Genomic DNA, 115343 nt, shown 5'->3' with positions numbered 1-115343 from the left:
ATGGCTGGCTGCCGGACGCTCACTCCCAGGCGCCGACCGCCGGCTCTGTCGACCTCGCGGGGATCCTGCTGAAAACCGCCGCCTACGGTCTGCTGCGCTTTGCGCTGCCGCTGTTCCCGAATGCCTCCGCCGAGTTTGCGCCCATCGCCATGTGGCTGGGCGTGATTGGTATCTTCTACGGCGCGTGGATGGCCTTCGCCCAGACCGATATTAAACGCCTGATCGCCTACACCTCCGTGTCCCACATGGGCTTCGTGCTGATTGCTATCTACACCGGCAGCCAGCTGGCCTATCAGGGAGCGGTGATCCAGATGATTGCTCACGGTCTGTCCGCGGCGGGTCTGTTCATTCTGTGCGGCCAGCTGTACGAACGTCTGCACACCCGCGATATGCGCCAGATGGGCGGCTTGTGGAGCAAAATTAAATGGCTGCCGGCGATGTCGATGTTCTTCGCTGTCGCCACCCTGGGGATGCCGGGCACCGGTAACTTCGTCGGCGAATTTATGATCCTGTTCGGCAGCTATAAAGTGGTGCCGACGATCACCGTCATCTCCACCTTTGGTCTGGTATTCGCGTCCGTTTACTCGCTGTCGATGTTACATCGCGCTTACTTCGGTAAAGCGAAGAGCGAAGTGGCGGCGAAAGAGTTGCCGGGGATGTCCCTGCGTGAACTGTCTATCATCCTGCTGCTGGTGGTGCTGCTGGTGCTGTTGGGCTTCTTCCCGCAGCCGATCCTCGACACCTCGCATGCTGCGATGAGCAACATTCAGCAGTGGTTTGTTAATTCTGTTTCTACTACAAGGCCGTAATTCGCCATGACAATAACTCCACAACAACTGATCGCACTGCTACCGCTGCTGATCGTCGGCTTGACGGTGGTGGTTGTGATGCTCTCCATTGCGTGGCGACGCAATCATTTTCTCAATGCCACGCTGTCGGTTCTTGGACTTAACGCCGCGCTGGTCTCGCTCTGGTTCGTCGGCCAGAACGGGGCGATGGACGTCACGCCGCTGATCCGCGTTGACGGCTACGCCATGCTTTACACCGGTCTGGTGCTGCTGGCGAGCCTCGCGACCTGTACTTTCGCCTACCCGTGGCTTGAGGGTTACAAGGACAACAAAGAAGAGTTCTACCTGCTGGTGCTGATCGCCGCCCTGGGCGGCATTCTGCTGGCCGGTGCGAATCATCTGGCGGCGCTGTTCCTCGGTATTGAGCTGATTTCGCTGCCGCTGTTCGGCCTGGTTGGTTACGCCTTCCGCCAGAAGCGTTCGCTGGAAGCGAGCATCAAATACACCATCCTCTCCGCGGCAGCTTCGTCCTTCCTGCTGTTCGGTATGGCGCTGGTGTATGCGAACTCCGGCAACCTGTCCTTCCTCGCGCTGGGCAAAAGCCTGGCGGACAACATGCTGCACGAGCCGCTGCTGCTGGCGGGCCTCGGTCTGATGATCGTCGGTCTTGGCTTTAAACTGTCGCTGGTGCCGTTCCACCTGTGGACGCCGGACGTTTACCAGGGGGCGCCTGCGCCGGTCTCCACCTTCCTGGCGACCGCCAGCAAGATCGCTATCTTCGGCGTAGTGATGCGTCTGTTCCTGTACATGCCGGTGGGCAACAGCGAAGCGGTACGCGTGGTGCTGGGCCTGATCGCCTTCGCCTCTATCATCTTCGGTAACCTGATGGCGCTGAGCCAGACCAACATTAAGCGCCTGCTCGGTTACTCTTCCATCTCCCATCTCGGCTATCTGCTGGTGGCGCTGATTGCCCTGCAGAGCGGTGAAATGTCGATGGAAGCCGTGGGCGTTTACCTGGCCGGTTACCTGTTCAGCAGCCTCGGCGCGTTCGGCGTGGTCAGCCTGATGTCCAGCCCGTACCGCGGCCCGGATGCTGACTCGCTGTTCTCCTACCGCGGCCTGTTCTGGCACCGTCCGATCCTGTCGGCTGTGATGACGGTGATGATGCTCTCCCTGGCCGGCATCCCGATGACCCTCGGCTTTATCGGTAAGTTCTACGTGCTGGCCGTCGGTGTGCATGCGCATCTGTGGTGGCTGGTTGCCGCGGTGGTTGTCGGCTCGGCGATCGGTCTCTACTACTACCTGCGCGTGGCAGTGAGCCTGTACCTGAGCGCGCCGGAGCAACTGAATCGCGATGCGCCGTCAAACTGGCAGTACAGCGCCGGCGGTATCGTGGTGCTGATCTCCGCGCTGCTGGTGCTGGTGCTCGGTATCTGGCCGCAGCCGCTGATTAGCATCGTGCAGCTGGCGACGCCGCTGATGTAAGTTGATTGACTCAATAAAAAACCGCCGGGATGGCGGTTTTTTTATGCCCGGATTTTACGCCATCTTGTAGACCATAAAGTCTTCCGCCAGCAGCGTGTTAGGGAAAATCTCCCGGCATTCCGCCAGCATACGCAGACAGCCTTCGGCATCGTAGCGCGAGCTAAAGTGGGTGGCGATCAGCGTACCGACCCCCGCTTCTTTGGCAAGCGCCGCGGTCTGCTGACTGGAAGAGTGGCCGCGGCTATTGGCTTTCTCCGCCATCGCCTGCTCAAGGGTGGTTTCGTGGACCATCACATCCGCCCCGCGAGCCATCTCCAGCGCCTGCGGGCAGGGGGCGGTATCGCCGAAGATGGCCAGCGTTTTACCCGGGGTCGCTGGCCCCAGATAGCGGCTGCCGTCGATGACCCGGCCATCTGCCAGCTCGACGCGCTGTCCGCGCTTGAGTTGATGGAACAGCGGCCCGGGAGGTACGCCATCGGCAATCAGCTGGGCGGCGTCGAGGGTGCCGGGCTTGTCATGCTGCGCAATGCGATACCCATAGCACTCCACCGGATGGCTGAGCGGATACGCGGTGACCCGATAGCCCTCTTCGTCGAACACCAGACCAGGGCCGACTTCGATGATGGTGAGCGGATAGTCGGTCCACGAACCGCTCAGGCGCAGCGCGGTCTCAACAAACTCTTTGAGTCCTTTTGGCCCGTAGAGGGTGAGGGGCAGAGAGTTTCCCTGCATCGAGCGGCTGCACAGCAGACCGGGCAGGCCGAACAGGTGGTCGCCGTGCAGATGGGTAATAAAAATCTTATTCAGTTTGCCGGGATGGTAGGGCGTGTGAAGAAACTGATGCTGGGTCCCTTCGCCGCAGTCAAACAACCACATTTCAGCGCGGGTCGGCTGTTGCAAATTCAGTATTATCGACGTCATATTACGCGTGCGGGTCGGCACCCCGGCGGATGTCCCCAAAAAAGTTAATTCCATCGTCCAGTATCCTCAGGGCGAGTCGCAAAGTATCAGTATATCAATAAGGAGCAGCAGATGATGACCTGGCAGGATCTCCACCATAGTGAACTCACCGTTCCCCAGCTGTATGCGCTGCTGAAATTGCGCAGTGAAGTCTTTGTCGTAGAGCAGCAGTGCGTCTATCAGGATGTCGACGGCGATGATTTGGTTGGTGAAAATCGCCATCTGCTCGGCTGGCGCGATGGCGAACTGATGGCCTACGCGCGGATCCTCAAAAGTGAAGAGGAGTTTGCGCCGGTGGTGATTGGCCGGGTCATCGTCAGCCCCGCCGCCCGTGGTGCGAAGCTCGGCTATCAGCTGATGGAGCAGGCGCTGGCCAGCTGTCAGCAGCACTGGCCGCAAAAGGCGATTTACCTCGGGGCGCAGGCGCACCTGCAATCCTTTTACGCCCACTTTGGTTTTACGCCGGTGACTGAGGTCTATGATGAGGATGGCATCCCCCACATTGGCATGGCGCGAGAAAAGCGCGCTGTCTGACTCCTCTGCACCCTCGTCCACACGTAGCTCTGGTCCGGCGAGCGGGTAAGATAAAACCCGCTCCCTCATCATGGGTACTGCTATTCCGCCGTCGAACCCCTTATAATGTGGGGTTTTACTACCGTGGAGGTTTGCGTGCTGTCTGTTTCCACTGCGCTGGCCCGTTTGCAAGACGGCCTGGGCGAGTCATTTCCAGACTCGCCCGGCACGCGAATTATCGATGTTGCCTTTCCGCTGAATGATGCCTTCGATCCGCTACTATGGTGTGGCCAGCAGGCGCAATGGCCGCAGTTTTACTGGCAGCAGCGCAATGGCGATGAGGAACTGGCGACGCTGGGGGCGGTAAAAACCTTTTTCTCGCTCGACGCGGCGAACCGCTTTTTACGCCAGGCCGGCCGGCAGGATCTGCGTATCTGCGGCCTGAATGCGTTTGAACCGCAGCAGGGCAGCCTGGCGCTGCCGCGTCTGGAGTGGCGCCGGTGCGGCGGCAGGGCCGTGCTGCGGCTGGTGCTGCATAGTGATATCTCCCTGCGTGAGGATGCCGCGACGGCCCGCGCGTTTCTCGCCAGCCTGACAACCACTCAGGCGACTCCCGGCGCCATACCGCCGTTGCTGAGCGAGCGCCACTCATCCGACTATCCTCAATGGCAGGCAATGATTGCGCGGGCGACTAAGGCGATCAGCGCCGGTGAAATGGATAAAGTAGTGCTGGCGCGGGCAACCGACCTGCAGTTTGCCGCCCCGCTGGACGCCGTGAGCATCATGGCGGCTAGCCGGCGCAGCAATCTTAACTGTTTTCATTTCCTGATGGCGTTCAATGCCCGGCAGGCGTTTTTCGGCTCCACGCCGGAACGGCTGTGGCGCCGGCGCGGCGCGCTGCTGCGCACCGAAGCGCTGGCGGGGACCGTCGCGAACCATCAGGAAGACGCGAAGGCGCAGCAACTGGCCGACTGGTTGATGAAAGACGACAAAAACCAGCGGGAAAACATGCTGGTGGTAGAGGATATCTGCCAGCGCCTGCAGAGTGAGGCCTCGACGCTGGACGTCCTGCCGCCGCAGGTGGTGAGGCTGCGTAAGGTGCAGCATCTCCGACGCTGCATCTGGACCGAGCTGGCGGCGCCTGACGACAGCCGCTGTCTGCTGCAGCTGCAGCCCACCGCCGCGGTGGCCGGCCTGCCGCGCCGGGCGGCGCTGGCGTTCATTCAGCGTCATGAACCGTTTTCCCGCGAATGGTACGCCGGGTCCTCCGGGTATCTGTCACTGGCGCAAAGCGAGTTTTGCGTGGCGCTGCGTTCGGCGAAAGTGAACCACGACACCCTGCGGCTGTATGCCGGGGCGGGGATCGTTAGCGGCTCTGATGCACAGCAGGAGTGGCAGGAGATAGACAACAAAGCGGCCGGGCTGCGCTCGCTGCTGTGTCCATAAAGCTTGAATGACGATGCATATCAAAACGACGTCACTTTGCCTTATCTATACTTAGCATCAATATTTGATACCGGACAATTTCATGTCAGTAAGCGCATTTAACCGACGCTGGGCGGCGGTGATCCTGGAAGCTTTAACGCGCCATGGCGTGCAGCATATCTGCATCGCGCCGGGCTCGCGCTCGACACCCTTAACCCTGGCGGCGGCGGAAAACCGCGCCTTTATCCATCATACCCATTTCGACGAACGCGGCCTCGGCCACCTGGCGCTCGGACTGGCGAAGGCCAGCCGGCAGCCGGTGGCGGTGATAGTCACCTCCGGGACCGCCACCGCAAACCTCTATCCGGCGCTGATTGAGGCAGGGCTCACCGGTGAAAAGCTGATCCTGTTAACCGCCGACCGTCCGCCGGAGCTGATCGACTGCGGCGCGAACCAGGCTATCCGCCAGCCGGGGATGTTTGCCTCCCATCCTGCGCAGACGATTTCTTTGCCGCGTCCCTCGCAGGATATTCCTGCCCGCTGGCTGGTCTCAACCATCGACCAGGCGCTGGGGGCGCTGCACGCCGGCGGGGTGCATATTAACTGTCCGTTCGCTGAACCGCTGTATGGTGATATGGATGAGACCGGCGTGGAGTGGCAGCAGCAGCTCGGCAACTGGTGGCAGAGCGACAAACCCTGGCTGCGCCAGGCGCTGCAGTTAGAGAGCGAGAAGCAGCGCGACTGGTTCTTCTGGCGACAAAAACGCGGCGTCGTCGTGGCGGGCAGAATGAGCGCCGCGGAAGGGAAAAAGGTCGCTGAGTGGGCGCAGACCCTCGGCTGGCCGCTGATCGGCGATGTCCTGTCGCAGACCGGGCAGCCGCTGCCGTGCGCCGACCTGTGGCTGGGCAACGGCAAAGCGGTCAGCGAGCTGGCGCAGGCGCAGATCGTCGTGCAACTCGGCAGCAGCCTGACCGGCAAACGCGTGCTCCAGTGGCAGGCGACCTGCGAGCCGGATGAATACTGGCTGGTGGATAATCTGCCCGGTCGCCTCGACCCGGCGCAGCACCGCGGTCGCCGTCTGCTCTCAAGCGTTGAGCGCTGGCTCGAATTACATCCGGCGGAGAAACGCCAGCCGTGGGCGACGGTGATCCCACAGCTTGCCGGGCAGGCGTGGCAGGCTGCGGTCGCCAGCAACGAGCCTTTTGGCGAAGCGCAGCTGGCGCAGCGTATTCGGGGCTATCTGCCGGAGCAGGGCCAATTGTTTGTTGGCAACAGCCTGGTGGTGCGCCTGATCGACGCCCTGGCGCAGCTACCGGCCGGGTATCCGGTCTACAGCAACCGCGGCGCCAGCGGCATCGATGGCCTGATCGCCACTGCGGCCGGCGTGCAGCGCGCCAGCGCCCGACCGACGCTGGCCATCGTTGGCGATCTCTCCGCGCTCTACGATCTCAACTCGCTGGCCCTGCTGCGCCAGGCGTCGGCGCCGCTGGTGCTGATCGTGGTGAATAACAACGGCGGGCAGATTTTTTCTATGCTGCCGACGCCGCAGGACGAACGCCGTCAGTTCTATTTAATGCCGCAGGACGTGGATTTCAGCCACGCGGCGGCGATGTTCGGCCTGGCCTATCATTGCCCTGATGACTGGCCGTCGCTGGATGAGGCGCTGGCCGGCGCCTGGCGCAGGGCAGGGGCGACGGTGATTGAGCTGGCGGTCAATGAGACCGACGGCGCGCAGACCCTCCAGCAGCTGCTGGCGCAGGTAAGTCGCCTGTGATCCTCAGCGCTGCTGTCGACAACGGCCAGCCGGGCTATCCCTGGCTGGTGTTTCTGCACGGTTTTTCCGGCGACCGCAACGAGTGGCGGAAAGTGGGCGACGCCTTTCCCGCCTGGCCGCGGCTGTACCTCGATCTGCCGGGGCACGGCGGCTCCGCGGATATCGCGGTGCAGGACTTTGCCGGGGTCAATACTCTGCTGCAGTCTATGTTTAATAGTTACAACATACATAAGTATTGGCTGATCGGCTACTCGCTGGGCGGCCGGGTGGCAATGAACTTCGCCAGCCAGCCGCGCGTAGGCATGCGCGGGCTGATCGTTGAAGGCGGCCATCCGGGCCTGCAGGATGCAGAGGCGCGGCAGGCGCGGCGCAGCAATGACAGCGCCTGGGCGGAACGTTTTCGCCGCGAGCCGCTTGAGCAGGTCTTTGCCGACTGGTATCAGCAGCCGGTCTTCGCTTCGCTGAATGCCGCGCAGCGTGAGTCATTGGTCGCCTTACGCAGCCGGAACAACGGCGCGACGCTGGCGGCGATGCTGCAGGCAACCTCCCTTGCCGCGCAGGCCGATCTGCGCGCGTCTCTGCAGGCGCGCGATTTTCCTTTTCACTACCTGTGCGGCGAGCGCGACGCGAAGTTTCGCGCCATCGCGCAGACGCTCGCGGCGGATCTCCATCTTATTCACCATGCCGGACACAACGCGCACCGGGACAACCCGGCGGCGGTGATTGCCTGTCTGGCGCAGATTCTGGCAAGTTAACTGAAGGACATTCTATGATCTCTCTTGATGAAGCAATGCTCTACGCCCCCGTTGAATGGCACGATTGCTCCGAAGGCTATACCGATATTCGCTATCACAAATCGACTGACGGGATTGCCAAAATCACCATTAATCGTCCGCAGGTGCGCAACGCCTTCCGCCCGCTGACCGTCAAAGAGATGATCCAGGCGCTGGCGGATGCCCGGTATGACGACAATATCGGCGTCATCGTGCTGACCGGTGAAGGTGAGAAAGCCTTCTGCGCCGGCGGCGACCAGAAAGTCCGCGGCGACTACGGCGGCTATCAGGACGACTCCGGCGTTCATCATCTTAACGTGCTCGACTTCCAGCGTCAGATCCGCACCTGTCCAAAACCGGTGGTCGCGATGGTGGCCGGCTACTCTATCGGCGGCGGTCACGTGCTGCATATGATGTGCGATCTGACTATCGCGGCGGAAAACGCCATCTTCGGCCAGACCGGGCCAAAAGTCGGCTCTTTCGACGGCGGCTGGGGCGCCTCCTATATGGCGCGGATCGTCGGGCAGAAAAAAGCGCGCGAAATCTGGTTCCTGTGCCGCCAGTATGACGCTCAGCAGGCGCTGGACATGGGGCTGGTGAATACCGTGGTACCGCTGGCGGATCTGGAAAAAGAGACCGTGCGCTGGTGTCGTGAAATGCTGCAGAACAGCCCGATGGCCTTGCGCTGCCTGAAAGCGGCGCTGAACGCCGACTGCGACGGCCAGGCTGGTCTGCAGGAGCTGGCGGGCAATGCCACCATGCTGTTCTATATGACGGAAGAGGGGCAGGAAGGACGCAACGCCTTCAACCAGAAACGTCAGCCGGACTTCAGCAAATTTAAACGGAATCCATAATGCGCGTTTCGCAGGTTTACCGCTGGCAGATACCGATGGACGCGGGCGTGGTGCTGCGCGAGCGGCGGTTAAAAACCCGCGACGGGCTGTTCATCCGCCTGCAGGAGGGGGAACGCGAAGGCTGGGGCGAAATTTCTCCCCTGCCGGGATTCAGTGTCGAGACGCTGGAAGAGGCGCAAATGGCGCTGTTAGCGTGGGCACAGGCCTGGCGCGACGGCGTCGAGCCGCCGCTTCCCACGCAGCCCTCCGTCGCGTTTGGCATCAGCTGCGCGCAGGCGGAGCTTAGCGGCGGACTACCGCAGGCCGCGGATTATCGCGCGGCGCCGCTCTGCTCCGGCGATCCGGATGAGCTATTCGCCAGACTGGCGGCGATGCCCGGCGAGAAGGTCGCTAAGGTCAAAGTTGGCCTCTGGGAGGCGGTCCGCGACGGTATGGTGGTCAATCTGCTGCTGGAGGCGATCCCCGACCTGCAGCTGCGGCTCGATGCCAACCGCGCCTGGACGCCGCTCAAAGCGCAACAGTTCGCCAAATACGTTAATCCGGCGTACCGCCAGCGCATTGCTTTTCTTGAAGAACCTTGCAAAACGCGGGAGGATTCTCGGGCCTTTAGCCGCGAGACAGGGATCGCTATCGCCTGGGATGAAAGCCTGCGCGAGGCGGATTTCCGCTTTGTCGCCGAGCCGGGCGTACGTGCGGTGGTGATCAAACCGACGCTAACCGGCAGTTTGCAGAAGGTGCAGCAACAGGTCGCCGCGGCGCATGCGCTGGGGTTGAGCGTAGTGATCAGCTCGTCGATCGAGTCCAGTCTCGGCTTGACCCAGCTGGCGCGGATTGCCGCCTGGCTGACGCCGCAGACTATTCCTGGGCTGGATACGCTGTCGCTGATGGGCGCCCAGCTGGTACGGCCGTGGCCCGAAAGTGCGCTGCCGGTGCTCAACATTGATGCGCTGGAGCCGCTGCTGTGACCTTTAACGACTGGCCCTGGCGGCACTGGCGTCAGCGGCGCGGAGAGGCCCTCGCCTTACGTCTGAATAACCAGCCGCTGACCTGGCGGGAGCTATGCGCGCGGGTTGACGCGCTGGCGTCTGGTTTTGCCGCGCAGGGCGTAATGGAAGGGCAGGGCGTGGCGCTCCGGGCCTATAACCAGCCGGAAACTCTGCTGGCATGGCTGGCGCTGCTACAGTGCGGGGCGCGGGTGCTGCCGCTGAATCCGCAGCTGCCAGCGGTGTTGCTGCAGGCGTTGTTACCCGCGTTAACCATGCAGCATCAGCTGGTGCTGAATGGCGATGTGTTGCCGGGGAATTTACCGATGTTAACCCTGCAGTTGGTCGAGGGCGAGCATGCTGCTTGCTGGCATGGCGATCGGTTGGTGTCGATGACGTTGACCTCCGGTTCAACCGGCCTGCCGAAAGCGGCGGTACATAGCGCCAACGCCCATCTGGCCAGCGCGGCTGGCGTGCTGGCGCTGATGCCGTTTGCCGCAGGAGATGACTGGCTGCTGTCGCTGCCGTTGTTCCATGTCTCCGGTCAGGGGATCGTCTGGCGCTGGCTGCTGGCCGGCGCGCGACTCACGGTACGTGACAAACAGCCGCTGGCGCAGATGCTGCACGGCTGTACCCATGCTTCGCTGGTGCCGACTCAGCTATGGCGCCTGCTGAATGATGATGCTGCGGTTTCCCTCAAGGCGGTGCTGCTCGGCGGCGCGTCGATCCCGGTCGAATTGACTGAACGGGCGCGAAAGCAGGGCATACGCAGCTTCTGCGGCTATGGCCTCACCGAATTCGCCTCCACCGTGTGTGCCAAAGAGGCCGACGGCGCTGCGGATGTTGGCGAAGCGCTGCCGGGGCGAGAGGTGAAAATTGTCGCCGGCGAGATCTGGCTGCGGGCGTCGAGTATGGCCGCAGGCTACTGGCGGGATGGTCAATTGTTGTCATTAACCAACAATGAAGGCTGGTTTGCGACGCGCGATCGCGGAGCATTGCATAACGGTCGGCTGACGATTGTTGGGCGAATGGATAACCTCTTTTTTAGCGGTGGAGAAGGTATTCAACCGGAAGAGGTCGAGCGTGTGATACTCGCCCATCCACAGGTACAGCAGGTGTTTATCGTGCCGCTGGATGATGCGGAATATGGCCAGCGCCCGGTAGCGGTGGTGGAATGCGATGACGGCTGCGAGTTGAGCGCGCTGGCGGCATGGAGCGCTGAGCGGTTAGCGCGTTTTCAGCAGCCGGTGCGTTGGCTGCGGTTGCCGGAAACGTTAAAAAACGGCGGGATTAAGATTTCGCGCCGGGCGCTGTGCGAGTGGGTCAGGCAGCAGACGCATGCGACCGTATCGTAGCCACCCGCATTATCCCGCGGCATAACGCCGGGTGGGTTGAACGCGGTATGCTGGACTAAAGTAGCCCTTTCAGGCTGAGAGTAACGCGGGTGGCGGCATTAAGATCGTAGTTTTTGAGATCTTCGGCTTTGACCCAGGCGTAATCGTCAAACTCCTCGTTGATCGTCACATCGCGATTGGCGCTCACGCAGTCGAAGATGAGATAGATCATGTAGATCGTTTCCTGATGCCCGTCGGGGTAGGTTTTGACGCGGGTATCGTCGCGAAAGCACCATGGCGCGATATGGGTAAGGATGAGTTTTTCGCCGAGCTCTTCGCGTATTTCCCGCCGCAGCGCCTCTTCAATACGTTCCCCTGGCTCCACGCCGCCGCCGGATAAGGCCCATTGCCCGGGAAAAACCCCGCGGTCGGCGGCCATTTTGCAAAGCAGATAATGGCCTTCATTCTCGATCAGCGGGCAAACAATCGTCCTGTGGCGCATGGGTTTTCTCCTGCAGAGGGATGGGGCGGTATGCTGGTGAAATAGTTTGCGAGCCGCCTCGGTAAACTGCAAGCGAAATACAGTTCAGGTCTTGTTGAGTGCTACGTTAAGCGAAAATGATTGTATGGAGCACCGCCATGGAAAGGGCGACGAATTCCCCCCACGATGCTGTATTTAAACACCTGCTGTCGCATCGGGCGACGGCCAGGGATTTTCTGGACATTCACCTTCCCGCACCGCTGCGCGCGTTATGTAATCTGAACACGCTGCGGCTGGAGTCCGGGAGCTTTATTGACGACGAACTGCGGGCGAGTCATTCCGATATCCTTTACTCGCTGCAAACGCAGGCGGGGGAGGGCTATATCTATCTGTTGATAGAGCACCAAAGCTCGGCGGACCGCCATATGGCATTTCGCCTGATGCGCTATGCGATAGCCGCGATGCAGCGTCATCTGGATAAAGGGCATACGCAGCTGCCGCTGGTGATCCCGCTGCTGTTTTATCATGGTCGCGTTTCTCCCTGGCCTTACCCGATGTGCTGGCTGGCAGGCTTTGCCGATCCGGACATCGCGCGGCGGATCTATGGTGAAGATTTTCCCTTAATTGATATCACTAGCACCCCGGACGATGAAATCATGCGCCACCGGCGCGTGGCGATGCTGGAGCTGCTGCAGAAGCATATTCGCCAGCGGGATTTGATGGACCTGCATGAGCAGCTGGTCAGGCTCCTGGCGCTGGGATACACTAGCCGCAGGCAGCTTAAGACGCTGTTGCACTATTTATTACAGGCAGGAAACGCCGCCGATCCGGTTGCTTTTTTGCGCCATCTTGCGCAAAACGTTCCCCGGCGGCCGCATAAGGAGACGCTAATGAATATTGCCCAGTTTCTGGAACAACGCGGCCATCAGCAAGGATTAAAGCAAGGTCTTGAACAAGGTCTACAGCAAGGTATCGAACAAGGTATCGAGCAAGGTGAGCAGCAGACCGCGGAGCGTATCGCCCGGGCGATGCTTGCTAACGGACTCGACCTGTCGCTGGTGGCGGAACTGACCGGCCTCGCCCCGGAATGTCTGGCCCGGCTGCAGCATTAATTATTCCCTTATCCACCCGCGCCGCGCCGATCGTGCGGCGCCAGCTCTCTGTTTTCGTCAATGTGTCAGCGTTAATCATAATAAACATGAATATTACTGGCGTTGAATAGGCTGTTCGTGGTTCTGGCAACGCTCGATGCCGTAAAAATACGCAACTGGTTACACTCTTGTGAAAATTCATTTCGCCAGGTCATTGATTCCTGATGGGTGCGCAGTAGAATTTTCAGGTTTTTTCGGGACTTCTTTGATTTTAATTTTCTGGATAGAGTAAATAATGAAAAAAAGCATTTTTATGGCGCTGGCGGGCGTGATGATGGTTTCTTCGGCGGCCCATGCGATTAGCGTTACCGGTGAAGCCGGCGAGCATTACACCAACCTTGGCGTCGGCTTCGGCACCGAGTCCACCGGCCTGGCCGTTTCGGGTAACTGGCTGCACAGCGATAACGACGGCGACGCCGCGGGTTTAGGCCTGGGACTCAATATTCCGCTGGGGCCGTTCCTCGCGACCGTGGGTGGTAAAGGTATTTACACCAATCCGAAACAGGGCGATGAAGGTTATGCGGCCGCGGTCGGCGGCGGCCTGCAGTGGAAAATCGGCGACAGCTTCCGCCTGTACGGCGATTATTACTACTCTCCGGATTCGCTCTCCAGCGGCATTGATAGCTACCAGGAAGCCAACGTCGGCGCCAGCTGGACCATTATGCGTCCGCTTAGCATCCAGGCCGGCTACCGTTACCTGAACCTGGCGGGCAAAGATGGCAACCGCGATAACACCATCGCCGACGGCCCATACATCGGCGCCAGCGCCAGCTTCTAATCTCTTCCGGCGCGGCATCTTCTTGCTGCGCCAGATTTTCCTCCTCGTCAGCATCCCGCTTTGCGTTATAGTATTTCTCACCTGGCAGGCAAGGAGTGAGCAATGTTGAATGTGGAAATGCTGTCCACCGGCGATGAAGTGTTGCATGGTCAAATCGTTGATACCAATGCGGCATGGCTGGCGGATTTCTTTTTTAATCAGGGTTTACCGTTAACGCGCCGCAATACCGTTGGCGACGATCTCGATGCGCTGGTGGCGATTCTGCGCGAACGCAGCGAACAGGCGGATGTGCTGATCGTCAACGGCGGCCTTGGCCCAACCAGCGACGACCTGAGCGCGCTGGCCGCCGCCACTGCGAAAGGCGAAGGGCTTATTTTGCATCCGGAGTGGCTGGAAACCATGACCCGCTTTTTTGCCGAGCGCGGCAGGCCGATGGCGGAAAGCAACCGTAAGCAGGCGGAAATCCCGGCCAGCGCCGAGATGATCAACAACCCGGTCGGTACGGCCTGTGGCTTTGCCATCCAGCTCAACCGCTGCCTGATGTTTTTCACTCCCGGGGTCCCCTCTGAATTTAAGGTGATGGTCGAGCAGGAAATTTTACCGCGCCTGCGCCAGCGCTTTACGCTGCCGGACCCGCCGGTATGCCTGCGTATGACCACCTTTGGCCGCTCGGAGAGCGAGCTGGCGCAAAGTCTTAATCCGCTGACGCTGCCTCCGGGCGTGGTGATGGGTTACCGCTCGTCGATGCCGATCATTGAACTCAAGCTAACCGGACCGGCCAACCAGCGCGACGCCATGCTGGCCCTGTGGCCGGAGGTGCGTAAGGTGGCTGGCGACAGCCTGATTTTCGAAGGCACGGAAGGGTTACCGGCGCAGATCGCCCGCTGTCTGCAGGAGCGGCAGCTGAGCCTGACGCTCAGCGAGCAGTTTACCAGCGGCCTGCTGGCGCTCCAGCTGTCCCGCGCCGGCGCGCCGCTGCTGGCCAGCGAAGTCGTTCCGGCGCAGGAGGAGACGCTGGCGCAGGCGGCTCGCTGGGCGGCCGAGCGGCGCATAAACCATTTTGCCGGCCTGGCCCTGGCGGTGAGCGGTCAGGAAAACGATCATCTTAACGTGGCCCTGGCCACCCCGGACGGCACCTTCGCGCTGCGGGTGAAGTTTAGCGCCACCCGCCACAGCCTGGCGGTACGCCAGGAAGTCTGCGCTATGATGGCGTTAAACATGCTGCGTCGCTGGCTGAATGGTCAACCACTGGCCAGCGAACATGGCTGGATTAACGTGGTGGATTCCCTCTCGCTGTAAATCATTCCCCCCGGCGCACCGTATCCTCGGGGCGCCGGTCGTCCAACCTGTTGTACTCTTCTGAAAAAATTCTGTGCGTTAAGTCGCAATTTTCTGCTGCGAACGGTCCAGTATACGGGAAAACGATTGCCCCGCGATGTCGCTCACACTTTACCGCCCGGACAATCGCAACACTGATTCCAGTATTCAGGATTGGAGTCCAGTATGTTGGAATCAACGAAAGTCCCGGCGCTGACCCGCGCGATTGAGATCCTCAATTTAATTGGCCGCATCGGCCCCTGCAGCGCGGCGACGATAATAGCGGAGCTGGGGATCCCGAAAAGCACGGTGTATCTGCTGCTGGGCGAGCTGAAAAAGCAGCGCTTCATCAGTATGGATAATCAGGATAACTACTGCCTGTGGACCAAGCTGGTGGAGCTGGCCGGGCAGGCGCTGAGCAAAATGGACCTGCGCGAGCTGGCGCGGCCGCGCCTCACCCGGCTGATGGATGAGTGCGGCCTGCTTTGTCATCTGGGCATTATCGATCAGGGTAACGCCTACTACATTCTGAAAATTGAGTCTCCCGCCACCATCAGCGTGCGCTCGCATGAGGGTAAGAGCCTGTCTCTTTACCGCTCCGGGATCGGCAAATGTTTGCTGGCCTGGCAGCCCGCCAGCGTTCAGGCGTCGATTATCGAAGACCTACAGTGGGAGCGGGCCACGCCAACGACCATCACCGATGCTCAACAGCTGCGGGAGGAGCTGGGGCGGATCCGCGCCCGGGGCTGGAGCTTTGATAATGGCGAGGACTATCCGGATGTGCGCTGCGTGGCTGCCCCGGTATTTAACGCCAATAACGACCTGACCGCCGCCATCTCGGTGGTGGGTACCCGTCTGCAAATCAATGAAGACAATCGCGATTACCTGGCTGGTAAGGCGATTGCCTGCGCGAAAGATATTTCACGTCTGCTGGGGTGGAAAAGCCCCTTCGAACAACTCGCCTCATCATAAGGAGAACATCATGACCCTACCGAAAATTAAACACGTCCGCGCCTGGTTCATCGGCGGCGCCACAGCAGAGCAGGGCGCCGGCGGCGGCGATTACCATGACCAGGGGGCTAACCACTGGATTGACGATCATATCGCCACCCCGATGAGCAAATATAAACAGTATGAGCAGTCCCGGCAGTCGTTTGGCATCAACGTGCTGGGCACGCTGATTGTGGAAGTGGAAGCCGACAACGGACAGACCGGCTTTGCGGTGTCGACGGCCGGGGAGATGGGCTGCTTTATCGTCGAAAAACATCTCAACCGCTTTATCGAAGGCAAATGCGTCAGCGATATCAAACTGATCCATGACCAGATGCTTAACGCCACCCTTTACTACGCGGGATCCGGCGGTCTGGTGATGAATACCATCTCCTGTGTCGACCTGGCGCTGTGGGACCTGTTCGGGAAAGTGGTTGGCCTGCCGGTCTACAAACTGTTGGGTGGGGCGGTGCGCGACGAAATCCAGTTCTATGCCACCGGCGCACGTCCGGACCTGGCGCAGGAGATGGGCTTTATCGGCGGCAAAATGCCTACCCACTGGGGGCCGCACGATGGCGACGCCGGGATCCGCAAAGACGTCGCCATGGTGGCGGATATGCGCGAAAAATGCGGCCCGGATTTCTGGTTAATGCTGGACTGCTGGATGAGCCAGGACGTTAACTATGCCACCAAACTTGCCCATGCCTGCGCCCCTTATAACCTCAAGTGGATCGAAGAGTGCCTGCCGCCGCAGCAGTATGAAGGCTATCGCGAGCTGAAGCGCCAGGCGCCTGCCGGGATGATGGTGACCAGCGGCGAGCACCACGGCACGCTGCAGTCCTTCCGCACCCTGTCGGAAACCGGCATCGATATTATGCAGCCCGACGTCGGCTGGTGCGGCGGCTTAACCACCCTGGTGGAGATCGCGGCCATCGCCAAAGCGCGCGGGCAGCTGGTAGTGCCCCACGGCTCGTCGGTTTACTCACATCATGCGGTGATCACCTTCACCAACACGCCGTTCAGTGAGTTTCTGATGACCAGTCCGGACTGCGCCACGCTGCGCCCGCAGTTCGACCCGATCCTGCTCGGCGAGCCGGTGCCGGAGAGAGGGCGCATTCATAAATCGGTCCTGGATAAACCCGGCTTTGGCGTCGAGCTCAATCGCGACTGCAACCTGAAGCGTCCTTATCAACACTGATTGCGTCGGGCCGCCCGGCGGCCCGCGCCTGAGGATATTATGATGAGCAACACTCTGCTGGAGAGCGTGGTGAAGAAAAACCGCGCCCGCTTAATCCCCTTTATGCTGGCGCTGTACGTGCTGGCGTTTCTTGACCGTTCTAATATCGGTTTCGCCAAAGAGACCTACCAGCTGGATACCGGACTCAGCAATGAGGCCTACGCGCTGGGGGCCGGTATCTTCTTTGTGGTCTATGCCTTCCTCGGGGTGCCGGCCAATCTGCTGATGCGCACATTTGGCGCCAGGCGATGGATCGGCTGCACCACGCTGCTGTGGGGCGTGCTGTCGGCGGCGATGGCGTGGGCGGATACGGAAGCGAAATTCCTGCTGGTACGTACCCTGCTGGGCGCGGCGGAGGCGGGCTTCTTTCCCGGAATGATCTACCTCACTTCACAGTGGTTTCCCCAGCAAAACCGCGCCAGCATTATGGGGCTGTTTTATATGGGCGCGCCGCTGGCCCTGACGCTGGGATCGCCTTTATCCGGTGCGCTGCTGGAGATGCATGGATTTATGGGCCATCCCGGCTGGTTCTGGATGTTTGTCATTGAAGGCCTGCTCGCCGTCGCCGCGGGAGCGTTCACCTTCTTCTGGCTGGACGATTCGCCGCAGCATGCCCGCTTCCTGAGCGCAGCGGAGAAACAGGCGCTGATAAGCGAGCTGGCGCGCGAGGAGGAGAAAAAGATTGCCTCGCGCCTGTCCGATGCGCTGCGTAACGGGCGGGTCTGGCAGCTGGCGCTGATTTATCTGACCATTCAGGTGGCGGTCTATGGTCTGATTTTCTTCCTGCCCACCCAGGTTGCTGCGCAGCTGGGCACCAAAGTCGGCTTCGTTGCCTCGGTGGTGACGGCCATCCCGTGGGTGGCGGCGCTGTTTGGCACCTGGCTTATCCCTCGCTACTCCGATCGCACCGGCGAGCGACGCAATATTGCCGCCCTGACGCTGCTGGCGGCGGCGGTCGGGATTGCAGTGTCCGGACTGGTGGCGCCGGTGCTGGCTATCATCGCGCTGTGCGTGGCGGCGGTCGGGGTGATCGCCGTGCAGCCGGTCTTCTGGACGATGCCGACGCAGCTGCTGTCCGGCACGGCGCTGGCCGCAGGGATTGGCTTTGTTAACCTGTTTGGCGCCATCGGTGGTTTTCTGGCGCCGATCGTGCGCGTGCAGGCCGAAACGTTGTTCGCCAGCAGCGCCGCCGGACTGTTAACCCTGGCCGGCGTCGCCATTGTCGGGGTGGTCATTATCTTTTCATTGAGCCTTACCCGCGCGGTACCCCAGCGCGGCAGCGTACAGCATTGAATAAAGGAATCGCTATGAACGCACTGTTATCTAACCCCTTCAAACGGGGATTATTACGCGGTGAGACGCAAATCGGCCTGTGGCTGAGCTCCACCTCATCCTACATGGCGGAGATCGCTGCGACGTCGGGATACGACTGGCTGCTGATCGACGGCGAGCATGCCCCGAACACCATTCAGGACCTTTATCATCAGCTGCAGGCGATTGCCCCCTATGCCAGCCAGCCGGTCATTCGCCCGGTCGAGGGCAACCGCAGCCTGATAAAACAGGTGCTGGATATTGGCGCCAGAACCTTGCTGGTGCCGATGGTCGATACCGCCGAGCAGGCTCGGGAGGTGGTCTCAGCGACCCGTTATCCCCCCATCGGGAGCCGCGGCGTTGGCGCCGGCGTGGCGAGAGCGGCGCGCTGGGGAAGGGTGGAGAATTATATGGCGGAGGCAAATGACGAACTTTGTCTGCTGATTCAGGTCGAGAGCCGAACCGCGCTGGAGAACCTGGACGCTATTCTCGAGGTGGACGGCATTGACGGGGTGTTCATCGGTCCGGCGGATCTCTCCGCCTCGCTGGGCTACCCGGACGATGCCGGTCACCCTGACGTGCAGCGGGTGATCGAGCAGAGCATCCGGCGCATTCGCGCGGCGGGGAAAGCGGCCGGATTTCTGGCGGTCGACCCGGCGATGGCGGAAAAATGTCTTGCCTGGGGGGCCAACTTTGTCGCCGTCGGGGTGGATACCATGCTGTATACCCAGGCGCTGGACCGCCGGCTGGCGATGTTTAAATCTGCCAGCGCCCAGCCGCAAGAGAAAACGAGCTATTGACGGCACAGGCTGGCGCTGGGCTCAGACGAGCGCCTGCGCCAGCACCGTCAGCGGATGCTCGCAGCGTTTGCTGGTGGACATCTCAATCTGCCATTTGCAGGTCTCGCAGTCGGTGACGACGAGGTCGGCCCCGCTCTCCTCAATCTGACGGAACAGCGGGGCGCCGATAGCCTGGGATACCGCGTAATTCTCAGTTTTAAACCCGTAGGTGCCTGCGATGCCGCAGCACTGGGAATCCAGCACCTCCAGCTGCAGGCCGGGGATCAGCCGCAGCAGCTCGAGGGTATACAGCGACCAGCCCATCTTTTCCATATGACACGGGGTGTGATAGACCACTTTCAGCGGCAGTGGGCGCAGCGGTAGCGTCCTGCCGGCAGCCAGCTGTTTCCAGATCCAGCGGGTGGCAAGCTCGACCCGATCGCGAAGATCGCTGTTATCGACATCGAGGAGATGGGGGTATTCATCACGTAGCGTAAAGGCGCAGGTCGAGGAGGTGGCAATGATCGGTAGCGTGTTTTCCCGCATCGCGGCGACGTTGCTCTGCGCCTGCTTACGCGCCTTGTCGAAAAAACCGTTGGCGATCAGCGGTACGCCGCAGCATTTTTCTTTTGATAACAACTGCACCCCGGTACCCAGCGCGTTGACGACGCGAATCAGATCTTTACCCAACTGTGGATGGTTATAGTTGACGTAGCAGCCGTGAAAGAAAGCCACCTGTTCGCTGTATTGCTTCTGACGGGCGGCGAGCTGGCGGTAAGCGCGGCGGAAGGTGCCGAAACCATATTTCGGCAGCGTACGCCGGTGATCGATGTTGAGCGTCGCGTCGAGCAGACGGCGCACCGGTTTTAAGCCGGTGGCGGCGTTGACCAGGGGGGCAAAGGGGGTGGAAAGGGTACCCATCAGGTCGGTATGGCTGAGGATGGCGTCGCGCAGGGTCGGCTTTTGCTGGCCGTACTGTGCCCGGGCGCGTTGAATGATATCGCCAATTTTCACATCCGACGGGCAGGCGACCTCGCAGCGCTTGCAGTTAATGCAGTACTTCAGCGCCTCATCGTACAGCGCGCCATCCTTCAGACGCAGGCGTTCGCCGTCCGGCCCCGCTTGTTTCGGGCCAGGATAGCGCGGATTGACCCGACTTACCGGGCAGGTGGTGGTACAGACCGTGCACTTAATGCAGCTTTCAAAACGGGTATCGTTCATGGCCGGCCTCCGGCAAGGGCGTGGATCTGTCTGGCGGCGTGCAGCGCGGTAACGGCGCAGACGCCGCCGCCACAGCCGAGCTGAATGGCATCGAACCCGCCGAGCAATGAGCCGATGGCGAACAGATTATGGAACGGCTGCCCGCCCAGCAGGGGGCGCAGCAGGGCATCGGTTTTCACGCCGAAGCGCTGCCACGGTTGTGAGGCGAAGAAATCGCGCTGGTACCAGCTTTCCCGTGGCAGGGTCTGGTGAAGGTCGAGGCCGAGGATCGGCTCGCGCACGCTATCGCGAGTGGCGACAAGACCGTTGCTGAAAAAGCTGCCGCTGGCCAGCACGGTAAAGCGCGGACGCAGCGCAATATCGCCGTGATTGCGCGTCCAGACCGCCTCGACGGCGTCCTGTCGATGGCTGATTTTCACCACCTCATCGCCTGCGAGCCAGGCGCCGCCCTCGCGAATGAACTGGCGTTGCAGCTGAGAATGCAAACGCATCCCGGGAACCGAAGGCGGCAGCGTCGGCAGCAGACGCAGCGGGCAGGGTAGACGCGCCTGCAGCCAGTGGTACAGGCGATCGTCGGCGAGGCCAAAACAGGCGGGCATGATCAGCAGGTCATACTGCTGCGCCAGCGGTAGCAGCGCTGCATGCAGGGCCGGCCACATATTCTCATCATCCAGGACGCGGGCGATATTGGCGGCGCGAAACTCGGTCGGGTTGTCACGCAGTACATCCAGCAGCGGTAACTCGATTTCCACCGCCGCGGCGGTAACTCCGTGTTGACCGAGCGCGGCGGCGGCGAGATGCGGCTGAAAATCAGCAAAGCCGCTGATCCCCACCAGACAGGCGCCCTGCGACGGCAGGGGCGCGACAGGCACCTCAAGGGGCGACAGCCATGCCGGGCGCAACGTCCCCAGCGGCGTTACCCGCCGGTGCGGCCGGCGCGCATCGCCCTGCATCACCGCGCCGCAGGCGGCCAGCAGGGCTTCGGTCTGTGTCGCGTATTCGAGCACCGCCTCGGCGCCGAGACGGGAATAAGGGTGTTCAGGAAGCTGTTCAGCGAGTTGCTGCACACCTTGTGCGACGTCAGTGACGTTATCGCCGTTGGGCAGCGCCGAGAGCAGGTCTAACGACGCGGAGGAAAAATGCAGCGCGCTCTGCCCGCGGCTGATGATGACGCTGCGCAGGCCGTGCTGATTCAGGGCCAGCCCGCACAGCAGGCCGGCGAGCCCGCCGCCGATAATCGCGCAATCAAACTTCATCCCGGTGCTCCTGTGGCAATCCGCACAGGCCGAGGTAGACCCAGCGGGTGAATTCGCTTTCGCGCAGCGCATCGCCCCAGGCGATGGGCTGCACGCCCTTCCAGCGTTCATTGAGAAATTCCGAGAGCTGGGTTAACGACTGCGCGGGCGTGGTGACGTTAAAGCGCTGCAGCAGGCCGGCAGCGCGGCAGGCGCAGAGTTCCCCCTGACAGGTCCCCATGCCAATCCGGGTGCGGCGGCGCAGGTCGAGCAGGGTGTTGACCGCCAGGTTTTCCACCGCGTATTTCACTTCACCGGCAGTGACGGCTTCACATTCGCAGACCAGGCTACGGTGCTGGCGGCTGTCGCCAAGCCAGGACGGGGTGCGATCGCCGTGACGGTAGACGGCCGAGCCGCGCAGCGGGGTGGGGAGGGAGATTATCTTTTGCAGGGTACTTTCCGTTGGCTCCTGTGAACCGGGCAGCGGGGCTTCGGCCGTGGTACAGGGGGTGGTGTTTCCCAGCTTACGACAGACGGCGTCGGTGGCCCACTCGGCCATCAGGCGATAGGTCATCAGCTTGCCGCCGGTGATGGTAATGAAGCCTTCCATACCGTCACGCTGGGCATGGTCGAGCAGGACGATGCCGCGGCTGACGCTGCGCCCGCTGGGATCGTTATCGCTGGCCACCAGCGGGCGGACGCCGGAGTAGGCGCGGAGGATCCGGGTGCGGCCCATGACCGGCGCCAGCTTTTCCCCTTCGCGCAGCAGGGTATCGACCTCCGCCGCTGTTACCCGGTTGTCGTCAATTTCGTCATAAGGAATATGCATTGAGGTAGTGCCGATCAGCGAGATGGTATCGCCGGGCACCAGAATATCGGCGTCGGCCGGCTTACGGCAGCGGTTGATCACCAGGTTGTTAATCCGATGATCGAGGATCAGCAGCGATCCCTTCGCCGGGAACATGGTGATGCGCAGGTCGGCATATTCCGCAATACGCTGTCCCCAGATCCCGGCGGCGTTAACCACCATCCCGGCGTACAGAGTGCGGGCCTGGTGAAGTTGGCGGTCGTATACCTGGACGCCGCAGACGCGATCGCCCCGGCGCAGCAGGCCTGTTACTTCGCAGCCGGTAAGGATCTGCGCGCCGTGTTCGCGGGCGTCGAGCATATTGGCCGCGGTGAGGCGAAACGGGTCAATGGTACCGTCCGGGACCTGCACCGCGCCCAGCAGCGTCGGGTTGACGGCGGGCTCCCGGCGCAGCGCTTCCTGCGGCGAGAGCGGCGTGGCCTCTATGCCAGCCTGCTGACAGGCGTCGATAAAGGTTTGCTGCCATGCCAGGTCATCTTCAGGCAGGGTGATAAACAGCCCATTGGTCGGTTCAATACAGTGGCGGGCGATGCGGCGCAGGATGCGGTTCTCACTGATGCATTCGCGGGCGGATTCGTTGTCGGTCACCGCGTAGCGGGCGCCGCTGTGCAGCAGTCCATGATTCCGGCCGGTCGCCCCGGTGGCGATATCATGGCGCTCAATGAGCAGCGTTCGTAATCCGCGCCGGGCGCAGTCGCGGGCGATACCGGCGCCGGTTGCTCCGCCGCCGATGATAATGACCTCGCTATCAAGATGTCCCGTCATCTTCAGCTCCTCTGCTTTCGGTTAACACCATTTAGCCACAATTAGTAAGGTTATTGTTTGATTTCGAGCATATTCGCGCGTTATTTGAGCGTGTTATGTGATTTCGTGCTCACATTGGAGCGTTTTGTCATATTTCTGTAACAAATTGTGCGATGTTTCACAGTATCAACTCTACGTATTGCCTACCATCGCGACCATATTTGAAGTTGGTGATTAATCTGGGATTTTGTCGTGACGTCAGTAGAAAACAGCAAGGGCCACGGAGGCTGATATGTTAAGTATTTTTAAACCCGCCGCGCATAAAGCGCGTTTGCCAGCAGCGGAGATTGACCCGCTATATCGCCGATTACGCTGGCAGATTTTTATTGGCATCTTTTTTGGTTATGCCGCCTACTATTTGGTTCGTAAGAACTTTGCCCTGGCGATGCCTTATCTTATCGAGCAGGGGTTCTCTCGTGGCGACCTCGGCTTCGCCCTTTCCGGTATCTCCATCGCCTATGGATTTTCGAAATTCATCATGGGATCGGTCTCTGACCGCTCGAATCCGCGCATTTTCCTGCCGGCTGGCTTGATCCTCGCCGCGCTGGTGATGCTGGTGATGGGCTTCGTGCCGTGGGCGACGTCCAGCATCATGATAATGTTCGTGCTGCTGTTCCTCTGCGGCTGGTTCCAGGGGATGGGCTGGCCGCCGTGCGGCCGGACCATGGTGCACTGGTGGTCGCAGAAAGAGCGCGGCGGGATTGTCTCGGTGTGGAACTGCGCGCATAACGTCGGCGGCGGCATTCCGCCGCTGCTGTTCCTGTTAGGGATGGCGTGGTTTAACGACTGGCACGCGGCGCTGTATATGCCGGCATTCGGCGCCATTCTGCTGGCGATTTTCGCCTTCGCAATGATGCGCGACACCCCGCAGTCCTGCGGTCTGCCGCCGATTGAAGAATATAAAAACGACTACCCGGACGATTACAGCGAAAAGCACGAAGAAGAGCTGACGGCGAAGCAGATCTTTATGCAGTACATTCTGCCGAACAAGCTGCTGTGGTACATCGCTATCGCTAACGTCTTCGTTTATCTGCTGCGCTACGGCATTCTCGACTGGTCGCCGACCTACCTGAAAGAAGTTAAACACTTCGCGCTGGATAAATCCTCCTGGGCCTATTTCCTGTACGAGTACGCGGGGATCCCGGGCACGCTGCTGTGCGGTTGGATGTCGGACAAAGTGTTTAAAGGCAACCGCGGCGCCACCGGCGTGTTCTTTATGACCCTGGTGACCATCGCCACTGTCGTTTACTGGCTGAACCCGCCGGGTAATCCGGGCGTCGATATGGCCTGTATGATCATCATTGGCTTCCTGATCTACGGCCCGGTGATGCTGATTGGTCTGCATGCCCTCGAGCTGGCGCCGAAAAAAGCCGCCGGGACCGCCGCGGGCTTCACCGGCCTGTTCGGCTATCTTGGCGGTTCCGTGGCCGCGAGCGCTATCGTCGGCTACACCGTCGATTTCTTCGGCTGGGACGGCGGCTTTATGGTGATGATCGGCGGCAGCGTGCTGGCGGTTATCCTGCTGGTTATCGTGATGCTCGGTGAACGTCGCCATCACCAACAGCTGAAACAAGCCTAAGGAGCGGCGATGAAAATGAAACTTACCGCGCTGATGAGCGGAATGATTCTGTCCAGTTCGGCGCTGTGCTTCAGCGCGACAGCGGCTGATAAAATGGTCATCGCCCACCGCGGCGCCAGCGGGTATCTGCCGGAACATACCCTGCCGGCGAAAGCGATGGCTTACGCTCAGGGGGCGGATTACCTTGAGCAAGACCTGGTGATGACCAAAGACGACCGGCTGGTGGTGTTACACGACCACTATCTCGATCGGGTGACTGACGTTGCGCAGCGTTTCCCGCAGCGGGCGCGTAAAGATGGCCGTTTCTACGCCATCGACTTTACCCTGGACGAGATTAAGTCGCTGAAGTTCACCGAAGGTTTTGAGCCGAAAAATGGTAAGAACGTGCAAACCTATCCCGGGCGATTCCCGATGGGCAAATCCGATTTCCGTATTCATACCTTTGAAGAGGAGATTGAGTTTGTCCAGGGGCTGAACCATTCAACCGGCAAAAACATCGGTATCTACCCGGAAATCAAAGCACCGTGGTTCCACCACCAGGAAGGCAAAGATATTGCCGCCAGCACATTGAAGGTGCTGAAGGAATATGGCTATACCAGCAAGCAGGATAAGGTTTATCTGCAGTGCTTTGACGCCAACGAGCTCAAACGCATTAAAAATGAGCTGGAGCCGAAGATGGGGATGGATCTCAATCTGGTGCAGCTCATCGCCTATACCGACTGGAATGAAACCCAGCAGAAACAGGCCGATGGTAAGTGGGTGAACTACAGCTATGACTGGATGTTCAAGCCAGGGGCGATGGCGCAGATTGCGCAGTACGCGGACGGCATCGGCCCGGATTACCATATGCTGGTAGCGGAAGGCTCGAAGCCGGGGGCGGTGAAGCTGACGGCGATGGTGAAAGAGGCGCATGCCAGCCATCTGCAGGTGCATCCGTACACCGTGCGCGCGGATCAGTTGCCGGAGTACGCGACTAACGTTAATCAGCTCTATGACGTGCTGTATAACCAGGCGGGCGTCGACGGCTTATTTACCGATTTCCCGGATAAAGCGGTGCAGTTCCTGGACGCGAAACAGTAAAAAGCCGGATGGCGGCTACGCCTTACCCGGCGTACGAACTGCGGTTTTGTTGACACTGTTCTCGGCGTGCAACGATTTCGACCCGGGAATAACGTTTGTTCTATGTTATTTCCTGGAAGATTGCGCTCCCGATATTTCTTCTGCGTTATGCCTTTCATAGCGCAGGGAGCGCACAGGGGGAGGCCAGTCGCCGCCTCCCCCTGTACCCCCGGGCTCCGGCCAGCAAAATCGCCGCTGCGCGGTCCCTTCGACTTATCCCTGCAGGCTTCGGGTCGGGCCGAGGTAGCGTCCATGCAAAACACGGCCCTCAGCCCGCATCCATGCGGGCTGCCCCGGCCTTCCGGGAACGTCTCAGCGATTTTGAGGCCGTCAACACCGGCAGTTTCAGCAGCCCAGGGCGGCAGTGCGTAAACGGCCGGTCCTGGAACAGTAGGTCGGGTAAGCGTAGCGCCACCTGACAGGACTACATCTCGATCTCAATATCGCCTTTCGCCCGGCAGCAGCAGGGCAAAATTTCTCCCGGCTGGATAAAGGCCAGCGGCTCGGTCAGCCAGTCAACCTGGCCGGAGACCAGGCGAGTGCGGCAGGAGCCGCAGTAGCCTTCGCGGCACTGATATTCGACGTCGATATTATGCGACTCCAGCGCCGCCAGCAGGGAAGGGTGTTCATCCTGACACTCAAGGCGAGTGTCAGAGATTTTCAGGAAGATCCGCTTCATTACAGCTGGAAGTTACTCAGATCGTCGGCATCGACTTCAGAATCGATCTGGCCGACGAGATAAGAACTGACTTCCACTTCCTGCGGCGCCACCTGAACGTTGTCGGAGACCAGCCAGGTGTTGATCCATGGGATCGGGTTGGAGCGGGTCTGGAACGGCAGATCGAGGCCCACCGCCTGCATGCGGATATTGGTGATGTACTCGACGTACTGGCAGAGAATATCTTTATTCAGGCCGATCATCGAGCCGTCGCGGAACAGGTAGTCCGCCCACTCTTTCTCCTGCTGCGCCGCCAGCACGAACAGGTCATAGCACTCCTGCTTGCACTCTTCGGCGATTTCCGCCATTTCCGGATCGTCGCTGCCGGAGCGCAGCAGGTTCAGCATATGCTGGGTGCCGGTCAGGTGCAGCGCTTCATCGCGGGCGATCAGGCGGATAATTTTGGCGTTGCCTTCCATCAGTTTGCGTTCGGCAAAGGCGAAGGAGCAGGCGAAGCTGACGTAGAAGCGGATCGCTTCCAGGGCATTAACGCTCATCAGGCACAGATAGAGTTTCTTTTTCAGCTCGCGCAGATTCACGGTCACGGTTTTGCCGTTGACGGTGTGGGTGCCTTCGCCCAGCAGATGCCAGTAGCTGGTCATTTCGATCAGCGAATCGTAATAGTGAGAGATGCCTTCCGCACGTTTCTGGATCTGCTCGTTGGTGACGATGTCGTCGAACACGGTCGCCGGGTCGTTGACGATGTTGCGGATGATGTGAGTGTACGAACGCGAGTGAATGGTCTCGGAGAAGGCCCAGGTTTCTACCCAGGTCTCCAGCTCCGGGATGGAGATCAGCGGCAGCAACGCCACATTCGGGCTACGGCCCTGGATGGAGTCGAGCAGCGTCTGGTACTTCAGGTTGCTGATGAAAATATGTTTTTCATGTTCCGGCAGCGCCTGGTAGTCGATGCGATCGCGGGAAACGTCAACCTCTTCCGGGCGCCAGAAGAAGGAGAGCTGCTTTTCAATCAGCTTTTCAAAGATGTCGTATTTTTGCTGATCGTAGCGGGCCACGTTAACCGGCTGGCCAAAAAACATAGGTTCCAGCAGCTGATCGTTTTTCGTCTGTGAAAAAGTGGTGTATGCCATTGAAGTGAGTCCTGTTGAACTGTATTGCCCGGCAGGAATGGGTTGGCCGGGCCTACACAAACGTAGGCCGGGTAAGCGTAGCGTTACCCGGCAAAAATACCTTAGATCTTACAAGCGCCGCTTTCGCAGCCGTCGTCCTGGATGGACGGGGCCAGGTCATCCTGGGCGTCTTCAGCGCCATCACGGGTGTTGTGATAGTACAGCGTTTTGACGCCGAATTTATAGGCGTTGAGCAGGTCTTTGAGCAACTGCTGCATCGGCACTTTTCCGGACGGGAAGCGCGTCGGATCGTAGTTAGTGTTGGCAGAGATCGACTGGTCGATAAACTTCTGCATGATACCCACCAGCTGCAGATAACCGTCGTTGTTCGGCATCTCCCACAGCAGCTCGTAGGCGTTCTGCAGGTTTTCGTAATCCGGCACCACCTGGCGCAGGATACCGTCCTTGGACGCTTTGATACTCACGTGGCCGCGCGGCGGCTCAATGCCGTTGGTGGCGTTGGAGATCTGCGACGAGGTCTCGGACGGCATCAGTGCGGAGAGCGTTGAGTTGCGCAGGCCGTGAGTTTTAATGGACTCGCGCAATGCTTCCCAGTCGTAGTGCAGGGGTTCGCTGACGATGCCGTCCAGATCTTTCTTATAGGTATCGATCGGCAGGATGCCCTGCGCATAGGTGGTTTCGTTGAACCACGGGCAGGCGCCTTGCTCGATAGCCAGCTCGTTAGAGGCCTTCAGCAGATAGTACTGAATCGCTTCGAACGTTTTGTGCGTCAGGTTGTTGGCGCTGCCGTCGGAGTAGCGTTTGCCATGCTTCGCCAGATAGTAAGCGAAGTTGATCACGCCGATACCCAGCGTACGACGCCCCATCGCGCCGCGTTTAGCCGCCGGGATGGGGTAATCCTGATAGTCGAGCAGCGCATCCAGAGCACGCACCGCCAGCACTGCCAGCTCTTCCAGCTCGTCGAGGCTGTCGATAGCCCCGAGGTTGAAGGCCGACAGGGTGCACAGCGCGATTTCGCCGTTTTCGTCGTTGACATCTTCCAGCGGTTTGGTCGGCAGAGCAATCTCCAGGCACAGGTTAGACTGACGCACCGGGGCGACTACCGGATCGAACGGGCTGTGGGTGTTGCAGTGGTCGACGTTCTGGATATAGATGCGGCCGGTAGAGGCGCGCTCCTGCATCATCAGCGAGAACAGCTCAACGGCTTTAATACGCTGCTTACGAATGCTGTCGTCCTGCTCGTACTGGGTGTACAGGCGCTCAAACTCGTCCTGATCGGCGAAGAAGGCGTCATACAGGCCCGGGACGTCGGAAGGGCTGAACAGGGTAATATCGCCGCCCTTCAGCAGACGGGTGTACATCAGCTTGTTGATCTGTACCCCGTAGTCCATGTGACGAACGCGGTTGGCGTCGGTACCACGGTTGTTTTTCAGCACCAGCAGGCTTTCCACTTCCAGATGCCACATTGGGTAGAAGAGGGTTGCCGCGCCGCCGCGCACGCCGCCCTGCGAGCAGGATTTCACCGCGGTCTGGAAATGCTTGTAGAACGGAATGCAGCCGGTGTGGAAGGCTTCGCCGCCGCGGATCGGGCTGCCCAGCGCGCGAATGCGCCCGGCGTTGATGCCGATGCCGGCGCGCTGGGAAACGTATTTCACAATCGCGCTGGAGGTGGCGTTGATGGAATCCAGGCTGTCGCCGCACTCGATCAGCACGCAGGAGCTGAACTGACGGGTTGGGGTACGCACGCCGGACATGATCGGCGTCGGCAGCGAGATTTTAAAGGTGGACACCGCGTCGTAGAAACGCTTGATATAGTCCAGACGCGTTTCGCGCGGATAGTTCGAGAACAGGCAAGCGGCGACCAGAATATAGAGGAACTGCGCGCTCTCATAAATTTCGCCGGTGACGCGGTTTTGTACCAGATACTTGCCTTCCAGCTGTTTAACGGCTGCGTAGGAGAAGTTCATGTCGCGCCAGTGGTCGAGGAAACCGTCCATCTGCTGGAACTCTTCTTCCGTGTAGTCTTCCAGCAGATGATGATCGTATTTACCTTTCTCAACCATCTTCACCACGTGATCGTAGAGCGCCGGCGGCTCAAACTGACCGAAGGCTTTTTTACGCAAATGGAAAATCGCCAGACGCGCGGCGAGGTACTGGTAATCCGGCGCGTCGCGGGAGATCAGATCCGCAGCGGCTTTAATAATGGTTTCGTGGATGTCCGCGGTTTTGATGCCGTCATAGAACTGGATATGGGAGCGCAGCTCTACCTGGGAAATCGAAACGTTATTCAGTCCTTCTGCCGCCCAATCCAGTACGCGATGGATTTTGTCGAGATTGATGCGCTCGGTGGTCCCGTCGCGCTTTGTCACCAGCAGACTCTGATTCATGTGGATTTTACCTGTCCGTGAAAGAAAATATCCCCCGTTTATCCACAGAAGGCCGTTGTGACTAACTCTGTGGATAAATACTATATGTAGGGGGTTGTCGATAAAAGAAACGCTATATGGTGAGTATTTTAGTAAGGAATCTTTTGAGTACAAGGGTTGATTTTGACGTTAAATTGAGGTTGCGGAAGGGTAATAATCCGCAAGTCCACGTCGCATAAGGCCTGGAGAAGAAGTCAATAAAACAGAAAAAAAAATGAAAATTTGATCGAGTGCTGATTTCTTCATCGGAAGAAATAATCACGCGGCTTGATGCCGCGCAATCATCATAAGCGGAGGTGTTGACCTCAGTCCTGTTTGGCGGTGGTATGCAACATATAGTTAACATCAACCCCTGGCGCTAACTTGAAGGTATTGGTCAGCGGATTGTAATGCAGACCGATGATATGCTGCTCTTTCAGAGTAGTCTGATCTACCCAGCCCAGCAGCTCGGCCGGCTTGATAAACTTCTTCACATCATGAGTGCCTTTGGGCACCATCTTCATGACATATTCCGCCCCGACTACCGCCATCAGCCAGGCCTTGCCGTTGCGGTTGATGGTGGAGAAGAAGACCTGGCCGCCGGGCTTCACTAACCGCGCGCAGGCGTGCACCACCGACTGCGGGTCGGGGACGTGCTCCAGCATCTCCATGCAGGTCACGACGTCATACTGCTGGGGATGCTTCGCGGCATGTTCCTCAACTGTTTCCTGAACATAGTCTACCTGAATACCGCTCTCCAGGGCGTGCAGCCTGGCGACCTGCAGCGGTTCGGCCCCCATGTCCAGCCCGGTGACCGTCGCGCCTTCGCGCGCCATGCTCTCGGCGAGGATGCCGCCGCCGCAGCCGACATCGAGGACTTTTTTACCGAACAGGCCGCCGGAGCGTTCGGCAATATAGCCCAGCCGCAGCGGGTTGATGCGGTGGAGCGGTTTGAACTCGCCCTCCAGATCCCACCAGCGCGAGGCGACGGCTTCGAATTTGGCGATTTCAGCATGATCGACGTTAGGGGCTACCGACGTTTTTTCGGCATTCATGGGCGCTTTTACTCCTTTTCTGTTCAGACCTGCGAGTATATCAGCAGCGCGCCATGAATAAACCGTATTGCTTTACCTCTATTAGCGCGGCTGTGTTATAATTTGCGACCTTTGAATCCGGGATACAGTAGAGGGATAGCGGTTAGATGAGCGACCTTGCGAGAGAAATTACACCGGTCAACATTGAGGAAGAGCTTAAGAACTCTTATCTGGATTATGCGATGTCGGTCATTGTTGGCCGTGCGCTGCCGGATGTCCGAGATGGCCTGAAGCCGGTACACCGTCGCGTACTTTACGCCATGAACGTATTGGGCAATGACTGGAACAAAGCCTATAAAAAATCAGCCCGTGTCGTTGGTGACGTAATCGGTAAATACCACCCGCACGGCGACTCCGCGGTATACGACACCATCGTGCGTATGGCGCAGCCGTTCTCGCTGCGTTACATGCTGGTGGACGGCCAGGGTAACTTTGGTTCCATCGACGGCGACTCCGCCGCGGCGATGCGTTATACCGAAATTCGTCTGGCGAAAATCGCTCATGAGCTGATGGCCGATCTTGAAAAAGAGACGGTCGATTTCGTCGACAACTATGACGGTACGGAGCGTATTCCGGACGTCATGCCGACCAAAATTCCTAACCTGCTGGTGAACGGCGCCTCCGGGATCGCCGTAGGGATGGCCACCAACATACCGCCGCATAACCTGACGGAAGTGATTAACGGCTGTCTGGCGTATGTTGACGATGAAGACATCAGCATTGAAGGGCTGATGGCGCATATTCCTGGCCCTGATTTCCCGACCGCCGCCATTATCAATGGCCGTCGCGGCATCGAAGAGGCCTATCGCACCGGTCGCGGTAAAGTGTACATCCGCGCGCGCGCGGAAGTGGAAGTGGACGCGAAATCCGGCCGCGAAACCATCATCGTGCACGAAATTCCGTATCAGGTGAACAAAGCGCGCCTGATCGAGAAAATCGCCGAGCTGGTCAAAGAAAAACGCGTGGAAGGCATCAGCGCGCTGCGTGACGAGTCTGATAAAGACGGGATGCGCATCGTGATTGAAGTGAAGCGCGATGCGGTAGGGGAAGTGGTGCTTAACAACCTCTATTCCCAGACCCAGCTGCAGGTCTCCTTCGGCATCAACATGGTAGCTCTGCACCATGGTCAGCCGAAGATCATGAACCTGAAGGACATCATCGCCGCGTTTGTACGCCACCGCCGTGAAGTGGTGACCCGTCGTACGATTTTCGAACTGCGCAAAGCGCGCGACCGGGCGCATATCCTCGAAGCGCTGGCCGTTGCGCTGGCCAACATCGACCCGATTATCGAACTGATCCGTCGCGCGCCGACCCCGGCAGAAGCGAAAACGGCGCTGGTTGCCCAGGCGTGGGATCTCGGTAACGTCGCGGCGATGCTGGAGCGCGCCGGGGATGACGCCGCGCGTCCGGAATGGCTGGAACCAGAGTTCGGCGTGCGCGACGGTAAATACTACCTGACCGAGCAGCAGGCTCAGGCGATTCTGGATCTGCGTCTGCAGAAACTGACCGGCCTTGAGCATGAAAAACTGCTCGACGAATATAAAGAGCTGCTGGAGCAGATCGCAGAGCTGCTGCACATTCTCGGCAGCGCCGACCGTCTGATGGAAGTGATTCGCGAAGAGCTGGAGCTGATCCGCGACCAGTTCGGCGACGAACGTCGTACCGAAATCACCGCCAACAGCGCTGATATTAACATCGAAGATCTGATCAACCAGGAAGATGTGGTGGTCACCCTGTCGCATCAGGGGTATGTGAAGTATCAGCCGCTGACCGACTACGAAGCACAGCGTCGTGGCGGTAAAGGCAAATCGGCAGCGCGCATTAAAGAAGAAGACTTTATCGACCGCCTGCTGGTGGCTAACACCCATGACACCATCCTCTGCTTCTCAAGCCGCGGCCGTCTGTACTGGATGAAGGTCTATCAGCTGCCGGAAGCCAGCCGCGGCGCGCGCGGTCGGCCGATCGTCAACCTGCTGCCGCTGGAAGCCGATGAGCGCATTACCGCCATCCTGCCGGTCCGCGAGTACGAAGAGGGCGTCAACGTCTTTATGGCCACCGCCAGCGGTACCGTGAAGAAAACCGCGCTGACCGAGTTCAGCCGTCCGCGTTCCGCCGGTATCATCGCGGTCAACCTGAACGAAGGCGATGAGCTGATCGGCGTCGATCTGACCTCTGGTCAGGATGAAGTGATGCTGTTCTCCGCGGCCGGTAAGGTTGTACGCTTCAAGGAAGACGCCGTTCGCGCCATGGGCCGTACCGCCACCGGCGTACGCGGTATTAAGCTTGCGGAAAACGACAGCGTCGTCTCGCTGATTATTCCACGCGGCGAAGGCGCGATCCTGACGGTGACGCAAAACGGTTACGGTAAACGTACCGCGGCGGCGGAGTATCCGACCAAGTCGCGTGCCACCCAGGGCGTTATTTCGATCAAAGTCACCGAGCGTAACGGTTCCGTGGTCGGCGCCGTGCAGGTGGATGACTGCGATCAGATCATGATGATCACCGACGCCGGGACGCTGGTGCGTACCCGCGTTTCCGAAGTGAGCATCGTGGGCCGTAACACCCAGGGCGTGATCCTCATCCGCACCGCGGAAGATGAAAACGTGGTGGGTCTGCAGCGCGTGGCTGAGCCGGTGGATGATGAAGAGCTGGATGCCATCGATGGTAGCGCGGCGGAAGGCGATGACGATATCGCCCCGGAAGCGGATACCGATGACGACATCGCCGAAGACGAAGAATAATCGTCCGAGGTAAATGTTCTGGAAGGGCCGGGTATTTTCCTGGCCCTTTTTGCATTAACATTGCGGCAAAGCCGGTTTACCGCTACCTTAACCGCATTCTGTTGAGTCCCTGACGGCCGAGCATCGCCACATTGAAATATCTTGCCTCTTTTCATACAACCCTGAAGGTTTCACGTTATCTGTTCAGAGCGCTGGCGGTATTGCTGTGGCTGCTTATTGCGTTTGTCTCTGTGTTTTATATCGTCAACGCGCTGCACGAGCGGGAAGCCGAAATCCATCAGGAGCTTAATCTCAACGCCGATCAGGCCCAGCGCTATATCCAGCGTACCGCGGATGTAATGAAAGAGCTGAAGTATGTCGCCGGTAATCGCTTGTCGGCAGGGGACGCGGTAGCGCAAGGGCAAAACGGCGATATGGCGGTGCCCAACTTTGAACCCCTGTACCCCGATTCCGACTGCAGCGCGATGAGCGCCACCTGGCGTAATTCGCTGCAGTCGCTGGCATGGTTTATGCGCTACTGGCGGGATAATTTTACTGCCGCCTACGACCTTAACCGCATCTTTCTCATCGGCAGCGATAACCTCTGCATGGCCAACTTTGGCCTGCGGGACGTGCCGATTGAGCGCGATCAGGCGCTGAAAGTCCTGCATCAGCGCATAGAGCAATATCGCAACGCGCCGCAAAACGAGCGCGGCAACAACCTGTTCTGGATAAGCCAGGGCGTTCGCCCCGGGGTGGGCTATTTTTACGCCCTGACGCCGGTCTATATGGCCAATCGTCTGCAGGCGATGCTGGGCGTGGAGCAGACCATCCGCATGGAAAGCTTCTTTACGCCGGGCAGCCTGCCGATGAGCGTGACGATCTTTGACGATAACGGCCAGCCGCTGATTTCGCTGGCCGGTGCGGAAGGTAAAATCCAGAGCGAAGCGAAGTGGATGCAGGAGCGGATGTGGTTTGGCTACAGTTCGGGTTTCCGCGAGCTGGTGCTGAAAAAAAGCCTCTCGCCGTCCTCCCTGAGCATCGTCTATTCCGTCTCGGTAGATCAGGTGCTGGAGCGGATCCGTATGCTGATCATCAATGCTATCGTTCTTAATATCCTCAGCGGCGCGATGCTGTTCGCGCTGGCGCGGATGTATGAGCGGCGCATTTTTATCCCCGCGGAGAATGACGCCCAGCGCCTGGAAGAGCACGAGCAGTTCAACCGCAAAATTGTGGCTTCTGCCCCGGTAGGGATCTGTATTCTGCGCACTGCCGACGGGACCAATATTCTCAGTAATGAACTGGCGCACAACTACCTGAACATGCTGACCCACGAGGACCGCCAGCGGCTGACGCAGATCATCTGCGGCCAGCAGGTCAATTTTGTCGACGTGCTGACCAGCAACCATACCAACCTGCAGATTAGCTTTGTTCATTCACGCTATCGCAATGAAAACGTCGCCATTTGCGTGCTGGTGGACGTTTCCGCCCGCGTGAAAATGGAGGAGTCGCTGCAGGAGATGGCCCAGGCGGCGGAGCAGGCCAGCCAGTCGAAATCGATGTTCCTGGCGACGGTTAGCCATGAGCTGCGTACCCCGCTGTATGGCATCATCGGTAACCTCGATCTGCTGCAGACCAAAGCGTTGCCGAAAGGCGTCGATCGCCTTGTGACGGCGATGAACAACTCCTCCAGCCTGCTGCTGAAAATCATCAGCGATATTCTTGATTTCTCGAAAATCGAGTCCGAGCAGTTGAAGATCGAGCCGCGGGAGTTCTCTCCGCGCGAAGTCATGAACCATATCTCCGCTAACTATCTGCCGTTGGTGGTGCGCAAGCAGCTGGGCCTGTACTGCTTTATCGAGCCGGACGTTCCGGAACAAATGTCCGGCGACCCGATGCGCCTGCAGCAGGTGATCTCAAATCTGCTCAGCAATGCGATAAAGTTCACCGATACCGGCTGTATTGTCCTGCACGTCCAGTGCGCGGGGGATTATCTGCAGATTAGCGTTCGCGACACCGGAGAAGGGATCCCGGCGAAAGAGGTATTGCGCCTCTTCGATCCTTTCTTCCAGGTGGGGACCGGCGTGCAGCGCAATTTTCAGGGCACCGGCCTTGGCCTGGCGATCTGTGAAAAACTGATCAGCATGATGGATGGCGATATTGCTGTCGAAACCGAGCCGGGGATGGGTAGCCGCTTTACCATCCGTATTCCTCTGTATGGCGTGCAGAATACCTCACCGGTGAGCAGAGACGGTTTCGCTGGCAAGACCTGCTGGCTGGCGATTCATAACACTTCGCTGGCGATGTTCGTCACCTCGCTGCTCAGCTACCACGGCCTGACGGTCCGCCGCCATGCCGGCGAAACGCCGGACGCCGAGGATGTCTTACTCACTGACGATGAGGCGCTGAGCGGATGGCAGGGAAGGGCCATGGTCATCTTCTGTCGCCGTCATATCGGTATTCCGCAGGAGCGGTCCGCCGGCGAATGGCTGCACAGCGTGACGACTCCCCACGAACTGCTGCCGCTGCTGGGGCGTATTTTCCATGTTGCGCTCGCCAGTGCGGAAAATAGCCCGGCGCTGATGGCCCCGGAGGCGCAGGCCGGCAATAACGACGACATGATGATCCTCGTGGTCGACGATCACCCGATCAACCGCCGCCTGCTGGCGGATCAGCTGGGTTCGCTCGGCTACCAGTGCGTGACCGCGAACGACGGGATCGACGCGCTCAACGTCCTTAGCAAGCAGCACATCGATATCGTGCTCAGCGACGTCAACATGCCTAATATGGATGGTTATCGCCTGACGCAGCGCATTCGTCAGCTTGGCCTGACGCTGCCGGTGATTGGCGTAACGGCCAATGCCCTGGCGGAAGAGAAGCAGCGCTGTCTGGAATCGGGGATGGACAGTTGTCTGTCCAAGCCGGTCACCCTCGACGTACTGAAGCAAACGCTGACGGTATATGCGGCGCGGGTGCGTAAAGGGCGGGAATAATGGGGAGCTCCGTCTCGCCGGGGCGAGACGGAGAGGGCGAAGAGATTACTCTTTGTCCGTCGCGCTCAGCGAGACGGAAGAGAGGTAGTTCAGCAAGGCGATGTCGTTTTCGACGCCCAGCTTCATCATCGCCGATTTCTTCTGGCTGCTGATGGTTTTAATGCTGCGATTAAGCTTTTTGGCGATCTCGGTTACCAGGAAACCTTCGGCGAACAGGCGCAGCACTTCGCTCTCTTTCGGCGACAGGCGTTTATCGCCATAGCCGCTGGCGCTGATTTTTTCCAGCAGGCGAGAGACGCTTTCCGGGGTGAATTTCTTCCCTTTCTGCAGCGCGGCCAGCGCTTTTGGCAGGTCGGTCGGCGCCCCCTGCTTGAGGACGATCCCTTCGATATCCAGATCCAGCACCGCGCTGAGGATCGCCGGATTGTTGTTCATGGTCAGAACAATGATCGACAGATCCGGGAAGTGGCGCTTGATGTATTTAATCAGCGTGATCCCGTCGCCGTATTTGTCACCGGGCATGGACAGATCGGTGATCAGCACATGGGCGTCCAGCTTCGGAAGATTGTTGATAAGGGCCGTGGAGTCTTCAAACTCGCCAACGATGTTCACCCACTCAATTTGCTCAAGTGACTTACGAATACCGAACAGTACGATCGGATGGTCATCGGCAATAATTACGTTCATAGTGTTCATGTATAAGGCTACCTTCTACAGCAAGCTCTTGACGTAAGCGTCAATGTCGCTGATATATTTTTCTATGCCTTGCGCATCCTTTTCGCGAATCAGATGCTCAAGCGTTTCACATAACTGCTTGCCGGGTATCAGATTAAGCATAGCAAATGCCCCTTTGAGGCGGTGGGCGGTTTGCGCCAGAGCAGCAAAATCGCCCGCTTCGATTTCAGTATACAATCTCTGAACATCATCCGGTACCGTATCGGCAAACAGTGCGTAATAGCCGCTGGCATGGAGTTCGGCGTTACTCTCGTTTCCTGAGGTGACGGGCTGAACCGCCTCCTCCGCCAGCTGCTGCTCAATAAGCTGCAGGATAGCCTCCTGCATCGCCGTGCTAATATTAAAGTTGACCCGCAGTTGGCCCGGGCCGATCTTGCGTATCCCGACCTCATCATCGCTTAAAAGCAAGCCTGAAGCAGTAAGATTAGACGGATTATCCGTTAAATAAAGATCAAAGGCTTGACTGGTCGCCCGATCGTCCGGTGTGATGCAGGACGCTCCCCAGCTCTCCAGCTGGCGAGTGACAATCCGCCGCACTTCGCTGGAAGTCACATCCAGCAGGACGATAACGTCATCCAGCAAATGCTCTCCCGCCTCTGGCGCCTCTTCGCTGGCCGGCATTTTCAGATGCAGGGTATAGCGCGTCCCCAGCGACTCCCGGGCTTTAATGGTCAATTGCCCGCCCAGCTTGCGCGTCATGCGGTCGCATAGCCAGAAGGTAAGGGCGTTTGCTTTGCCGTACAGGTCGCTCTGGGTCTCGTTGAGATACGGGAAGTGCATATTGTCGATCTCGTTTGCCGAGACGCCGTTGCCGGTATCCAGAATGCGGAAGGTCAGGCGATCGCTGGCCGACTCATCCTGACAGACGTCGAGGGTGATCTTGCCGATAGGCGTGGTGGTCACTGAATATTGGATTAACAGCACCAGCGTGCGCCGCAGAGCTTCACGGTCGCCATAGCGCTGCTCGCCGGCCGGGAGCGCATTGTTGATGAGCAGCTGCAGACCCTTGCGTTTCATCGCCGGCAGCACTTCCGGCACGACGTCGTCAATAAGCTCCTGCACCGAGAACAACGTCTGGTTGGTTTTCCAGGCATCGCTTTCCAGCAGATTGGCGAGCTGAATGTCATCGATGAGTTTGACCAGCTCATCGGCATGCTGGGCCAGCGTCCGATTCTCTGTACTACTGAGCGCCGCCGCCTCTGCCGCCAGCGTCAGCGTGGGCTGCTTCAGGGCGCTGCCGATGTGCTGCATAAAGGCGGCCCGTCCCTGCTGGTTTTTCTCATACAAGCGCTGGGCCTGCTTGAGCTTTTTATTGACCAGCACTTCGCGGTCCTGATCACGGATGATCAGGATCTGGGTGCGCGGCGCTACCTGGCTGCGATACTGGCGGATTTCATACTGCTCATTATTGACGGTGGCCTGAATTACCCCCTGATGCTGGTCCGCCATATTGGTGATGTTCTGCAGATTCAGGTGCGGAAGCAGATGGTCGGCAATTGGATTGCTGATAACCGTTCGGTTGGCTTCCTGATCGTGAACGAGCAGCCCCAGCGGCAGCAGAGAAACAATCTCTTCGTTAATGGCGCGCAGCAGACGCAGTTCGCTGTTGGCGGCGGAGGGGAGCCCGGCGCCAGACGAATGGCTGCGTCCTTTATAGTGGCGAAAGGTGGTAAAACCAAACAGCGCCAGCGCTAGCAGACCAATGTTGAGCAGCAGCGGCAGAAGAATGTTCTGCATGGACTCCAGCAGCATGGTGCTCATTGGTACCGTCCACAGCAACTGCATACCGGTGGTGCTGATGTCGGTGGCGATGTCAATCTGCATGCCGTTAAAGGTGATCCCGATATGATCGGCGCTCTCTTTATCCGGCGTGGTGGCGAGATTTTGCGACGGGTCAGGCTCGATACGGAAGCTGTCGATGGTCATGCCGGGCGGGATCAGATCGTTAATCGGCAGATCGAAGGCGACCACCGTGGCAAGGTGTCCGGGCTGGTTGAAGGTGGTGCGTAACGTAAAATAGTGCGCGTTCTGCCAGGCGAGATGGCGCAGCGGCGAGAACGTCTCGCGCTCATCAAGGGTATTAGCCTGCAGCAGCATTTCCGCGCGCCGCGACTCCACGACGCTGCTGATCGTTGACTCTTTGAAGCTCGAAGAGAGGTCCTTCAACGGCAGGGTGGAGACCAGGATCAGACTATTGTCCAGGCCGTTGAGATAGTACATCGACCACGGAATGGTCTCCGCGCCCCACAAAATATCGAGATAATCGGACATTTTCTGCGTCATTTCGAGGGTGGAGCTGTCATGGGAGCCAAAGATCAGGGCTTCGGTTTTACGCCGGGGTTTCTCCAGGTAGTAAACGTCCTGTTTTAAACGCGTCTCCTGCAGACCGCCGCTTGCGGTGTTGACTGAGGTGGCGGCGATATTGTCGTAGATCTGCCAGGTGGCATAGCGCCAGGCGTCAATGCGCTGGTGCAGAGCGTGGGAGACATCAACCACCTGATAGCTTTTCTCCTTCAGCCAGGCATTGACGGCGCTTTGGATCATCACCCCCATTGTCGCCAGCAGGACAATAACCATCAAAATGAAGAAGCGGCTGATGTTGCCGGGGATCAGGGAGAATTTTTTCGGGGTCATCTTGTGGCTGAACGACTCATCATTGTTTGTAAACAGGATGTAGCGCCGGAGTAACTGGCAACAAAGCAGATGCTGCTGGCAGTATAAAGGCTAATGGCGTAAATCCATACTACAGATTGGCGCCAGCGGTGCGATGCCGCCCAGGAATTATCTTAGAAACGAAGCGTAAATGAAACCGCGCCGGGAAGGTTAACCGGCGACGATATTGACGGAAACAAAAGGGAAGAATCGCACGAAATAACAAGACATTGGCAGAATATGCACCACTGATGGCCTAATTGATTGATTAATAGTCGTTAGGGAATCATTAGCCGTAGCACAGATAAATTAAAGTTGTGTAAAGAAGGGTAAAAAAAACCGGATGCGAGGCATCCGGTTGAAATAGGGGTAAACAGACATTCAGAACTGAATGACGGTAATAAATAAAGTTAATGATGATAGCGACTCTTATTTTAGCCACCAATGATCATTTTGTTTTACCATTCAGTGCTATAGATATGTTGTCGTTTATCACTTTGATTATAAAAGGTTAAATATTTTTTTTGATGATTAGTGCGTATTTCCCTGACCATTTTGCGGTGAAAAAAGTTCCGCTGAATTTACAAATTGAAACATCTTGTGGGAACTTTGAAACATCTTAGAAGTTTTAGTATCATATTCTTGTTGGATTATTCTGCATTTTGCAGCACAATGAAATAGCCGACTGATTAGAAGGGTAATCAGTAAGCAGTGGCATAATAAAAGGCATATAACAAACAGAGGGTTAATAACATGAAAGTTAAAGTACTGTCCCTCCTGGTACCGGCTCTGCTGGTAGCAGGCGCAGCAAATGCGGCTGAAATTTATAACAAAGACGGCAACAAATTAGACCTGTACGGTAAAATTGACGGTCTGCACTACTTCTCTGACGACAAGAGCGTCGACGGCGACCAGACCTACATGCGTGTAGGCGTGAAAGGCGAAACCCAGATCAACGACCAGCTGACCGGTTACGGCCAGTGGGAATACAACGTTCAGGCGAACAACACTGAAAGCTCCAGCGATCAGGCATGGACTCGTCTGGCATTCGCAGGCCTGAAATTTGGCGACGCGGGCTCTTTCGACTACGGTCGTAACTACGGCGTAGTATACGACGTAACGTCCTGGACCGACGTTCTGCCGGAATTCGGCGGCGACACCTACGGTTCTGACAACTTCCTGCAGTCCCGTGCTAACGGCGTTGCAACCTACCGTAACTCTGATTTCTTCGGTCTGGTTGACGGCCTGAACTTTGCTCTGCAGTATCAGGGTAAAAACGGCAGCGTCAGCGGCGAAGGCGCGACCAACAACGGTCGTGGTTGGAGCAAACAGAACGGCGACGGCTTCGGCACCTCTCTGACCTACGATATTTGGGATGGCATCAGCGCTGGTTTCGCGTACTCTCACTCCAAACGTACCGACGAGCAGAATAGTGTTCCGGCACTGGGTCGTGGCGACAACGCTGAAACCTACACCGGTGGTCTGAAATACGACGCCAACAACATCTACCTGGCCACTCAGTACACCCAGACCTACAACGCGACCCGCGCTGGTTCTCTGGGCTTTGCTAACAAAGCGCAGAACTTCGAAGTGGTTGCTCAGTACCAGTTCGACTTCGGTCTGCGTCCGTCCGTGGCTTACCTGCAGTCTAAAGGTAAGGATCTGGAAGGCTACGGCGATCAGGACCTGCTGAAATATGTTGACGTTGGCGCGACCTACTACTTCAACAAAAACATGTCCACCTATGTTGACTACAAAATCAACCTGCTGGACGACAACAGCTTCACCCGCAACGCCGGTATCTCTACCGACGACGTGGTTGCACTGGGCCTGGTTTACCAGTTCTAAGTTGCAAGCTGCATAACAAAAAGGCGCCTCTGGCGCCTTTTTTTATGTCCGGTTTAACCTCGCTGGTATACTCTTGTCGCCCTGGTAAGAGGAGCCTCGATTAATGGATATGACTTTCTTTCGCGCCGCGCTGCTGGGCGCCTGCGTTCTGCTCTCTGGCTGCGATTCAGTTACCACTCCTGCGACCCCCACCGCGACGGCCACCGTGCTGGATGGCAAAACGATGGGCACCTTCTGGCGGGTCAGCGTCATTGGCGTGGATGAGGCAAAGGCCCAGGCGTTGCGCGCCAAGGTTCAGGCCCAGCTGGACGCCGACGATCGCCTGCTGTCGACCTGGAAAAACGACTCAGCGCTGATGCGCTTCAATCATGCCGCCACTACCGAACCCTGGCCGGTGAGCGAAGCGATGGCGGATATCGTCACCCTGTCGCTGCGGATTGGCGCCAAAACGCACGGCGCGATGGATATTACCGTGGGGCCGCTGGTCAACCTGTGGGGCTTTGGCCCGGATAAACAGCCGGTCACCACCCCGGATGCCGAGGCGATAGCCGCGGCGAAGGCGCGCACCGGCCTGCAGCATCTGCAGGTTATTAATCAGAGCGGCAGGCAGTTCCTGCAAAAAGATATTCCCGATCTGTTTGTCGACCTTTCCACCGTGGGGGAAGGCTATGCCGCCGACCACCTCGCGCGGTTGATGGAGCAGGAGGGGATCTCCCGCTATCTGGTGTCGGTGGGCGGAGCGCTGGTCAGCCGCGGGATGAACGGCGAAGGCAAGCCCTGGCGGGTAGCGATCCAGAAACCGACCGACCGCGAAAACGCCGTTCAGGCGATTGTCGACATCAATGGTCACGGTATCAGCACCTCCGGCAGCTATCGCAACTACTATGAACTCGATGGCAAACGCATCTCGCACGTTATCGATCCGCAGACCGGGCAGCCGATAACCCATAAGCTGGTCTCCGTGACCGTCATTGCGCCAACGGCGCTGGAGGCGGACGGCTGGGATACCGGACTGATGGTGCTGGGGCCGGAAAAAGCGCAGCAGGTGGTGCGCGAGGAGGGGCTGGCGGTCTACATGATCGTTAAAGAAGGAGAGGGTTTTAAAACCTGGATGTCGCCGCAGTTCCGCACTTTCCTTGTCGGCGAGAAAAATTAAAAAGCAAGATTGCGGGTTTTTTACTGCGGGCTTTACCACAGACTGAGGGTACACTTACAGCTGGAGACCCGTCATGAAACCGATAGTTGCCGATACCGATGATCGCCGCTGGCAGGCGGTCTGCGAACGTGATACCCGGGCCGATGGTCAGTTCGTCTTTGCGGTACTGACCACCGGCATCTGCTGTCGTCCCTCCTGCCGCTCGCGGCGCGCGCGGCGGGAAAACGTACGCTTTTTTGCCGACGTCGCCGCCGCCGTGGCGGCGGGATTCCGCCCCTGCAAACGCTGCCAACCGGATAAAGACTACCCGCAGCAGCAAAGGGTCGACAAAGTGGCGCAGGCCTGTCGGCTGCTGGAGCAGGACGCGCCCCTGACCCTCGAGGCGCTGGCAGGCCAGCTGGCGATGAGCCCGTTTCATTTCCACCGTTTATTTAAATCCGTCACCGGCATGACCCCTAAAGCCTGGCAACAAGCGTGGCGGGCGCAGCGCCTGCGGGAAGCGCTGGAGCAGGGGATACCGGTGACCCGCGCCGCGCTGGCGGCTGGTTTTCCCGACAGCAGCAGCTATTATCGCCAGGCCGACGCAGCGTTAGGGATGACCGCCAGCCGGTTTCGCCGCGGCGGCGCCGCCACCGTGGTAACCTGGACCACGGGCGACTGCGCGCTGGGTCGTTGCCTGGTGGCGCAGAGCGAGCGCGGCGTCTGCGCGGTGCTGCCGGGTGATAACGATGCGGCATTGCTCGACGACCTGCGCCGGCGCTTTCCCAATGCCGAGCTGCGTGAAGGCGACCCCGATTTTTGTCAGCAGATGGCCGAGATTTTCGCCCACCTCGACGACAGCCGGCGGCCGGTATCGCTGCCGCTGGATCTGCAGGGCACTGCGTTTCAGCTGCAGGTCTGGCAGGCGCTGCGGCAGATCCCGGTGGGCGAGACCCGCAGCTACCGCCAGGTGGCAGAGCATATTGGCCAGCCGCGGGCGGTAAGAGCCGTGGCCGGCGCCTGCGCGGCGAATTCGCTGGCGGTGATTGTTCCCTGCCACCGGGTGGTGCGTGAAGATGGCGCCCTGTCCGGTTATCGCTGGGGAACGGCGCGAAAAGCGCAGCTGCTGGCGCGCGAGGCCCAACATGAGGAGGAGTAATGCTCGATCTGTTTAGCGATACCCCACCGTGGCAGGAGCCGCTGGCCCCCGGCGCGGTGGTGCTGCGGCGATTTGCCCGCGAACGCGCCCCGGCGCTGCTGCAGGCGATAGCCGACGTCGCCAGTCAGTCGCCGTTTCGCCAGATGGTCACGCCGGGCGGGTACACCATGTCGGTCGCCATGACCAACTGCGGCGCGCTGGGCTGGACTACCGATCGCCACGGCTATTTGTACGCCCCGGTCGACCCGGTAACCGATCAAACCTGGCCGCCGATGCCTGCCGTATTTCATGAACTGGCGCTGGCGGCGGCCGCCGCCGGCGGCTATCCGGAATTTTCCCCCGACGCCTGTTTGATTAACCGCTATTGTCCTGGCGCAAAACTGTCGTTGCATCAGGATAAAGATGAACAGGATCTGCGGGCGCCGATTGTCTCGGTCTCGCTGGGCTTGCCGGCCATCTTTCAGTTTGGCGGCTTGCAACGCAGCGACCCGCTGCAGCGGCTGCTGCTGGAGCATGGCGATGTGGTGGTCTGGGGCGGCGAGTCGCGCCTGTTTTATCATGGCATTCAGCCGCTGAAAGCGGGGCATCATCCGGAAACGGGCGACTGTCGTTACAATCTCACCTTCCGACAGGCGGGCGGTCGCCAGTATTAAAATAAGAATTATTCTTGATGTCATCGGCGAGCCGTTTAAACTGCTGGCTGTTTTGCTTTTGCGGATAGCCTGTTATGGAACTTCTCTCTCTCGTCTGGCGCCAGTATCGCTGGCCGTTTCTGGGCGTTATTGCTCTCAGCCTGCTCAGCGCCGCGCTGGGTATCGGCTTAATCGCTTTCATTAACCTGCGTCTGATTACCGCTGTCGATACCTCGCTGCGGGTCCTGCCGGAGTTTCTTGGTCTGCTGGGGCTGCTGATGGCGGTGACCCTGGGTTCGCAGCTGGCGCTAACCACCCTCGGCCACCATTTTGTCTATCGTCTGCGCGGTGAGTTTGTTAAACGCATCCTCGATACCCAGATTGAACAAGTAGAGAAGATCGGCAGCGCGTCGCTGCTTGCCGGGCTGACCAGCGATATCCGCAATATCACCATCGCCTTTGTGCGCCTGCCGGAGCTGGTGCAGGGGATCATTCTCACCTTCGGCTCCGCGGCCTACCTCGCCTGGCTGTCAGGAAAAATGATGCTGGTGACGGCGCTGTGGATGGCGCTCACCATCTGGGGCGGCTTTGTGCTGGTCTCGCGGGTGTACAAACATATGGCCAGCCTGCGCGAAACGGAAGATAAACTGTATCACGACTATCAGACGGTGCTGGAGGGGCGTAAAGAGCTGACCCTCAACCGCGAGCGCGCGGAGTATGTGTTTAACCAGCTCTACCTCCCGGACGCCCGGGAGTACCGGCACCATATCGTTCGCGCCGATACCTTCCACCTCAGCGCGGTCAACTGGTCGAATATTATGATGCTTGGCGCCATCGGGCTGGTGTTCTGGATGGCCAACAGCCTCGGCTGGGCCGATACCGCCGTGGCGGCGACCTATTCCCTGACGCTGCTGTTTCTGCGCACGCCGCTGCTCTCCGCCGTCGGCGCGCTGCCCACGCTGCTCAGCGCCCAGGTGGCGTTTAACAAGCTGCGTCAGTTCTCCCTCGCCCCGTACCGGGCCGACTTTCCCCGGCCGCAGGCGCATCCTGACTGGCAGACGCTGGAGCTGCGCGATGTCACCTTTCATTATCCGGACCAGCGCTTTGCGGTAGGGCCGCTTAATCTGACGCTGAAGCGCGGCGAGCTGGTGTTTCTGATAGGCGGCAACGGCAGCGGCAAGTCAACGCTGGCGATGCTCCTGACTGGCCTGTACCAGCCAATATCCGGTCAGATCCTCGTCGACGGCCAGCCGCTGGCGGCGGAGAGGCCAGAGGAGTACCGCAAACTGTTTTCCGCAGTGTTTACCGACGTCTGGCTGTTTGACCGCCTGCTCGGGCCGCAGGGCGAGGAGGCCGATCCGGCGCTGGTGGCGACATGGCTGGAGCGTCTGCAAATGGCCCACAAGCTGCAGCTGGAGAACGGAAAGATCGCCGACCTGCGGCTGTCGAAAGGGCAGAAGAAGCGCGTGGCGCTCCTGCTGGCGCTGGCCGAGTCCCGGGACATCATTCTGCTGGATGAATGGGCGGCGGATCAGGATCCGCATTTCCGCCGCGAGTTCTACCAGGTCCTGCTGCCGCTGATGCAGCAGATGGGCAAAACCGTGTTCGCCATCAGCCATGACGATCACTACTTCCAGCACGCCGATCGTCTGCTGGAGATGCGCGCCGGCCAGCTCGCCGAACTTACCGGCGAAGAGCGGGAACAGGCTTCCCGCGATGCGGTGGCCCGTACGGCCTGATTCACAACGCGCGCCCGGAAAAGCCCGGGCGCCGCTGAAATTTTCAGCGTCTACATCGCTGACGGTTATTATTTCCCCCTCCTCGCGCTATGCTTAAGGCTTCCGGCCCGCAGGCCGGCTCACCATTCTCAAAAGGATTGCCCGATCGATGTCCGTTTTGCATAAAAAAAGCGCCCGCTTGCGTGACGAAGAGCGTGCCCGTCTGATTTGGCTCTTGAGCACCGATAAAGCGGTGACTTCCGCGCTGCTGGGCAAACTGACGCTGGCTGAACGATATGATGAAGGGACGCTGGCCGATGACCTGGCCGAAGTGGAAATGCTGGTCTCGCATCTGCCGCCGCCGGATCTCGCCGATGCGCTGGAAGCGCTTCCCTATGACGCCCGCACCGCGCTATGGTGCCTGGTGCCCGACGATAAACGCGGCGAAGTGCTGCTGGAGGCCTCAGAGAACGTCTGGGGCGACCTGATCGACAAGATGAGCGATCCCGAGCTGCTGCAGGCCATGCAGCCGCTGGATATCGATGAACAGGTTTACCTGCTGCAGCATCTGCCGCGCAACCTGACCGGACGGCTGCTGGCGACCCTGCCGGCCGAGAAGCGCGCCCGTATTCGCCAGATTATGCGCTACGCCGACAACAGCGTCGGGTCGATCATGGAGTTTGAGGTCATTACGGTGCGACCGGAGGCCACCCTGGCGGCGGTGCAGCGCTATCTGCGGCGTCTCGGTAAAATGCCGGAAAACACCGATAAGCTGTTCGTTACCACCCGTAACAAGCTGCTGCTCGGCGAGCTGGAGCTGCAGACCATTCTGCTCAATGATGCGCAGAAGCGGGTGGGGGAGGTGATGGAGGGCGACCCGGTCACCTTTCAGCCGCACGAAGAGGCGGAGAAGGTGGCGCGCACCTTCGAACGTGATGACTTGCTCAGCGCCGCCGTCATTGATGCCGACGGCAAGCTGATCGGGCGCCTGACCATCGATGAGATCGTCGATGTGGTTTATGAAGAAACCGATAACGATCTGCGGCGGATGGGCGGCCTGAGCGATGAAGAGGATGTCTTCGCCCCGGTCAGCAAAGCGGTGAAAACCCGCTGGGCGTGGCTGGCGGTCAATCTGTGTACGGCGTTTATTGCTTCCCGGGTCATCGACGGCTTCGAACACACCATTTCACAGCTGGTGGCGCTGGCCTCGCTGATGCCGATCGTCGCCGGGATTGGCGGCAACACCGGCAACCAGACGATCACCATGATCGTCCGGGCGATGGCGCTGCAGCAGATCCAGCCCGGCAGCTTTACCTTCCTGATCCTGCGTGAAATGGGGGTCGCCCTGATTAACGGTCTGGTGTGGGGCGGGATTATGGGAGCCATCACCTGGTGGCTGTATGACGATCCGCAGCTCGGCGGGGTGATGACGCTGGCCATGATGCTCAACCTGCTGATGGCGGCGATGATGGGCGTGATAATCCCGATGGTCATGGTGAAGCTGGGGCGCGACCCGGCGGTCGGCTCCAGCGTGATGATCACCGCCATCACCGACACCGGCGGCTTCTTTATTTTTCTGGGTCTGGCGACGCTGTTTCTAATGTAGCCTGCGCTTTTGCCCGCAGGCGGCGGGGGATGATCGCCATCGCGACAATCCCCGCCAGCACACCGATCGCCAGATTGCTGGTTCCCACCGTCGCGGCGACGGTCACCAGCATCACCAGCGTTTCTGGCCACGGATTACGCGCCAGCTCGCCCGGGCGAATGCTGTGCCAGCTAAAGGTTTTCACCGCCACGATCACCATCACCCCGGCGAGAACCGCCATCGGGATCTTCGCCATCACCTGGCTGAGCGCTGTCACCAGCAGGAGCAGCACCAGGCCGGCGATTACCGTTGAGAGGCGGCTGCGGGCCCGGCCCATTTCCACGTTCACGATAGTCTGGCCGATCATCGCGCAGCCGGCGATGCCGCCATAGCAGCCGGCAAGGATATTGGCGATACCCAGCCCGGCGCTTTCCCGCGATTTGTTCGACGGGGTATGAGTGAGATCATCCACCAGCTTAGCCGTCAGCAATGACTCCATCAGGCCGACAAAGGCGATGCTGAGGGCGCACGGCCAGATTATCTGCAGGGTGGTCAGGTTCAGGGGAACGGTCAGGGCGGTGAACCCCGGCAGGCCGCCGCTCATTGACCCTTCATCGCCGACGGTCGGCAGCTGCTGGCCGGTGGTCGCGGTATAGAGGGTGAGCGCGACGATGGCGATCAGCGGCGCCGGGATAGCCTTAATAACGCGCGGCGCCCACAGGACGATAAGCAGCGTCAGGACGAACAGGCCAACGATTAGCGGTTGTCGACTCCAGAAATGCGGCACCTGAGCAAAGAAAATCAGGATCCCGAGGGCGTTGACGAAGCCGGTCATCACCGCCGGGGGAATAAAGCGCATCAGGCGCGCCATGCCGCACAGACCAAACAAAATTTGAATAATACCCGCCAGAATGACAGCCGGTAAAATGTACCCCACGCCGTGCTGATGCACCATCGGGCCAATCACCAGCGCCACCGAGCCCGCGGCGGCGGTGACCATCGCCGGGCGTCCGCCGAAGACTGACATCGCCAGGCAGAGCACCACCGAAGCAATCAGGCTTACCTGCGGGTCAACGCCGGCAATGACTGAAAACGAAATCACTTCAGGGATGAGCGCCAGGGCGGTGAGCACGCCGGCCAGCACTTCGCGCGTCAGTAAAGACGGGGAGCGGAGGATGGGACGCAGGTTGCCGGAAGCGGCGGGGTCAGAAACTGGGGGCATAAAAAAAGTTCGCAGCTTATAAAAAAAGAGGGAGCGGTGTCAGGCCCTGCTTCCGTGCGGTCTGTCACAAAACCAGGGATGATAGCGCGGAATCTGTCAACGCACCAGTACAAAAAGTGATTTGGTGTATACATTTATTAAACATTTTTATAACGGATCTCAAAACAGAACTTAAAATTTAAACAATATTTAAATTTTTGAGCTTCGGTGGTAACGTGAGGGGTGAGAATCGTATCACCTGCGCTAAATAAAAACAGCGAGTAAAGTAAGGCTCAAATCCGATGAATAAAAAGATGGCCGTACCACGCTCACAGGCGGTTGGTCCCAACAGCACTCGGACCAACACCCGCCATGAGCAAGAGACGGATGTATTGTTGATTGGCGGCGGCATTATGAGCGCCACACTGGGAACCTGGCTGCAGGAGCTTGAGCCAGACTGGTCTATTACCATGGTTGAGCAGATGTCCAGCGTGGCGGAAGAGAGCTCAAACGGGTGGAATAATGCGGGTACCGGCCACGCGGCGCTGATGGAGCTGAACTACACGCCGCAGACCGCCAACGGCATCAATATCGACAAAGCGGTCGACATCAACGAAGCCTTCCATATCTCGCGTCAGTTCTGGGCGCATCAGGTGACGCGCGGCGTCCTGAACAAACCAAAATCTTTCATTAACAGCGTGCCGCACATGAGCTTTGTGTGGGGCGAAGATAACGTCAACTTCCTCCGTGCGCGCTACGCGGCGCTGCAGCAAAGTGAACTGTTCCGCGGTATTCGCTATTCTGAAGACCATCAGCAGATCAAAGCCTGGGCGCCGCTGGTGATGGAAGGCCGCGACCCGCTGCAAAAGGTCGCCGCCACTCGCTCAGAAGTGGGAACCGACGTCAACTATGGTGAAATTACCCGCCAGCTGATCGCCGGTCTGCAAAAGCATGATAATTTCTCCCTACAGCTGGGCACCGTGGTGCGTCGCTTCAAGCGCAACGCCGACAAGAGCTGGACGGTCACCCTGGCGGATGCCGACAATCGTCGTCAGAAGCGGGTCATTAAAGCCAAATTTATCTTTATCGGCGCCGGCGGCGCAGCGCTGACCCTGCTGCAGGAGACCGGCATTCCGCAGGCCAAAGAGTATGCGGGCTTCCCGGTCGGCGGCCAGTTCCTGGTCTGCGAAAATCCGGAGGTGGTGAACCACCATCTGGCGAAGGTCTACGGTCAGGCCGAAGTGGGCGCGCCGCCGATGTCGGTGCCGCACATCGATACCCGTATTATCGACGGTAAACGCGTGGTGCTGTTCGGACCATTCGCCACCTTCTCGACCCGTTTCCTGAAGAACGGTTCGCTGTGGGATCTGCTGGCCTCGACGAATACCTCAAATATTTTGCCAATGCTCAACGTCGGCTTGGACAACTTCGATCTGGTAAAATATCTGATTAGCCAGGTGATGCAGAAAGATAAAGATCGTCTGGCCGCGCTGTGCGAATATTATCCGGAAGCGCGGAAAGAGGACTGGCGGTTGTGGCAGGCCGGTCAGCGCGTGCAGATCATTAAGCGCGACGCGAAGAAGGGCGGGGTACTGCGCCTGGGCACCGAAGTGGTCAGCGATGATGAAGGCACCGTCGCGGCGCTTCTCGGCGCGTCGCCAGGGGCCTCCACCGCGGCGCCTATCATGCTGCAGCTAATGGAGAAAGTGTTTAAAGATAAAGTCAATTCGCCGGAATGGCAGGCCAAGCTGAAGGCGATCATCCCAACCTACGGTATTCGTCTTGACGGCAACCCGGCGGAGATCGAGAAAGCGCTGGCGTGGACCAGTGAAGTGCTGGAACTGAAATATGAGCCAGCCGGGGCGGTGGATGAGGTACCGCAGGCGGAGCTGAAGCCGCTGAGCGGCGGCAAGCCGATGGCGGATATCGCGCTCTGATAAACGCTCTGACAAAAACGGCAGCCTGCGGGCTGCCGTTTTTTATTGCCGTTTGCGCTGTTCGCCTTAGCGGACGACAGCGTTGCCGATAGTCTCGTCGGCGCGCCAGATGCGATATTTCACATCGACATTGCTCGGCGTGTATACCACGACCGGCAGTTTGCTGTTGTAGCGCAGCATGGCGTCATCCCCGAGGCCGGCAGTGACAAATTTCTTCTCTTTTTTGCCGTCCGGGCAGGCCATCATGGTGGATACCGGGCCGCTCAGCTTCTCAAAGACATAGTAATCATAGCCCCAGCCTTCCAGGGTTTTACTTTCCAGTTCCCCGCCGAGACGATGATGGTTGCAGTCGACTTCCAGCGTCTGGCCGATCATCAGCTCAACCTTGAGCGCCGACTCATCCTGCTGCTGCGGCAGCTGAATAACCTGACGCTTCATGCCTTTTTCCGCTTTCGGGAACGGCGCGACTTTTTCCAGCGGCTGGTCTGCGGCCAATGCGCCAGCGGACATGCAGGCGGCGGTCAGCAGAGAAACGGCTAGCGTAGTGATTTTTTTCACGGTTGATCATCCTTTATTTTCGTTCCTGACAGAGATAGCCTATCATCAATCAGCTGAATGTTAAGATTTATTTACCAATTTTTGCAAAATGAATAGTGTTATCTACTGGTAAGACATCGGCCGCGCAGAGCGCAACAGAGGCGCTGGCGGGCCGCCAGCCCCCTGCCGGGAAAGCTATTCATTACGGCTATTTTTCGCTTCCTCAATAAACTCTTCATCGATTTCATCGGTATTGCCGGCATGTTCTCGTCCCGACAGCAGGTTCCAGCAGGCGATAAACAGGGCGGCGATCAGCGGCCCGATCACGAAGCCGTTGATACCGTAGATCTCCATGCCGCCCAGAGTGGCGATAAGGATCAGATAGTCCGGCATCCTGGTATCCTTGCCCACCAGCAGTGGACGCAGAATGTTATCCACCAGGCCAATCACAATCACAAAGAAGCCGACGATAAAGGCGCCCTGCCAAAGCTGGCCGGTGGCGAAGAGGTAGATGGCCGCTGGCACCCAGATAATGGCCGAGCCCACCGCCGGGATAAGCGACAGAAACGCCATCAGCGCTCCCCAGAGAATGCTGCCGTCCAGACCGGCGATCCAGAAGGCAAAGCCACCCAGCGCACCCTGCGCCAGCGCCACGGCGACGGTACCTTTTACCGTGGCGCGGGCCACAGCGGCGAATTTAGCGAACAAATGCTGCTTCACATAGCTTGATAACGGTAGAGACTCGAGGATCAACAGCACCAGATAAGGTCCATCCTTCAGCAGGAAAAACAGCAGATACAGCATGATGCCGAAGCTGACGGTGAAGCCAAAAGTCCCTTTGCCAATCAGAAACGCGCTGCCGGCCAGATACTGACCGCCTTTCAGAGCGGCATCAGAGAGCTGCTGCTGGATCTGCTGCGCGCTATCAAGGTTATGATCGGCGAGGAAGCTTCTGGCCCAGCCGGGGAGATGGGCGAACAGGCTGGCGACCACCGTCGGAAACTGGGTGTCGTTATGCTGCAGTTTGCTGTACACCAGATTGAGCTCGTAGGCCAGCGAGGAGAGAATGATAGCCAGCGGCGTAAAAACGATAAGACAGATAATGACGATGGTCATCAGCGCCGCGAGGCCATTGCGCTCGCCGAGGCGGGTACGGATCTTGTTTTTGACCGGATTAAAAATCACCGCGAGGATCGCAGCCCAAAGGATGGCGGAATAATAGGGTGAGAGAACATCAAAAAAGGCCAGGGTTACAATGAAGACGATAAGGATGAAAAATCCCTTGGTAAGTCCATTAACTCTCATGTTATCCGCTCCTGCTTATGAGTCATACGGTCGAATAATAGATGCTACGACGTAATTTACCATCAGGATAGTCGTACATCTTCACGATACATTGAAGAAAGGGCACAAATTAAGCGAGCGGGCGGCAACAGGGGAAACAGGCATAAAAAAACCAGCCTTAAAAGGCTGGTTTCTGTGGAGTTTTTGGTCGGCACGAGAGGATTTGAACCTCCGACCCCCGACACCCCATGACGGTGCGCTACCAGGCTGCGCTACGTGCCGACGCGTGGGGAACAATATTACCCGTTCCCCAGGCGAATGCAAGCGGGTCACGCGCGATTGATTCATAATTAATCAATCAGTTAGCGATAAAGCGTTTTTCGTCAGTCAGGACCTGCAGCAACAGACTGAGCTGCGGTTTCTGATCTTTAATTTTCTCGCCGTCGCGGCTCCAGGTGGTATAGGTGCCGTTATGGTTGAGGACCACGGTGATGGTCGGGGTGGTGATGGCCAGCGTATCGCCGTTGGCCGCGGTGACCCAGTTACGACGCCGCGCGGCGCTGAACAGATCTTCTCCCTGCGAGTACTCATTGGCCGGCGTCGAAACGTGAAGCAGGCGCTGCATCAGCGTAGTCATCACATCTTTGTTATCGGTCAGGGTGGCAATCTCCTGCGCCGGCGTGCCCGGCCAGTGAATAACCAGCGGCACCTGCAGCTGCTCGCGCGACCAGTCGAACGCGTCGTGTTTCGCATTCAGCGGCTTGCCGTGGCCGCCGGTAATAATTACCACCGTATTATCGAGTTTGCCGGCTTCGCGCAGCGCAGTCAGCACCCGATCGATCTGGGCATCAACGTCGCCTGCCGCCTTGCTGTAGCGGCGGACAAAGCCCTGCTGCTGCGTGTCGTCGAGAGTGGTGCCATTGAGCGAGATCCACGAGAACCAGCGATTCTCATCCTGCGCGTAACGGTCCAGCCAGCCGATCCACTGATTGGCCGTCTGCTCGTCGCTCTGGGTCTTCGCGCTCGGCAGCGAGAAATCGGAGAGCAGCGCCTGGCGATACAGCGGGCTGCTAAACCCATCGGAGGAGAAGAGGCCCAGCTGGTAGCCCTGCTGGTTGAGGGCGGTAATCAGCGCGGCGGGAATACGCGCCGAGAGGACACCGTCCATATAGCCAGGCGAAATACCGTAGAACAAGCCAAACAGGCCGCTGTCGGCGGTATTGCCCGAGCTCATATGCTGGGTAAAGTTAACGTTTTCTTTGGCAAATGCCGCCAGCGCCGGCATGGTCTTTTCAAACCGCGAGTAGTTCAGGTTGTCGACGGTGATCAGCAGCACGTTGTAGCCCGCGCCGAGGTCACGGTAGCGCAGGTTGCTAAGCGGATACTGGACCGATACCGCCTCCGGCGCCCCTTGCTCCACCAGACGACGCTGATAATCCTGGGCGTCGAGCAGGCCATGTTTCTCAAGGAAACGACGGGCGGTCATCGGATAGGAGAGCGGCAGATTCGCCCGCTGCATAGTGATCGGGCGATAGAAATTGGCGTCCGCCCAGATATAGACCAGGTGGCTGCTGACGAACGACAAAAAGAAGAACCAGGCGACCGGGCGGGCGTAATGGCGGCGGCGCGTCAGGCTGCGCAGCTTTTGCCAGCTCCAGGTGGCGAAGAGCATTTCAATCAAAAAGATGACCGGGACGCTGATAAACATCAGCTGCCAGTCGCGCGCCATCTCATTCTGGTCAGGGTTGATGACCAGCTCCCAGACGACCGGGTTTAAGTGCAGATGGAAGCGGGTAAAAACCTCGCTGTCTATCAGCAGCAGCGTCATCCCGGCGGTGGCAAGGATCACCGACAGGAAGCGCATCAGGCGCTGCGAGACCACGATAAAGGTCAACGGAAAGAGGATCAGCACATAGCTGGTAAACACCAGAAAGCTGAAATGCCCGACGAGACTGACGTACGAAAACAGTCGTCCGGCAAGCGTCGTCGGCCAGTCGGCGACAAAAAGGTAGCGGCTGCCGAGCACCATGGCCAACAACATGTTGAACAGGGCGAACCAGTGCCCCCAGCTAACCATCTGGGAGACTTTTTCTCGGTAGGGCTGACGTAGAGTCACCATATACTGTTGCTGTTATCCTTAATGCGCTGGATCGTCGTTAATCGAAGATTGCAAAGCCTGCGCGAAAGAACGGGCGATGGCCTGACGCTGCGCCGGCGCGACGCTACTGTTGATCAGGTTGGTCACCATATTGCCTAACACCATCAGTGAAAGGTCCACCGGGGCTTTGTGTGATTCCAGGACGTTCGTCAGCTCGCTGAGCAACTGTTCGACCTGTTGATCGCTATAGCGGGAAATTTGCGGCATAAACTCAAAATCTGTTTGTTCGTGAAAGGGCAACATATTACCGTAGCAGCAGCTTTTTTTCCGCATTTTTTCGCCGCGGCGCAAAAGCGCATCAATCGACGTTAACGACGTCGAAATGTGTGGCGCCAGTTGCGTCGGCCACCCGGCGGTGGTTGAATACCGCCCGGTTTAAAAGGAGAGTTTAACATGAGTCTGGATATCGACCAGATTGCCCTGCATCAGTTAATCAAACGTGATGAACAAAATCTGGAGCTGGTGCTGCGCGAGTCACTGCTGGAGCCGAACGCGACGGTCGTCGAGATGATGGCTGAACTGCACCGGGTCTATAGCGCCAAAAGCAAAGCCTATGGCTTGTTCAATGAAGAGAGCGAACTGGCCCAGGCGCTGCGCCTGCAGCGTCAGGGGGAAGAAGAGTTTCTGGCGTTTAGCCGCGCGGCGACCGGTCGCCTGCGCGATGAGCTGGCGAAATACCCGTTCGCCGAAGGAGGCATTGTCCTCTTCTGCCAGTATCGTTACCTTGCGGTCGAGTATCTGCTGGTGGCGGTACTCAATAACCTGAGCAGTATGCGCGTCAACGAAGAGCTGGATATCCGCTCGACCCATTATCTGGATATTAACCATGCCGATATCGTCGCGCGCATCGATCTCACCGAATGGGAAACCAACCCGGAGTCGACCCGCTATCTGACCTTCCTGAAAGGGCGGGTAGGGCGCAAAGTGGCCGATTTCTTTATGGATTTCCTCGGCGCCAGCGAAGGGCTTAACGCCAAAGCGCAGAACCGCGGCCTGCTGCAGGCGGTGGATGACTTCGCCGCCGATGCCCAGCTTGATAAATCCGAGCGACAGAACGTGCGCCAGCAGGTCTACGCCTACTGCAACGAACAGCTGCAGGCTGGGGAAGAGATTGAGCTGGAGTCGCTGTCCAAAGAGCTCGCCGGCGTCAGCGAAAAGAGCTTCCAGGAATTCACCGCTGAGCAGGGCTATGAGCTGGAAGAGAGCTTCCCGGCGGATCGCAGCACCTTACGTCAGCTGACCAAGTTTGCCGGCAGCGGCGGCGGATTGACCATTAACTTCGACGCCATGCTGCTGGGCGAACGCGTATTCTGGGATCCCGCCACTGATACCCTGACCATTAAGGGTACCCCGCCGAATCTGCGCGACCAGCTGCAGCGCCGGACGTCAGGCGGCAATTAAGCCCTGTGCCCCGGCGGCGCTACCGCTGAACGGGGACGATCTCCACGCCGCTCTGCACCAACTGTTGGCGCAGCGCGGCGTCGGGTTCTCCATCGACAATCAGCGTACTGGCGAGGCTCAGCTCGCCGATGGCAAAGGCCGACGCGGCGTTGAGCTTCTCCCGGGAGGCCATTACCACGGTTTCTGCCGCCCTGGCCGTCAGCGCGCGCTTGATGCCTGCCTCTTCGTAATCACCGGTGGTGAAACCCGCCCGCGGGTGGACGCCGGTCACCCCCATAAAGAACAGATCGGCGTTGATTCGCGCCATTCCCGCCAGCGTCTCGGCGCCGACGGCGACAACCGAATGTTTGAATACTCTGCCGCCGAGCAGGATCACCTCGATTCGCGGGTGGTCCACCAGCGCCACGGCGATGCCCGGGCTGTGGGTGACCACCGTGCAGCTGAGGTCGGCGGGTAAAAAGCCGATCATCGCCGCGGTGGTGGTGCCGCCATCGACAATCACCACCTGTCCCGGCTGGATCATGGCGGCGGCGGCGCGGGCGACCGCCTGCTTGGAGGCGATCTGCACGCTTTTGCGCGTTTCAATTGGCGCAATGGCGGCGGAAACCGGCAATGCCCCGCCATGGACCCGCTGCAGTTTTCCCTCCGCCGCCAGCTCGCGCAGATCGCGGCGAATGGAGTCCTCGGAGACGTTAAACCGCTGGCTTAGCTCCCCGGACATCACCTGTTTTTCCTCGGTGAGGATCTGGAGGATCTGCTGTTTTCTCTGACTGGCGAGCATCGGTTTTCCTTCATCGAATGATCTTGTTTGTGCACGATTATGCATGTTATGGTGCCTGCTGTCACCTCAAAGGGGAAATAACATGCAAACACACGCACCGCACGTCCGCCACGTTCGCGAGACGCTGCTCTCGGATAACTGGTACACGTTGAAAAAATATACCTTCGAACTGCTGCGTCGGGACGGTCGCTGGCAGGAGCAGAGCCGCGAGGCCTATGACCGGGGCAACGGCGCAGTCATTTTACTCTACAACCGGGAAAAGCGGACGGTGGTCCTGACGCGCCAGTTCCGATTTCCGGTATTTACCCATGGCCACGATGGGTATCTGATTGAGGCTGCCGCCGGGCTGCTGGATAACGCCTCGCCGGAGGCGCGGATCGTTGCCGAAGCGGAAGAGGAGACCGGCTTTCGCGTGACCCGTGTCGAACCCGTCTTCACCGTCTTTATGAGCCCCGGCTCCGTCACCGAAAAACTCTACTTTTTTATCGCCGAATATCAGGCCGATGACCGTCGGGGCGACGGCGGTGGACTGGCGGCGGAAGGTGAGGACATTGAAGTACTGGAGTGGCCGCTGACGCGGGCGCTGCAGGCTATTCGCGATGGCGAGATCATGGATGCTAAAACCATTATCCTGCTGCAACACCTGGCGCTGAATGCCGACACGCTCCTCGCCGGCTGAGCGGCAAGGAGCGGGGAGTTAACGCAGCTCGCGGGCAATGGCGCTGTACATCAGCGCCGCTTCCAACGGCTGAGCGTTGAAGGAAGGTTCCGCCTGCGGCCAGGTCGACCACTGGACGATCACCAGGTGTTCCGCGCGGTTCACCATGATCACCTGGCCGTAGATCCCCAGCGCCCACAGCGACCCTTTAAGCCCTTCCTGCGGCGTCGGCTGTACGTTTTGCGCATTCGCCGGAATCGCGTTATTCCACCACTGATAGCCGTAAATACCCTCCGGATGCGCTGCCGAGACCGAGTTTAGCGCCTTGGTCCAGCTGGCGGCTTGATCGAACCAGCCAGTCGGCACCAGCTGTTTGCCATTGCTTAACCGACCGTCACGGGCGACGAATTCACCAAAGCGGCCCCAGTCTTCAAGGGTGGCGTTAAAGCCGTGGGCGCCGACGTCGTGCTTCCCTTGCTGATAAGCATGCCACACGCCGTCGTAGGCCATCCCGGCCGGCTGCCATAGAGCCTGTTCAAGCCAGGCGGCCAGCGACATGCCGGTGGCGCGCTCCAGGATATCCCCAAGCAGCCAGGCGCCGCCGGAAGAGTAGGACCACTGCTCGCCCGCCGGGTGTTGACGCGCCAGGCCGGTGACGATCTTACGCACGCAGGCATAGACGCCGGGGTGCGCTTCACACTGGGTCAGGCGGGCGAAATGCGACTGCGGGTCGGTGTAGTCTTCATTCCATTCCACCCCGCTGGTGTGTTGAATCAACTGCTTCAGCGTTACGCCGTCCCAGGCGGTGCCTTTCAGTTCGGGTTCATAAACGGTAATCAGGTCATCAAGGGAGTGGATTTTACCCTGTTGAATGGCGATACCGACCAGCGTCGAGACCACCGATTTGCCTACCGAGCGCGAGGTCCACAGGGTAGTGTCGGTATTACCTTCGGCGAGATATTTCCAGGCGACTTTACCATCTTTCAGCACCAGCATACCGCTGACGTTCTCGCGCTTCAGGTAATCCTGCAAATTCCAGGTGTGGCCGTTGAGCGTATAGCGGGCATCGGTCAGTTGTTTTTCAGCGCGCTCCAGCGGCGTCGAGGCGCCGTGGCGGAAGACATCGCCGGCATAGTTGCGATAGTCATTGCGAAAGCCAATCACGCGTGAAGTCTGATCCCAGCTGAGCATGTCTTTGGCCGCGGGTAGCGTTTGATCGTAAGGCGTTGGGCAGACATCCAGCGTCAGGCTGCCGCAGTGTTGCGCCATTGCCGCCGCCGGCAGCGCCGCCAATATTAACGCCAGGGCCAGTGGTTTTCTTATCATTGTCATTTCCTCGTTTGCCATAGATTCGCTGCGCAGTATATAAATCGGCGCGCGCCGGCTAAAATCAGCACATGGGGGATTTTCCCCCTTAAGGGAGAAAAAGGATGAAAACCCTACAGTATTCATTCGCACAGATTGAAGCCTTCGCGACGATTGCTGAGACCGGCAGCCTGTCGCAGGCGGCCATTCGTTTAGCTAAAGACCGGACCACGCTGCGCGATCTGCTGGACTATCTGGAAGATGCGCTGGGCTACCGGCTGTTCAGCCGTGAAGGACGTAGCCTGACGCTAACCGCCGAGGGCGAGCAGCTGTTTCGCCAGGCGCATCTGCTGTTGCGTCAGGCGCAGGCTTTCGAGTCTTTTGCGCAAACGCTGCCGCAAACCGCCGGGCAGGCGCTGCGTCTGGTGTACGATCCCTTCGTGCCGCGTGAATTTCTCTGTGCGCTGGCCGATAACCTGGCCCGACGGCAGATCCGCCTGAGCTGCTGGAGCGCCTCGCGTCGCGAAGCCGAGCAGGCGCTGAGCGATGGCGTGGCGGAGATGGCGATTTGTCAGGCTAACAACCGCACGCTGGGGAGCGAAATGGAGTGGCGGGCGCTCGGCACCGTGGATCTGCGTTTCTACGCGGCGGACAGCCTGTTCCACGACGCTCCGCGGCCGCTGACGCTATTGAATCTTTCGTTGACGCCGCAGTTAGTGATGCACCGGCGCAGTGACGATCAAATCGCCCGCCGGCTGCAGATTTCCGGCCATACGCTGTATATGAATGAGATTACCCTGTTGCGCCATGCGCTGGAGCAGGGGAGGGGCTGGGGGTTTTTACCGGACCATTTGCGGCCAGGCGAGTGGCAGGGAGTCAGTGAAATCGCGACGGAGGTCGGCAGTCAGGGGCTGAACGTCACTATGGTGATGCTCTGGCTGCCCGGAATGAATAAGCATCGGATGCTTAGCGACATCATGCACGAGGCGCCGGAGCTTTGGCAGCGCAGATAACAAAACGCCCCGGAGCCTGAGACCCCGGGGCGCTTGCCATACAACTTGCTATCGGCGATTACGCGCGAACGAAGTCGATGTGAGTCAGTTTCGGCTTGAACGCGTGGCGCTGAACAGCCTGAACTTTGACTTTTTCTTCTTTGCCATCAACAACGACGGTCAGAACTTCGCTGTAAAACTCAGCTTTGTCCTGCATGTTCCATACTTTGTCGTGGTCCAGTTCGATAGCAACCGGAGCAGCTGCGCCACCGTAGATGATTGCCGGGAACTTGTTAGCTGCGCGCAGGCGGCGGCTCGCACCCTTACCCTGCTCTTTACGTACTTCTGCGTTGATAGTAAACATTGATGTCTCTCTATATATAAAGCCTGCTACAGGCGACCCAGCAACAGGCGGATTATCTGCTTTGCGAATGCAAAAGCGGGCGGCATTATAGCCGCCAAACGACACCCGGGCAATCAAAACCTCAGCTTTCCGGTAATTAACGCAGCTCGTTGGCGCGACGAAAACGCCCCTGATAATCGAACACTTTTTCCCGCACCTGCCAGTACTGCCCCTTCATGCGGGCGACGACAAAGTCCGGATGGCGCAGCAGCGCCTGCTGGGTCACGATATCCGCCGGCGTTATCCAGCGCAGCGGCACCCCGGGGGTGCGGGTATGCGGGCGAATAAACAGTTGTTCGAAGGCGGTGCGCTGGGCGGGGGTCTGCAGACGGAAGCGCTCACTGACATCCGCCCCGTCTTCATCGTAATAGGTGATTTTTAGCCACGGACCCTTCTCGTCGCCACCGTGCTGCAGGGCCATGCCGCTGCAGCGCAGCACCAGCGCGTCCTTCAGCTTCAGCGCCGCCTTCAGCATATCGTCCGGGTCAACCAGTATAGTGTCGCACTCCCGGCAGCGGCGGGCGGCGATGTCGTTTTCCGCATTACACTGCGGGCAGTTTTTAAAGCGAAAGCGGAAGTCGCACTGTTCGCGGTGGCCGTCGTCATCTTCGAACCACCCCTGGCAGCGGCGGCCAAAGTGTTCAATCAAGGTGCCGTCGGCGGTGGTTTTGCCCCAGAAGGTATTGGCGAAGCCGCAGGCCGGGCAGAAGACCTGCACCGGCACGTTGTCGCTTTTGCCCTTCGGCGTCCCCACTTCCGGGGCATAAAGGTCATGCGGATTGCCGGCGTAGTCGAGGATCAGACAGTCGGTTTTCCCCGGCGCCAGGCGCAGACCGCGGCCAACGATCTGTTGGTAAAGACTCACCGACTCGGTGGGGCGGAGGATGGCGATCAGGTCGACGTGCGGGGCGTCGAAGCCGGTGGTCAGCACCGCGACGTTCACCAGATAGCGATACGCCTGCGCTTTAAAGGCCTCGATGATGCGATCCCGCTCCGGCCCAGGCGTTTCGCCGGTGATCAGCGCCGCCTGGCCTACCGGCAGCAGGCCGGTCACTTCCCGGGCGTGTTCCACGGTGGCGGCAAAGATCATCACCCCTTTGCGGTTTTCGGCGAACTCCACGATCTGGCTGACAATATGCGGCGTGATACGCTGTTGTTTTTTCAGCTCATGGTTAAGATCGGCTTCGCTGAACAGGCCGTTGCTTTGCGCCTGCAGGCGACTGAAATCGTACTGCACCACCGGCATATCGAGGCGCTCCGGCGGCGTCAGATAGCCGTGTTTAATCATATAGCGCAGCGGTAGCTCATAGATGCAGTCGCGGAACAGGGCCTTTTCATCGCCGCGCACCATCCCATGATAATGGAACTGATAGATCCAGCCCTTGCCAAGGCGGAACGGCGTGGCCGTCAGGCCGAGCAGCCGGATCTGCGGATTGACCTGCCGCAGGTGACCGATGATCTGCTGATATTGGCTGTCGTCATCATCGCTGATGCGGTGGCATTCATCGACGATGAGTAGCGAAAATTCGCTGCGAAACTGGTCGAGATTGCGTGCCACCGACTGCACGCTGCCGAACACCACTTTGCCGTGGCTCTCTTTTCGCTGCAGACCGGCGGCGAAGATATCCGCCTCGAGGCCAAGGGCGCAGTATTTGGCATGGTTCTGCGCCACCAGCTCTTTGACATGGGCCAGCACCAGCACGCGGCCGCGCGCCAGCCTGGCAAGCTCGGCGATCACCAGACTTTTGCCCGCGCCGGTGGGCAGGACAATCGCCGCCGGCTCGGTATGGCGACGGAACCAGGCGAGGGTGGCATCGACGGCTTCTTGTTGGTAAGGACGTAATGTAAAAGTCATGAATTCACGGGGCTAATTAACTGGCGAATAGTATGCCATGAATCTTTTCCCTTGAGTGGTGTTAAGAGCCCGTTATACTAGCCGGTGAAATTCTTCTTTTTCGGGCGATTTGCCCGCTCCAGCACTATGACAGGCTAAAAAAATCTCATGCGACTTGATAAGTTTATCGCTCAGCAGCTGGGCGTCAGCCGGGCTATTGCCGGGCGTGAAATTCGCGGCAGCCGCGTTACCGTGGACGGCGACATTGTGAAAGATGCCTCTTTTAAGCTCCAGCCGGAGCACGAGGTGGAGTATGACGGAAATACGCTGACCCAGCAGAATGGCCCGCGTTACTTTATGCTCAACAAGCCGCAAGGGTACGTCTGTTCCACCGACGATCCCGATCATCCGACTATCCTTTATTTCCTCGACGAGCCGGTGGCGCATAAGCTGCACGCCGCCGGACGGCTGGATATCGACACCACCGGGCTGGTGCTGATGACCGATGACGGCCAGTGGTCGCATCGCATTACCTCGCCGCGCCACCACTGTGAAAAAACCTATCTGGTGGCGCTGGAAAGCCCGCTGGCGGAAGGGACCGCGGAGCTGTTCGCCAAAGGCGTCCAGCTGCATAACGAAAAAGATCTCACCAAACCGGCGTTGCTGGAAGTTATCACTCCGACCGAAGTGCGCCTCACCATCAGCGAAGGCCGCTACCATCAGGTGAAACGCATGTTCGCCGCCGTGGGCAACCACGTGGTTGGCCTGCATCGGGAACGCATCGGCGACATCCTGATGGATGAATCGCTGGCGCCGGGTGAATATCGTCCGCTGACGGAAGCGGAAATCGCCAGCGTGGGCGCCCCGCAGCCACGGAGTAAAACGTGACGCTGAAGCAGAATTCTTCACTGGGGATTGTGTTTATCCTTGGCCTGCTGGCCATGCTGATGCCGCTGTCTATTGATATGTATCTTCCGGCCCTGCCGGTGATCGCCGCCCAGTATAACGTCCCGGACGGCAGCGCGCAGATGACGCTCAGCACCTATATCCTCGGCTTTGCGCTGGGTCAGCTGCTGTACGGCCCGATGGCGGACAGCCTTGGCCGCAAGCCGGTGATCCTCGGCGGGACGCTGGTCTTCGCGGCGGCGGCGGTAGCCTGCGCCCTGTCGCAAACCGTCGATATGCTGATTGTCATGCGTTTCTTCCACGGTCTGGCAGCCGCGGCGGCCAGCGTGGTGATTAACGCCCTGATGCGCGACATCTATCCGAAAGATGAGTTTTCGCGCATGATGTCGTTTGTCATGCTGGTCACGACCATTGCGCCGCTGGTGGCGCCGATGGTCGGCGGGGCGGTGTTGGTCTGGTTCAGCTGGCATGCCATCTTTTGGATCCTCGCCCTGGTGGCCCTGCTGGCCTCGCTGATGATCGGCCTGTTTATCCGCGAAACGCTGCCGGCTGAAAGGCGTCAGCCGTTCCATCTGCGCACCACGCTGGGTAACTTTGCCACGCTGTTCCGCCACAAGCGGGTACTGAGCTATATGCTGGCGAGCGGCTTTAGCTTCGCGGGAATGTTCTCTTTCCTTAGCGCCGGTCCCTTTGTCTACATCAATATAAACCACGTCGCGCCTCAGCACTTTGGCTACTATTTTGCGCTGAACATCGTTTTTCTGTTTCTGATGACCATGTTCAACAGCCGGTTTGTGCGGCGGGTAGGGGCGTTGTGTATGTTCCGCGCCGGGCTGTGGATCCAGTTTGCCATGGCGGTGTGGATGGTGGTCTGCGCGCTGCTGGATGTCGGCTTCTGGTCACTGGTGATCGGCGTAGCGGCCTTTGTCGGCTGCGTATCCATGGTGTCGTCTAACGCCATGGCGGTGATCCTCGATGAGTTTCCGCATATGGCGGGCACTGCTTCGTCGCTGGCGGGGACTTTCCGTTTCGGTATCGGGGCGATTATCGGCGCGCTGCTGTCGATGGCGACGTTTACCACCGCCTGGCCGATGCTGATCTCTATTGCCTTCTGCGCAACCTGCTCTCTTTTCTTCTCGCTTTACGCATCCCGGCGGCGAAAAATCGCACGCTAGGTCACATTTTCAGGGGCGAAATCGCCCCTTTCTTGATGCATGTCAACCGCAATGGGCTTCAGGGTTCTGCGATTTGTTTCCTTTATGTAAAATCAATTAGTGTAAAAAGTCGCATTGTTGCGATAAAAAAGTTGTTTTGGATCACAGAAACGGGTACATATAGCGCCAATCGGCTCGCCGGGTATAAAAAATAAAGCGCTGGATTATAAGCGCTTAACCCTGGTCCGCCGCCGCTGTAAACGTTTTCTGCCTCAAGGCAGGACTATTTGTCAACAGTGTGTTAATATTGATGTAAATTTATTGTGAAGCCTTTTGCTTCCGGGGAAACCAAGTGAATACACAACAACTCTCTATCGTACACCGTCTGCCGCAGAGCTATCGCTGGCTGGCCGGTTTTGCGGGTTCCAGAGTTGAACCGATTCCGCAAAACGGCGCGCAGAACGAGAACAGTCTCGTTGCCCTGAAATTGCTGAGCCCGGACGGTGAGAAAGCCTGGCCGGTGATGCATAAGCTCAGCCAGGCGTTAAGCGACATCGAAGTCGACTGTTCCGTGCTGGAGTGCGAAGGCGAACCCTGCCTGTTCGTTAACCTGCAGGATGAGTTTGCCGCCACCTGTCGTCTGAAAAACTTTGGCGTGGCCATCGCCGAGCCCTTCTCCGGCAATAACCCTTTCTGACCGTCAGCTTAGCGCCAGCAGCTGGCGGGTATACTCATGCCGGGGTGCGCTGAAGACGGACTTGCACTCGCCCTGTTCGACCACCTCTCCCTGACGCAGCACCATCACCTGGTGACACAGCGCCCGCACCACGCCTAAATCATGGCTGATAAAAATATAGGCCAGCTGATGCTTTCGCTGTAAGGCTTTCAGCAGGTTCAGGATCTGCGCCTGAACGGTTTTGTCCAGCGATGAGGTCGGTTCATCGAGGACGATCAGCTGCGGTTTGACGATCAACGCTCTGGCGATGGCGATACGCTGTCGCTGGCCACCGGAGAACGCCGCCGGATAGCGCTGGCGGCTGGCCGGGTCGAGGCCGACCTCCTGCATGGCAAGGATCACCGCCTGTTCGCGTTCGGCCGCCGTCAGCGTCGGCTGGTGGACGCGCAAGCCTTCCTCAATGATCTGCTGCGCCGTGAGGCGCGGATTGAGCGACGAGTTCGGATCCTGAAAAACCACCTGCATCTGTCGGCGCAGCGGTAGCAGCTGTCGGCGGTTACGCCCCTGAATCGGCTGGCCGGCGAAGGTTATCTTGCCCCCGGACGGGATCAGGCGCAGCAGGGCCAGGCCGGTGGTACTTTTACCGGAACCCGATTCCCCCACCAGGCCCAGCGTCTCGCCGGCGCGCAGCTGAAAGCTGAGGCTGTTGACCACCCGATGATGATCGATCACCCGACGCAGGATCCCTTTGCGAACGGGAAACGCCACCTTTAAATCGTCCGCCTGCAGCAGCACCGGGGCATCGGCGGCCAGCGGCACCGGCTCCCCGTCCGGCTCGCTATCCAGCAGGCGTTGGGTGTAGGGATGCGCTGGCGCGCTGAACAGCGCCCGACAGTCATTGTGTTCCACGCAGCGGCCGTTCTGCATAACCGCCACCCGGTCAGCCAGCTGGCGGACGATGCTCAGGTTATGAGTGATAAACAGCAGCCCCATGTTCAGCTCCTGCTTCAGCTCGCGCAGCAGTTGCAGAATTTGCGCCTGCACCGATACGTCCAGGGCGGTAGTCGGCTCGTCGGCGATCAGCAGCTCCGGGCGCGTCAGCAGCGCCATGGCGATCATCACCCGCTGGCGCTCTCCACCGGAGAGCTGATGCGGATAGTCCGCCAGCCGCCGCGGCGCCTGACGGATCCCGACGCGCTCCAGGCAGTCGAGGATCTCCCCGCGCGCCTCCTGTTTGCGCATTCCCCGGTGTAACGACAGCACCTCGTAGAGCTGTTTTTCCAGGGTGTGCAGAGGATTGAGCGATACCATCGGCTCCTGAAAGATCATCGCGATCCGGTTGCCGCGCACGCCGCGCAGGGTCGCCTCATCCGCATGCAGCAGCGACTGGCCATGAAAACGGATGTCACCGCTGGGGTAGCTGGCCGGGGGGGTAGGGAGCAGCCGCAGCACCGACAGGGCGGAGATGCTCTTACCGGAGCCGGATTCGCCCACCAGGGCCAGCGTTTCGCCGACCGCCACCTCGAGCGACAGATTGTGCACCACGGTCTGCGTCTCACCCTGCTGGCGAAAGGCAATAGAGAGATTGTCGATAGCTAATAGCGGGTGGGTCATATTACACCGCCTTACTCGGGTCAAAGGCGTCGCGAACCGCTTCACCGATAAAAATCAGTAGCGTCAGCAGCACGGCGACGGAGAGAAATGCGGCAATGCCCAGCCAGGGCGCCTGCAGGTTGTTTTTGCCCTGCAGCAGCAGCTCGCCGAGGGAGGGCGAGCCGAGCGGCAGGCCGAAGCCGAGAAAATCCAGCGACGTCAGGGTGGTAATGGAGCTGCACAGGATAAAGGGCAGGAAGGTGAGGGTCGCCACCATCGCGTTGGGCAACATATGCCGCAGGATGATCTGCCGGTCGCTAACCCCTAACGCCTGCGCCGCCCGAACATAGTCGTAGTTGCGGGTGCGGAGAAATTCCGCGCGCACCACGCCCACCAGCGTCATCCAGCCAAAGAGAACGGTGATTGCCAGCAGCCACCAGAAGCCCGACTGCACGACGCTGGAGAGCAGGATGATCAGGAACAGCGTTGGCATGCCGGACCAGACTTCGATAAAGCGCTGTCCCCACAGGTCGATTTTACCGCCGTAGTAACCCTGTATCGCTCCGGCCAGCACCCCCAGCACGCTGGAGAACAGCGTCAGCAGCAGACCGAAGAGCACCGAGATGCGTGTCCCATAAAGGATCCGCGCCAGCACATCGCCGCCGTTGGCGTCGGTGCCGAGCCAGTTGCTGGCCGAGGGCGGCGATGGAAAGGGAACCGTGCTGGCAAAATTAATTGTCGTCGCGCCGAAGCGCACTGGCGGCCATAGCGCCCAGCCGTGAGTCGCCAGCTGCTGCTGCAGCCAGGGATCCTGATAGTCGGCGGCGGTGGCGAACGCGCCGCCGAAGGTTTGCTCGGTGTAGTTTTTTAACACCGGGACGTACAGCTGGCCCCGGTACTGCACCAGCAGCGGGCGGTCGTTGGCCAGCAGCTCGGCGCCCAGGCTGCAAAGGAAGAGAATTAAAAACAGCCACAGCGACCAGTAGCCGCGACGGTTGTGGCGAAAGCGCGCCCAGCGGGCCTGATTAACGGGACTGAAGAAAGACATTAGCGGCCCTCAAAATCAATGCGCGGGTCGACCAGCGTATAGCTGATATCGCTGACGATATTCAGCAGCAGGCCAATCAGAGTGAAAATATAGAGCGTGCCAAACATCACCGGATAGTCGCGGGAGACCGTCGCTTCATAGCCCAGCAGACCCAGGCCGTTTAGCGAGAACATCACTTCGATCAGCAACGAGCCGGTAAAGAACATACTGATAAAGGTGGCCGGGAAGCCGGCGATTACCAGCAGCATGGCGTTACGGAACACGTGTCCCCAGAGGATCTGTTTCGCACCAACGCCTTTGGCGCGGGCGGTGACCACATACTGTTTGCGGATCTCGTCGAGGAAGCTGTTTTTGGTCAGCATAGTCAGCGCGGCAAAGCCGCCAATTACCGTCGCCAGCACCGGCAGGGTGATGTGCCACAGGTAGTCGAGGATCTTCTGATACCAGGGGAGGGTGTCGAAATTTGGCGAGACCAGACCGCGCAGCGGGAAGAGGTCGAAATAGCTGCCGCCGGCAAAAATCACGATCAGCAGGATGGCGAACAGAAAGGCAGGGATCGCATAGCCAATGATAATCAGTGTACTGCTCCAGATATCAAAGCGGCTGCCGTTGCTGACCGCTTTGCGGATGCCCAGCGGAATGGAGACCAGATAGATAATCAGCGTGCTCCACAGCCCGAGGCTCACCGAGACCGGCAGGCTGTCTTTAATCAGCTGCAGCACGGAGGCGCTGCGAAACAGGCTGTCGCCGAAATCAAAGCGCAGATAATCGCCCAGCATCTTCAGATAGCGTTCGTGCAGCGGTTTATCGAAGCCGTAGCGGTGGGTGATCTCGGCGATGACTTCCGGGTCGAGGCCGCGCCCGCCGCGATAGTGACCCTCGCTGATATTGCCTGCGCCGGTGCGGGCATGGCTGGCGCCCATCCCGCCGTCGCCAGCCCCCGGCATCCCGCCGCGCTGATTAAACTCGATGGCGGCGATGGCCTGATCGACCGGGCCGCCAGGCGCGATCTGGACAATAAAAAAGTTAATGGTGATGATGGCCCACAGGGTGGGGATGACTAACAGCAAACGGCGGATCAGGTAGCTGCCCATGGGATGTCCTTAGCGTCTGTCCGCGGGGAGGGTGGCCGCTTTGTTCACGTCGTACCACCAGGTATCGAGGCCGGACGAATAGATGGGGCGGGTCGCGGGGAAAGAGAACTTATTCCACCACGCGGTGCGGTCCTGCGCCATATACCACATCGGCAACATGTAGTTATTCCAGGTCAGCACACGATCCAGCGCCCGACCGAGAGGGATCAGTTTCTGCTTATTGCCCTGCCACTGCAGGATCTGCGCAATCAGCTTATCCACTACCGGGCTTTGCACCCCCGGCGCGTTGTAGCTGGAGTGAATATAGTCGGACGCCCAGGAGATTTGCAGGTCGGTCCCCGGCCAGGGCATGGCGCGCCACAGGCTTGGCATCATGTCGTAATCCCGGCTGCGGCGGCGGTTGCTGTACTGCGAATTATCAACCTGACGAATATCCATGACGATCCCCAGACGCTGTAGGTTGTGCTGAAACGGCAGCACCCAGCGGTCATTGCCCCCGGCCGGCAGCAGTAGCTCAAAGCGCAGCGGCTTGCCGGTGGCGGCGTTGACCCGGCGCTGGTTCTTCACCGTCCAGCCCGCCGCATTGAGCAGGGCGTCGGCTTTGAGTAAGTTGGCGCGATCGAAGCCATCGCCGCGGGAGACCGGCGGCTGGTAAACCTGGCTGAAGAGCTCCGAGGGCAGTTCGTTTTTCATCGGCGTCAGCAGGGCCAGCTCGGCTGCGTCGGGCAGGCTGCGGGCGGCATATTCGGTGTTCTGGAAATAGCTGTTGGCGCGCTGATAGGCGCTGTAAAACAGCGCCTTGTTCATCCATTCGAAATCGAACGCCAGGGTAATGGCCTGCCGCACCCGGCGATCGGCAAAAATCGGGCGCTGAATATTGAACGCCAGCCACTGGGTATCCTGCGCCGAGGTATTGGTATGCTCATCTTTAATGATGTAGCCGCGGCTGAAGTTGCGACCGACGTAGCGGGTAGCCCAGTTTTTGGCGACGGTCTCTTCCCGGCGATCGACGGCTCCCGCTTTAAAGGCTTCGAAAGCGACATTGTCGTCGAGATAATAGTCATAGCGCAGCGTATCGAAATTCCAGCGACCGCGGTTGACCGGCAGGTCGGCCGCCCAGTAGTCGGCGACCCGGGAATAGGTAATATATTGCCCCATTCGCCAGGCGCTGATGCGGTATGGCCCGCTGGCCAGCGGCGGCTTCGACAGCGGGTCGCTGAGTTTGTGCTGGCGCCAGAACGCCTCGGGCATCACCGGCAGGCTCAGCAGACTCAGCATGTTCTCTTTGCCGGGCTGGCCGAGGTCAATACGCACGGTCAACGGCGTGATGGCCTTCACGGTGGTGCCTTTATAAAACAGGCGAAACTGCGGCACCCCTTCGGTCATAAACTTGTTGAAGGTAAACGCCACATCGCGGGCGGTGATCGGCGTGCCGTCATGGAAGCGGGCGCGCGGGTTGAGCGCGATCTCCATCCAGGAATAGTCCTCGGCATAGCGCGCCCGCTCGGCAATCAGCGGGTAGTAGCTGCCGGGCTCATCATCCGAGGTGGTGAACAGGGTATCGTAGAGCGCCTCCGTGCGTACCGCGGGGTTGCCGCGCAGCGCATAACGGTTGAAGTTATCAAAGGTGCCGATCGCCGCCAGGGTGAGGGTGCCGCCTTTCGGCGCCCTGGGATTGACGTAATCAAAATGACTGAAACCGGCGGCGTATTTCGGTTCGCCGATAATCGCGAAGGCTACGCTTTCCTGAATGGTTTGCGCCTTAGCGTCCAGGCTAAACAGAGCCAGCAGAATCAGAAAGAGGCGCGCATACATAGGCGGCAGAATACCCTGTCATGGCCGGCCCCCATGGCCGACATCCGTTCCCGCATCATAAGTGAGACTTAGCGCGTTGTGAAATAGTTCGCGGGTTCATCGTGCGCAGCCACCAGCCCGGCCAGCGACAGCGGTCGGCTGATCCAGTACCCCTGCAGGAAATGAACGCCCTGGCCGCGAAGCCACTCCGCCTGTTCCTGGGTCTCCACCCCTTCGGCGACGGTCATTAATTTCAGCCGGCGGCTGAGGGTCAGTACCGCATCCAGCACCGGCGAGGTTACTGTTTCAGTACCAATCGCCTGCACAAAACCGCGATCGATCTTCAGATAATCGAAGTTATAGCGTTCGAGATAGATCAGCGCGCTATGCCCGGTGCCGAAATCATCAATCGCGATTTCGAATCCCTGGCGGTGGAGCCAGGCGAAGTTAGCCATCGATTTTTCTTTATCAATCATCGCCCGCTCGGTTACCTCCAGCACCACGTGAAAGTGGTCGGCGGGCAGCGCGGCGGCGAAGCGCAGCATATCGTCGCGGAAGCTGTCGGCCTGCAGATGGGCAGGGGAAATATTCAGCCCCAGCTTCACGCCGCGCGGCAGAATACGCTTCAACACCGCAGCGTCGCTGGCGATCAGCGCGAGCAGGTGATGGGTTAGCGGCACGATCATCTGCTGGGTTTCGGCCAGGTTAATAAAAACGTCGGGCGGAATTTCACCAACCACCGGATGGCGCCAGCGCATTAGGACCTCCACGCCGCTGATACGTAGAGTCTGTGCATTAACCACCGGCTGATAAACGATGTAGAACTGGTTATTTTTGATCCCCAACAGAATAGATTTTCGCGGATCCGATTTGATCGTCAGCACGTAATAGCAGAGCAGCCCCGCCAGCAGGCCGCAGACGACCCCGAGCAGCAGAGCAAACTGCGTATTTTCCGCCAGCCAGCTGTTGGCATACAGGTAGACCTTCAGCGGTAAGCCCTCGATCTGTGCCTGGCGGATCGGCACGTTATGCAGCGTTTGCGGATCCACCAGCCGATTACTGAAGGTGGAGATAGCGGTGTGATCGATGGCCAGCGCAATGCCGCTGAAATCGTTTTGCCGTGCGGAATAGAGGATATACGGTGTGAGATTAGCGTTAATCGACACGAAAATGCCGCTGTTTTGATCGCCGGGTTTACCTACCCACAGCGCCAGCGCCGCGCTCTTCGGCATCATCGGCGTGCCTGGTAAAATCGCCATAGCAACGGGTTTGCTGATATCGATGGCCGGGATCAGCTGGCTGAGGGGCGTATTCATGGCTCCCGTAGCCGATGAGCAAAAGGCGATGCCGTTTTTGACCAGCAGGAAAGCGCGGACGTTGGGGCTGAACGCGGCGTGGGAGGTAAGCCCGGAGTCAATATTCTCGCAGGGCTGGTCCACCAGCGGCTGCAGGCCGTCAATGGTCTGGCGCAGGTCGTGAAAATAGCTTTTCAGATAGGTATTAACATTGTTGATAATGGCGTCGAAACGCTCGGCCCGGTTATGGTAGATCACCATAAACTGAATGCTCCCGGCCAACAGCGCGACGATGATCCCCACGCTCAGGCTGGTTAACCAGGTTTTACGCTGGGGCGAAAAGTAGCGAGTAAGCATAGCCAGATTCTTTCCGTATTATTGAAGCGCATCAACGGAGTGTCGGTCGTCGTTTTTCTCATTCCCACTTAAAAGACATAGCTTATTTTGCGACGTTGAGAACCAGGTGGCAAAAAAAAACACTGCCTGGGGCAGTGTTTTTTATCCCGCAGCCAGCCAAGGGATAACCGGCGGCGGTGGAGGACAGTTTACGAGCGGCTCAGGACTCGACGCGCTTCATTGTAGCGCTTTTTCCAGTATGGCTCATCCATGCTGGAGATAGTCACCCCGCTGCTGGTGGAGGCGTGAACAAACTGGTTGTTGCCGAGGTAGATCCCGACATGGCGGCCGGTAGAGCCGGCGCGAAACAGAACCAGATCGCCTGTACGCAGTTGGGCACGGGAAATCGATTTTCCGGTTTCCTGCTGTTCAGAGGTTGAACGCGGCAGTTCCAGACCAAATTGTTCGCGGAAGGTGCGCTGCACAAACGCTGAGCAGTCGATACCCTTGCGGGTGCTGCCGCCGAGGCGGTAACGCACGCCTTTCCAGCTGGCATACTGATCCATTAAACGGGACTTTACGTCCAGGTTACGGACCATCGTTTCAAATTCATCCTGAGAGGCTTGCAGTGATGATAAATCGCCACTACCCACAGCATGCGTCTCAGAATGCATATTCCTGGCGGTACTTGTTGAACTACACGCGGAAAGCAGAACCGCTACTGCAATCGCGGGGGCTACCCGCAAGATATATCTCAAAATCGGCTGAGATTTGACCATGCTGTTTATTTTCCCTTGTTGTCCTTAACGACAATGTCGTTATAAAAAATGCCAAACGTGTTAGAGCCTAAATACCCATCCGCAATGAGACAATTCCTTAAGCTTAAATTTGTGCAGTCACGCACAATTTTATTCATGCCCTGAATTAATGCTGCGGAAAAGGCAAAACGAGAACGAGATTACCCTATCAAACGCCGCATGGCGAGCGGTTTTGCGCGATTTCTTATAAGTATTTTGGTGACAAAAAGTGAATCATCGGGAAAGGCCAAAATTACGGCAATATCGGGCAAAAAACAGACAATTCCTTCATTTGTCACGGGATTAATGTGACAAGAAGATGAACGTCATGTTGAAAAAAGGGAAAATGTAAAAAGGGACCCAAAAGGTCCCCTTATAGTTAATGACTCTGGCGGCTGCCGGAGACATTATTTGGCCGATATTCTGCTGGGTAAGTAGCGATCGAAAAAGGCGATCAATTTATCGCTCAGCGGGGTCATCAATACCCAGGGCGCGCCGATCAGCACGGCGGTCAGGGAGCCGACGGCAATATCGCTAAACCAGTGGGCGCCAATCATTACCCGCGGGAAAGCAAAGACCACGAAGATAATCAGCGCGACGCCCAGCGCGCGACGGCCAAAATAGCGCCACATAAAGCTGGCGAAGATCAGCAGCATCATCCCATGATCGCCAGGGAAGCTGTCCTTCGACGCATCCTTAGTGGGGAAGTTAACGACGTCGCTGACGCGGGTAATATCGCTAAAAAACAGCGACGGGCTGGCGCGCTGTACCGGCATCAGGTGTTGTGCGAGCTGGTTGATGATCACCGCCGCCAGCAGCATCACCAGGCCCATGATGGCGATCTGACGACGGCCTGCAGTCGGCGCCTTTAGCCAATAGCTCAGCATCAGGCAGCCCATCGCCAGCAGCGAACAGGCGTCGAAGGCGCGATTGTTGATGATCGCCAGCAGCCAGGCATAAGCATGGCTGACGCTGACGCCATGGTTAAAGAAATGGAAGATCGCGGAGTCGACCGGCAACCACGCGCCATGGTTGGCTGGCAGATACCAGGAGCAAAATAGCGCTACACCCGCGATGTTAAGCAGCAGGATTAAAGGAATTCGGTTTTTCATCATAGCCATTGCGATTTTGTGACAGTCGGCGGCAACCTTAGCCGCCTTAACTTAAACGAAGCCTCAACAACGTGGTCTGGAGTGCGTTCCAGTCGGCTTCATTCGCGGAAATAAGCTCGATCCGGCTATCGGGCGGAGCGACGCTGAGGGTCTCGATATGGAGATCCTCCCCCTGACGGTTGATTCGCACCGCCCCCTCGGCAATGCGCATCACGCCTTTAACGCGCCCCACTGGCGCCAGCCTGGCCCATTCGAGCAGGCCGATGGTGTCAAAAACCGTCTCCGCGTCGAAGATCCAGCCGCAGCCCTGATAGCCCTGGCCATTGTTGAGATGTCGGCGCCAGCGCTGGTGTTCCGCCAGGCTGAGCGCGGCGAGGCCGGAAGTGGGGGGATGGCGGTGGGCGTGCTCCGCGCTCGCCGGCAGCGGGGCGGTGTTCCGTCGTGGCTCATCGAGCAGGGTCAGATCGATATTGCCCTGGATTGCCGACACCTTGCGACGCTCGCCGCCACAGCGCTGCCACCAGTCGGCCAGCGCCCGGGCGCTTTCGGCGGTTTCCCGATCACTTTTATTAGCCACAATGATGTCCGCCGCGGCCAGCTGATCGCGGAAGTTGTCGTTGCTGACGGCTCTTTCATCCAGCAGCTGGCGGGGATCGAGGATGCACAGCGTGGCGCGCAGATCGATCCAGGGCTCATACACCGCCGCGGTGAGGATATCGAGGATCTGCTTTGGGTGGCCCAAACCGGTGGGTTCGATCAGCAGGCGATCGGGTTTGCCCTGGCGCAGCAGGGTGTTCAGCCCAACCTGCATCGGCAGGCCATTGACGCAGCACATGCAGCCGCCGGGGATCTCTTTGAGCAGGGCGCCGCTGTCGGCCAGCAGCGCGCCGTCTATCCCGACTTCGCCAAACTCGTTAACCAGTACGGCCCATTTTTCATCCGCAGGCTTCTGCGCCAGCAGATGAAGAATCGAGGTCGTCTTACCGCTGCCGAGAAAGCCGGTGATCAAATTGGTTCTGGTCACTCTTTTCTCCAGGATAAATGTAATGTTGTAACAGTTACGCCTATCCTGACGAAAAAAGGAGGAAAAGAGAAGTCCTGAGGCGGACAGAAGAGAATTCTGTCCGCATAAGCGCAAATATTGTTAAGAATTCAGCGCGCGGGCGACGGCCTCGCGGGCGCCGTGCGTCGCCAGCTGTTGCCAGGCGGCGCGGATCCCGGCGACAAACTGGGCGTTGTGCGGCAGGTCGCGGCCAAATATTTCCTCCAGCCCCAGCAGGGCGTCGACGCGCTGCTGCTCATCGCTCTGGGCCACCCGCTGCCGGATCTTGTCGACCAGCGGATCGCGCACGTCGATCGTCTGACCGGCGTCGTCCGTGCCGCTGACGTAGCGCATCCAGCCGGCCACGCCGAGAGCCAGCAGCGGCCAACGGCTGTCGCGCGCCAGATGTACGCGGATGCCATCGAGCATGCGCTGGGGCAGCTTCTGGCTACCGTCCATGGCGATTTGCCAGGTGCGGTGTTTGAGCGCCGGATTGCTGAAGCGGGCGATGAGGCTGTCGGCATAGGCCAGCAGATCAACGCCGGTAATGGTCAGCGTCGGAGCCTGTTCGTCAAGCATCAGCTGGCGGGCGGCGCGGCGGAAGACCTCATCCCGCATGCAGTCGCTAATGTGCGCATGCCCTGCCAGATAGCCAAGCCAGGCGAGGAAAGAGTGGCTGCCGTTGAGCATCCGCAGCTTCATTTGCTCCCAGGGCAACACGTCATCGGTCATCTGCACGCCCGCCGTCTCCCAGGCGGGTCGCCCGGCGACAAAGTGATCTTCGACCACCCACTGAATGAAGGGTTCGCAACTGATGGCGCAGGGATCGTCGACCCCCAGCACGGCGGCGATTTCCGCCAGCGACTCCGGTGTGGCCGCGGGAACAATGCGATCCACCATGGTGCCCGGGAAGCTGACGTTGTCGGCGATCCAGTCCGCCAGCGCCGGGCTGCGTTTTTCCGCCATGCCGAGGACGGCATTTTTTACCACGTGACCGTTGTCGGGGATATTATCGCAGGAGAGCACGGTAAAGGGCGGAAGGCCTCGTTCCCGGCGGCGGGCCAGCGCTTCAACTAAAATACCGGGAGCTGACTGCGGCAGCGTCGGATTCTCCAGATCGTGAATAATGCGCGGATGCGTCGGATCCAGTTTCCCGGTCGCCGGATCGATGCAGTAGCCTTTTTCCGTAATGGTCAGCGAGACAATCGCTACCTGCGGCTCGCAAAATTTTTCGATAATCGCCGCCAGCGAATCGAGCCTGGCGTTCAGACATTCGTGCACCGCGCCGATCACAATGGGCTGGTTGCCGTCGGCGCCTTTTTCCAGCACGGTAAACAGATGGTCCTGTTCGCGAAGTTGGCTCATCAGCGTGTCGCCGCTGAACAGACTGATTTCACAGATCCCCCAGTCGCCGCCGACGTTATTCAGCACGCGATCGGTGAGCAGCGCCTGGTGCGCGCGGTGAAACGCGCCAAAGCCGAAATGGACAATACGCGAGCGGAGCTGGCCGCGATCGTATTGAGGGTATTGCACGTTCTTCGGTAGCGTAGCGGTTGCAATTGTTGTCATTCTTCCCACACCTGTTTAACTGCTTATTAACAATGCCAGTCTAAAGTTATATGACAGGAAGTTAAATTGGTAAGCCGAAATTATCCGCTGACTGTGAGCTGGATCAATCAATAGGCCAGCACTGTTTGCAGCCAGGTGAGAAACATGTATGGTAGTCGTCATGAGTGTCGCCATTATTGGTATAACAACTTTTGTGAGGACATAGCGATGGAGCAAACCTGGCGGTGGTATGGGCCGAACGATCCGGTATCGCTTGATGATGTACGGCAGGCGGGGGCGACCGGCGTCGTCACTGCGCTGCACCATATTGCAAACGGTCAGGTATGGCCGGTCGACGAGATTAAAGCGCGTCAGGCGCTGTTAGCGGCAAAAGGGTTGACCTGGTCGGTCGTCGAAAGCATTCCCGTCCACGAGGATATTAAAACCCACAGCGGGCAGTATGCGACCTGGATTGCCAACTATCAGCAGAGCATCCGCAACCTCGCGGCCTGCGGCATCGATACCGTGTGCTACAACTTTATGCCGATCCTCGACTGGACGCGCACCGATCTGGAATATGAGCTGCCGGACGGCTCCCGGGCGCTGCGTTTCGATCAGATCGCTTTCGCCGCCTTTGAGCTGCATATCCTTAAACGCCCGGGTGCGGAAGCGGATTACAGTGAAGAAGAGCAGCGTCAGGCTGAGGCCTATTTCAAGGCGATGAGCGAAGCAGATATCGATAAACTGACCCGCAATATCATCGCCGGCCTGCCGGGAGCGGAAGAGGGCTACACCCTTGACCAGTTCCGCGCGCGTCTGGCTGAGTACGACCACATTGATAAAGCGCAGCTGCGTGAAAATATGGCCTATTTCCTGCGCGCCATCGTGCCGGTGTGCGAAGAGGTAGGGATCCGCCTGGCTGTGCATCCGGACGATCCGCCGCGGCCGATCCTTGGCCTGCCGCGTATCGTGTCGACCATCGAAGATATGCAGTGGCTGAAGGAGACGGTGGACAGCATTAATAATGGCTTCACCATGTGTACCGGATCGTATGGCGTTCGCGCCGATAACGATCTGGTGAAGATGGTGGAGACCTTTGGCGATCGCATCCATTTTACCCATCTGCGCTCTACCTGCCGTGAAGCAAACCCAAAAACCTTCCACGAGGCGGCGCACCTTAGCGGCGACGTCAATATGGTGGCGGTGGTGGATGCTATCCTGCGCGAAGAGCAGCGGCGTAAACAGGCCGGCGATCTGCGCCCGATCCCATTTCGGCCGGATCATGGTCATCAGATGCTCGACGATCTGCGCAAGAAAACCAACCCAGGCTATTCGGCGATTGGCCGTCTCAAGGGGATGGCGGAAGTGCGCGGCGTCGAGCTGGCGCTGAAAATGACCAAATACCCTGAACTGCTGTAATCGCGGCAATGGGGATAATAAAAAGGACAGCCAGCGCTGTCCTTTTTTACTGTCGAAGCGTTACCGATGATTAATCCGCGCGGCCCATATAGCGGCACTCTTCGATATGAATGCGGATTTTCTCACCGGTGGTCAGGTATTCCGGCACCTGAATCACCAGGCCGGTGCTCATGGTGGCTGGCTTGGTGCGGGAGCTGGCGGACGCACCTTTAATACCCGGCGCGGTTTCGATAATTTCCAGGTCAACGGTCTGCGGCAGCTCCAGCGCCAGCAGCTGGCCGTCCCAGGTCAGCACCTGCATGTCCGGCATCCCACCTTCCGGAATAAACTGCAGCTCTTCTTCAATCTGCTCTTTGGTAAAGGTGTAAGGGGTATAGTCTTCTTTATCCATGAACACGTATTCGTTGCCATCGACGTAGGAGAAGTCGACGAAACGGCGGGTCAGGGTGACGGTATCGACGATATCGTCGCCTTTGAAGCGCTCTTCTACTTTCAGGCCGGTGCGCACATCGGAGAAGCGCATTTTATACAGTGTCGCAGCACCGCGGGCGCTGGGTGACTGAATATCAATATTTTTCACAATCAGCAGCTTGCCGTTGTAATTCAGCACCATACCTTTTTTAATTTCATTCGCTCTTGGCATTGCAGTAATCCTGTCACTTAACGAGTCAAAAATATCGCGTAAAACTACTCGCGCCCGGGCGTTCAGGCAAGCGGATTTCGCGAGTTTTGCTATCTTCTGGCAAAACGTTTAGGCTGTGGCGCAAAATGAGCGTTTGGGAGTCGGGTTGTGGAATGTCGTACTGATTGTGGCGCATGTTGCATCGCCCCCTCTATATCATCGCCGATCCCCGGCATGCCGCAGGGCAAGCCGGCTAACACCCGTTGTATCCAGCTTTCCGAGCGCAATTTATGCCTTATTTTCGGTTCCCCTCTGCGCCCGAAGGTGTGCGCCAGCCTGCAGCCCTCGCCGGAGATGTGCCTCACCCACCGCGATGAAGCGATCACCTGGCTGCTGGAGCTTGAGCTGGCCACCGCGCCCTGAGCTCAACGCAGCAGATGAGAGGGATGGAAACCAATGTGCTTACACGTCTCTTATCCGCCACAGGCAGGCCTGAGTGACAACGCCCATCGCCAGCGCAATCCAGAACACCGCGTGATAGCTCCAGATCTCCGCCACTACCCCCGCCAGTGAACCGGCGATGATCCAGCCGACGCGGGTAGTATTGGTATAGAGGGTGGTGGCCGCGCCCGCCTGCCCCGGCATCAGGTCCTGGAAATAGAGCATGCCGATCCCGGCGAGGATCCCGATATAGATGGCGTTCAGCACCTGCATCGCCAGCAGCAGCGCTGGCGTATGCACCGTCAGCATGCCGACGTAAAACAGCACCCCGGCCACTGCAGAAAGACGCATCAGAAAGCGTTTGCCGAAACGCCGGGCGTAGTAACCGGCAATCAGCATGGTCGGAATTTCCAGTCCGGCGGCGGTGCCCATCATCAGCCCCGCCAGCTTCTCCGGCAGATGCAGCTCGTTAATGATAAACAGCGGCATGTTAATGATGTACAGGCTGTTAGTACCCCACATCAGGGTGCAGATGCTGAACAGCAGCAGCGCATCGCGGCGGTGCGTGCGCGGAGCTTCCAGCCGGCCGGTCGCTACCGGCTTTGCTTTGCGCATGCTGGGCAAGAATAGCCAGACCATGATCCCGCAGACGATAAACGCCGCCGCGGCGCTGAGATACATCGCGGTAAAACCAAACCCCATCGCCAGGGCGTAGGCCAGCGGGGGACCAATCACCCATGCCAGGGAGACCTGGGCACGTAAAATGGAGCTGAACATCACCGCTTCGCGGCCGGTCCTGTCGGCATGCTCACGCGCGAGGGCAAACATCTGCGGGTTGGCGGTCGATCCAAAGCTACTGAGAAAAACGCCGATGAACAGCAAAATGAAATAGTTGCGGTTCCAGGCAAAGAGTACGCAGGCCAGCACCCCCAGCAGACAGCAGACGACAATCAGCTGCTTGCGATCGCCCTGACGGTCGGAGCGGCCGGCGAGGAACTGACTGACCAGAATGCCAATAACCGCGCTGCCGGTAAAAAAGAAACCGACCATCGCCGGGCGGACGTGCACTTCGTTGGTCAGAAACAGGCTCAGGGTCGGGGTTTGCAGCGCCCCGGCAATGCCCGTCAGAAAGGCGACGATTAAGAAGGCGGAAGAGGTGACATCGAACCCGCGTCGGGGGAGAGCGGCGCTACGGTTTTCCATGGGTTTGGTTTTCTGTAGTTTCAGGAGACGGCGCGGAGTTTACGCCTGCTGGCTAAAAATAAACAGTAGTATGGCACGAATAATTAAAAAGGCGTTTCAAAATATAGGGTTCAGCAAAAAGCTGACGTTCGAGGCGGTCGATAGCTAAAGCTTCAGCAAAAGTGTGCAGTACCTCTAAGTTCTGCGATCAAGTCGCTGACGTACCTTGCGCGTTGAGCAAGAAAGGTACAAAATTCTTGAAACGTTTCAGCGTCATTCGGCAATCCGTTCCCCGTCAGATGGCGCCTTTTTTCTCAAGTTAGCTGAAACGATTCAATTCAGCAGGAGAGGAGAACCATGTTCCAGTTATCTGTGCAGGATATTCATCCCGGCCAGCAGGCCGGTAATAAAGAAGAGGCCATCCGGCAGGTCGCCGCCGCGCTGGTCAGCGCCGGCAACGTGGCCGATGGCTACGTGAACGGCATGCTGGCTCGCGAGCAGCAGACCTCGACCTTCCTCGGCAACGGGATCGCGATCCCGCACGGCACGACGGATACGCGTGACCAGGTGCTGAAGACTGGCGTTCAGGTGTTTCAGTTCCCGCAGGGCGTCACCTGGGGTGAAGGGCAGACCGCCTATGTGGCGATCGGGATTGCCGCCAGCTCAGATGAACACCTCGGCCTGCTGCGTCAGCTGACCCACGTGCTGAGCGATGACGCGGTCGCCGCGCAGCTGCAGTCCGCCACTACCGCGGAAGAGCTGCGCGCGCTGCTGATGGGAGAGAAGCAGAGCGAAGCGCTGAAGCTGGATAACGAGACCCTCAGTCTCGACGTCGCGGCCAGCGATCTGCTGACCCTGCAGGCGCTGAACGCGGCGCGTCTGAAAGAAGTTGGCGCTGTCGATGCCGCCTTCGTTAGCCACGTCATTAACGATACGCCGCTGAACCTCGGTCAGGGCGTCTGGCTGAACGACAGTGCGGAAGGCAATTTGCGCAGCGCCGTGGCGGTCAGCCGCGCGGCTAACGCCTTTACCCGCGACGAGCAGCCGGTTTCCCTGCTGGTCACGGTGGCGATGGCCGACGAGCAGCCGACCGCAGTGCTGAACCGTCTGAGCAAGCTGCTGCTGGACAAGAAAGCTGAACATTTGCTGAAAGCCGACGCCGCCACCGTGCTGGCGCTGCTGACCAGCGACGACGCCATTGCCGAAGATGTGCTGAGCGCCGAATTCGTGGTGCGCAATGAACACGGCCTGCATGCCCGTCCGGGCACCATGCTGGTCAACACCATTAAACAATTTTCCAGCGACATCACCGTCACCAATCTCGACGGTTCCGGCAAGCCGGCTAACGGTCGCAGCCTGATGAAGGTTGTGGCGCTGGGTGTGAAAAAAGGTCACCGTCTGCGTTTTACCGCGCAGGGTGAGGATGCGCAACAAGCGCTGGATGCGATTGGCGAAGCGATCGCCGCAGGCCTTGGGGAGGGCGCATAAATGAGCAGACGTGTAGCAACGATTACGTTAAACCCGGCATACGACCTGGTGGGATTCACCCCGGAGATTGAACGCGGCGAAGTGAACCTGGTGCGCACCACCGGCCTGCACGCCGCCGGGAAAGGCATTAATGTGGCGAAAGTGCTGAAAGATCTCGGCATTGACGTCACCGTCGGCGGTTTCCTGGGTAAAGACAACCAGGACGGCTTTCAGCAGCTGTTCAGCGAGCTGGGGATCGCCAACCGTTTCCAGGTGGTGCAGGGCCGGACCCGTATCAACGTTAAGCTGACGGAAAAAGATGGCGAAGTGACCGATTTCAACTTCTCCGGCTTTGAAGTCACCCCGGGCGACTGGGAACGCTTCGTCAACGACTCCCTGAGCTGGCTCGGGCAGTTCGATATGGTCTGCGTCAGCGGCAGCCTGCCGTCCGGCGTTAGCCCGGAAGCCTTCACCGACTGGATGACCCGTCTGCGCAGTCAGTGCCCATGCATCATTTTCGACAGCAGCCGCGAAGCGTTGGTTGCCGGACTAAAAGCGGCGCCGTGGCTGGTGAAACCGAACCGTCGCGAACTGGAAATCTGGGCTGGCCGCAAGCTGCCGGAGATGAAAGATGTTATCGACGCCGCCCATGCGCTGCGCGAGCAGGGTATCGCCCACGTGGTGATCTCCCTGGGCGAAGAGGGCGCGCTGTGGGTCAACGCCTCTGGGGAGTGGATTGCTAAACCACCTTCAGTGGAAGTAGTCAGTACCGTTGGCGCCGGCGATTCGATGGTCGGCGGCCTGATTTACGGCCTGCTGATGCGTGAATCCAGCGAGCATACCCTGCGCCTGGCGACCGCCGTCGCTGCCCTGGCCGTCAGCCAGAGCAATGTAGGAATTACCGACCGTACCCAGTTGGCCGCGATGATGGCGCGCGTCGACTTACAACCCTTTAATTGACAGCAGGAGAGGCATAATGAAAACGCTGCTGATTATTGATGCCGGACTCGGACAGGCGCGCGCCTACATGGCGAAAACCCTGCTGGGTGCCGCGGCGCCGAAAGCGCACCTTGAGCTGATTGATAACCCGAATGACGCCGAACTGGCCATCGTGCTGGGAACCGCGCTGCCGGCCGATAGCGCGCTGAATGGTAAAAACGTTTACCTGGGCGATATTAACCGTGCTGTCGCCCATCCGGAGCTGTTCCTGGGAGAAGCGAAAGACCACGCTAAGCCCTACGTTGCGCCAGCGGCGGTAGCCGTTCCGGCCGCCGCTCAGGGGCAGAAACGCATTGTCGCGGTCACCGCCTGTCCGACCGGCGTCGCCCACACCTTTATGGCGGCAGAAGCCATCGAAACCGAAGCCAAAAAACGCGGCTGGTGGGTGAAGGTGGAGACCCGCGGCTCCGTTGGGGCGGGCAATGCCATCACCCCGGAAGAGGTGGCCGAGGCGGATCTGGTGATCGTCGCTGCCGATATCGAGGTGGACCTGGCGAAATTCGCCGGCAAGCCGATGTACCGCACCACCACCGGTCTGGCGCTGAAGAAAACCGCCCAGGAGCTGGATAAAGCGGTGGCGGAAGCCAAACCGTACCAGCCATCCGGCAAACCTCAGGCGGCTGCTGAAGGGAAAAAAGAGTCGGCGGGCGCCTATCGCCACCTGCTGACCGGCGTCTCCTATATGCTGCCGATGGTAGTGGCCGGGGGCCTGTGTATCGCGCTCTCCTTTGCCTTCGGGATCAAAGCGTTTGAAGTGAAAGACACCCTGGCGGCGGCGCTGATGCAGATCGGCGGCGGCTCGGCCTTCGCGCTGATGGTGCCGGTACTGGCAGGCTTTATCGCCTTCTCCATTGCCGACCGTCCGGGTCTGACCCCGGGCCTTATCGGCGGTATGCTGGCGGTTAGCGGCGGCTCCGGCTTTATCGGCGGGATCATCGCTGGTTTCCTTGCCGGTTATGTGGCGAAAGCCATCAGTACGAAGCTGAAACTGCCGCAGAGTATGGAAGCCCTGAAACCAATCCTGATCATTCCGCTGGTCTCCAGCCTGATCGTGGGTTTGGCAATGATCTATCTGATCGGTAAACCGGTAGCCGGTATCCTCGCCTGGCTGACCCACTGGCTGCAAACCATGGGCACCGCCAACGCGGTTCTGCTGGGCGCGATCCTCGGCGCGATGATGTGTACCGACATGGGCGGGCCGGTAAACAAAGCGGCCTATGCCTTTGGCGTTGGCCTGCTGAGTACCCAGACCTATGCGCCGATGGCGGCGATCATGGCGGCCGGTATGGTGCCACCGCTGGCGATGGGTATCGCGACGCTGGTAGCGCGCAATAAGTTCGACAAAGGGCAGCGGGAAGGGGGTAAAGCCGCGCTGGTTCTTGGCCTGTGCTTTATCTCGGAAGGGGCGATTCCTTTTGCCGCCCGTGACCCGATGCGCGTTCTGCCGTGCTGTATCGTCGGTGGCGCGGTAACCGGCGCTATCTCCATGGCGGTCGGCGCGAAACTGATGGCGCCGCACGGCGGGCTGTTTGTTCTGCTGATCCCGGGGGCGATTACGCCGGTGCTGGGCTACCTGCTGGCGATTGTTGCCGGAACGCTGGTGGCGGGCCTTGCCTACGCCGTGCTGAAACGCCCTGAGGCGCAAACAGCGGAAGTTGAAAAAGCGGCATAATCCTACCGCAATAAAAAAGGGCCGATTGTTCGGCCCTTTTTTTGTCTCTATTTACGCCACTTCGGCAATCTGCTGCGCCCGCAGCCAGGCAATCTCTTCCGCCCAGATATCCGGGTTGATGGTTTCCAGAATCAGCGGAATACCGTCGAAGCGGCTGTCCTGCATGATCCAGCTGAAGCAATCGTGGCCGATGTTGCCTTCCCCCAGGCTGTGGTGACGGTCGACCCGGCTGCCGAAGGCGCTCTTGGCATCGTTGAGATGCATGCCGCGCAGATACTGAAAACCGACGATGCGTTCGAAGGCGGCGAAGGTTTTTTCGCAGGCTTCGGCGCTGCGCAGGTCGTAGCCGGCGGCGAAAGCATGGCAGGTATCGATGCAGACGCCGACGCGGGATTTATCTTCCACACCGTCGATGATGGCCGCGAGGTGCTCGAACTTAAAGCCGAGGTTGCTGCCCTGGCCAGCGGTGTTTTCGATCACCGCAGTAACGCCTTCGGTCTTCGCCAGCGCGATATTGATCGATTCGGCGATGCGCGCCAGGCACTCCTCCTCCGGGATCTGCTGCAGATGGCTGCCGGGGTGGAAGTTGAGCAGCGTCAGTCCCAGCTGCTGGCAGCGGGTCATTTCATCAATGAAGGCATCACGGGATTTTTCCAGCGCTTCTTCCACCGGGTGGCCAAGGTTAATCAGGTAGCTGTCGTGCGGCAGGATCTGCCCCGGGCCAAAGTGATACTTTTCACAGGCGGCTTTGAATTCGGCGATGGTCTCGTCGCTGAGCGGCGCGGCGCGCCACTGGCGCTGGTTCTTGGTGAAGAGGGCGAAGGCGGTTGCTTCGATTTCGGCGGCGCGAATGGCGGCATTGGCCAGTCCACCTGAGGCGCTCACGTGCGCTCCTACGTATTTCATAAAAAAAACTCCAGTTAAAGCCGCTGGGGGGTGGGTAATGATAGCGGCTTAACTGGAGAAAGATGTAGTGCTTTATGCCATCAGGCTGTGGATAGCGACGTTAATGACCCCGCCGCCGACAATCAACCAGACGAACAGCATCAGCGCCATCAGCAGCGGTTTCGCCCCGGCTTTTTTCAGCGCGCTGACGTGGGTGGTGACCCCGAGGGCGGCCATTGCCATCGCCAGCAGGACGGTATCCAGCGTCACCAGCATATCCACCACGGCTTTCGGCAGCAGATGGAAGGAGTTAAACACCGCCACCAGGATGAACATAATGGCGAACCACGGAATGGTGATTTTGCTTTTCTCGCCGTTGCCTGCCGGGGTCAGCTGTTTAACACGCGCCGCCAGGAACAGCAGGAACGGAGCCAGCATCATGACGCGCAGCATTTTGGCGATAACCGCCGCGTTCTCCGCGTCCGGGCTGACCGCATGGCCGGCGGCAACAACCTGCGCCACTTCATGCATGGTGGAGCCCATATAGATCCCGTAGGTCTCCGGGGTAAACCAGTGCGCCAGCAGCGGGTACATCGCCGGGTAGAGGAAGATGGCGATGGTACCGAAGATAACCACTGTAGCGACGGCAACCGTCACTTTACTGGCTTCGGCTTTGACCACCGGCTCGGTGGCGAGCACGGCCGCCGCGCCGCAGATGCTGCTGCCGGCGCCGATCAGCCAGCTGGTGTGTTTATCGAGACCAAACACTTTCTGGCCAAGGAAGCAGGCGATGAAAAAGGTACTGGAGAGCGTCAGAACGTCAATCAAAATACCGCTCACGCCGACGTCGGCAATCTGGGCGAACGTCAGGCGAAAGCCGTAGAGGATGATCCCCAGGCGCAGCAGATGCTGCTTGGCGAAGATCACCCCGCCGTCGCAGGGCTGCCAGATTTTCGGGTAGACCGTGTTGCCGACGACCATCCCGAACAGGATAGCGAGGGTCAGGGCGCTAAAGCCCGCGCCGGCGATGGCCGGGAAACTACCGGCCCACAGGGCGGCGCCGGTCAGAGCGGCGGTCAGCGCCAGGCCTGGGACAAAATGCCACAGGGAACGATGTTTGGTGGGTAAAGTGAGTGCTGTCATAACCTTCTCCTTTGTCTGCCTAAAGGTTACGCCGCGCGGGATTAAATATAAAATTGATTATATGTTTATAATCAATCGTAATAAGTGGTTAATGGCCGCTTCGCCGGTTACAACGGGGCGAGAGCGGGTTAGGCAGAAGCGGGGCGGTCTCGCCGGCAAGACGATGATTTTGTGATATAAGCGGATTTTCCTTCCGTCAGCCGCCTCGATTTGTGTCACCATAGTAAGGAAGGTTATTCAGGTTGGATTACTAAACGGGTGGGTTATGCATATTACGCTGCGGCAGCTGGAAGTGTTCGCCGAAGTCCACAAGAGTGGGTCGACCACTCAGGCGTCACAGATGCTGGCGCTTTCGCAATCCGCGGTCAGCGCCGCGCTGACCGATCTGGAAGGGCAGCTCGGCGTGCAGCTGTTTGACCGCGTCGGTAAACGACTGGTGGTGAATGAGCATGGACGGCTGCTGTACCCGCGTGCGCTGGCGCTGCTGGAGCGGGCCCTGGAGATCGAGCAGCTGTTTCGCGGCGATAACGGGGCGATCCGAGTCTACGCCAGCAGCACCATCGGCAACTATATTATGCCGGAGATTATTGCCCGCTATCGTCATGACTTCCCGGATCTGCCGGTCGAGCTGAGCGTCGGCAACAGCCTGGACGTCATCAACGCCGTCGCCGACCTGCGGGTGGATTTCGGCCTGATTGAGGGGCCGTGCCATGCCGCCGATATTATTGCCGAGCCGTGGCTGGAGGATGAACTGGTGGTGTTTGCCGCGCCCAACTCACCGCTGCTGGCGGGGGAGGTGACCCTGCAGCAACTGGCTGAGGCGCCGTGGATCCTGCGCGAGCATGGCTCCGGCACCCGGGAGATTGTCGATTACGTTCTGCTGTCGCATCTGCCGGCGTTTCATCTGGGCATGGAGCTGGGTAATTCAGAGGCGATCAAGCACGCGGTCAGGCATGGCCTGGGCATCAGCTGTCTATCGCGGCGGGTGATTGCCGAACAGCTTGCCTCGGGCACGCTGGCGGAGCTGAAAGTGCCATTGCCCCGGCTGACGCGCACGCTGTGGCGGATCCATCACCGGCAGAAGCATATTTCTAAAGCATTACAACGTTTTCTGCACTATTGCCAGGTGTAGCAGCCCGGTTTTATCGCCTGATTACGGGGGGAATTCGCTGGCAATTCCGCAGGTTAGTGCTTTACTAATAATTTGCGGGCGATCATGAAGCTCTCTTATAACTTTGCATTTGTACCGGATGGAACCCCGATCGTCTGCTACAATCGCGCCTCATTTTTTGGATGGATAGCATTATCACATGGTTTCGGAAACTAAAACCACAGAAGCGCCCACGCTACGTCGTGAACTGAAGGCGCGCCACTTGACCATGATCGCCATCGGCGGTTCCATCGGTACGGGTCTTTTTGTTGCCTCTGGCGCAACCATTTCGCAAGCAGGTCCCGGCGGGGCGCTGCTGTCTTATATTCTGATCGGTTTGATGGTCTATTTCCTGATGACCAGCCTCGGCGAGCTGGCGGCGTTTATGCCGGTATCCGGTTCCTTCGCCACCTACGGGCAGAATTATGTTGAAGAAGGCTTCGGCTTCGCGCTGGGCTGGAACTACTGGTACAACTGGGCGGTGACGATCGCCGTTGACCTCGTGGCCTCACAGCTGGTGATGAGCTACTGGTTCCCCGACACTCCGGGCTGGATCTGGAGCGCCTTGTTCCTCGGCATCATGTTCCTGCTGAACTGGATCTCGGTGCGCGGCTTTGGCGAGGCGGAATACTGGTTCTCGCTGATAAAGGTAGCCACCGTCATTATCTTTATCATCGTCGGCGTGATGATGATTGTCGGCATCTTCAAAGGGGCGCAGCCAGCCGGCTGGAGCAACTGGGGGATCGCGGATGCGCCGTTCGCCGGCGGTTTCTCGGCGATGATTGGCGTGGCGATGATTGTCGGCTTCTCGTTCCAGGGCACCGAGCTTATCGGCATCGCTGCCGGTGAATCTGAAAATCCGGAGAAGAACATTCCGCGCGCGGTGCGCCAGGTCTTCTGGCGTATCCTGCTGTTTTACGTCTTCGCGATCCTGATTATCAGCCTGATCATTCCGTATACCGATCCGAGTCTGCTGCGCAACGATGTGAAGGATATCTCCGTCAGCCCGTTCACCCTGGTGTTCCAGCATGCTGGTTTGCTGTCGGCGGCGGCAATCATGAACGCCGTTATCCTGACTGCCGTGCTGTCGGCGGGTAACTCCGGGATGTACGCCTCCACGCGTATGCTGTACACCCTGGCCTGCGACGGTAAAGCGCCGCGTATTTTCTCGAAGCTGTCGCGTGGCGGCGTGCCGCGTAACGCGCTGTACGCGACCACCGTGATCGCGGCGCTGTGCTTCCTGACTTCCATGTTTGGCAACCAGACGGTGTACCTGTGGCTGCTGAACACCTCCGGGATGACGGGCTTTATCGCCTGGCTGGGTATTGCGATCAGCCACTATCGTTTCCGTCGCGGCTACGTCCTGCAGGGTAACGATATTAATAATCTGCCGTATCGTTCCGGGTTCTTCCCGCTGGGGCCGATCTTCGCCTTCGTGCTGTGCCTGATCATCACCCTCGGACAGAACTACGAAGCGTTCCTCAAGGACACTATTGACTGGGGCGGCGTGGCGGCGACCTACATTGGTATTCCGCTGTTCCTCGTCATCTGGTTTGGTTACAAGCTGGCGAAAGGCACCCGCTTTGTTCGCTACAGCGAAATGACCTTCCCGGACCGCTTTAAGCGTTAATCTTCGCGATTGTGCGATAAAAGCCCTCTGTGAAGAGGGCTTTATATTGCTGGCAAAGTGCAATCTTCAGGGATTGCCCGGCGGCGCTGCGCTTGCGTGGGCCTACAGATAACCGCGTAACTGATTGATATTGCTATTTTTGTAGGCCGGGTAAGGCGAAAGCCGCCACCCGGCAGACATGTGAGCACAATAACGAAGACAGATTTGTCATCACCCGCAAGCCCTCTGAACAGAGGGCTTTTTTTATGTTTGTGCGGTTACAGCTTGTCACAATTCTTCATAATTATATTGATAATCGTAATCATTATCTTTATCATTTTCGCCCATTACGGATGAAGCCACTCCCCGTCTCTGCCGCTTGTACAGACTGACACCGGGCGACCAGCCACATCGACGAGAAAACAGCGCGAGCATGCCGCCGACAGAGCGGCAAGCCGCCAGCGCGTGTGAGCAGCACCTTGTTGTTTGTTTGGTTGTACACCTCATGGAGATTTGGAATGTTCAGGTTAAACCCTTTTATCCGGGCGGGATTGTCTGCGTCCGTCGTATCGTTGGCGTTTCCGGCTCTGGCCGATGTGAATGAAGAAACGCTGGTGGTGACCGCCTCGGCCACTGAACAGAATGTCAAAGACGCGCCGGCGAGCATCAGCGTCATCACCCAACAGGATTTACAACGCAAGCCTGTTCAGAACCTGAAAGACGTGCTGCGCGATGTGCCTGGGGTCCAGCTCACCAACGAAGGGGATAACCGCAAGGGCGTTAGCATCCGCGGTCTGAGCAGCAGCTATACCCTGATCCTGGTCGACGGCAAGCGCGTTAACTCGCGGAACGCCGTCTTCCGCCACAATGACTTCGACCTTAACTGGATCCCGGTGGATGCTATTGAGCGTATCGAAGTGGTGCGCGGCCCGATGTCCTCCCTCTACGGCTCCGATGCGCTCGGTGGGGTGGTCAACATTATTACCAAAAAAATCGGCCAGAAATGGACCGGGACGCTGAGTGCTGATACCACTATTCAGGAGCACCGCGATCGCGGGGATACCTATAACGGCCAGTTCTTCACCAGCGGCCCGCTGATCGACGGCGTACTTGGAATGAAGGCCTACGGCAGCCTTGCAAAACGCGCCAAGGACGATCCGCAGTCATCCAGTAATGCCACCGGCGAGACGCCGCGCATCGAGGGCTTCACCAGCCGCGATGGCAATGTTGAATTCGCCTGGACGCCGAACGAAAACCACGATTTTACCGCAGGCTACGGCTTTGACCGTCAGGATCGCGATTCCGATTCCCTTGACCGCAACCGCCTTGAGCGGGAGAACTACTCTCTGAGCCATAACGGCCGCTGGGATATCGGCAATAGCGAGCTCAAGTTCTACGGCGAAAAGGTGGATAACAAAAATCCAGGGCAGAGCGGGACTATTACCTCGGAAAGCAATGCCATCGACGGCAAGTATGTCCTGCCGCTGGGCATGATTAACCAGCTGGTGACCTTCGGCGGCGAATGGCGCCACGACAAACTGAAAGATCCGGTCAACCTGAGCAGCGGCGGCCAGTCAACGTCGGCCAGCCAGTACGCCCTGTTTATCGAAGACGAATGGCGCATCATCGAGCCGCTGGCGCTGACCACCGGCATTCGTATGGACGACCATCAGACCTATGGCGATCACTGGAGCCCGCGCGCCTATCTGGTGTATAACGCCACCGATACCGTCACCGTCAAAGGCGGCTGGGCGACGGCGTTTAAAGCCCCGTCGCTGCTGCAGCTTAACCCCGACTGGACCACCAACTCCTGTCGCGGCTCGTGCAGCATCGTCGGTAACCCGGATCTGAAACCGGAAACCAGCGAAAGCTTCGAGCTCGGTCTCTACTACCGCGGGGAAGAGGGCTGGCTTGAAAATGTCGAAGGCAGCATCACCACCTTCCAGAATAATGTCGACGACATGATCGACGTTCTGCGCACTTCCAGCGCCAGCGAAGCGCCGGGCTACCCGAACTTTGTCGGCTGGAAAACCGTCAACGGCAAGCGTGTGCCGATCTTCCGCTATTTCAACGTCAACAAAGCCCGCATCAAAGGGGTGGAGACGGAGGTGAAGATCCCGTTTGGCGATGAGTGGAAGCTGACGGTGAACTACACCTACAACGATGGTCGCGATCTGAGCAATGGCGGCGACAAACCGCTGCAGACGCTGCCGTTCCATACCGCCAACGGCACGCTCGACTGGAAACCGCTGGACGACTGGTCCTTCTACGTGACGGCCAACTATACCGGCCAGCAGCGCGCGGTGAGCGCCACCGGCAAAACGCCGGGCGGCTACACCCTGTTTGACGTTGGCGCGGCATGGCAGGTGACCAAAAACGTGAAACTGCGCTCCGGGGTGCAGAACGTGGGTGATAAAGATCTGAGCCGGGACGACTACAGCTATACCGAAGAAGGCCGTCGCTACTTTATGGCGGTGGATTATCGCTTCTGATTGCCGGCGCTAAAACGCATCCTGTAGGCCTGAACATGCGCCGCGAAGCAGCTTCGCGGCGCATTGGCGTTTAGCCAAAGAGATGCTGCGCATGGAAGCGCAGATGGTCTTCAATAAACGAGGCAATAAAGTAATAGCTGTGGTCGTAACCGGGCTGGATGCGCAGCGTTAACGGCCAGGCCTTCTGCCGCGCGACCTCCGCCAGTACCGCCGGCTGCAGCTGTCCGGCAAGGAATGGATCGTTGTCGCCCTGATCGATAAGCGTCGGCACGGCGTCCTCCGGCCGGCTGGCCTGCATCAGCGCACAGCTGTCCCAGGAGTGCCATGCCGATTCATCCGCGCCGAGATAGGCGGTAAACGCTTTCTTGCCCCACGGGACCTGGGAGGGATTGACGATCGGCGCGAAGGCGGAGACGCTGGCGTAGCGGCCGGGATTTTTGAGCGCCATAATGAGCGCGCCGTGGCCGCCCATCGAGTGGCCGCTGACGGCGCAGCGTTCGCCGACGCTAAACTCGCTACGAATAAGCGCGGGCAGTTCGTCACGCAGGTAATCGTACATTCGGTAGTGCGCCGCCCAGGGCGCCTCGGTGGCGTTCAGGTAGAAGCCGGCGCCTTGTCCGAGATCGTAACCGTCGTCGTTGGCCGCCTCGTCACCGCGCGGGCTGGTATCCGGCATCACCAGCGCGATGCCCAGCTCGGCGGCAATGCGCTGGGCACCCGCCTTGGTGGTAAAGTTCTCATCGTTACAGGTCAGCCCCGACAGCCAGTACAGCACCGGCGGCGGCGTTTCGCGCTCAGGCGGTAAAAAAATGCTGAACGTCATGGCGCAGTTCAGGACAGGGGAGTGATGACGCCAGCGTTGTTGCTGGCCGTCAAAACAGCGATGCTCTTCAAGCAGTTCCATGCAAGGCTCCTCGGAAGGGATGTGCGCGTAAACGTTCATAATACAGATATTTCATTAGCCGGTGAGCAACTTTCACTTTCTCCTTTTGAGAACTTACTGCATCATTAATGCAACTTATAGCCAACATGCCGGTGTAGCGACGGCGCTTATGAATGCGTACAGCGGTTGGAACATTCCGGATACGGCGATAAGGATTTGGCGTTGCGCCTGAGGCATGGCTTCGCTCCCTAATAAAAGGCAGCGCCAATTTCAATAATTATCGTTACGGCTACTGGATTCTGTGCGCCACCTCACGCACAATGAATACAAACTTTGCCCCCAGAAAAAGCAAAGAGCGCCACACCTGCAGGAGAAACATAAATGTCATCACTGAGTAAAGAAGCCGTCCTCGTTCATGAAGCGCTGGTCGCTCGTGGGCTGGAGACGCCGATGCGTGCGCCAGTACAAGAAATTGATAACGAAACACGCAAGCGTTTGATTACCGGTCATATGACCGAGATTATGCAACTGCTGAATCTGGATCTGAGTGATGACAGTCTGATGGAGACCCCGCATCGCATCGCCAAAATGTATGTCGATGAGATCTTCTCCGGGCTGGATTATTCTCGCTTCCCGAAAATCACCGTCATTGAAAACAAAATGAAGGTCGATGAAATGGTCACCGTGCGCGATATCACCCTGACCAGCACCTGCGAACACCATTTCGTTACCATCGATGGTAAAGCGACGGTAGCCTATATCCCGAAAGATTCGGTGATCGGCCTGTCGAAAATCAACCGCATCGTGCAGTTCTTCGCCCAACGTCCGCAGGTCCAGGAGCGTCTGACGCAGCAGATCCTGATCGCGCTGCAGACGCTGCTCGGCACCAACAACGTGGCGGTATCCATTGACGCGGTGCATTATTGCGTGAAGGCGCGCGGCATTCGCGACGCGACCAGCGCCACCACCACCACCTCTCTCGGCGGCCTGTTTAAATCCAGCCAGAATACCCGCCAGGAATTCCTGCGCGCAGTACGTCACCACGACTAAAACGGAGCAGGGTGCATGGAGAGAAATGTCACGCTGGACTTTGTCCGCGGCGTCGCCATCCTCGGTATCCTGCTTCTCAATATCAGCGCCTTCGGCTTGCCGAAGGCCGCTTATCTCAATCCCGCCTGGTCAGGAAGCGCGTCCCTTAGCGATGCCTGGACCTGGGCGCTCCTCGACCTGCTGGCGCAGGTGAAGTTTCTCACCCTGTTCGCGCTGCTGTTTGGCGCCGGTCTTCAGCTATTGCTTCCGCGAGGGAAGCGCTGGATCCAGTCGCGGCTGACGCTGCTGGCGCTGCTCGGTTTCATTCACGGTCTTTTTTTCTGGGATGGCGATATTCTGCTGGCCTATGCCCTGGTGGGGCTGGTGAGCTGGCGCATGGTGCGTGAGGCGCACCATGTCAAATCGCTGTTCAACACCGGGGTGGTGCTCTACCTCACCGGCATTGCGGTGCTGGTCCTGTTGGGGCTGATCTCCGGGACCGCGGCGAATCGCTCGTGGGCGCCGGACGCGGCGAACCTGCAGTATGAGCAGTACTGGAAGCTGCACGGTGGCATGGAGGCGGTCAGCAACCGGGCGGATATGCTATCTGACAATCTGCTGGCGCTGGGCGCGCAGTATGGCTGGCAGCTGGCTGGGATGATGCTGATGGGCGCGGCGCTGATGCGCAGCGGCTGGCTGAAGGGGCAGTTTAGCCTGCGTCACTACCGGCGTACCGGCGCGCTGCTGGTGGCGGCCGGCATGGCGGTCAATCTGCCGGCAATATTCGCCCAGTGGTATCTGGCCTGGGACTATCGCTGGTGCGCGTTTTTACTGCAGGCGCCGCGCGAACTTAGCGCCCCGCTGCAGGCTATCGGCTATGCCGCGCTGGCCTGGGGCTACTGGCCGCAGCTCTGCCGTTTCCGCCTGGTGGGCGCTATCGCCTGCGTCGGACGCATGGCGCTGACCAACTACCTGCTGCAGACCCTGATCTGCACCACCCTGTTTTATCATCTTGGGCTGTTTATGCGCTTCGATCGTCTGCAGCTGCTGGCCTTTGTCCCCCCCATCTGGGCCGTTAACCTCCTTGTCTCATCGCTCTGGCTGCGCCGCTTCCGCCAGGGGCCGGTGGAATGGCTGTGGCGTCAGTTAACCCTGCGTGCGTCAGGCACATCATTGAAAGATACATCCAGATAACGATCTCGATCACAATCATTAACAAAACGGATGTAAACGTTTCCAGCCGTGTGACCTCACTCACGCAGCGGACCGCGGGTCGCTGCCAGAATATCCTCCTTGCTAAGCACAGGAGGTGAATGTGACGTGCTGTAATTCTCTTAAGGTCGCTGAGTATGATCACCATTCGTGATGTCGCCCGCCAGGCGGGCGTTTCCGTGGCCACCGTGTCGCGGGTGCTGAATAACAGCGCGCTGGTGAGTCCGGATACGCGCGACGTGGTGATGAAAGCGGTGACCCAACTGGGCTACCGGCCCAACGCCAACGCCCAGGCGCTGGCCACCCAGGTCAGCGATACCATCGGCGTGGTGGTGATGGACGTCTCCGACGCCTTCTTCGGCGCGCTGGTGAAAGCAGTGGATACCGTTGCTCAGCAGCATCAGAAATATGTGCTGATCGGCAACAGCTATCACGAGGCGGAAAAAGAGCGTCACGCCATCGAGGTGCTGATCCGTCAGCGCTGCTCGGCGCTGATAGTCCATTCGAAAGCGCTGAGCGATGATGAACTGAGCGACTTTATGCAACATATCCCGGGGATGGTGCTGATCAACCGCATCGTGCCGGGGTATGCCCATCGCTGCGTCGGACTCGACAACGTCAGCGGCGCGCTGATGGCCACCCGTATGCTGCTCAATCATGGTCACCAGCGCATCGGCTATCTCTCCTCAAACCACGGCATTGAAGATGACGATATGCGCCGGGAAGGGTGGAGCAAAGCGCTGCAGGAGCAAGGCATCATCGCCCCGGACAGCTGGATCGGTTCCGGCTCCCCGGATATGCAGGGCGGTGAAGCGGCGATGGTCGAACTGCTGGGGCGCAATCTCGGCCTCACCGCGGTGTTTGCCTATAACGACAGCATGGCGGCCGGCGCGCTGACGACGCTGAAGGACAACGGCATTGTCGTGCCGCAGCATCTGTCGCTGATTGGCTTTGATGATATTCCTATTTCCCGTTACACCGATCCTCAGCTCACCACCGTGCGCTATCCGGTAATGTCGATGGCAAAGCTGGCCACCGAGCTGGCGCTGCTGGGGGCGGCCGGCAAGCTGGATCGCGAGGCAACGCACTGCTTTATGCCGACGCTGGTGCGCCGTCATTCCGTTGCCCAGCGGCAAACTGTGGGGCCGATCACTAACTGACGCGATCGCGGGATGTAACCGCTTTCAATTTGTGAGTAAATTCACAGTATATTAACATTCGCCTGATTATGATGGCAGCGTTTACCAGTCTGAACCACGAGGTGATGGATATTCCTCACTTTATTTAGTAGGAACAAGGCGTTAAACGAGTTTTACAGTCGTATTTTTCTGGAGCGTTACCCGACACGGAAGACCGAATTTTCGTCGTGAAATGCGTTGTGCGGTAACACTAATGCAACAAATCCCGCCTGCATTTTCTCACAATAATGACCCTGCATAATAAAACCGGAGATTCCATGAATAAGAAGGTGTTTACCCTGTCTGCTGTAATGGCTGGTCTGTTATTTGGCGCCGCCGCACACGCAGCAGATACCCGTATCGGCGTGACGATTTATAAATATGACGACAACTTTATGTCGGTAGTGCGTAAGGCGATTGAAAAAGATGGCAAATCCGCGCCAGACGTCCAGCTATTGATGAATGATTCGCAGAACGACCAGTCGAAACAAAACGATCAGATTGACGTGCTGCTGGCGAAAGGCGTGAAGGCGCTGGCGATTAACCTGGTTGACCCGGCCGCCGCAGGTACGGTGATTGAAAAGGCGCGCGGGCAGAATATTCCGGTGGTGTTCTTCAACAAAGAGCCTTCCCGCAAAGCGCTGGATAGTTATGACAAGGCTTATTACGTCGGTACCGACTCGAAAGAGTCCGGGATTATTCAGGGCGATCTGATCGCCAAGCACTGGAAAGCCAACCCGAACTGGGATCTGAATAAAGACGGTCAGATCCAGTACGTCCTGCTGAAAGGCGAGCCGGGCCATCCGGATGCGGAAGCGCGTACCACTTACGTTATTAAAGAGCTGAATGATAAAGGTCTGAAGACCCAGCAGCTGCAGCTGGATACCGCGATGTGGGATACCGCCCAGGCGAAAGACAAAATGGACGCCTGGCTCTCCGGCCCGAATGCCAACAAGATTGAAGTGGTGATCGCTAACAACGACGCCATGGCGATGGGCGCGGTTGAAGCGCTGAAAGCGCACAACAAGAGCAGCATTCCGGTGTTCGGCGTTGATGCCCTGCCGGAAGCCCTGGCGCTGGTGAAATCCGGCGCGATGGCCGGTACTGTGCTGAACGATGCCAACAATCAGGCGAAAGCGACCTTCGAGCTGGCGAAAAACCTTGCCGACGGGAAAGACGCCGCGGCAGGCACCAACTGGAAAATTGACAACAAGATTGTTCGCGTCCCCTACGTGGGCGTCGATAAAGACAACCTGAGCCAGTTTACCGGCAAATAATCGTGATGTGAGTTGCGGGCGTGGGTTATCCACGCCCGATTATTCCTGATACAGAACCAGACTCCTGCTGGCGCTAGTGCGCCGGACGGGGCTTGCATGAACGCAGCCAGGTATAACTATGGTCAGCAATAATAGCGAACGGTCAGGCGAATATTTGTTGGAGATGAGCAATATCAACAAATCGTTTCCTGGCGTCAAGGCTCTTGATAATGTCAACCTGAAGGTTCGTCCGCACTCCATTCATGCGTTAATGGGTGAGAACGGCGCCGGTAAATCGACATTATTAAAATGCCTTTTTGGGATCTATCAAAAAGATTCCGGTAGCATTCTTTTTCAGGGAAAAGAGATCGATTTCCATTCGGCGAAAGAAGCCCTGGAAAACGGTATTTCGATGGTGCATCAGGAATTAAACCTGGTATTACAGCGTTCGGTCATGGATAACATGTGGCTCGGGCGCTATCCAACTAAAGGCATGTTTGTCGATCAGGACAAAATGTACCGGGATACCAAGGCCATTTTTGATGAGCTGGATATTGATATCGATCCGCGCGCCCGCGTCGGTACCTTATCGGTATCTCAGATGCAGATGATTGAGATCGCGAAGGCGTTTTCCTATGACGCCAAAATCGTCATCATGGATGAGCCGACGTCATCGCTGACGGAAAAAGAGGTCAACCATCTGTTTAAGATCATCCGTAAGCTGAAAGATCGCGGCTGCGGTATCGTCTATATCTCGCATAAAATGGAAGAAATTTTCCAGTTGTGCGATGAAATAACCATCCTGCGCGACGGCCAGTGGATCGCCACCCAGCCGCTGGAAGGGCTGGATATGGATAAGATCATCGCCATGATGGTCGGGCGTTCGCTTAACCAGCGTTTTCCGGATCGCGAAAACACTCCGGGCGAAGTGATCCTCCAGGTGCGCAATCTCACCTCGCTGCGCCAGCCCTCCATTCGCGATGTCTCCTTTGACCTGCATAAGGGCGAAATTCTCGGTATCGCCGGCCTGGTGGGCGCTAAACGCACCGACATCGTGGAGACCCTGTTCGGCATCCGTGAGAAGGCCAGCGGCACCATCACGCTGCACGGCAAGAAGATCAACAACCACAGCGCCAACGAGGCGATTAACCACGGTTTTGCGCTGGTGACCGAGGAGCGGCGCTCTACCGGGATTTACGCCTATCTGGATATCGGGTTTAACTCGCTGATCTCCAATATTAAGAAATATAAAAACAGCGTCGGCTTGCTGGATAACTCGCGAATGAAGAGCGATACCCAATGGGTTATTGACTCGATGCGCGTCAAAACCCCCGGTCAGCATACGCAGATTGGCTCGCTTTCCGGTGGTAACCAGCAAAAGGTCATTATAGGCCGCTGGCTGCTGACCCAGCCGGAGATCCTGATGCTGGATGAGCCAACGCGCGGTATCGACGTCGGCGCCAAGTTTGAAATCTATCAGCTGATTGCCGAACTGGCTAAAAAAGACAAAGGGATCATTATTATTTCTTCCGAAATGCCGGAACTGCTGGGGATTACCGACCGCATTCTGGTGATGAGCAACGGCCTGGTCGCGGGCATTGTTGAGACTAAAACCACTACGCAAAACGAAATACTGCGTCTTGCGTCATTGCACCTTTAAGATCAGGGGCTTCACATGAGTGCGTTAAATAAAAAGAGTTTTCTCACTTACCTGAAAGAGGGTGGGATATATGTTGTCCTTCTGGTCCTGCTGGCCATTATTATTTTCCAGGATCCGACATTTTTAAGTCTGCTCAACCTGAGTAATATTCTGACCCAGTCCTCGGTGCGTATTATTATTGCCCTCGGCGTGGCCGGACTTATCGTCACGCAGGGGACCGACCTCTCCGCCGGCCGTCAGGTGGGTCTGGCGGCGGTGATTGCCGCCACCATGCTGCAGGCGGTGGATAATGCCAATAAGGTATTCCCGGATATGGCGACCATGCCGATCCCGCTGGTGATCCTGCTGGTGTGCGCCATCGGGGCGGTCATCGGCCTGATTAACGGGATCGTCATTGCCTACCTGAACGTGACGCCGTTTATTACCACTCTCGGCACCATGATTATCGTCTACGGCATTAACTCGCTGTACTACGACTTCGTGGGCGCGTCGCCGATCTCCGGCTTCGACAGCCACTTCTCCCATTTCGCGCAGGGGTTTGTGGCGCTGGGCTCCTTCCGCCTGTCCTACATTACCTTCTACGCGCTGATTGCCGTCTTCTTTGTCTGGATCCTGTGGAACAAGACGCGCTTTGGCAAAAACATTTTTGCTATCGGCGGTAACCCGGAAGCGGCGAAGGTCTCCGGGGTTAACGTAGCGTTAAACCTGCTGATGATCTATGCCCTCTCCGGCGTGTTCTACGCCTTCGGCGGCCTGCTGGAAGCCGGACGTATCGGTTCGGCGACCAATAACCTCGGCTTTATGTATGAACTGGACGCCATCGCCGCCTGTGTGGTGGGCGGCGTATCGTTCAGCGGCGGGGTAGGGACCGTATTCGGCGTGGTGACCGGGGTGATAATCTTCACCGTCATCAACTACGGCCTGACCTATATCGGCGTCAACCCTTACTGGCAGTACATTATTAAGGGGGCGATTATTATCTTCGCCGTGGCGCTGGACTCCCTGAAATACGCCCGTAAGAAATAAGGTTGAACGCATCAAAAACCCGCGCCTGGCGCGGGTTTTTTTATATCTGAAACGAATGCGTTGATGGAGGCTACTTTTCTTTCTGCAGCTCCAGCAGCTGCTCCGGGGTCACGGCCGGGTAGGACTGGGCGTCATCCGGCACGTCATGCTGCTGCGCCGGAATCGGGATGAGAGGGCCGAGAAAGCGCGGTTCCCGTTTGAAGATATAGAGGTCCGCCAGCGCGCCAAAGCGGGCGCCGAACTCGCGCAGCCGCACGCTCCACATATCCTTCGGCGACGGCACCGCGTAGCACTGGGCCTGGATCCCCATATGCAGGGCGATAAACAGCGCCCGTTCGCAGTGGAAGCGCTGGGTGATGATAATGAAGTCGTTGGTGTCGAACACTTTCCGGGTACGGACGATCGAGTCGAGGGTACGGAAACCGGCATAGTCCAGTACGATATCCGCGGGATCGACGCCGCCTTTAATCAGGTCCCGACGCATGGTCATCGGTTCATTGTAGCTTTGCAGAGCATTATCGCCGCTCAGCAGGAGATAGTTGACCTTGCCGCTGTTGTAGGCGTTCAGCGCACCCTGGATGCGGTAACGGTAATACTGATTGATGACGCCGGTGCGGTAATATTTGGCGGTGCCCAGCACCACTCCGACCTGACGGTAGGGCAGGTCCTGCAGTTCATCATAGATATAGGGCGCGGTTTTCCAGCTCATCCAGCGGTCAAGGCCCAGCACGGTCAACAGCAGCAGGCCGAGCAGGACTAACAGGCTATAGAACGCACGCTTTAACATGAACTTGGCTCAATAATAGACAACGGAGTCTTCAGGCTACTTTACCCGCCGGGTAAGCGCAAGAAACCCGCGTTTGATTGCGGGGATTTTCAGCAATATAGACAGATCGCCGAATGCAGGCCGGGTAAGGCGTGAGCCGACACCCGGCATAGGGATCTTCAGGTCGCCATGGCGCGAACCGTAGGTCGGGTAAGCGTAGCGCCACCCGACACCTAACGGTATAAAAAGTCGGCCGGATAAGCCGAAGACGCCGTCCGGCAATCTGCTCAGGCTGATCAACCTAACAGGACGCGCTCAATATTGTGGCAGCCCAGCGCCTTCAGGGTGGCGACGGTGGCATCCCACTGGATCAGCGCCGCGTCGGCTTTCTCCGCCAGGATTGCCCGCTGGATAGCGGGATAATCATAGCCGTTGAGGCTCAGGAGATTCAGCGCCCCCTGCAGCGGCGGCAGCGTCGGGTTGAACGCTGCGTTTTCCGCATAGCTACCGCTGAAAATGGTACCGTCTTTCAGCTCCAGCGCCACGCCGGAAGGCGAGTGGCTGTAGGGCGCATGGCAGCGGTTGGCGGCCTGAATAGCTGCCTGGGTTAGGGCATCGCCGCTGACCGGGAAGCCATGGTCCTGTTCATCCATCAGCAGGGTTTTGATCTCGAGGTCTTTCGGGCCAAAGGCGTCCGGCAGATAGTGCTCCAGGGCATGCGCTTCGCGACCCGGCAGATGAATGCGCAGCGCCAGCCCGCTGTTCAGTTCGTTCATAAACTGACGGCAATGACCGCACGGCGTGTAGTTCACCGTGATAGCGCGCAGGGAGGTCTCGCCGCGCAGCCAGGCGTGGCTGATGGCGCTCTGTTCCGCGTGAACGGTCTGCTGCATGGTAGCGCCGAGAAACTCCATATTGCCGCCAAAGTACCAGCGGCCGCTGACGCCGCGGGCGATAGCCCCGACGTTAAAATGAGAAAGGTCGGGGCGCGCGCAGGCAGCGGCAAGCGGCAGTAGCGCAAAAGCCAGCGCGTCTTCGTCCAGACCTGTCGCATGCTGCAGCGTCGCCACCTGATCGGCTTCGAGCAGCGCCGGGAAATGCGGGTCGGCGAGTATCGGGGCGATGGCCGCCTGCAGATCTGCTGCCAGAGTCGTCAAAGCAGCTTGAAAACGTGAGTGCATAGCGTTGCCTCATAACAGTGTAATGGGAAGCCAGTGTACGGGCGGCCAGCGGTTCCATATGTGATGAATGTCTCATTCTTTATGCAACTCCGATTTGTTGCATTAAAAAATGTGATTTAAATCACGATTAACCTACCACTGCGAGGATCAGCGGAAATAAGAACGGCGCCATCAACGAGGTGATGATCCCGCATAGCACCAGCGCCAGTGAGCTAAACGCGCCTTCCTGATAGTCCAGCTCGGCGCAGCGGGCGGTGCCGAGGGCGTGCGAGGCGGTGCCCATTGACAGGCCGCGCGACGCTTTGGTGCGAATGCGCATCAGGTTAAGCAACGTATGCCCAAATACCGCGCCGAGGATGCCGACAAAAATTACGCACACGGCGCTGATGGCCGGAATGCCGCCGATGCTGCCGCTAACCGCCATAGCAATCGGCGTAGTGACTGACTTAGGCAGAATAGAGGCGGCGATTTGCGGCGTGGCGCCCATCAGCAGAGCGACGGTGGTGCCGGTGATCATCGCCACGCAGCTGCCGATAAAGCAGATGGTAATGATAGATTTCCAGCGGGCGCGGATCTGGTGCAGCTGTTCATACAGCGGGAACGCAAGGGCCACTACCGCCGGCTGCAGCAGATCGTTCAGGACTTTGCTGCCGGCAAAATAACGCTCATAGGAGATCCCGGTCAGCAGAAGAAATGGAATAATCACCACCATCGCCACCAGCAGCGGGTTGAGCAGCGGGAACTTAAAGCGGGCCGCCAGTTTGCGGGCGAGAAAAAAGACGATCAGGGTTAGCGGTAGCGACCACCAGATTTCATGCATCATTCTTCTTTTCCTTTTTGGCCAATCACTTTACGTTCGCCATGCACCAAATGGGAGCTCCAGCTCACCACTACAAACACCACCAGCGTACTGATGGCGCAGGAGATAACGACAGGCCCCAGCTGGGCGCGCAGTAGATCCCAGTACTGCATCACCCCAACGCCGATCGGCACGAACAGCAGCGCCATATAGCGGATCAGGATATTGCAGCCGGGGTTGACCCATTGCGGCGGCATAATTTGCAGCGCCAGCAGCACGAAGAGGATCAGCATGCCGATGATGCTGCCGGGGATAGTGATAGGCAGCAGCCCGGCGATAAAAATTCCGCCGTACAGGCAGGCGTAAATCAGGACGAAAGCCCGCAGGTACTGCCAGATAATAGTCAGCGATTTACTCATGGTAATAACCCTTGATGAAGTGCATTCATCATACAATTAATCCCTAAAATGTGCTACCGATCACATCATGAATTCTATGCATAGCGCTGATAGCTTACGGGAACCATAGTCTTACCCGTCAGGGCCCGACACCTTGCGGCTCAGGCGGGATCGCTCCCCACGCTACCTTGCTGGATGAGGCGCGGCAAATAAAGGCGAATGGGACGCCACAGACCTCTGTAAAGCATAGAGATTATCTCGCCGCTTTGCCGCATCGAGCGTGCGGGGAACGGCGTGCGTCTGGTCCGACGCATTGAGCGCTTTCAACCAGCGCCCGGAGGCGCTACCATAGCGCCTCTTTTTTTTCCGGGTAACGATATGCGTGTTCTACTGGCGCCGATGGAAGGCGTGCTCGATTCGCTGGTGCGTGAGCTGCTGACCGAGGTTAACGATTACGATCTCTGCATCACCGAATTTCTGCGCGTGGTGGATCAACTGCTGCCGGTAAAATCGTTCTACAGGCTATGCCCGGAACTGCATCACCAGAGCCGCACGCCGTCCGGCACCCGCGTACGCGTCCAGCTGCTGGGACAATATCCCGAGTGGCTGGCGGAAAATGCCGCCCGCGCGGTGGCGCTGGGTTCATGGGGGGTGGATTTAAACTGCGGCTGTCCGTCGAAGCTGGTAAACGGCAGCGGCGGCGGGGCAACGCTGCTGAAAGATCCAGAGCTGATCTATCGCGGCGCGAAAGCCATGCGAGAGGCGGTTCCCGAGCATCTGCCGGTGACGGTGAAAGTTCGTCTTGGCTGGGACAGCGGTGAACGGCGCTTTGAAATCGCCGACGCGGTGCAGCAGGCGGGGGCCAGCGAACTGGTGGTTCACGGCCGTACCAAAGAAGATGGCTACAAAGCCGAACGCATCAACTGGCAGGCGATCGGCGAGATCCGCCAGCGCCTGACTATCCCGGTGGTCGCCAACGGTGAAATCTGGGACTGGCAAAGCGCCCAGGATTGTATGGCTGTCACCGGCTGCGATTCGGTGATGATTGGCCGCGGGGCGCTCAATGTGCCGAACCTCAGCCGGGTGATCAAATACAACGAACCGCGCATGCCGTGGCCGCAGGTGGTCCAGCTGTTGCAAAAATATACCCGCCTGGAAAAGCAGGGTGATACCGGCCTGTATCATGTGGCAAGAATTAAGCAGTGGTTAGGCTATTTACGCAAGGAATATACCGAGGCGCTGACCCTGTTTAATGAAATTCGCGCCCTGCAAACGTCTGCTGAAATAGCGGCGGCGATCGGCCGCTATTAACCGCCATACTGTTATTCGCTTCACATATTATTACTTGCATGCCTGTTGATGATAGGCATGGGTTGAATAAAGTGATAATGTGCGGTCAATCAATTCAGGATTGCTACTGAACTCAGGCAAAACCTAAGCACTTTCGTCATTCGTGGCGCAAAGTGCTTAGGTTTTTTTTTGGTAAAAATTCAGGGTGGATAAAATGATGATGTAAAACAATGAGATGTGAATAACGATTTCTCTGGCATTGTCGCGGTTTTATTACCGACGGACGCTTTTTGCCATTCATTTTTAAAAAAAGAAAACGGGTAAATAAATAGCCTGGGGATCCCCATTGTTTTTATTCAGTCACGGTGGATATCACAATGCATAACAAAAAAATAAATCAGCTTTTGATCGGCGCTATGCTGGCGGCCATGGCGCCTGCCGTGAGCGCCGCGGACATCCCGGCGTGGAACGGCAGCGCGCTGGGGTTTGAAGCCGGGCAGCAAGGGCTGCTGGGCGATATGCTAGGCATTCGTCCGATCCTTGAAGAAAACGGCTTTCATTATAATCTCGGCTATCTTAACGAGATGGCCTACAACGCCGGCGGCGGTAATGACCATGATAAACACCTGGCCTATATTGACCAGGTGGCGCTGACCTTTACCCAGGATCTGGAGCGCTGGACCGGCATACCGGATGCGCGTCTCGAAGGCAACATCGTCAACCGCAACCACGATGATAATCTCACCACGAAACGGCTGCAGGATCCGCGGGTGAGTTTCAACGATCTATCGCAGGAGAGCTGGGGCGGCGGGTCGATTACCCGCCTTGGCTGGCTCACCTTTGCCCGCAGCTTTGACGACCGCCGCCTGACCTGGCGCATCGGCATGATGAACAAGGTGCAAACCTTCGACCAGATCATTCCCTGCGATTTTCAGCTGCTGACCCAGTGCGGTGGGAAATCGGCCAACTCGCTGACCTGGAATAACTGGAACATTCACACCTGGGGCACCACCCTGGAGTACAAGCTGACGCCGACAGTCACCCTGAAAGGCGGGGTGATGGAGCAAAACCCGCAGGCTACCGCGCGCAGCCACGCGTGGAGCTGGTCGACGAAGGGTAGCAAAGGCATCTTACTGCCGATGGAGATCGAAACCCGTCCGCTGATTAATGGCCTGCCGGGAGCCTATAACCTTGGCGTTGTCTGGACTAACGCGCCGCAGAGCGACCTCTACAGCGGTAAATCCGGCGGCGCCGGGGCGACCGATCCGCAAGGTTACGCCGAGCACGACAGCACCTGGTTTATGTACGCCGGCCTGAACCAGCAGATCACCCGCCACGCCGACGACCCGCTGCGGGGAATGAGCGTCTCACTGAGCGGCAGCCTCAGCGACCAGCGCAGCAACTATATCCACTCCGCCGTCGCCGCCTCAATGCGCTACCGCGGTCTGTTTGACGCCCGCCCGGAGGACTGGATTGGCTTCGGCCTGACGTGGATCGACATGAGCAGCCACTACGCACGTAATCAGCGCTATATGAATCAGATAAGCGGCGCCACCGACTATAACGATCCGGCTTACCAGCCGGTGGCCGGTCATTCGCTGAACGGTGAGCTCTATTATCGCTTCCGCCCGGTCTCCTGGCTGGAGCTGCAGCCGGGCCTGCAGTACTGGCACCGTCCGGGCGGCGTCGCGCAGACCCAGGACGCGTGGGTAGTGGAGTGGAAAACCGTCGTGACCTTCTGATAGTCGCGATCTTAATCACGTTTTTTCACTTGTCAGGTTGAGCGCGCAGCAGAAGTTGTTACAGTGCGGGTGTTGGATTGCAACTGCTGCGGCAGGCAAAACCTGATCACCTGGCGTTTCGTCGGGGGTCAGGTTTTTTTGTTTCTGGGGTCTATATGCAAATCGCCAAAGTACTCAATAACAATGTGGTGGTGGTTCTCGACGAGCACCGGCGCGAACAGGTGGTGATGGGGCGAGGGCTGGCCTTTCAGAAACGCCCGGGCGACGTGCTGGACGACAGTAAAATTGAAAAAGTTTTCGCCTTACAAAGCGATGAGCTGGTCGGCCGCTTAGGCGAGCTGCTCAGTCAAATACCGTTAGAAGTGATGACCACCTGCGATCGCATTATCGACCTGGCACGCGGACGGCTGGGCAAGTTACAGGAAAGTTTGTACATCACGTTAACGGATCACTGTCATTTTGCTATCGAGCGGCAGAAAAAGGGCATCGCACTGCGTAACGTGCTGCTGTGGGAGATTAAGCGGCTGTATCCGAAGGAGTTCGCGCTGGGCCAGGAGGCAAGGGCCATCATTGCTAAAAGGCTCGGCGTGGAGCTGGCGGAGGATGAAGCCGGATTTATCGCCCTGCATCTGGTGACGGCGCAGCTCAACAGCGAAATGCCGGAGGTCATGCACGTGACCCGGGTGATGCAGGAGATCCTGCAGCTGGTGAAGTATCAGCTGCAGCTTAACTACGATGAAGAGTCGCTGAGCTATCAGCGTTTCGTCACCCACCTGAAGTTTTTCGCCCAGCGGATGCTGACGCGCACGGTGGTGGAAGATGACGACGTCTCGCTGCACAGCGCGGTGAAAGATAACTACGCCAAAGCGTGGAAGTGTGCGGAAACGGTGGCGACGCATCTGCAAAAGCAGTATCAGCGGTCGCTGACCACCGAAGAAATTATGTTTCTTGCCATTCATATCGAACGGGTAAGAAAAGAGGGGCGTTAATTCTCCCCAACAAAACTGGATTGTTACTGCATGATGCAGGCAAAACCTGAGCGCGACGCCCACCGGCGTGGTTCTCGGGTTTTTTTATTTTTTACTACTCAGTCGCCGGTTGTCTGCGGGCAGCGGCAGTAAGGAAAAGAGCATGGAATATAAAGCACTCGCGCAGGATATTCTCAACCGCGTCGGCGGCAAAGAGAACATTGTGAGTCTGGTTCACTGTGCGACACGTCTGCGTTTTAAACTGAAGGATAACGGCAAAGCCGATGCCGAAGGGCTGAAGGCCAATCCGGGCGTGATTATGGTGGTGGAGAGCGGCGGCCAGTTTCAGGTGGTGATTGGCAACCACGTTCACGACGTCTGGCTGGCGGTGCGCCAGGAGGCGGGGTTAAGCGATGACAACGAACCGGTTGCCGAGGAAAAAGCGGCCAAAGGATCGGTGTTAAGCCAGCTTATCGACATCATCTCCGGCATCTTTACACCGTTTATCGGCGTGATGGCGGCAACCGGTCTGCTGAAAGGCCTGCTGGCGCTGGCGGTGACCTGCGACTGGCTTACGCCGGAGCAGGGGACTTATAAAATCTGGTTTGCCGCCAGCGACGCGCTGTTCTTTTTCTTCCCGCTGTTTCTTGGCTATACCGCCGGGAAGAAGTTTGGCGGCAACCCGTTTATCTCGATGGTGATTGGCGGGGCGTTAACCCACCCGCTGATGATTCAGGCCTTTGAGGCCAGCCAGGCGCCGGGCGCGGCGGTGGAGCACTTTCTCGGCATTCCGGTGACCTTTATCAACTACAGCTCGTCAGTGATCCCGATTATTCTCGCCTCATGGGTCTCCTGCTGGCTGGAGCGCAAGAGCAATGCGCTGTTGCCGTCATCGATGAAAAACTTCTTCAGCCCGGCCATCTGCCTGGCGGTGGTGGTCCCGCTCACCTTCCTGGTGATTGGCCCGGTCGCCACCTGGCTGAGCCATCTGCTGGCCAACGGCTACCAGTTAATTTATGCGTTTGCCCCATGGCTGGCGGGCGCGGTACTGGGCGCCATGTGGCAGGTGTGCGTTATTTTCGGCCTGCACTGGGGGCTGGTGCCGTTGATGATCAACAACATGACGGTGCTTGGTCACGACTCCATGCTGCCTATTATCCTCCCGGCGGTGATTGCCCAGGTGGGCGCCGTGCTCGGTATTTTCCTCGCCACCCGCGATGCGCGCCAGCGGGTGCTGGCCGGTTCCGCCTTCTCCGCCGGGCTGTTCGGCATCACCGAGCCGGCTATCTATGGCCTGACTCTGCCGCTGCGCCGTCCGTTTATCTTTGGCTGTGTCGCCGGGGCGATTGGCGGGGCGATCACTGCCTTTAGCAACAGTTATGCCTACTCGTTTGGCCTGCCAAACATCTTTTTCCCGGCGCAAATGATCCCGCCCGGCGGGATTGACGCCAGCGTCTGGGGCGGGCTTATCGGCACCGGCGTGGCTTTCGTGCTCGCCTGCGTGCTGACCTTCTTCGCCGGCCTGCCGCGCGCCAGCGCTGCACCAGGCGCCGTGACGGTAGCCCCGGCCTCGGCAAACGATATTCTGGCGCCGATGAGCGGCAGCGTTATCGCCCTCGAGCAGGTGCCGGATAGCACCTTCGCCAGCGGCCTGCTGGGTAAAGGGGTCGCCATTATCCCGGCGGTGGGCCAAGTGATTGCCCCGTTCCCGGGCGAAGTGGCCTCCCTGTTTCAGACTAAACACGCCATCGGCCTGCAAAGCGACAGCGGCATTGAGCTGCTGATCCACGTCGGCATCGACACGGTCAAACTCGACGGCGTGCCCTTTACCGCGCATGTGAAAGAGGGCGACAGGGTACAGGCCGGCGATCTGCTGATTGAGTTTGATCGCCAGGCGATTCTGGACGCCGGCTACGACCTGGCGACCCCGATCATTATCAGCAACAGCGACGACTACCGGGAGATTGATACGGTGGCGTCCAGCACCGTCGAAGCCGGTCAGCCGTTGTTGTCAGTCAGCCATTAATCACAGGAGAAAAAGATGAAAACATTCCCGACGGATTTTTTATGGGGCGGCGCGACCGCGGCCAATCAGGTGGAAGGTGCTTATCTGGAAGATGGCAAAGGCTTATCCACCTCCGATGTGCAGCCGCACGGCGTTTTCGGCGAAGTGGTCGAGCGCGTACCCGGCGACAGCGGCATAAAAGATGTGGCGATCGATTTTTACCATCGCTATCCGGAAGATATCGCCCTGTTTGCCGAGATGGGTTTTAACTGCCTGCGAGTCTCTATCGCCTGGACCCGCATCTACCCCAACGGCGACGACGCCGAGCCGAACGAAGCCGGCCTCGCGTTCTACGACAAGCTGTTCGACGAGATGGCGAAGCACAGCATCACCCCGCTGGTGACGCTGTCGCATTATGAAATGCCATGGGCGCTGGTAAAAAACTACGGCGGCTGGGGCAGCCGGGAGGTGATTGGCTTCTTTGAGCGCTACGCCCGGACGGTGTTCAGCCGCTATAAAAATAAGGTCAAACTGTGGCTGACCTTTAACGAAATCAATATGTCGCTGCATGCCCCGATGACCGGCGTCGGCCTGCCGGCCGGCAGCAGCAAAGGCGAGGTGTATCAGGCGATTCACCACCAGCTGGTGGCCAGCGCGCTGGCGGTCAAAGCCTGTCATGAGCTGGTGCCTGAGGGCAAAATCGGCAATATGCTGCTCGGCGGGCTGATGTATCCCCTGAGCTGCAAACCGGAGGATGTGTTCGAGACGCTGCAGGAGAACCGCAGCTGGCAGTTCTTCGGCGACGTACAGGCGCGCGGCGCGTACCCGGGCTATATGCAGCGCTATTTCCGTGACAACGGCATCGCGCTCACCATCACCGACGCCGATCGTGAAGCGCTAAAAACCACCGTCGACTTTATCTCCTTCAGCTACTACATGACCGGCTGCGTCACCGCCGACGAGGCGCTGAACCAGCAGGCGCGCGGCAATATTCTCAGCATGGTGCCGAACCCGCACCTGGCGAGCTCGGAGTGGGGCTGGCAGATAGACCCGCTGGGCCTGCGCACGCTGCTGAACGTGCTGTGGGATCGCTACCAGAAGCCGCTGTTTATCGTGGAAAACGGTCTGGGCGCCAAAGATAAGGTGGAAGCCGACGGCAGCATTAACGATGACTACCGCATCAGTTACCTGAACGACCACCTGGTGCAGGCGCGGGAAGCCATTGACGATGGCGTTGAGCTGATGGGCTTTACCAGCTGGGGACCGATTGACCTGGTGAGCGCCTCAAAGGCGGAGCTGTCGAAGCGCTACGGCTTTATCTATGTCGACCGCCATGATGACGGTACCGGCACCCTGGCGCGCAGTAAGAAGAAGAGCTTTGGCTGGTATAAAGAGGTGATTGCCAGCCGCGGCGCCAGCCTGAAAGCCTAAAGAATGCCCGCCCGGCCATCGCCGGGCGGGGGGTTAGCCCGGTTTACGCGCGCGCAGTAAAAAGGTCATCGGACGTTCTTTCTCTTCATCCAGAGCGGGTAGGGTGGTAAAGAGGTGCGGCTCGTTAAAAGATGTCTGCTCATATTCACCCCCTGAATTGATAAGGTTGTTTATTTTTAGCAAACTAATAATTTAGTCACATGCTTTACTAAACGCGTTTAATTCAATTAACTTATGATAACCAACCTGATTAAGTTATCTGACCTGTCCAATGAAATTGATATTAAATAAAAGCGTGCTGGCGGCATTGCCCCTGGCCATCGCGCTGGCTGGCTGCGCGCCATCTCATGAGGTTGCTAATCCGCCGCAGCAGCAAATTCCAGCCTCCCATGTTTCCATGGATCTCCCTGCCGCCGTGAAAAATGGCTGGCCGCAGACTGACTGGTGGAAAGATTACCATGACCCACAGCTTAATAATCTGATTCAGCGAGCGTTGGCCAACGCGCCGGATATGCAGATTGCCGAACAGCGCATCAGGCTTGCCGAAGCGCAGGCGCGAATGTCGCAGGCGAATCTTGGCCCGGAGATGGATTTCTCCGCCGATATTGAACGCCAGCGCATGTCGGCCGAAGGCCTGATGGGACCGTTTGCTACCGACACCGACGGCAATACCGGCCCGTGGTACACCAACGGTACCTTTGGCCTGACCGCCGGTTGGGATCTCGATCTGTGGGGAAAAAACCGTGCGCTGGTGAAAGCGCGTATCGGCGAGCTGAAAGCCCAGGTTGCTGAACAGGCCCAGACCCGTGAGCTGCTCTCCGGCAGCGTGGCGCGTCTGTACTGGCAGTGGCAGACGGAAGCGGCGATCAAAGCGGTGCTGCAGCAGGTGAAAAACGAGCAAAATAATATCGTGACGGTCGACAAGGCCCTGTATCAGCGCGGGATCACTAACTCCGCCGAAGGGGCGGAGAACGATATTAACGTCAGCAAAACCGACCAGCAGCTGGCGGACGTGACGGGCACGATGAAAGAGATTGAAGCGCGGCTGATGGCCCTGACCAACAGCCAGAGCCAGTCGCTAAACCTCAAACCCGCCAGCCTGCCAACGGTCAGCGCGCAGCTGCCAGATACCCTCGGCTATGAGCTGCTGGCGCGCCGCCCGGATCTGCAGGTCGCCCACTGGTATATTGAGGCGTCCCTGAGCGAAGTGGACGCGGCGAAAGCGGCATTTTATCCGGACATCAATCTGATGGCGTTCCTGCAGCAGGATGCCCTGCACTTAAGCGATCTTTTCCGCCATTCGGCGCAGCAGATGGGCGTTACTGCCGGGTTGACGCTGCCGATCTTTGACAGCGGCCGCCTTAACGCCAACCTGGATATCGCCAGCGCGCAGAATAGCCTGTCGATCGCCCAGTACAACAAAGCGGTGGTGGATGCCGTTAACCAGGTGGCGAAAACCGCCAGCCAGGTCGAAACATTAATGGCCAAAAGCCAGCAGCAGCAGCAGGTTGAAAAAGACGCTCAACGGGTAGTAGATCTGGCGCAGGCCCGAATGGCGGCGGGGATCTTACCTGGCTCCAGAGTCAGTATGGCGAAGCTCCCGGCGCTGCAGGAGCGGATCACCGCATTGCGCCTGCACGGCCAGTGGATTGACGCTAGCATTCAACTGACCTCGGCCCTCGGCGGCGGCTACCACCAGACGGTGAAGTAACCGCCAACCACGGTGCGCCCGCGGGCGCGCCGCTTAGTCTTTCTTCTTACTCTCGCGCCGCCTGAGCCACCAGTGGGCGGCCACCACCACCACCACCGCGAGGATCAGCCAGATCCAGTGCTTCAGATGGGCATCCAGATGGTGCAGCCACGGGCCAACCACCTCGCCGCCGAGATAGCCAATGGTGGTAAACAGCAGGGCCCACACCAGCGCTCCGACAATATTCAGCGGCAGGAAAATGCGCGGCGGCAGGCGGCTGGCGCCGATCAGCAGGGGGCCGATTACCCGGAAGCCATACATAAAGCGGGTGCCGATGACAAACAGCCACGGCCGGTGCTGGATCATACGCTGCGCTTTACGGATCCGCGCTTTCTGACTGGCGAAACGGCGCAGGATGCGTCCCCCGAAGCGGCGACCGACCAGATAGAGCAGCTGATCGCCAATCATCCCGCCGAGGGCGACGGCGATCACCACCAGGGGAAATTTCAGTAGCCCCTGATGCGCCGCGACGCCGCCCAGCAGGGTAATTGTCTCACCTTCCGCCATGCTGCCGACGATCAGCGCCGCGTAGCCATACTGGGAAATCAGGTGATTGATATCCATAAAAAGCTTTTCTCCTTACCTCATCACCTCTTAATCATACACCCTGCTGACCAAAACGCGGCGACGCAGAATTTTCTGTGCTGTACATAAAATAATCTACAGGGTGAATTATACTTGGATCAGTGCAGTACGAAGCCGTGACAAGGGGGACGCTATGAACCATGTCTGGGGGCTCTTCGCTCATCCCAACCGGGAAATGAGCGTGATTAAGAGCGAGAATGAAACCATTTCTCATCACTATACGCATCATGTGCTGCTGATGGCGGCGGTTCCGGTAATCTGCGCCTTTATCGGCACCACGCAGCTGGGCTGGAATTTCGGCGATGGCACCGTGATTAAACTGTCGATGCTGACCGGACTGGCGCTGGCGGTGCTGTTTTACGCCGTGATGCTCGCCGGGGTGGCGATCATGGGGCGGGTCATCTGGTGGATGGCGAGGCAGTATCCGCAGCAGCCTTCCCTGAAACGCTGCATGGTGTTTGCCGGCTACGTCGCCACCCCGCTGTTTCTGAGCGGGATTGTGGCGCTCTATCCGCTGGTCTGGCTGTGCGCGCTGGTCGGTACTATTGCGCTGTTCTATACCGGGTATCTGCTGTATCTCGGCATTCCGACCTTCCTGAGCATTAATCGGGAAGAGGGGTTAAGCTTTGCCAGCTCGACGCTAGCTATTGGGGTACTGGTGCTGGAAGTGCTGCTGGCCATCACCGTGGTGCTCTGGGGGTATGGCTACCGACTCTTCTGATCGGGCGACACGGGTAAATATGCATTGCCGGCAAATATGTATTTTATGTCGGCAATGCAGCATTTCTTCACGATTCTTATTAGGCACAGGGCCTTACGGCGCGGTATGATGGCGTTTGCCAGCGAAGTTGCCCACTTAACCTCGCGGCGTACGTTCCATAACGTGCAAAAATACTTTTCAGAATGCCCATGATGCCGAAATTTCGAGTCTCTTTGCTCAGCCTGACCTTGCTGCTGGCTGTGCCTTTTGCGCCCCAGGCGTTAGCAAAAACCCCGACGGCGGTGACCGCCTCGCAGCCGGAAATTGCCTCCGGAAGCGCCATGATCGTCGATCTGGCCACGAAAAAAATCATTTATGCCAGCCAGCCGGATCTGGTGCGCCCGATGGCGTCGATCACCAAAGTGATGACGGCCATGGTGGTGCTCGATGCCCATCTGCCGCTGGATGAGATGCTGACGGTGGATATCAGCCATACGCCGGAAATGAAGGGGATCTACTCCCGCGTGCGCCTCAACAGCCAGATTAGTCGCCGCGATATGCTGCTGCTGGCGCTGATGTCTTCCGAGAACCGCGCGGCCGCCAGCCTGGCGCATCACTATCCGGGCGGCTACGACGCTTTTATTCGCGCGATGAACGCCAAAGCCCAGGCGCTGGGCATGACCCATACCCGCTACGTGGAGCCCACCGGCCTGTCGGTGCATAACGTCTCCACCGCCCGCGATCTGACCAAACTGCTGATCGCCAGCGAGCAGTATCCGCTGATCGGCCAGCTGAGCACCACCAAAGAAGAGACCGCCACCTTCGCCCATCCGGCCTACAGCCTGCCGTTCCGCAACACCAACCATCTGGTGTATCGCGATAACTGGAACATTCAGCTGACCAAAACCGGCTTCACCAACGCTGCCGGCCACTGCCTGATTATGCGCACGGTGATTAACCAACGTCCGGTGGCGCTGGTGGTGATGGATGCCTTCGGCAAATATACCCACTTCGCTGACGCCAGCCGCTTGCGGACCTGGATTGAAACCGGGAAGGTAATGCCGGTACCCGCCTCGGCGCTGAGCTATAAAAAGCAGCGCGAAGCGCAGATGGCGGAGGCGATGCTGAAAGGCGGCGCGCAGACCGCGCAGAACGATTAATCTGCATGTCTCACGGATGGCGGCGCATTGCGCCTTATCCGGGCTACGTGATTTGGCGCCGGGTTCGCCCCTTTCGTAGGCCCGGCAAGCGCAGCGCCGCCGGGCAATCAGGC

93 protein-coding genes, 1 tRNA gene and 1 pseudogene (1 of these 95 only partly in view) are annotated in these 115343 nt (G+C 58.6%); 55 read left to right on the top strand and 40 right to left on the bottom strand.

Annotated elements, in window-relative coordinates:
* Positions 1–809, top strand: the 3' portion of a protein-coding gene (gene nuoM, locus RRF55_RS06700) for an NADH-quinone oxidoreductase subunit M (protein WP_002913146.1). It extends 721 nt beyond the left edge of the window; the window shows 809 of its 1530 coding nt (coding positions 722–1530); its start codon lies beyond the left edge, outside the window; it ends in the stop codon at positions 807–809.
* A 6-nt stretch (positions 810–815) separates the two neighbouring features.
* Complete coding sequence (gene nuoN, locus RRF55_RS06695; protein WP_004151107.1) at positions 816–2273, top strand: NADH-quinone oxidoreductase subunit NuoN; 1458 nt, start codon at positions 816–818, stop codon at positions 2271–2273.
* 54 nt (positions 2274–2327) lie between these two features.
* Here nuoN and rnz read toward each other — a convergent pair whose 3' ends face one another.
* Positions 2328–3248: a ribonuclease Z gene (rnz, locus tag RRF55_RS06690; protein ID WP_004214593.1), complete on the bottom strand. Its 921-nt coding sequence runs from the start codon at positions 3246–3248 to the stop codon at positions 2328–2330.
* 57 nt (positions 3249–3305) lie between these two features.
* On the opposite strand from rnz, the gene RRF55_RS06685 reads away from it, so the two are divergent.
* The 7 genes from RRF55_RS06685 (at position 3306) to menE (ending at position 10910) form a co-directional block, all read left to right on the top strand.
* On the top strand, positions 3306–3767 hold the full coding sequence (locus RRF55_RS06685; protein WP_032415272.1) for a GNAT family N-acetyltransferase: 462 nt from the start codon (positions 3306–3308) through the stop codon (positions 3765–3767).
* Positions 3768–3902: 135 nt separating this feature from the next.
* The gene (menF, locus tag RRF55_RS06680) at positions 3903–5192 is read left to right on the top strand and encodes an isochorismate synthase MenF (RefSeq protein ID WP_032415271.1); all 1290 of its coding nucleotides are present in this window, start codon (positions 3903–3905) and stop codon (positions 5190–5192) included.
* Positions 5193–5274: 82 nt separating this feature from the next.
* Positions 5275–6945, top strand: coding sequence for a 2-succinyl-5-enolpyruvyl-6-hydroxy-3-cyclohexene-1-carboxylic-acid synthase (gene menD, locus RRF55_RS06675; RefSeq protein WP_032415270.1), 1671 nt, complete (start codon positions 5275–5277; stop codon positions 6943–6945).
* Positions 6942–7700: a 2-succinyl-6-hydroxy-2,4-cyclohexadiene-1-carboxylate synthase gene (gene menH / locus RRF55_RS06670; protein ID WP_032415269.1), complete on the top strand. Its 759-nt coding sequence runs from the start codon at positions 6942–6944 to the stop codon at positions 7698–7700. The genes menD and menH overlap by 4 nt, the downstream gene beginning before the upstream one ends.
* Before the next feature lie 14 nt (positions 7701–7714).
* A complete protein-coding gene (menB, locus tag RRF55_RS06665; protein ID WP_002913098.1) occupies positions 7715–8572 on the top strand; it encodes a 1,4-dihydroxy-2-naphthoyl-CoA synthase in 858 nt (285 codons plus the stop codon).
* Complete coding sequence (gene menC / locus RRF55_RS06660; RefSeq protein WP_064153437.1) at positions 8572–9537, top strand: o-succinylbenzoate synthase; 966 nt, start codon at positions 8572–8574, stop codon at positions 9535–9537. The genes menB and menC overlap by 1 nt, the downstream gene beginning before the upstream one ends.
* Positions 9534–10910, top strand: a complete 1377-nt coding sequence (gene menE / locus RRF55_RS06655) for an o-succinylbenzoate--CoA ligase (RefSeq protein WP_023301700.1) — start codon at positions 9534–9536, stop codon at positions 10908–10910. Before menC ends, menE begins: the two co-directional genes overlap by 4 nt.
* 55 nt (positions 10911–10965) lie before the next feature.
* Here the strand turns inward: menE and nudI are convergent, their stop codons facing one another.
* Positions 10966–11391 carry a nucleoside triphosphatase NudI gene (gene nudI / locus RRF55_RS06650; RefSeq protein WP_004184975.1) on the bottom strand — a complete coding sequence of 142 codons (426 nt, stop codon included), beginning with the start codon at positions 11389–11391 and terminating at the stop codon, positions 10966–10968.
* Between the two features lie 137 nt (positions 11392–11528).
* On the opposite strand from nudI, the gene RRF55_RS06645 reads away from it, so the two are divergent.
* The 7 genes from RRF55_RS06645 to yfaU all read left to right on the top strand — a co-directional run bounded on the left by RRF55_RS06645 (position 11529) and on the right by yfaU (position 18954).
* Positions 11529–12482 (top strand): Rpn family recombination-promoting nuclease/putative transposase, encoded by a 954-nt coding sequence (locus RRF55_RS06645; protein ID WP_023287862.1) that lies wholly within the window; start codon positions 11529–11531, stop codon positions 12480–12482.
* A gap of 274 nt (positions 12483–12756) precedes the next feature.
* Positions 12757–13299, top strand: a complete 543-nt coding sequence (locus RRF55_RS06640) for a YfaZ family outer membrane protein (RefSeq protein WP_002913070.1) — start codon at positions 12757–12759, stop codon at positions 13297–13299.
* Between the two features lie 102 nt (positions 13300–13401).
* Positions 13402–14598, top strand: a complete 1197-nt coding sequence (locus RRF55_RS06635; protein ID WP_032411996.1) for a nicotinamide mononucleotide deamidase-related protein YfaY — start codon at positions 13402–13404, stop codon at positions 14596–14598.
* 204 nt (positions 14599–14802) lie between these two features.
* Positions 14803–15588 (top strand): IclR family transcriptional regulator, encoded by a 786-nt coding sequence (locus RRF55_RS06630; protein WP_002913046.1) that lies wholly within the window; start codon positions 14803–14805, stop codon positions 15586–15588.
* Positions 15589–15598: 10 nt separating this feature from the next.
* On the top strand, positions 15599–16804 hold the full coding sequence (gene rhmD, locus RRF55_RS06625) for an L-rhamnonate dehydratase (protein WP_004175029.1): 1206 nt from the start codon (positions 15599–15601) through the stop codon (positions 16802–16804).
* Between the two features lie 42 nt (positions 16805–16846).
* The gene (locus RRF55_RS06620; RefSeq protein ID WP_064153434.1) at positions 16847–18136 is read left to right on the top strand and encodes an MFS transporter; all 1290 of its coding nucleotides are present in this window, start codon (positions 16847–16849) and stop codon (positions 18134–18136) included.
* 14 nt (positions 18137–18150) lie between these two features.
* A complete protein-coding gene (gene yfaU, locus RRF55_RS06615; RefSeq protein ID WP_002913043.1) occupies positions 18151–18954 on the top strand; it encodes a 2-keto-3-deoxy-L-rhamnonate aldolase in 804 nt (267 codons plus the stop codon).
* A gap of 21 nt (positions 18955–18975) precedes the next feature.
* Here the strand turns inward: yfaU and glpC are convergent, their stop codons facing one another.
* The 3 genes from glpC to glpA are packed head-to-tail and all read right to left on the bottom strand — an operon-like array spanning position 18976 to position 23022.
* Complete coding sequence (glpC, locus tag RRF55_RS06610) at positions 18976–20154, bottom strand: anaerobic glycerol-3-phosphate dehydrogenase subunit GlpC (RefSeq protein ID WP_002913041.1); 1179 nt, start codon at positions 20152–20154, stop codon at positions 18976–18978.
* On the bottom strand, positions 20151–21410 hold the full coding sequence (gene glpB, locus RRF55_RS06605; protein WP_032438119.1) for a glycerol-3-phosphate dehydrogenase subunit GlpB: 1260 nt from the start codon (positions 21408–21410) through the stop codon (positions 20151–20153). Before glpB ends, glpC begins: the two co-directional genes overlap by 4 nt.
* Positions 21400–23022 (bottom strand): anaerobic glycerol-3-phosphate dehydrogenase subunit A, encoded by a 1623-nt coding sequence (gene glpA / locus RRF55_RS06600; RefSeq protein ID WP_023282869.1) that lies wholly within the window; start codon positions 23020–23022, stop codon positions 21400–21402. The genes glpB and glpA overlap by 11 nt, the downstream gene beginning before the upstream one ends.
* Positions 23023–23293: 271 nt before the next feature.
* Between glpA and glpT the strand changes: the two genes are divergently transcribed.
* Together glpT and glpQ are read left to right on the top strand one after the other, a co-directional pair.
* Positions 23294–24640 carry a glycerol-3-phosphate transporter gene (glpT, locus tag RRF55_RS06595; RefSeq protein WP_002913019.1) on the top strand — a complete coding sequence of 449 codons (1347 nt, stop codon included), beginning with the start codon at positions 23294–23296 and terminating at the stop codon, positions 24638–24640.
* Positions 24641–24649: 9 nt separating this feature from the next.
* Positions 24650–25720 (top strand): glycerophosphodiester phosphodiesterase, encoded by a 1071-nt coding sequence (gene glpQ / locus RRF55_RS06590; RefSeq protein ID WP_009484780.1) that lies wholly within the window; start codon positions 24650–24652, stop codon positions 25718–25720.
* Between the two features lie 463 nt (positions 25721–26183).
* Here glpQ and yfaE read toward each other — a convergent pair whose 3' ends face one another.
* The 4 genes from yfaE to ubiG all read right to left on the bottom strand — a co-directional run bounded on the left by yfaE (position 26184) and on the right by ubiG (position 31028).
* A complete protein-coding gene (gene yfaE / locus RRF55_RS06585; protein WP_002913017.1) occupies positions 26184–26438 on the bottom strand; it encodes a class I ribonucleotide reductase maintenance protein YfaE in 255 nt (84 codons plus the stop codon).
* A complete protein-coding gene (gene nrdB, locus RRF55_RS06580; RefSeq protein WP_004140835.1) occupies positions 26438–27568 on the bottom strand; it encodes a class Ia ribonucleoside-diphosphate reductase subunit beta in 1131 nt (376 codons plus the stop codon). The genes yfaE and nrdB overlap by 1 nt, the downstream gene beginning before the upstream one ends.
* Before the next feature lie 101 nt (positions 27569–27669).
* Positions 27670–29955, bottom strand: a complete 2286-nt coding sequence (gene nrdA, locus RRF55_RS06575; protein ID WP_002913016.1) for a class 1a ribonucleoside-diphosphate reductase subunit alpha — start codon at positions 29953–29955, stop codon at positions 27670–27672.
* A 344-nt stretch (positions 29956–30299) separates the two neighbouring features.
* On the bottom strand, positions 30300–31028 hold the full coding sequence (ubiG, locus tag RRF55_RS06570; RefSeq protein ID WP_002913014.1) for a bifunctional 2-polyprenyl-6-hydroxyphenol methylase/3-demethylubiquinol 3-O-methyltransferase UbiG: 729 nt from the start codon (positions 31026–31028) through the stop codon (positions 30300–30302).
* 146 nt (positions 31029–31174) lie between these two features.
* On the opposite strand from ubiG, the gene gyrA reads away from it, so the two are divergent.
* Together gyrA and rcsC are read left to right on the top strand one after the other, a co-directional pair.
* Positions 31175–33808, top strand: a complete 2634-nt coding sequence (gyrA, locus tag RRF55_RS06565; protein WP_004140833.1) for a DNA topoisomerase (ATP-hydrolyzing) subunit A — start codon at positions 31175–31177, stop codon at positions 33806–33808.
* A gap of 131 nt (positions 33809–33939) precedes the next feature.
* A complete protein-coding gene (gene rcsC / locus RRF55_RS06560; RefSeq protein WP_002913009.1) occupies positions 33940–36780 on the top strand; it encodes a two-component system sensor histidine kinase RcsC in 2841 nt (946 codons plus the stop codon).
* Positions 36781–36825: 45 nt separating this feature from the next.
* Here rcsC and rcsB read toward each other — a convergent pair whose 3' ends face one another.
* Positions 36826–37476, bottom strand: a complete 651-nt coding sequence (gene rcsB / locus RRF55_RS06555; RefSeq protein WP_439419106.1) for a response regulator transcription factor RcsB — start codon at positions 37474–37476, stop codon at positions 36826–36828.
* A 15-nt stretch (positions 37477–37491) separates the two neighbouring features.
* Positions 37492–40149 (bottom strand): phosphotransferase RcsD, encoded by a 2658-nt coding sequence (gene rcsD / locus RRF55_RS06550; protein WP_032438125.1) that lies wholly within the window; start codon positions 40147–40149, stop codon positions 37492–37494.
* A gap of 771 nt (positions 40150–40920) precedes the next feature.
* Between rcsD and RRF55_RS06545 the strand changes: the two genes are divergently transcribed.
* The 6 genes from RRF55_RS06545 to mgtE all read left to right on the top strand — a co-directional run bounded on the left by RRF55_RS06545 (position 40921) and on the right by mgtE (position 48265).
* Positions 40921–42015: a porin OmpC gene (locus RRF55_RS06545; RefSeq protein ID WP_064153433.1), complete on the top strand. Its 1095-nt coding sequence runs from the start codon at positions 40921–40923 to the stop codon at positions 42013–42015.
* Between the two features lie 103 nt (positions 42016–42118).
* On the top strand, positions 42119–43171 hold the full coding sequence (gene apbE, locus RRF55_RS06540) for an FAD:protein FMN transferase ApbE (RefSeq protein WP_064153431.1): 1053 nt from the start codon (positions 42119–42121) through the stop codon (positions 43169–43171).
* Positions 43172–43244: 73 nt separating this feature from the next.
* Positions 43245–44309 carry a bifunctional DNA-binding transcriptional regulator/O6-methylguanine-DNA methyltransferase Ada gene (ada, locus tag RRF55_RS06535; protein ID WP_048332213.1) on the top strand — a complete coding sequence of 355 codons (1065 nt, stop codon included), beginning with the start codon at positions 43245–43247 and terminating at the stop codon, positions 44307–44309.
* A complete protein-coding gene (gene alkB / locus RRF55_RS06530; protein ID WP_004140817.1) occupies positions 44309–44962 on the top strand; it encodes a DNA oxidative demethylase AlkB in 654 nt (217 codons plus the stop codon). The genes ada and alkB overlap by 1 nt, the downstream gene beginning before the upstream one ends.
* Positions 44963–45036: 74 nt before the next feature.
* Positions 45037–46680 (top strand): multidrug ABC transporter permease/ATP-binding protein, encoded by a 1644-nt coding sequence (locus tag RRF55_RS06525; RefSeq protein WP_004184919.1) that lies wholly within the window; start codon positions 45037–45039, stop codon positions 46678–46680.
* Between the two features lie 148 nt (positions 46681–46828).
* Positions 46829–48265, top strand: a complete 1437-nt coding sequence (mgtE, locus tag RRF55_RS06520) for a magnesium transporter (protein WP_002912996.1) — start codon at positions 46829–46831, stop codon at positions 48263–48265.
* Here the strand turns inward: mgtE and RRF55_RS06515 are convergent.
* Complete coding sequence (locus tag RRF55_RS06515) at positions 48228–49388, bottom strand: SulP family inorganic anion transporter (protein ID WP_020324457.1); 1161 nt, start codon at positions 49386–49388, stop codon at positions 48228–48230. The two genes, mgtE and RRF55_RS06515, sit on opposite strands and share 38 nt — an antisense overlap.
* Before the next feature lie 359 nt (positions 49389–49747).
* On the opposite strand from RRF55_RS06515, the gene mqo reads away from it, so the two are divergent.
* Entirely contained in the window at positions 49748–51382 is a 1635-nt protein-coding gene (gene mqo, locus RRF55_RS06510) for a malate dehydrogenase (quinone) (protein ID WP_002912994.1), read from the top strand.
* A 66-nt stretch (positions 51383–51448) separates the two neighbouring features.
* Here the strand turns inward: mqo and eco are convergent, their stop codons facing one another.
* The 5 genes from eco to RRF55_RS06485 all read right to left on the bottom strand — a co-directional run bounded on the left by eco (position 51449) and on the right by RRF55_RS06485 (position 55568).
* Positions 51449–51940, bottom strand: coding sequence for a serine protease inhibitor ecotin (gene eco, locus RRF55_RS06505; RefSeq protein ID WP_064153429.1), 492 nt, complete (start codon positions 51938–51940; stop codon positions 51449–51451).
* 174 nt (positions 51941–52114) lie between these two features.
* Positions 52115–53224, bottom strand: coding sequence for an AI-2E family transporter (locus RRF55_RS06500; protein WP_002912992.1), 1110 nt, complete (start codon positions 53222–53224; stop codon positions 52115–52117).
* A 184-nt stretch (positions 53225–53408) separates the two neighbouring features.
* Positions 53409–53485 (bottom strand) — tRNA-Pro (locus RRF55_RS06495).
* Between the two features lie 76 nt (positions 53486–53561).
* On the bottom strand, positions 53562–55322 hold the full coding sequence (gene yejM / locus RRF55_RS06490; protein WP_002912990.1) for an LPS biosynthesis-modulating metalloenzyme YejM: 1761 nt from the start codon (positions 55320–55322) through the stop codon (positions 53562–53564).
* A gap of 18 nt (positions 55323–55340) precedes the next feature.
* Complete coding sequence (locus RRF55_RS06485; RefSeq protein ID WP_004195346.1) at positions 55341–55568, bottom strand: YejL family protein; 228 nt, start codon at positions 55566–55568, stop codon at positions 55341–55343.
* Between the two features lie 186 nt (positions 55569–55754).
* Between RRF55_RS06485 and yejK the strand changes: the two genes are divergently transcribed.
* Entirely contained in the window at positions 55755–56762 is a 1008-nt protein-coding gene (gene yejK / locus RRF55_RS06480; RefSeq protein ID WP_004144267.1) for a nucleoid-associated protein YejK, read from the top strand.
* Positions 56763–56781: 19 nt separating this feature from the next.
* Here the strand turns inward: yejK and RRF55_RS06475 are convergent, their stop codons facing one another.
* Positions 56782–57543, bottom strand: coding sequence for a DeoR/GlpR family DNA-binding transcription regulator (locus RRF55_RS06475; RefSeq protein WP_062920605.1), 762 nt, complete (start codon positions 57541–57543; stop codon positions 56782–56784).
* 82 nt (positions 57544–57625) lie between these two features.
* Here RRF55_RS06475 and RRF55_RS06470 point away from each other — a divergent pair, with 82 nt between their 5' ends.
* Positions 57626–58222 (top strand): NUDIX domain-containing protein, encoded by a 597-nt coding sequence (locus tag RRF55_RS06470; RefSeq protein WP_004144265.1) that lies wholly within the window; start codon positions 57626–57628, stop codon positions 58220–58222.
* Between the two features lie 18 nt (positions 58223–58240).
* Here RRF55_RS06470 and RRF55_RS06465 read toward each other — a convergent pair whose 3' ends face one another.
* Positions 58241–59527 carry a serine hydrolase domain-containing protein gene (locus RRF55_RS06465; protein WP_021463907.1) on the bottom strand — a complete coding sequence of 429 codons (1287 nt, stop codon included), beginning with the start codon at positions 59525–59527 and terminating at the stop codon, positions 58241–58243.
* A gap of 104 nt (positions 59528–59631) precedes the next feature.
* Here RRF55_RS06465 and RRF55_RS06460 point away from each other — a divergent pair, with 104 nt between their 5' ends.
* Positions 59632–60519: a LysR family transcriptional regulator gene (locus RRF55_RS06460; protein WP_021463906.1), complete on the top strand. Its 888-nt coding sequence runs from the start codon at positions 59632–59634 to the stop codon at positions 60517–60519.
* A 58-nt stretch (positions 60520–60577) separates the two neighbouring features.
* Here RRF55_RS06460 and rplY read toward each other — a convergent pair whose 3' ends face one another.
* Both rplY and RRF55_RS06450 read right to left on the bottom strand, forming a co-directional pair.
* Entirely contained in the window at positions 60578–60862 is a 285-nt protein-coding gene (gene rplY, locus RRF55_RS06455) for a 50S ribosomal protein L25 (protein ID WP_004189006.1), read from the bottom strand.
* Positions 60863–60998: 136 nt separating this feature from the next.
* Positions 60999–62756, bottom strand: a complete 1758-nt coding sequence (locus RRF55_RS06450; RefSeq protein ID WP_004144263.1) for a DEAD/DEAH box helicase — start codon at positions 62754–62756, stop codon at positions 60999–61001.
* 147 nt (positions 62757–62903) lie between these two features.
* On the opposite strand from RRF55_RS06450, the gene rsuA reads away from it, so the two are divergent.
* The 3 genes from rsuA to RRF55_RS06435 all read left to right on the top strand — a co-directional run bounded on the left by rsuA (position 62904) and on the right by RRF55_RS06435 (position 65492).
* The gene (gene rsuA / locus RRF55_RS06445) at positions 62904–63623 is read left to right on the top strand and encodes a 16S rRNA pseudouridine(516) synthase RsuA (protein WP_439419105.1); all 720 of its coding nucleotides are present in this window, start codon (positions 62904–62906) and stop codon (positions 63621–63623) included.
* Positions 63620–64816, top strand: a complete 1197-nt coding sequence (locus RRF55_RS06440) for a Bcr/CflA family multidrug efflux MFS transporter (RefSeq protein ID WP_032415261.1) — start codon at positions 63620–63622, stop codon at positions 64814–64816. Before rsuA ends, RRF55_RS06440 begins: the two co-directional genes overlap by 4 nt.
* A gap of 331 nt (positions 64817–65147) precedes the next feature.
* Positions 65148–65492, top strand: coding sequence for a YejG family protein (locus RRF55_RS06435; protein ID WP_002912974.1), 345 nt, complete (start codon positions 65148–65150; stop codon positions 65490–65492).
* A gap of 3 nt (positions 65493–65495) precedes the next feature.
* Here the strand turns inward: RRF55_RS06435 and yejF are convergent, their stop codons facing one another.
* The 9 genes from yejF to RRF55_RS06390 all read right to left on the bottom strand — a co-directional run bounded on the left by yejF (position 65496) and on the right by RRF55_RS06390 (position 77151).
* The gene (gene yejF / locus RRF55_RS06430) at positions 65496–67085 is read right to left on the bottom strand and encodes a microcin C ABC transporter ATP-binding protein YejF (RefSeq protein WP_032415260.1); all 1590 of its coding nucleotides are present in this window, start codon (positions 67083–67085) and stop codon (positions 65496–65498) included.
* A 1-nt stretch (position 67086) separates the two neighbouring features.
* Positions 67087–68112, bottom strand: coding sequence for a microcin C ABC transporter permease (locus tag RRF55_RS06425; protein WP_020324348.1), 1026 nt, complete (start codon positions 68110–68112; stop codon positions 67087–67089).
* A complete protein-coding gene (locus tag RRF55_RS06420; RefSeq protein ID WP_064153427.1) occupies positions 68112–69206 on the bottom strand; it encodes a microcin C ABC transporter permease YejB in 1095 nt (364 codons plus the stop codon). The genes RRF55_RS06425 and RRF55_RS06420 overlap by 1 nt, the downstream gene beginning before the upstream one ends.
* 9 nt (positions 69207–69215) lie before the next feature.
* Positions 69216–71021, bottom strand: coding sequence for an extracellular solute-binding protein (locus RRF55_RS06415; protein WP_064153426.1), 1806 nt, complete (start codon positions 71019–71021; stop codon positions 69216–69218).
* A 68-nt stretch (positions 71022–71089) separates the two neighbouring features.
* Positions 71090–72652, bottom strand: coding sequence for a cyclic di-GMP phosphodiesterase (locus tag RRF55_RS06410; protein ID WP_004180649.1), 1563 nt, complete (start codon positions 72650–72652; stop codon positions 71090–71092).
* 188 nt (positions 72653–72840) lie between these two features.
* Positions 72841–73410 (bottom strand): bifunctional murein DD-endopeptidase/murein LD-carboxypeptidase, encoded by a 570-nt coding sequence (gene mepS, locus RRF55_RS06405; protein WP_002912967.1) that lies wholly within the window; start codon positions 73408–73410, stop codon positions 72841–72843.
* A gap of 425 nt (positions 73411–73835) precedes the next feature.
* Positions 73836–74549 carry a phosphatase PAP2 family protein gene (locus tag RRF55_RS06400; RefSeq protein ID WP_002912965.1) on the bottom strand — a complete coding sequence of 238 codons (714 nt, stop codon included), beginning with the start codon at positions 74547–74549 and terminating at the stop codon, positions 73836–73838.
* A gap of 37 nt (positions 74550–74586) precedes the next feature.
* Positions 74587–75564 carry a CobW family GTP-binding protein gene (locus RRF55_RS06395; RefSeq protein ID WP_032103472.1) on the bottom strand — a complete coding sequence of 326 codons (978 nt, stop codon included), beginning with the start codon at positions 75562–75564 and terminating at the stop codon, positions 74587–74589.
* Between the two features lie 120 nt (positions 75565–75684).
* Positions 75685–77151: a mannitol dehydrogenase family protein gene (locus tag RRF55_RS06390; protein ID WP_032103471.1), complete on the bottom strand. Its 1467-nt coding sequence runs from the start codon at positions 77149–77151 to the stop codon at positions 75685–75687.
* Between the two features lie 207 nt (positions 77152–77358).
* Here RRF55_RS06390 and uxuA point away from each other — a divergent pair, with 207 nt between their 5' ends.
* Positions 77359–78549: a mannonate dehydratase gene (uxuA, locus tag RRF55_RS06385; protein ID WP_032447752.1), complete on the top strand. Its 1191-nt coding sequence runs from the start codon at positions 77359–77361 to the stop codon at positions 78547–78549.
* Between the two features lie 70 nt (positions 78550–78619).
* Here the strand turns inward: uxuA and yeiP are convergent, their stop codons facing one another.
* Positions 78620–79192, bottom strand: coding sequence for an elongation factor P-like protein YeiP (yeiP, locus tag RRF55_RS06380; protein ID WP_002912951.1), 573 nt, complete (start codon positions 79190–79192; stop codon positions 78620–78622).
* Between the two features lie 147 nt (positions 79193–79339).
* Here yeiP and RRF55_RS06375 point away from each other — a divergent pair, with 147 nt between their 5' ends.
* Positions 79340–79594, top strand: a complete 255-nt coding sequence (locus RRF55_RS06375) for a YkgJ family cysteine cluster protein (RefSeq protein ID WP_004175066.1) — start codon at positions 79340–79342, stop codon at positions 79592–79594.
* A gap of 39 nt (positions 79595–79633) precedes the next feature.
* Here RRF55_RS06375 and setB read toward each other — a convergent pair whose 3' ends face one another.
* Positions 79634–80815, bottom strand: a complete 1182-nt coding sequence (gene setB / locus RRF55_RS06370) for a sugar efflux transporter SetB (RefSeq protein WP_004151122.1) — start codon at positions 80813–80815, stop codon at positions 79634–79636.
* A gap of 336 nt (positions 80816–81151) precedes the next feature.
* Here setB and fruB point away from each other — a divergent pair, with 336 nt between their 5' ends.
* Genes fruB through fruA form a run of 3 tightly spaced genes read left to right on the top strand, consistent with a single transcriptional unit; the run spans position 81152 to position 84932 of the window.
* Positions 81152–82282 carry a fused PTS fructose transporter subunit IIA/HPr protein gene (fruB, locus tag RRF55_RS06365; RefSeq protein ID WP_002912947.1) on the top strand — a complete coding sequence of 377 codons (1131 nt, stop codon included), beginning with the start codon at positions 81152–81154 and terminating at the stop codon, positions 82280–82282.
* Positions 82283–83221, top strand: coding sequence for a 1-phosphofructokinase (gene fruK / locus RRF55_RS06360; protein ID WP_002912941.1), 939 nt, complete (start codon positions 82283–82285; stop codon positions 83219–83221).
* A 16-nt stretch (positions 83222–83237) separates the two neighbouring features.
* Positions 83238–84932 (top strand): PTS fructose transporter subunit IIBC, encoded by a 1695-nt coding sequence (gene fruA / locus RRF55_RS06355; RefSeq protein ID WP_002912939.1) that lies wholly within the window; start codon positions 83238–83240, stop codon positions 84930–84932.
* 51 nt (positions 84933–84983) lie between these two features.
* On the opposite strand, the gene nfo is transcribed toward fruA, so the two are convergent.
* Complete coding sequence (gene nfo / locus RRF55_RS06350) at positions 84984–85838, bottom strand: deoxyribonuclease IV (RefSeq protein WP_002912937.1); 855 nt, start codon at positions 85836–85838, stop codon at positions 84984–84986.
* A gap of 72 nt (positions 85839–85910) precedes the next feature.
* Complete coding sequence (locus RRF55_RS06345; protein ID WP_002912935.1) at positions 85911–86960, bottom strand: YeiH family protein; 1050 nt, start codon at positions 86958–86960, stop codon at positions 85911–85913.
* Positions 86961–87225: 265 nt separating this feature from the next.
* Between RRF55_RS06345 and yieE the strand changes: the two genes are divergently transcribed.
* From yieE to cirA, 3 genes are all read left to right on the top strand, one after another.
* On the top strand, positions 87226–88092 hold the full coding sequence (gene yieE / locus RRF55_RS06340; RefSeq protein WP_002912932.1) for a DNA-binding transcriptional regulator YeiE: 867 nt from the start codon (positions 87226–87228) through the stop codon (positions 88090–88092).
* 178 nt (positions 88093–88270) lie between these two features.
* The gene (locus RRF55_RS06335) at positions 88271–89740 is read left to right on the top strand and encodes an amino acid permease (RefSeq protein WP_002912929.1); all 1470 of its coding nucleotides are present in this window, start codon (positions 88271–88273) and stop codon (positions 89738–89740) included.
* Positions 89741–90237: 497 nt separating this feature from the next.
* Positions 90238–92211, top strand: coding sequence for a catecholate siderophore receptor CirA (cirA, locus tag RRF55_RS06330; RefSeq protein WP_002912926.1), 1974 nt, complete (start codon positions 90238–90240; stop codon positions 92209–92211).
* A 70-nt stretch (positions 92212–92281) separates the two neighbouring features.
* Here cirA and fghA read toward each other — a convergent pair whose 3' ends face one another.
* Positions 92282–93115, bottom strand: coding sequence for an S-formylglutathione hydrolase (gene fghA, locus RRF55_RS06325; protein ID WP_004151123.1), 834 nt, complete (start codon positions 93113–93115; stop codon positions 92282–92284).
* Between the two features lie 360 nt (positions 93116–93475).
* On the opposite strand from fghA, the gene folE reads away from it, so the two are divergent.
* The 6 genes from folE (at position 93476) to mglC (ending at position 100455) form a co-directional block, all read left to right on the top strand.
* Positions 93476–94144, top strand: a complete 669-nt coding sequence (gene folE, locus RRF55_RS06320; protein ID WP_004184878.1) for a GTP cyclohydrolase I FolE — start codon at positions 93476–93478, stop codon at positions 94142–94144.
* 15 nt (positions 94145–94159) lie between these two features.
* Positions 94160–95317, top strand: coding sequence for a DUF418 domain-containing protein YeiB (gene yeiB, locus RRF55_RS06315; RefSeq protein WP_002912921.1), 1158 nt, complete (start codon positions 94160–94162; stop codon positions 95315–95317).
* 155 nt (positions 95318–95472) lie between these two features.
* A complete protein-coding gene (gene galS / locus RRF55_RS06310; protein ID WP_002912919.1) occupies positions 95473–96495 on the top strand; it encodes an HTH-type transcriptional regulator GalS in 1023 nt (340 codons plus the stop codon).
* Positions 96496–96791: 296 nt separating this feature from the next.
* Positions 96792–97790, top strand: a complete 999-nt coding sequence (mglB, locus tag RRF55_RS06305; RefSeq protein ID WP_002912878.1) for a galactose/glucose ABC transporter substrate-binding protein MglB — start codon at positions 96792–96794, stop codon at positions 97788–97790.
* A 118-nt stretch (positions 97791–97908) separates the two neighbouring features.
* The gene (gene mglA, locus RRF55_RS06300; protein ID WP_002912876.1) at positions 97909–99429 is read left to right on the top strand and encodes a galactose/methyl galactoside ABC transporter ATP-binding protein MglA; all 1521 of its coding nucleotides are present in this window, start codon (positions 97909–97911) and stop codon (positions 99427–99429) included.
* A gap of 15 nt (positions 99430–99444) precedes the next feature.
* Positions 99445–100455, top strand: coding sequence for a galactose/methyl galactoside ABC transporter permease MglC (mglC, locus tag RRF55_RS06295; RefSeq protein WP_002912871.1), 1011 nt, complete (start codon positions 99445–99447; stop codon positions 100453–100455).
* A 70-nt stretch (positions 100456–100525) separates the two neighbouring features.
* Here mglC and sanA read toward each other — a convergent pair whose 3' ends face one another.
* The 4 genes from sanA to RRF55_RS06275 form a co-directional block, all read right to left on the bottom strand.
* Complete coding sequence (sanA, locus tag RRF55_RS06290; RefSeq protein ID WP_002912870.1) at positions 100526–101242, bottom strand: outer membrane permeability protein SanA; 717 nt, start codon at positions 101240–101242, stop codon at positions 100526–100528.
* 275 nt (positions 101243–101517) lie between these two features.
* A complete protein-coding gene (gene cdd / locus RRF55_RS06285) occupies positions 101518–102402 on the bottom strand; it encodes a cytidine deaminase (protein ID WP_064153424.1) in 885 nt (294 codons plus the stop codon).
* 127 nt (positions 102403–102529) lie between these two features.
* Positions 102530–103225: a CidB/LrgB family autolysis modulator gene (locus tag RRF55_RS06280; protein ID WP_002912867.1), complete on the bottom strand. Its 696-nt coding sequence runs from the start codon at positions 103223–103225 to the stop codon at positions 102530–102532.
* On the bottom strand, positions 103222–103620 hold the full coding sequence (locus RRF55_RS06275; RefSeq protein ID WP_004175078.1) for a CidA/LrgA family protein: 399 nt from the start codon (positions 103618–103620) through the stop codon (positions 103222–103224). Before RRF55_RS06275 ends, RRF55_RS06280 begins: the two co-directional genes overlap by 4 nt.
* A 357-nt stretch (positions 103621–103977) precedes the next feature.
* Between RRF55_RS06275 and dusC the strand changes: the two genes are divergently transcribed.
* From dusC to mdtQ, 6 genes and pseudogenes are all read left to right on the top strand, one after another.
* The gene (dusC, locus tag RRF55_RS06270; protein ID WP_002912862.1) at positions 103978–104910 is read left to right on the top strand and encodes a tRNA dihydrouridine(16) synthase DusC; all 933 of its coding nucleotides are present in this window, start codon (positions 103978–103980) and stop codon (positions 104908–104910) included.
* Between the two features lie 356 nt (positions 104911–105266).
* Positions 105267–106631, top strand: a complete 1365-nt coding sequence (locus tag RRF55_RS06265) for a carbohydrate porin (protein ID WP_048332946.1) — start codon at positions 105267–105269, stop codon at positions 106629–106631.
* Positions 106632–106786: 155 nt separating this feature from the next.
* Complete coding sequence (bglG, locus tag RRF55_RS06260; protein WP_002912842.1) at positions 106787–107620, top strand: transcriptional antiterminator BglG; 834 nt, start codon at positions 106787–106789, stop codon at positions 107618–107620.
* 30 nt (positions 107621–107650) lie between these two features.
* Positions 107651–109625: pseudogene (gene bglF, locus RRF55_RS06255) on the top strand (PTS beta-glucoside transporter subunit IIABC).
* A 15-nt stretch (positions 109626–109640) separates the two neighbouring features.
* Positions 109641–111035 (top strand): glycoside hydrolase family 1 protein, encoded by a 1395-nt coding sequence (locus RRF55_RS06250; protein WP_023313436.1) that lies wholly within the window; start codon positions 109641–109643, stop codon positions 111033–111035.
* A 271-nt stretch (positions 111036–111306) separates the two neighbouring features.
* Positions 111307–112746: a multidrug resistance outer membrane protein MdtQ gene (mdtQ, locus tag RRF55_RS06245; protein ID WP_004149095.1), complete on the top strand. Its 1440-nt coding sequence runs from the start codon at positions 111307–111309 to the stop codon at positions 112744–112746.
* A 33-nt stretch (positions 112747–112779) separates the two neighbouring features.
* Here the strand turns inward: mdtQ and RRF55_RS06240 are convergent, their stop codons facing one another.
* Positions 112780–113349 (bottom strand): DedA family protein, encoded by a 570-nt coding sequence (locus RRF55_RS06240; protein WP_002912833.1) that lies wholly within the window; start codon positions 113347–113349, stop codon positions 112780–112782.
* Between the two features lie 154 nt (positions 113350–113503).
* On the opposite strand from RRF55_RS06240, the gene RRF55_RS06235 reads away from it, so the two are divergent.
* Positions 113504–114091: a Yip1 family protein gene (locus RRF55_RS06235; RefSeq protein ID WP_002912831.1), complete on the top strand. Its 588-nt coding sequence runs from the start codon at positions 113504–113506 to the stop codon at positions 114089–114091.
* A 188-nt stretch (positions 114092–114279) separates the two neighbouring features.
* The gene (gene pbpG / locus RRF55_RS06230; RefSeq protein WP_004180615.1) at positions 114280–115230 is read left to right on the top strand and encodes a D-alanyl-D-alanine endopeptidase; all 951 of its coding nucleotides are present in this window, start codon (positions 114280–114282) and stop codon (positions 115228–115230) included.
* Positions 115231–115343: the final 113 nt, after the last annotated feature.

It is taken from the genome of Klebsiella sp. K47 (assembly GCF_051858335.1).
GTDB lineage: Bacteria > Pseudomonadota > Gammaproteobacteria > Enterobacterales > Enterobacteriaceae > Klebsiella > Klebsiella pneumoniae.
Note: the sequence above shows the minus strand (reverse complement) of the source record. Positions and strands in the feature narration are given on the sequence as shown.

What these genes read in the sequence shown, in the direction of transcription:
- RRF55_RS06400 (WP_002912965.1), bottom strand. Translation starts at nt 74,549, where the DNA reads ATGGCTATGATGAAAAACCGAATTCCTTTAATCCTGCTGCTTAACATC.
- yeiP (WP_002912951.1), bottom strand. Translation starts at nt 79,192, where the DNA reads ATGCCAAGAGCGAATGAAATTAAAAAAGGTATGGTGCTGAATTACAAC.
- pbpG (WP_004180615.1), top strand. Translation starts at nt 114,280, where the DNA reads ATGATGCCGAAATTTCGAGTCTCTTTGCTCAGCCTGACCTTGCTGCTG.
- RRF55_RS06635 (WP_032411996.1), top strand. Translation starts at nt 13,402, where the DNA reads ATGTTGAATGTGGAAATGCTGTCCACCGGCGATGAAGTGTTGCATGGT.
- rplY (WP_004189006.1), bottom strand. Translation starts at nt 60,862, where the DNA reads ATGTTTACTATCAACGCAGAAGTACGTAAAGAGCAGGGTAAGGGTGCG.
- glpT (WP_002913019.1), top strand. Translation starts at nt 23,294, where the DNA reads ATGTTAAGTATTTTTAAACCCGCCGCGCATAAAGCGCGTTTGCCAGCA.
- RRF55_RS06475 (WP_062920605.1), bottom strand. Translation starts at nt 57,543, where the DNA reads ATGCTCGCCAGTCAGAGAAAACAGCAGATCCTCCAGATCCTCACCGAG.
- RRF55_RS06345 (WP_002912935.1), bottom strand. Translation starts at nt 86,960, where the DNA reads ATGACAGCACTCACTTTACCCACCAAACATCGTTCCCTGTGGCATTTT.
- nudI (WP_004184975.1), bottom strand. Translation starts at nt 11,391, where the DNA reads ATGCGCCACAGGACGATTGTTTGCCCGCTGATCGAGAATGAAGGCCAT.
- RRF55_RS06265 (WP_048332946.1), top strand. Translation starts at nt 105,267, where the DNA reads ATGCATAACAAAAAAATAAATCAGCTTTTGATCGGCGCTATGCTGGCG.
- RRF55_RS06500 (WP_002912992.1), bottom strand. Translation starts at nt 53,224, where the DNA reads ATGAGAGTTAATGGACTTACCAAGGGATTTTTCATCCTTATCGTCTTC.
- RRF55_RS06335 (WP_002912929.1), top strand. Translation starts at nt 88,271, where the DNA reads ATGGTTTCGGAAACTAAAACCACAGAAGCGCCCACGCTACGTCGTGAA.
- apbE (WP_064153431.1), top strand. Translation starts at nt 42,119, where the DNA reads ATGGATATGACTTTCTTTCGCGCCGCGCTGCTGGGCGCCTGCGTTCTG.
- cdd (WP_064153424.1), bottom strand. Translation starts at nt 102,402, where the DNA reads ATGCACTCACGTTTTCAAGCTGCTTTGACGACTCTGGCAGCAGATCTG.
- uxuA (WP_032447752.1), top strand. Translation starts at nt 77,359, where the DNA reads ATGGAGCAAACCTGGCGGTGGTATGGGCCGAACGATCCGGTATCGCTT.
- rhmD (WP_004175029.1), top strand. Translation starts at nt 15,599, where the DNA reads ATGACCCTACCGAAAATTAAACACGTCCGCGCCTGGTTCATCGGCGGC.
- yejM (WP_002912990.1), bottom strand. Translation starts at nt 55,322, where the DNA reads ATGGTGACTCTACGTCAGCCCTACCGAGAAAAAGTCTCCCAGATGGTT.
- nrdB (WP_004140835.1), bottom strand. Translation starts at nt 27,568, where the DNA reads ATGGCATACACCACTTTTTCACAGACGAAAAACGATCAGCTGCTGGAA.
- RRF55_RS06250 (WP_023313436.1), top strand. Translation starts at nt 109,641, where the DNA reads ATGAAAACATTCCCGACGGATTTTTTATGGGGCGGCGCGACCGCGGCC.
- RRF55_RS06410 (WP_004180649.1), bottom strand. Translation starts at nt 72,652, where the DNA reads ATGCTTACTCGCTACTTTTCGCCCCAGCGTAAAACCTGGTTAACCAGC.
- setB (WP_004151122.1), bottom strand. Translation starts at nt 80,815, where the DNA reads ATGGAAAACCGTAGCGCCGCTCTCCCCCGACGCGGGTTCGATGTCACC.
- glpA (WP_023282869.1), bottom strand. Translation starts at nt 23,022, where the DNA reads ATGACGGGACATCTTGATAGCGAGGTCATTATCATCGGCGGCGGAGCA.
- RRF55_RS06465 (WP_021463907.1), bottom strand. Translation starts at nt 59,527, where the DNA reads ATGATAAGAAAACCACTGGCCCTGGCGTTAATATTGGCGGCGCTGCCG.
- mglB (WP_002912878.1), top strand. Translation starts at nt 96,792, where the DNA reads ATGAATAAGAAGGTGTTTACCCTGTCTGCTGTAATGGCTGGTCTGTTA.
- ubiG (WP_002913014.1), bottom strand. Translation starts at nt 31,028, where the DNA reads ATGAATGCCGAAAAAACGTCGGTAGCCCCTAACGTCGATCATGCTGAA.
- yfaE (WP_002913017.1), bottom strand. Translation starts at nt 26,438, where the DNA reads ATGAAGCGGATCTTCCTGAAAATCTCTGACACTCGCCTTGAGTGTCAG.
- RRF55_RS06685 (WP_032415272.1), top strand. Translation starts at nt 3,306, where the DNA reads ATGATGACCTGGCAGGATCTCCACCATAGTGAACTCACCGTTCCCCAG.
- RRF55_RS06460 (WP_021463906.1), top strand. Translation starts at nt 59,632, where the DNA reads ATGAAAACCCTACAGTATTCATTCGCACAGATTGAAGCCTTCGCGACG.
- RRF55_RS06390 (WP_032103471.1), bottom strand. Translation starts at nt 77,151, where the DNA reads ATGACAACAATTGCAACCGCTACGCTACCGAAGAACGTGCAATACCCT.
- menC (WP_064153437.1), top strand. Translation starts at nt 8,572, where the DNA reads ATGCGCGTTTCGCAGGTTTACCGCTGGCAGATACCGATGGACGCGGGC.
- RRF55_RS06235 (WP_002912831.1), top strand. Translation starts at nt 113,504, where the DNA reads ATGAACCATGTCTGGGGGCTCTTCGCTCATCCCAACCGGGAAATGAGC.
- menB (WP_002913098.1), top strand. Translation starts at nt 7,715, where the DNA reads ATGATCTCTCTTGATGAAGCAATGCTCTACGCCCCCGTTGAATGGCAC.
- fghA (WP_004151123.1), bottom strand. Translation starts at nt 93,115, where the DNA reads ATGGAACTGCTTGAAGAGCATCGCTGTTTTGACGGCCAGCAACAACGC.
- RRF55_RS06450 (WP_004144263.1), bottom strand. Translation starts at nt 62,756, where the DNA reads ATGACTTTTACATTACGTCCTTACCAACAAGAAGCCGTCGATGCCACC.
- RRF55_RS06645 (WP_023287862.1), top strand. Translation starts at nt 11,529, where the DNA reads ATGGAAAGGGCGACGAATTCCCCCCACGATGCTGTATTTAAACACCTG.
- galS (WP_002912919.1), top strand. Translation starts at nt 95,473, where the DNA reads ATGATCACCATTCGTGATGTCGCCCGCCAGGCGGGCGTTTCCGTGGCC.
- nuoN (WP_004151107.1), top strand. Translation starts at nt 816, where the DNA reads ATGACAATAACTCCACAACAACTGATCGCACTGCTACCGCTGCTGATC.
- RRF55_RS06420 (WP_064153427.1), bottom strand. Translation starts at nt 69,206, where the DNA reads ATGGGCAGCTACCTGATCCGCCGTTTGCTGTTAGTCATCCCCACCCTG.
- nfo (WP_002912937.1), bottom strand. Translation starts at nt 85,838, where the DNA reads ATGAAATACGTAGGAGCGCACGTGAGCGCCTCAGGTGGACTGGCCAAT.
- gyrA (WP_004140833.1), top strand. Translation starts at nt 31,175, where the DNA reads ATGAGCGACCTTGCGAGAGAAATTACACCGGTCAACATTGAGGAAGAG.
- yejK (WP_004144267.1), top strand. Translation starts at nt 55,755, where the DNA reads ATGAGTCTGGATATCGACCAGATTGCCCTGCATCAGTTAATCAAACGT.
- mqo (WP_002912994.1), top strand. Translation starts at nt 49,748, where the DNA reads ATGAATAAAAAGATGGCCGTACCACGCTCACAGGCGGTTGGTCCCAAC.
- RRF55_RS06620 (WP_064153434.1), top strand. Translation starts at nt 16,847, where the DNA reads ATGAGCAACACTCTGCTGGAGAGCGTGGTGAAGAAAAACCGCGCCCGC.
- RRF55_RS06640 (WP_002913070.1), top strand. Translation starts at nt 12,757, where the DNA reads ATGAAAAAAAGCATTTTTATGGCGCTGGCGGGCGTGATGATGGTTTCT.
- rsuA (WP_439419105.1), top strand. Translation starts at nt 62,904, where the DNA reads ATGCGACTTGATAAGTTTATCGCTCAGCAGCTGGGCGTCAGCCGGGCT.
- yeiB (WP_002912921.1), top strand. Translation starts at nt 94,160, where the DNA reads ATGGAGAGAAATGTCACGCTGGACTTTGTCCGCGGCGTCGCCATCCTC.
- alkB (WP_004140817.1), top strand. Translation starts at nt 44,309, where the DNA reads ATGCTCGATCTGTTTAGCGATACCCCACCGTGGCAGGAGCCGCTGGCC.
- yfaU (WP_002913043.1), top strand. Translation starts at nt 18,151, where the DNA reads ATGAACGCACTGTTATCTAACCCCTTCAAACGGGGATTATTACGCGGT.
- mglA (WP_002912876.1), top strand. Translation starts at nt 97,909, where the DNA reads ATGGTCAGCAATAATAGCGAACGGTCAGGCGAATATTTGTTGGAGATG.
- RRF55_RS06280 (WP_002912867.1), bottom strand. Translation starts at nt 103,225, where the DNA reads ATGATGCATGAAATCTGGTGGTCGCTACCGCTAACCCTGATCGTCTTT.
- rnz (WP_004214593.1), bottom strand. Translation starts at nt 3,248, where the DNA reads ATGGAATTAACTTTTTTGGGGACATCCGCCGGGGTGCCGACCCGCACG.
- mepS (WP_002912967.1), bottom strand. Translation starts at nt 73,410, where the DNA reads ATGGTCAAATCTCAGCCGATTTTGAGATATATCTTGCGGGTAGCCCCC.
- rcsB (WP_439419106.1), bottom strand. Translation starts at nt 37,476, where the DNA reads ATGAACACTATGAACGTAATTATTGCCGATGACCATCCGATCGTACTG.
- RRF55_RS06630 (WP_002913046.1), top strand. Translation starts at nt 14,803, where the DNA reads ATGTTGGAATCAACGAAAGTCCCGGCGCTGACCCGCGCGATTGAGATC.
- glpB (WP_032438119.1), bottom strand. Translation starts at nt 21,410, where the DNA reads ATGAAGTTTGATTGCGCGATTATCGGCGGCGGGCTCGCCGGCCTGCTG.
- fruB (WP_002912947.1), top strand. Translation starts at nt 81,152, where the DNA reads ATGTTCCAGTTATCTGTGCAGGATATTCATCCCGGCCAGCAGGCCGGT.
- glpQ (WP_009484780.1), top strand. Translation starts at nt 24,650, where the DNA reads ATGAAAATGAAACTTACCGCGCTGATGAGCGGAATGATTCTGTCCAGT.
- fruA (WP_002912939.1), top strand. Translation starts at nt 83,238, where the DNA reads ATGAAAACGCTGCTGATTATTGATGCCGGACTCGGACAGGCGCGCGCC.
- ada (WP_048332213.1), top strand. Translation starts at nt 43,245, where the DNA reads ATGAAACCGATAGTTGCCGATACCGATGATCGCCGCTGGCAGGCGGTC.
- RRF55_RS06275 (WP_004175078.1), bottom strand. Translation starts at nt 103,620, where the DNA reads ATGAGTAAATCGCTGACTATTATCTGGCAGTACCTGCGGGCTTTCGTC.
- dusC (WP_002912862.1), top strand. Translation starts at nt 103,978, where the DNA reads ATGCGTGTTCTACTGGCGCCGATGGAAGGCGTGCTCGATTCGCTGGTG.
- mgtE (WP_002912996.1), top strand. Translation starts at nt 46,829, where the DNA reads ATGTCCGTTTTGCATAAAAAAAGCGCCCGCTTGCGTGACGAAGAGCGT.
- rcsD (WP_032438125.1), bottom strand. Translation starts at nt 40,149, where the DNA reads ATGACCCCGAAAAAATTCTCCCTGATCCCCGGCAACATCAGCCGCTTC.
- sanA (WP_002912870.1), bottom strand. Translation starts at nt 101,242, where the DNA reads ATGTTAAAGCGTGCGTTCTATAGCCTGTTAGTCCTGCTCGGCCTGCTG.
- menD (WP_032415270.1), top strand. Translation starts at nt 5,275, where the DNA reads ATGTCAGTAAGCGCATTTAACCGACGCTGGGCGGCGGTGATCCTGGAA.
- cirA (WP_002912926.1), top strand. Translation starts at nt 90,238, where the DNA reads ATGTTCAGGTTAAACCCTTTTATCCGGGCGGGATTGTCTGCGTCCGTC.
- yieE (WP_002912932.1), top strand. Translation starts at nt 87,226, where the DNA reads ATGCATATTACGCTGCGGCAGCTGGAAGTGTTCGCCGAAGTCCACAAG.
- mglC (WP_002912871.1), top strand. Translation starts at nt 99,445, where the DNA reads ATGAGTGCGTTAAATAAAAAGAGTTTTCTCACTTACCTGAAAGAGGGT.
- fruK (WP_002912941.1), top strand. Translation starts at nt 82,283, where the DNA reads ATGAGCAGACGTGTAGCAACGATTACGTTAAACCCGGCATACGACCTG.
- folE (WP_004184878.1), top strand. Translation starts at nt 93,476, where the DNA reads ATGTCATCACTGAGTAAAGAAGCCGTCCTCGTTCATGAAGCGCTGGTC.
- RRF55_RS06470 (WP_004144265.1), top strand. Translation starts at nt 57,626, where the DNA reads ATGCAAACACACGCACCGCACGTCCGCCACGTTCGCGAGACGCTGCTC.
- mdtQ (WP_004149095.1), top strand. Translation starts at nt 111,307, where the DNA reads ATGAAATTGATATTAAATAAAAGCGTGCTGGCGGCATTGCCCCTGGCC.
- RRF55_RS06425 (WP_020324348.1), bottom strand. Translation starts at nt 68,112, where the DNA reads ATGTCTTTCTTCAGTCCCGTTAATCAGGCCCGCTGGGCGCGCTTTCGC.
- nrdA (WP_002913016.1), bottom strand. Translation starts at nt 29,955, where the DNA reads ATGAATCAGAGTCTGCTGGTGACAAAGCGCGACGGGACCACCGAGCGC.
- bglG (WP_002912842.1), top strand. Translation starts at nt 106,787, where the DNA reads ATGCAAATCGCCAAAGTACTCAATAACAATGTGGTGGTGGTTCTCGAC.
- RRF55_RS06485 (WP_004195346.1), bottom strand. Translation starts at nt 55,568, where the DNA reads ATGCCGCAAATTTCCCGCTATAGCGATCAACAGGTCGAACAGTTGCTC.
- RRF55_RS06415 (WP_064153426.1), bottom strand. Translation starts at nt 71,021, where the DNA reads ATGTATGCGCGCCTCTTTCTGATTCTGCTGGCTCTGTTTAGCCTGGAC.
- RRF55_RS06525 (WP_004184919.1), top strand. Translation starts at nt 45,037, where the DNA reads ATGGAACTTCTCTCTCTCGTCTGGCGCCAGTATCGCTGGCCGTTTCTG.
- RRF55_RS06240 (WP_002912833.1), bottom strand. Translation starts at nt 113,349, where the DNA reads ATGGATATCAATCACCTGATTTCCCAGTATGGCTACGCGGCGCTGATC.
- RRF55_RS06545 (WP_064153433.1), top strand. Translation starts at nt 40,921, where the DNA reads ATGAAAGTTAAAGTACTGTCCCTCCTGGTACCGGCTCTGCTGGTAGCA.
- yejF (WP_032415260.1), bottom strand. Translation starts at nt 67,085, where the DNA reads ATGACCCACCCGCTATTAGCTATCGACAATCTCTCTATTGCCTTTCGC.
- glpC (WP_002913041.1), bottom strand. Translation starts at nt 20,154, where the DNA reads ATGAACGATACCCGTTTTGAAAGCTGCATTAAGTGCACGGTCTGTACC.